Origin of the sequence: Lentilactobacillus buchneri (assembly GCF_018314255.1) — a bacterium.
GTDB classification, from domain to species: domain Bacteria; phylum Bacillota; class Bacilli; order Lactobacillales; family Lactobacillaceae; genus Lentilactobacillus; species Lentilactobacillus buchneri.
In genome coordinates this window covers 1,211,099-1,326,441 of sequence record NZ_CP073066.1, presented here as the reverse complement: position 1 = coordinate 1,326,441, position 115,343 = coordinate 1,211,099, and the positions used below count along the sequence as shown (strand labels likewise).

The 115,343-nt window shown below is 44.3% G+C and carries 97 protein-coding genes, 1 tRNA gene, 4 pseudogenes, 1 riboswitch and 1 other annotated feature (2 of these 104 running past the window's edge); of the genes and pseudogenes, 53 read left to right on the top strand and 49 right to left on the bottom strand.

All coding sequences use genetic code 11. The annotated features are described in order from the left end of the window. The 3 genes from KE627_RS06330 to KE627_RS06320 form a co-directional block, all read right to left on the bottom strand. Positions 1–343: the 5' portion of an ASCH domain-containing protein gene (locus KE627_RS06330; protein WP_013729056.1), read on the bottom strand. 125 nt of this gene lie to the left of the window's left edge; the window shows 343 of its 468 coding nt (coding positions 1–343); the start codon lies at positions 341–343; its stop codon lies off the left edge, out of view. A 255-nt stretch (positions 344–598) separates the two neighbouring features. Further along, positions 599–1,813, bottom strand: coding sequence for an aminotransferase-like domain-containing protein (locus KE627_RS06325; RefSeq protein WP_056938833.1), 1,215 nt, complete (start codon positions 1,811–1,813; stop codon positions 599–601). Then, on the bottom strand, positions 1,810–2,826 hold the full coding sequence (locus tag KE627_RS06320; RefSeq protein WP_013729058.1) for a ketopantoate reductase family protein: 1,017 nt from the start codon (positions 2,824–2,826) through the stop codon (positions 1,810–1,812). Before KE627_RS06320 ends, KE627_RS06325 begins: the two co-directional genes overlap by 4 nt. A 626-nt stretch (positions 2,827–3,452) precedes the next feature. Between KE627_RS06320 and KE627_RS06315 the strand changes: the two genes are divergently transcribed. Continuing rightward, positions 3,453–3,632, top strand: a complete 180-nt coding sequence (locus KE627_RS06315) for a hypothetical protein (protein ID WP_013729059.1) — start codon at positions 3,453–3,455, stop codon at positions 3,630–3,632. Positions 3,633–3,671: 39 nt separating this feature from the next. Further along, a pseudogene (locus KE627_RS06310) lies at positions 3,672–4,198 on the top strand (GNAT family N-acetyltransferase). Positions 4,199–4,250: 52 nt separating this feature from the next. On the opposite strand, the gene KE627_RS06305 reads toward KE627_RS06310, so the two are convergent. Continuing rightward, a complete protein-coding gene (locus tag KE627_RS06305; RefSeq protein WP_013729060.1) occupies positions 4,251–5,234 on the bottom strand; it encodes a TDT family transporter in 984 nt (327 codons plus the stop codon). Between the two features lie 108 nt (positions 5,235–5,342). On the opposite strand from KE627_RS06305, the pseudogene KE627_RS06300 reads away from it, so the two are divergent. Further along, positions 5,343–6,175, top strand: a pseudogene (locus KE627_RS06300) (LysR family transcriptional regulator). On the opposite strand, the gene KE627_RS06295 reads toward KE627_RS06300, so the two are convergent. From KE627_RS06295 to KE627_RS06285, 3 genes are all read right to left on the bottom strand, one after another. Beyond that, positions 6,172–7,644, bottom strand: coding sequence for a coiled-coil domain-containing protein (locus KE627_RS06295; RefSeq protein ID WP_056938834.1), 1,473 nt, complete (start codon positions 7,642–7,644; stop codon positions 6,172–6,174). The pseudogene KE627_RS06300 and the gene KE627_RS06295 overlap by 4 nt on opposite strands. Before the next feature lie 174 nt (positions 7,645–7,818). Then, positions 7,819–9,147, bottom strand: coding sequence for an aspartate kinase (locus tag KE627_RS06290; protein WP_013729063.1), 1,329 nt, complete (start codon positions 9,145–9,147; stop codon positions 7,819–7,821). Next, positions 9,144–10,325 (bottom strand): homoserine dehydrogenase, encoded by a 1,182-nt coding sequence (locus tag KE627_RS06285; protein WP_056938835.1) that lies wholly within the window; start codon positions 10,323–10,325, stop codon positions 9,144–9,146. The genes KE627_RS06290 and KE627_RS06285 overlap by 4 nt, the downstream gene beginning before the upstream one ends. 102 nt (positions 10,326–10,427) lie before the next feature. On the opposite strand from KE627_RS06285, the gene thrC reads away from it, so the two are divergent. From thrC to KE627_RS06265, 4 genes are all read left to right on the top strand, one after another. Next, positions 10,428–11,933, top strand: coding sequence for a threonine synthase (thrC, locus tag KE627_RS06280; RefSeq protein WP_056938836.1), 1,506 nt, complete (start codon positions 10,428–10,430; stop codon positions 11,931–11,933). Beyond that, positions 11,905–12,810 (top strand): homoserine kinase, encoded by a 906-nt coding sequence (thrB, locus tag KE627_RS06275; RefSeq protein ID WP_013729066.1) that lies wholly within the window; start codon positions 11,905–11,907, stop codon positions 12,808–12,810. The genes thrC and thrB overlap by 29 nt, the downstream gene beginning before the upstream one ends. After that, positions 12,788–13,222 (top strand): ACT domain-containing protein, encoded by a 435-nt coding sequence (locus KE627_RS06270; protein WP_013729067.1) that lies wholly within the window; start codon positions 12,788–12,790, stop codon positions 13,220–13,222. Before thrB ends, KE627_RS06270 begins: the two co-directional genes overlap by 23 nt. 194 nt (positions 13,223–13,416) lie before the next feature. Beyond that, positions 13,417–14,772, top strand: coding sequence for a threonine/serine exporter family protein (locus tag KE627_RS06265; protein WP_013729068.1), 1,356 nt, complete (start codon positions 13,417–13,419; stop codon positions 14,770–14,772). A 297-nt stretch (positions 14,773–15,069) separates the two neighbouring features. Here the strand turns inward: KE627_RS06265 and KE627_RS06260 are convergent, their stop codons facing one another. Continuing rightward, the gene (locus KE627_RS06260; protein WP_056938837.1) at positions 15,070–15,984 is read right to left on the bottom strand and encodes an NADP-dependent oxidoreductase; all 915 of its coding nucleotides are present in this window, start codon (positions 15,982–15,984) and stop codon (positions 15,070–15,072) included. A gap of 192 nt (positions 15,985–16,176) precedes the next feature. Here KE627_RS06260 and KE627_RS06255 point away from each other — a divergent pair, with 192 nt between their 5' ends. Continuing rightward, on the top strand, positions 16,177–17,007 hold the full coding sequence (locus KE627_RS06255) for an undecaprenyl-diphosphate phosphatase (RefSeq protein WP_044502701.1): 831 nt from the start codon (positions 16,177–16,179) through the stop codon (positions 17,005–17,007). Here the strand turns inward: KE627_RS06255 and KE627_RS06250 are convergent. The 3 genes from KE627_RS06250 to KE627_RS06240 form a co-directional block, all read right to left on the bottom strand. Then, positions 17,004–17,762, bottom strand: a complete 759-nt coding sequence (locus tag KE627_RS06250; RefSeq protein WP_013729071.1) for an alpha/beta hydrolase — start codon at positions 17,760–17,762, stop codon at positions 17,004–17,006. The two genes, KE627_RS06255 and KE627_RS06250, sit on opposite strands and share 4 nt — an antisense overlap. An 18-nt stretch (positions 17,763–17,780) precedes the next feature. Continuing rightward, positions 17,781–18,554, bottom strand: a complete 774-nt coding sequence (locus tag KE627_RS06245; RefSeq protein ID WP_056938838.1) for a CHAD domain-containing protein — start codon at positions 18,552–18,554, stop codon at positions 17,781–17,783. A 242-nt stretch (positions 18,555–18,796) separates the two neighbouring features. Further along, positions 18,797–19,327, bottom strand: a complete 531-nt coding sequence (locus tag KE627_RS06240; protein ID WP_013729073.1) for an HTH domain-containing protein — start codon at positions 19,325–19,327, stop codon at positions 18,797–18,799. A gap of 366 nt (positions 19,328–19,693) precedes the next feature. On the opposite strand from KE627_RS06240, the gene KE627_RS06235 reads away from it, so the two are divergent. Continuing rightward, on the top strand, positions 19,694–21,151 hold the full coding sequence (locus tag KE627_RS06235; protein WP_013729074.1) for an APC family permease: 1,458 nt from the start codon (positions 19,694–19,696) through the stop codon (positions 21,149–21,151). 14 nt (positions 21,152–21,165) lie between these two features. Further along, the gene (locus tag KE627_RS06230; protein WP_056938839.1) at positions 21,166–22,518 is read left to right on the top strand and encodes an aspartate aminotransferase family protein; all 1,353 of its coding nucleotides are present in this window, start codon (positions 21,166–21,168) and stop codon (positions 22,516–22,518) included. Between the two features lie 289 nt (positions 22,519–22,807). Here the strand turns inward: KE627_RS06230 and KE627_RS06225 are convergent, their stop codons facing one another. Further along, positions 22,808–23,875: an exonuclease/endonuclease/phosphatase family protein gene (locus tag KE627_RS06225; protein WP_013729076.1), complete on the bottom strand. Its 1,068-nt coding sequence runs from the start codon at positions 23,873–23,875 to the stop codon at positions 22,808–22,810. 136 nt (positions 23,876–24,011) lie between these two features. Here KE627_RS06225 and KE627_RS06220 point away from each other — a divergent pair, with 136 nt between their 5' ends. Then, the gene (locus KE627_RS06220) at positions 24,012–25,172 is read left to right on the top strand and encodes a histidine phosphatase family protein (protein WP_013729077.1); all 1,161 of its coding nucleotides are present in this window, start codon (positions 24,012–24,014) and stop codon (positions 25,170–25,172) included. Positions 25,173–25,272: 100 nt separating this feature from the next. Here the strand turns inward: KE627_RS06220 and KE627_RS06215 are convergent, their stop codons facing one another. The 3 genes from KE627_RS06215 to KE627_RS12300 form a co-directional block, all read right to left on the bottom strand. Next, positions 25,273–26,505, bottom strand: coding sequence for an MFS transporter (locus KE627_RS06215; RefSeq protein WP_013729078.1), 1,233 nt, complete (start codon positions 26,503–26,505; stop codon positions 25,273–25,275). Then, complete coding sequence (locus KE627_RS06210) at positions 26,492–26,950, bottom strand: GNAT family N-acetyltransferase (protein WP_056938840.1); 459 nt, start codon at positions 26,948–26,950, stop codon at positions 26,492–26,494. The genes KE627_RS06215 and KE627_RS06210 overlap by 14 nt, the downstream gene beginning before the upstream one ends. An 89-nt stretch (positions 26,951–27,039) precedes the next feature. Continuing rightward, positions 27,040–29,673: a DUF5776 domain-containing protein gene (locus KE627_RS12300; protein WP_225424203.1), complete on the bottom strand. Its 2,634-nt coding sequence runs from the start codon at positions 29,671–29,673 to the stop codon at positions 27,040–27,042. Positions 29,674–29,860: 187 nt separating this feature from the next. Between KE627_RS12300 and KE627_RS06200 the strand changes: the two genes are divergently transcribed. Continuing rightward, on the top strand, positions 29,861–30,343 hold the full coding sequence (locus tag KE627_RS06200) for a nucleoside 2-deoxyribosyltransferase (RefSeq protein WP_013729081.1): 483 nt from the start codon (positions 29,861–29,863) through the stop codon (positions 30,341–30,343). A 113-nt stretch (positions 30,344–30,456) separates the two neighbouring features. Here the strand turns inward: KE627_RS06200 and KE627_RS06195 are convergent, their stop codons facing one another. From KE627_RS06195 to KE627_RS06185, 3 genes are all read right to left on the bottom strand, one after another. Further along, positions 30,457–31,671: a cation:proton antiporter gene (locus KE627_RS06195; RefSeq protein WP_013729082.1), complete on the bottom strand. Its 1,215-nt coding sequence runs from the start codon at positions 31,669–31,671 to the stop codon at positions 30,457–30,459. 84 nt (positions 31,672–31,755) lie between these two features. Continuing rightward, a complete protein-coding gene (gene brnQ, locus KE627_RS06190; RefSeq protein WP_056938842.1) occupies positions 31,756–33,138 on the bottom strand; it encodes a branched-chain amino acid transport system II carrier protein in 1,383 nt (460 codons plus the stop codon). A gap of 164 nt (positions 33,139–33,302) precedes the next feature. Then, positions 33,303–33,552 (bottom strand) — a binding site (T-box leader). Between the two features lie 56 nt (positions 33,553–33,608). Beyond that, entirely contained in the window at positions 33,609–35,375 is a 1,767-nt protein-coding gene (locus KE627_RS06185) for a phosphatase PAP2 family protein (protein ID WP_056938843.1), read from the bottom strand. A gap of 311 nt (positions 35,376–35,686) precedes the next feature. Here KE627_RS06185 and KE627_RS06180 point away from each other — a divergent pair, with 311 nt between their 5' ends. Together KE627_RS06180 and KE627_RS06175 are read left to right on the top strand one after the other, a co-directional pair. Further along, complete coding sequence (locus tag KE627_RS06180) at positions 35,687–37,090, top strand: hypothetical protein (RefSeq protein ID WP_013729086.1); 1,404 nt, start codon at positions 35,687–35,689, stop codon at positions 37,088–37,090. Positions 37,091–37,344: 254 nt separating this feature from the next. Next, a complete protein-coding gene (locus tag KE627_RS06175; protein WP_056938844.1) occupies positions 37,345–39,093 on the top strand; it encodes a thiamine pyrophosphate-dependent enzyme in 1,749 nt (582 codons plus the stop codon). 299 nt (positions 39,094–39,392) lie between these two features. Here KE627_RS06175 and KE627_RS06170 read toward each other — a convergent pair whose 3' ends face one another. After that, positions 39,393–40,598 (bottom strand): PTS transporter subunit EIIC, encoded by a 1,206-nt coding sequence (locus KE627_RS06170; protein ID WP_013729088.1) that lies wholly within the window; start codon positions 40,596–40,598, stop codon positions 39,393–39,395. 243 nt (positions 40,599–40,841) lie between these two features. Between KE627_RS06170 and KE627_RS06165 the strand changes: the two genes are divergently transcribed. The 3 genes from KE627_RS06165 to KE627_RS06155 all read left to right on the top strand — a co-directional run bounded on the left by KE627_RS06165 (position 40,842) and on the right by KE627_RS06155 (position 44,035). Next, positions 40,842–42,029 (top strand): MFS transporter, encoded by a 1,188-nt coding sequence (locus KE627_RS06165; RefSeq protein WP_013729089.1) that lies wholly within the window; start codon positions 40,842–40,844, stop codon positions 42,027–42,029. A 175-nt stretch (positions 42,030–42,204) separates the two neighbouring features. Then, positions 42,205–42,462, top strand: coding sequence for a hypothetical protein (locus tag KE627_RS06160; protein WP_013729090.1), 258 nt, complete (start codon positions 42,205–42,207; stop codon positions 42,460–42,462). A 658-nt stretch (positions 42,463–43,120) separates the two neighbouring features. Continuing rightward, positions 43,121–44,035 (top strand): NADP-dependent oxidoreductase, encoded by a 915-nt coding sequence (locus KE627_RS06155; RefSeq protein WP_013729092.1) that lies wholly within the window; start codon positions 43,121–43,123, stop codon positions 44,033–44,035. 107 nt (positions 44,036–44,142) lie between these two features. Here KE627_RS06155 and phoU read toward each other — a convergent pair whose 3' ends face one another. The 6 genes from phoU to KE627_RS06125 form a co-directional block, all read right to left on the bottom strand. Then, positions 44,143–44,883, bottom strand: coding sequence for a phosphate signaling complex protein PhoU (phoU, locus tag KE627_RS06150; protein WP_013729093.1), 741 nt, complete (start codon positions 44,881–44,883; stop codon positions 44,143–44,145). A 14-nt stretch (positions 44,884–44,897) separates the two neighbouring features. Continuing rightward, positions 44,898–45,653: a phosphate ABC transporter ATP-binding protein PstB gene (gene pstB / locus KE627_RS06145; protein WP_013729094.1), complete on the bottom strand. Its 756-nt coding sequence runs from the start codon at positions 45,651–45,653 to the stop codon at positions 44,898–44,900. Between the two features lie 11 nt (positions 45,654–45,664). After that, complete coding sequence (gene pstB, locus KE627_RS06140) at positions 45,665–46,459, bottom strand: phosphate ABC transporter ATP-binding protein PstB (protein WP_013729095.1); 795 nt, start codon at positions 46,457–46,459, stop codon at positions 45,665–45,667. Between the two features lie 9 nt (positions 46,460–46,468). Then, on the bottom strand, positions 46,469–47,356 hold the full coding sequence (gene pstA, locus KE627_RS06135; protein ID WP_013729096.1) for a phosphate ABC transporter permease PstA: 888 nt from the start codon (positions 47,354–47,356) through the stop codon (positions 46,469–46,471). Next, a complete protein-coding gene (pstC, locus tag KE627_RS06130; protein WP_013729097.1) occupies positions 47,353–48,276 on the bottom strand; it encodes a phosphate ABC transporter permease subunit PstC in 924 nt (307 codons plus the stop codon). The genes pstA and pstC overlap by 4 nt, the downstream gene beginning before the upstream one ends. A gap of 377 nt (positions 48,277–48,653) precedes the next feature. After that, a complete protein-coding gene (locus tag KE627_RS06125) occupies positions 48,654–49,547 on the bottom strand; it encodes a phosphate ABC transporter substrate-binding protein PstS family protein (protein ID WP_013729098.1) in 894 nt (297 codons plus the stop codon). 187 nt (positions 49,548–49,734) lie between these two features. On the opposite strand from KE627_RS06125, the gene KE627_RS06120 reads away from it, so the two are divergent. Continuing rightward, positions 49,735–50,460: a response regulator transcription factor gene (locus KE627_RS06120; protein ID WP_013729099.1), complete on the top strand. Its 726-nt coding sequence runs from the start codon at positions 49,735–49,737 to the stop codon at positions 50,458–50,460. Positions 50,461–50,500: 40 nt separating this feature from the next. On the opposite strand, the gene KE627_RS06115 is transcribed toward KE627_RS06120, so the two are convergent. The 3 genes from KE627_RS06115 to aroF form a co-directional block, all read right to left on the bottom strand. Next, on the bottom strand, positions 50,501–51,283 hold the full coding sequence (locus tag KE627_RS06115) for a hypothetical protein (protein WP_013729100.1): 783 nt from the start codon (positions 51,281–51,283) through the stop codon (positions 50,501–50,503). A 299-nt stretch (positions 51,284–51,582) separates the two neighbouring features. Beyond that, the gene (aroB, locus tag KE627_RS06110; RefSeq protein ID WP_013729101.1) at positions 51,583–52,665 is read right to left on the bottom strand and encodes a 3-dehydroquinate synthase; all 1,083 of its coding nucleotides are present in this window, start codon (positions 52,663–52,665) and stop codon (positions 51,583–51,585) included. Then, a complete protein-coding gene (gene aroF, locus KE627_RS06105) occupies positions 52,662–53,678 on the bottom strand; it encodes a 3-deoxy-7-phosphoheptulonate synthase (protein ID WP_013729102.1) in 1,017 nt (338 codons plus the stop codon). The genes aroB and aroF overlap by 4 nt, the downstream gene beginning before the upstream one ends. A 1,069-nt stretch (positions 53,679–54,747) precedes the next feature. On the opposite strand from aroF, the gene KE627_RS06100 reads away from it, so the two are divergent. Together KE627_RS06100 and KE627_RS06095 are read left to right on the top strand one after the other, a co-directional pair. Further along, positions 54,748–56,226, top strand: coding sequence for an anthranilate synthase component I family protein (locus KE627_RS06100; RefSeq protein ID WP_056938846.1), 1,479 nt, complete (start codon positions 54,748–54,750; stop codon positions 56,224–56,226). Beyond that, positions 56,210–56,818: an anthranilate synthase component II gene (locus KE627_RS06095; protein ID WP_013729104.1), complete on the top strand. Its 609-nt coding sequence runs from the start codon at positions 56,210–56,212 to the stop codon at positions 56,816–56,818. Before KE627_RS06100 ends, KE627_RS06095 begins: the two co-directional genes overlap by 17 nt. 64 nt (positions 56,819–56,882) lie before the next feature. Here the strand turns inward: KE627_RS06095 and KE627_RS06090 are convergent, their stop codons facing one another. The 4 genes from KE627_RS06090 to KE627_RS06075 all read right to left on the bottom strand — a co-directional run bounded on the left by KE627_RS06090 (position 56,883) and on the right by KE627_RS06075 (position 60,664). Further along, positions 56,883–57,431, bottom strand: coding sequence for an ECF transporter S component (locus KE627_RS06090; RefSeq protein WP_013729105.1), 549 nt, complete (start codon positions 57,429–57,431; stop codon positions 56,883–56,885). After that, entirely contained in the window at positions 57,428–58,705 is a 1,278-nt protein-coding gene (locus tag KE627_RS06085; RefSeq protein ID WP_056938847.1) for an acetylornithine deacetylase, read from the bottom strand. Before KE627_RS06085 ends, KE627_RS06090 begins: the two co-directional genes overlap by 4 nt. A gap of 124 nt (positions 58,706–58,829) precedes the next feature. After that, a riboswitch (TPP riboswitch) is annotated at positions 58,830–58,922 on the bottom strand. Positions 58,923–59,192: 270 nt separating this feature from the next. Then, the gene (locus KE627_RS06080; RefSeq protein ID WP_056938848.1) at positions 59,193–59,669 is read right to left on the bottom strand and encodes a hypothetical protein; all 477 of its coding nucleotides are present in this window, start codon (positions 59,667–59,669) and stop codon (positions 59,193–59,195) included. A 446-nt stretch (positions 59,670–60,115) separates the two neighbouring features. Continuing rightward, a complete protein-coding gene (locus KE627_RS06075; RefSeq protein WP_056938849.1) occupies positions 60,116–60,664 on the bottom strand; it encodes an RNA 2'-phosphotransferase in 549 nt (182 codons plus the stop codon). 356 nt (positions 60,665–61,020) lie between these two features. On the opposite strand from KE627_RS06075, the gene KE627_RS06070 reads away from it, so the two are divergent. After that, positions 61,021–61,659: a histidine phosphatase family protein gene (locus tag KE627_RS06070; protein WP_082602309.1), complete on the top strand. Its 639-nt coding sequence runs from the start codon at positions 61,021–61,023 to the stop codon at positions 61,657–61,659. Positions 61,660–61,715: 56 nt separating this feature from the next. On the opposite strand, the gene lepB is transcribed toward KE627_RS06070, so the two are convergent. Continuing rightward, positions 61,716–62,303: a signal peptidase I gene (gene lepB, locus KE627_RS06065; RefSeq protein WP_013729111.1), complete on the bottom strand. Its 588-nt coding sequence runs from the start codon at positions 62,301–62,303 to the stop codon at positions 61,716–61,718. A 343-nt stretch (positions 62,304–62,646) separates the two neighbouring features. Here lepB and KE627_RS06060 point away from each other — a divergent pair, with 343 nt between their 5' ends. Then, positions 62,647–63,918, top strand: a complete 1,272-nt coding sequence (locus tag KE627_RS06060; protein ID WP_013727284.1) for an ISL3 family transposase — start codon at positions 62,647–62,649, stop codon at positions 63,916–63,918. 65 nt (positions 63,919–63,983) lie between these two features. Next, positions 63,984–65,186, top strand: coding sequence for a multidrug effflux MFS transporter (locus tag KE627_RS06055; protein ID WP_013729112.1), 1,203 nt, complete (start codon positions 63,984–63,986; stop codon positions 65,184–65,186). Between the two features lie 115 nt (positions 65,187–65,301). Here KE627_RS06055 and mnmG read toward each other — a convergent pair whose 3' ends face one another. The 3 genes from mnmG to jag form a co-directional block, all read right to left on the bottom strand. Next, positions 65,302–67,233, bottom strand: a complete 1,932-nt coding sequence (gene mnmG / locus KE627_RS06050; protein WP_056938682.1) for a tRNA uridine-5-carboxymethylaminomethyl(34) synthesis enzyme MnmG — start codon at positions 67,231–67,233, stop codon at positions 65,302–65,304. Between the two features lie 33 nt (positions 67,234–67,266). Beyond that, positions 67,267–68,661, bottom strand: a complete 1,395-nt coding sequence (gene mnmE / locus KE627_RS06045; protein ID WP_013729114.1) for a tRNA uridine-5-carboxymethylaminomethyl(34) synthesis GTPase MnmE — start codon at positions 68,659–68,661, stop codon at positions 67,267–67,269. A gap of 198 nt (positions 68,662–68,859) precedes the next feature. Next, a complete protein-coding gene (gene jag, locus KE627_RS06040; RefSeq protein WP_056938681.1) occupies positions 68,860–69,570 on the bottom strand; it encodes an RNA-binding cell elongation regulator Jag/EloR in 711 nt (236 codons plus the stop codon). Between the two features lie 255 nt (positions 69,571–69,825). On the opposite strand from jag, the gene KE627_RS06035 reads away from it, so the two are divergent. Then, complete coding sequence (locus tag KE627_RS06035; RefSeq protein ID WP_013729116.1) at positions 69,826–70,779, top strand: cation diffusion facilitator family transporter; 954 nt, start codon at positions 69,826–69,828, stop codon at positions 70,777–70,779. Between the two features lie 362 nt (positions 70,780–71,141). Next, positions 71,142–71,912, top strand: coding sequence for an acetoin reductase (locus KE627_RS06030; RefSeq protein WP_013729117.1), 771 nt, complete (start codon positions 71,142–71,144; stop codon positions 71,910–71,912). A gap of 80 nt (positions 71,913–71,992) precedes the next feature. Here the strand turns inward: KE627_RS06030 and KE627_RS06025 are convergent, their stop codons facing one another. Beyond that, on the bottom strand, positions 71,993–72,994 hold the full coding sequence (locus tag KE627_RS06025) for an NADP-dependent oxidoreductase (protein WP_173667631.1): 1,002 nt from the start codon (positions 72,992–72,994) through the stop codon (positions 71,993–71,995). Positions 72,995–73,168: 174 nt separating this feature from the next. Here KE627_RS06025 and KE627_RS06020 point away from each other — a divergent pair, with 174 nt between their 5' ends. Then, positions 73,169–73,507 (top strand): ArsR/SmtB family transcription factor, encoded by a 339-nt coding sequence (locus KE627_RS06020; RefSeq protein WP_013729119.1) that lies wholly within the window; start codon positions 73,169–73,171, stop codon positions 73,505–73,507. Beyond that, the gene (locus KE627_RS06015; protein WP_056938680.1) at positions 73,504–74,181 is read left to right on the top strand and encodes a type 1 glutamine amidotransferase domain-containing protein; all 678 of its coding nucleotides are present in this window, start codon (positions 73,504–73,506) and stop codon (positions 74,179–74,181) included. The genes KE627_RS06020 and KE627_RS06015 overlap by 4 nt, the downstream gene beginning before the upstream one ends. 96 nt (positions 74,182–74,277) lie before the next feature. Here the strand turns inward: KE627_RS06015 and KE627_RS06010 are convergent, their stop codons facing one another. The 4 genes from KE627_RS06010 to rpmH form a co-directional block, all read right to left on the bottom strand. Beyond that, a complete protein-coding gene (locus KE627_RS06010) occupies positions 74,278–75,405 on the bottom strand; it encodes a glycerate kinase family protein (protein WP_013729121.1) in 1,128 nt (375 codons plus the stop codon). 97 nt (positions 75,406–75,502) lie between these two features. Continuing rightward, the gene (locus tag KE627_RS06005; RefSeq protein WP_013729122.1) at positions 75,503–76,339 is read right to left on the bottom strand and encodes a YidC/Oxa1 family membrane protein insertase; all 837 of its coding nucleotides are present in this window, start codon (positions 76,337–76,339) and stop codon (positions 75,503–75,505) included. Further along, positions 76,336–76,701, bottom strand: a complete 366-nt coding sequence (gene rnpA, locus KE627_RS06000; protein WP_013729123.1) for a ribonuclease P protein component — start codon at positions 76,699–76,701, stop codon at positions 76,336–76,338. The genes KE627_RS06005 and rnpA overlap by 4 nt, the downstream gene beginning before the upstream one ends. A 59-nt stretch (positions 76,702–76,760) precedes the next feature. Next, on the bottom strand, positions 76,761–76,895 hold the full coding sequence (rpmH, locus tag KE627_RS05995) for a 50S ribosomal protein L34 (RefSeq protein WP_013729124.1): 135 nt from the start codon (positions 76,893–76,895) through the stop codon (positions 76,761–76,763). Positions 76,896–77,400: 505 nt separating this feature from the next. Between rpmH and dnaA the strand changes: the two genes are divergently transcribed. From dnaA to KE627_RS05960, 7 genes are all read left to right on the top strand, one after another. Further along, positions 77,401–78,750, top strand: coding sequence for a chromosomal replication initiator protein DnaA (dnaA, locus tag KE627_RS05990; RefSeq protein ID WP_013726859.1), 1,350 nt, complete (start codon positions 77,401–77,403; stop codon positions 78,748–78,750). 189 nt (positions 78,751–78,939) lie between these two features. Further along, positions 78,940–80,079: a DNA polymerase III subunit beta gene (gene dnaN, locus KE627_RS05985; protein ID WP_013726860.1), complete on the top strand. Its 1,140-nt coding sequence runs from the start codon at positions 78,940–78,942 to the stop codon at positions 80,077–80,079. 291 nt (positions 80,080–80,370) lie between these two features. Beyond that, positions 80,371–80,613, top strand: coding sequence for a S4 domain-containing protein YaaA (yaaA, locus tag KE627_RS05980; protein WP_013726861.1), 243 nt, complete (start codon positions 80,371–80,373; stop codon positions 80,611–80,613). Then, on the top strand, positions 80,610–81,728 hold the full coding sequence (gene recF, locus KE627_RS05975; RefSeq protein ID WP_013726862.1) for a DNA replication/repair protein RecF: 1,119 nt from the start codon (positions 80,610–80,612) through the stop codon (positions 81,726–81,728). The genes yaaA and recF overlap by 4 nt, the downstream gene beginning before the upstream one ends. A gap of 15 nt (positions 81,729–81,743) precedes the next feature. Continuing rightward, complete coding sequence (gyrB, locus tag KE627_RS05970) at positions 81,744–83,687, top strand: DNA topoisomerase (ATP-hydrolyzing) subunit B (protein ID WP_013726863.1); 1,944 nt, start codon at positions 81,744–81,746, stop codon at positions 83,685–83,687. Positions 83,688–83,746: 59 nt separating this feature from the next. After that, complete coding sequence (gene gyrA / locus KE627_RS05965) at positions 83,747–86,314, top strand: DNA gyrase subunit A (RefSeq protein WP_041805519.1); 2,568 nt, start codon at positions 83,747–83,749, stop codon at positions 86,312–86,314. A gap of 185 nt (positions 86,315–86,499) precedes the next feature. Then, positions 86,500–87,609, top strand: a complete 1,110-nt coding sequence (locus tag KE627_RS05960) for a lactate oxidase (protein ID WP_056938679.1) — start codon at positions 86,500–86,502, stop codon at positions 87,607–87,609. Positions 87,610–87,814: 205 nt separating this feature from the next. On the opposite strand, the gene KE627_RS05955 is transcribed toward KE627_RS05960, so the two are convergent. Further along, positions 87,815–88,006 (bottom strand): hypothetical protein, encoded by a 192-nt coding sequence (locus tag KE627_RS05955; RefSeq protein WP_013726866.1) that lies wholly within the window; start codon positions 88,004–88,006, stop codon positions 87,815–87,817. 401 nt (positions 88,007–88,407) lie between these two features. Between KE627_RS05955 and rpsF the strand changes: the two genes are divergently transcribed. From rpsF to rpsR, 3 genes are read left to right on the top strand one after another with little or no spacing between them, the layout of a single operon-like run. Then, on the top strand, positions 88,408–88,704 hold the full coding sequence (gene rpsF / locus KE627_RS05950; RefSeq protein WP_013726867.1) for a 30S ribosomal protein S6: 297 nt from the start codon (positions 88,408–88,410) through the stop codon (positions 88,702–88,704). A 34-nt stretch (positions 88,705–88,738) separates the two neighbouring features. Continuing rightward, positions 88,739–89,305 carry a single-stranded DNA-binding protein gene (gene ssb, locus KE627_RS05945; protein WP_013726868.1) on the top strand — a complete coding sequence of 189 codons (567 nt, stop codon included), beginning with the start codon at positions 88,739–88,741 and terminating at the stop codon, positions 89,303–89,305. A gap of 36 nt (positions 89,306–89,341) precedes the next feature. After that, the gene (rpsR, locus tag KE627_RS05940) at positions 89,342–89,581 is read left to right on the top strand and encodes a 30S ribosomal protein S18 (RefSeq protein WP_013726869.1); all 240 of its coding nucleotides are present in this window, start codon (positions 89,342–89,344) and stop codon (positions 89,579–89,581) included. A 101-nt stretch (positions 89,582–89,682) separates the two neighbouring features. Here rpsR and nhaC read toward each other — a convergent pair whose 3' ends face one another. Next, entirely contained in the window at positions 89,683–91,098 is a 1,416-nt protein-coding gene (gene nhaC / locus KE627_RS05935; RefSeq protein WP_013726870.1) for a Na+/H+ antiporter NhaC, read from the bottom strand. Between the two features lie 630 nt (positions 91,099–91,728). On the opposite strand from nhaC, the gene KE627_RS05930 reads away from it, so the two are divergent. The 5 genes from KE627_RS05930 (at position 91,729) to KE627_RS05910 (ending at position 98,428) form a co-directional block, all read left to right on the top strand. Beyond that, a complete protein-coding gene (locus tag KE627_RS05930; RefSeq protein ID WP_013726871.1) occupies positions 91,729–93,120 on the top strand; it encodes an amino acid permease in 1,392 nt (463 codons plus the stop codon). 195 nt (positions 93,121–93,315) lie between these two features. Beyond that, positions 93,316–95,328, top strand: coding sequence for a DHH family phosphoesterase (locus KE627_RS05925; RefSeq protein ID WP_013726872.1), 2,013 nt, complete (start codon positions 93,316–93,318; stop codon positions 95,326–95,328). A gap of 39 nt (positions 95,329–95,367) precedes the next feature. Continuing rightward, positions 95,368–95,820, top strand: coding sequence for a 50S ribosomal protein L9 (rplI, locus tag KE627_RS05920; protein ID WP_013726873.1), 453 nt, complete (start codon positions 95,368–95,370; stop codon positions 95,818–95,820). A 159-nt stretch (positions 95,821–95,979) separates the two neighbouring features. After that, positions 95,980–97,359, top strand: coding sequence for a replicative DNA helicase (dnaB, locus tag KE627_RS05915; protein WP_013726874.1), 1,380 nt, complete (start codon positions 95,980–95,982; stop codon positions 97,357–97,359). 175 nt (positions 97,360–97,534) lie between these two features. Then, entirely contained in the window at positions 97,535–98,428 is an 894-nt protein-coding gene (locus KE627_RS05910) for a hypothetical protein (protein ID WP_013726875.1), read from the top strand. A gap of 327 nt (positions 98,429–98,755) precedes the next feature. On the opposite strand, the gene KE627_RS05905 is transcribed toward KE627_RS05910, so the two are convergent. Beyond that, positions 98,756–100,060 carry a YhgE/Pip domain-containing protein gene (locus KE627_RS05905; protein ID WP_056938678.1) on the bottom strand — a complete coding sequence of 435 codons (1,305 nt, stop codon included), beginning with the start codon at positions 100,058–100,060 and terminating at the stop codon, positions 98,756–98,758. 145 nt (positions 100,061–100,205) lie between these two features. On the opposite strand from KE627_RS05905, the gene KE627_RS05900 reads away from it, so the two are divergent. After that, the gene (locus KE627_RS05900) at positions 100,206–100,868 is read left to right on the top strand and encodes a TetR/AcrR family transcriptional regulator (RefSeq protein WP_013726877.1); all 663 of its coding nucleotides are present in this window, start codon (positions 100,206–100,208) and stop codon (positions 100,866–100,868) included. A 109-nt stretch (positions 100,869–100,977) separates the two neighbouring features. Here the strand turns inward: KE627_RS05900 and KE627_RS05895 are convergent. Then, positions 100,978–101,050: transfer RNA gene (locus KE627_RS05895), tRNA-Lys, on the bottom strand. Positions 101,051–101,213: 163 nt separating this feature from the next. Here KE627_RS05895 and yycF point away from each other — a divergent pair. The 8 genes from yycF (at position 101,214) to rlmH (ending at position 111,782) form a co-directional block, all read left to right on the top strand. Beyond that, positions 101,214–101,930 (top strand): response regulator YycF, encoded by a 717-nt coding sequence (gene yycF / locus KE627_RS05890; RefSeq protein ID WP_013726899.1) that lies wholly within the window; start codon positions 101,214–101,216, stop codon positions 101,928–101,930. A gap of 38 nt (positions 101,931–101,968) precedes the next feature. Then, positions 101,969–103,822: a cell wall metabolism sensor histidine kinase WalK gene (gene walK, locus KE627_RS05885; protein WP_014939043.1), complete on the top strand. Its 1,854-nt coding sequence runs from the start codon at positions 101,969–101,971 to the stop codon at positions 103,820–103,822. Continuing rightward, positions 103,812–105,110 (top strand): YycH family regulatory protein, encoded by a 1,299-nt coding sequence (locus KE627_RS05880; RefSeq protein ID WP_013726901.1) that lies wholly within the window; start codon positions 103,812–103,814, stop codon positions 105,108–105,110. The genes walK and KE627_RS05880 overlap by 11 nt, the downstream gene beginning before the upstream one ends. Positions 105,111–105,126: 16 nt before the next feature. After that, entirely contained in the window at positions 105,127–105,957 is an 831-nt protein-coding gene (locus KE627_RS05875) for a two-component system regulatory protein YycI (RefSeq protein ID WP_014939045.1), read from the top strand. A 20-nt stretch (positions 105,958–105,977) separates the two neighbouring features. Continuing rightward, positions 105,978–106,781, top strand: a complete 804-nt coding sequence (locus tag KE627_RS05870; RefSeq protein ID WP_013726903.1) for an MBL fold metallo-hydrolase — start codon at positions 105,978–105,980, stop codon at positions 106,779–106,781. Between the two features lie 92 nt (positions 106,782–106,873). Continuing rightward, positions 106,874–108,133 (top strand): S1C family serine protease, encoded by a 1,260-nt coding sequence (locus KE627_RS05865; RefSeq protein WP_013726904.1) that lies wholly within the window; start codon positions 106,874–106,876, stop codon positions 108,131–108,133. A gap of 186 nt (positions 108,134–108,319) precedes the next feature. Continuing rightward, on the top strand, positions 108,320–110,497 hold the full coding sequence (locus tag KE627_RS05860; RefSeq protein WP_056938676.1) for a hypothetical protein: 2,178 nt from the start codon (positions 108,320–108,322) through the stop codon (positions 110,495–110,497). An 805-nt stretch (positions 110,498–111,302) separates the two neighbouring features. Next, positions 111,303–111,782, top strand: coding sequence for a 23S rRNA (pseudouridine(1915)-N(3))-methyltransferase RlmH (rlmH, locus tag KE627_RS05855; RefSeq protein ID WP_013726906.1), 480 nt, complete (start codon positions 111,303–111,305; stop codon positions 111,780–111,782). Positions 111,783–111,869: 87 nt separating this feature from the next. Here the strand turns inward: rlmH and KE627_RS05850 are convergent, their stop codons facing one another. From KE627_RS05850 to KE627_RS05835, 4 genes and pseudogenes are all read right to left on the bottom strand, one after another. Further along, on the bottom strand, positions 111,870–112,877 hold the full coding sequence (locus tag KE627_RS05850) for an amidohydrolase family protein (protein WP_013726907.1): 1,008 nt from the start codon (positions 112,875–112,877) through the stop codon (positions 111,870–111,872). 15 nt (positions 112,878–112,892) lie between these two features. Further along, complete coding sequence (locus KE627_RS05845) at positions 112,893–113,195, bottom strand: DUF2316 family protein (RefSeq protein WP_013726908.1); 303 nt, start codon at positions 113,193–113,195, stop codon at positions 112,893–112,895. A gap of 4 nt (positions 113,196–113,199) precedes the next feature. Next, positions 113,200–113,616: a MarR family winged helix-turn-helix transcriptional regulator gene (locus KE627_RS05840; protein WP_013726909.1), complete on the bottom strand. Its 417-nt coding sequence runs from the start codon at positions 113,614–113,616 to the stop codon at positions 113,200–113,202. A gap of 120 nt (positions 113,617–113,736) precedes the next feature. Continuing rightward, a pseudogene (locus KE627_RS05835) lies at positions 113,737–114,702 on the bottom strand (2-hydroxyacid dehydrogenase family protein). Positions 114,703–114,803: 101 nt separating this feature from the next. Between KE627_RS05835 and KE627_RS05830 the strand changes: the two are divergent. Both KE627_RS05830 and KE627_RS12470 read left to right on the top strand, forming a co-directional pair. Next, entirely contained in the window at positions 114,804–115,205 is a 402-nt protein-coding gene (locus tag KE627_RS05830; RefSeq protein ID WP_013726911.1) for a winged helix-turn-helix transcriptional regulator, read from the top strand. Between the two features lie 84 nt (positions 115,206–115,289). Next, a pseudogene (locus tag KE627_RS12470) lies at positions 115,290–115,343 on the top strand (DUF4352 domain-containing protein) (it continues 567 nt past the right edge of the window).

The window sequence follows — 115,343 nt, the reverse complement described above, 5'->3', positions numbered from 1 at the left end:
TCAGCGAACGATTCCCTTCGCCTTCCAAATAGGCGTGTTCTTGAGATACCCATTTGAATGGGACAACCTCGACAACTTTTAGCTGAACAATGCAGGCCGGATCGCCATTCCGCTTGAGTAACATCCGATAGTCGCCGACCTTTGGCACCACCTGGTCGGCATCATAAAAATCAAACCAGGAGCTGGCAGCGGTCTTCTGTCCACGAACTACCATTTCAACCAACATATCAGTTGAATTGGGCCGGTTGGTAAACGACCAAGTTTCAAAATTAGTTTTCTGGGTGCGGCTGCGACGCATAAAGTCTTCCCAGTAATCGGTTGCATCCATTTTCAAAATATCCATATGCATTCCTCCGTTCATTTATGATTGATGGACATAGTTTACTGTGGCGAGCTTAAATGAAGCTTATGTACAAAAAAGTTCCCGCACGCCTGCAGGAACTTCCATTTCATTTCATCATTATTTTCGATTTCTTCTATACTATGTGTCAGGTTTCCCCTGGAAGCATTTCTACTTCTCACTATGTCATCCAAATCTCTGAGTTGGTCGGATTATTTAATCCAAATGCTGGTATCAACCTCCTTAATTGCTTCTAAGTTAGTGCTGAGCCACACGAGTGGTTTGATTTTGGTCAATTGTTTCTTTAATCGCACTGCCTAAGCGCTCAATCCCGGTTTGAATCTGTTCTTCAGACATGTTGGAATAGTTTAATCTGAAGGTTCCAGGAGTGACCTTGTCAGGATAAAATGGTTCACCTGGTACAAAGGCGACGTTGTGCTTAATGCAGGTGTTGAATAATTTAATGGTATCAACATCTCCCGGCACTTCGACCCAAATGAACAGGCCGCCTTGTGGGTGACTATAGTTGACGCCGGCTGGGAAATACTTCTCGATGGCTGCCATCATCACATTTTCACGTTTGCGATAAACTTTGCGAATCTTATTGACATGCTCGTCAATGTTATATTCAGCCATAAATTTAGCAACAATGTGTTGGGTTAAATTATCCGAATGAACATCTGCGGATTGTTTCATCACACTATATTTAGGCATTAAGTCTTTGTTCATCACGATCCAGCCTAATCTTAATCCAGGAGCTAAGATTTTCGAGAAGGTACTTAAGTAAATTACCCGCTCTTCATTATCATAAAACTTGACCGGTTCAATGTCGTCGCCGGCAAACCGGATGGCCCCATAAGGATCATCTTCCATGATCATGATGTCGTACTTGTTGGCAATCTCAATCATTTGTTCACGACGTTCAGCCGACATGGTTCGACCAGTTGGATTTTGGAAATTCGGGATCGTGTAAATAAATTTGGTGTTGGGATTAGCAGCAACGGCCTTTTCCAGTTGATCCATCCGCATGCCGTCTTCATCCATTTCCACACCGACAATATGGGCACCATAACTGCGGAAAACATCTAAGGCACAAAGGTAGGTCGGCTTCTCGACGATCACTGTATCACCAGGATTGACAAACATTTTAGCGGTGATGTCGATCGACTGTTGCGAACCGGTTGTAATCATTATATTATCCGCAGTGGCTTTGATGCCCTGCCTGTTCATGCGTTGGGCAATTTGCTCACGTAAGGCAGGATAACCAATAGCAGAAGAATACTGTAATGCTTCCCGACCACTCTCATCGAACACCTCATTGGTCACTTTCTTTAAGGCCTCAATGGGAAATAATTCAGGGGCGGGTAACCCGCCAGCAAAGGAAATCACATCTGGGCTGCCGGCGACTTTTAATATATCGCCGACCGGATCGCTATCGTTTTTGGGAACTCGTTCTGAAAATCGGAAACTCATACGCGAACACCTGCCTTTTGTGTGTCATCATTTTGATCTGCCACGTTCGTTTGCGGTTTGTGGTATTTCCGCATCATTTCTGCCATGTGAACTTCTTGAACCACAAACTCGTGGGTTCGGCAAACGTAGTCGTGTTCACGACCAATTTTGGCAATGTAGCCGTTAATGTAATCAACTTCAGTTGGTCGGCCCTTTGAGAAATCTTGATACATTGATGGATAATGATATTTGTATTCCTTGCTGACACTAATGACTGAATCAACCTGTTCCTGACGAGTGGCGATAAGATAAATTCCGGCCCGCTCACAAGCGTCATAGGCTTCATCGAATAATTGCTGCGACATCTTTCGAACACCCGGATACTCGATGAACTGGCCCATTTGCATTTCAAACATTGTACATAATGTGTTCGTCACAGCGTTGAAAACAACTTTGGACATGCACATGCCCATCCATTCGTCGGCGAAGACCGGTCCTAATTTGGCATTGGTGAAGTCGTCGAAGATCGCTTGAGTCTTGGTGTCCGGCTTTTCGTTGTTGTAACGAGCCATGTGCATGACCTCGTCACCTTCAGCCCCCATGAAATCAATATCAGCTGGGCCATCCATTCGAGTGGCAATCATCGCAGTCCCACAGATAATGTTATCTTTAGGGAAATACTTGGCAATCTTTTCAAAGTGGCCCATTCCATTCATTGCAGAAAAGACATATTGATCATCATGAAAGATACCGGCCTTATTATCGCGCTCTAATTCTTCAGCTAACTGCATCTGCTTCTTGAAAACAATCCAAACATCCGGGTGACCTTTATATTCTTCTGGATAGTAGATGTTGATTGGAACAATGCGTCGGTTTTCGTGGTCACGAGCGACAGTGACACCGCCTTGTTCGCGGATCTTCTCAACGTTTGGCTCCCAAGTGTCGATGAAATCAACGTCGACCCCGGCATTCTCTTGTAACATTACGCCATACCTAACTCCCATTGCTCCTGCGCCAATAATACCGTACTTCATAATGACCACTCCTTTTATTTTTTATTTAGGACAGCTGCGTCAGGCAGAAACCTACGCATAAGCACCTTGCCCAAAAATTCCAAAACCAGGAATTCTTGTCCAAGGAGACTTATGCTCCGGTTTCTAACCGCCTGACTCCGCTCACTACAAACAAATCCGACTAAAAAAACGCCCCTTGGTTATCAAAACCAAAGGACGTTAAGTTCAACGTGGTACCACCTTAATTTGAGTTGTCTTCACAAACAACTCCTCGAAGCGTACGGGAAAAATCCGATACGCCGGCACGTTAATGGGTGCTACCATTCCACCTCGAAAAGTGAACTTATTTTGCTCGATCTTTCAATTCATAGTCTTAATGCCCTCACACCAACCAGGCACTCTCTTGGTAAGGCTGTAAATCTAATCCATCGGACCAAATCAATTAGTCGTATTTAGATGTTGCATGAACTATAGCTCATGAACGGAGAAACTGTCAACAACTTTTTTACACTTTTATGAGAGCAGTCTCATGAAAATGCCATTTTATCAAGGGGTTGAGCGGCTTAAAAATTTTTGAGAACTTTTGTAATTGGTGGTCGATTTCGGTATACTCGATGTATCAGTTAGATTGATTGGAGGTGAATTGAATGCGGGCATTAATTGGTTTTGCCGGGTTAATTTCGATGGTGATGTGTATCGCTGCCGTGATTTTCTTAATCATGGGTAATCGAACTGTCGCTGTGCCATTGGTGAGTGTTGGATTGGTTATCTTGATTGTCTGTTATGCTGCAGCAACATACATTTCTCATACGGATAACAAAAAATGAGATTATTTTAATACATAAGTTGAAACGGAGGGCTGCTGCATGCTGATGATTAGAACAATTCGTCAAAGTGACTATTCAAACGTCAGTAACTTAATTCGAACAGCATTTGCCAACACCGCCAATGGCTATCGGAATGAAGCCGAATTGGTTGATAAGATTCGGAAAGAGCCCATTTACCAAAAACGATTGGAAGTCGTGGCCGAAAATGGGATTCACTTGGTTGGCTATGGCTTGCTGAGTGAAGTCAAGGTTGTCGATGGTGCCAAAGCATCCACAGGGTTGGTATTAGCACCTTTGGCTGTTGAACCCGGATCGCAAAAATCCGGTGTTGGCAGTTTGATTATGGCGAACTCGATAATCGGGCAATCAACCTTGGCTATCAATTCACCGTTGTGACCGGCTGGCCGGATTACTATCCTCGCTTTGGTTATCAGAAGGCCAGCGATTATGGTATCAAGTCTCCCACACCGGTTCCAGACGATGTCTTCATGGCTAAGCCATTGGTTGACGGCGGCTTGGATGGTGTTCATGGAATGGTTCAGTACTCGAAAGCTTTTAACATGTAAATAAAAGCGGAAACCAATTGCAAACATGGTTTCCGTTTTTGTATCGATTCAATTATTTAACGGTGGTTTCATTTTCAGACGCAGCTATTTTGTTTTCCGTAACTGCTTGGGTGGCAAGCTTCACCAGGAATTGGCCATACTTGATCACCACAAAGACGACCATAAAGGTTGCCAGGGTGATTTCCAGGTTTGCGATCGTGCCAATGATTGAGTTGAGACCGTTTCCCAAGTGGAAACTGTTATTAAACAGATTCAATGCAGTGGCAGAAATCACCAAGGGGAATGTAAAGGCCCCGAAACTGGGGTAAAAGGCTAACCGAACGTATTTAAAGATCTTCGTCAGGGTTCCCCAATACAACCCTTGAGCCAGGATCACCATTGCTAAGGCGAATCCCCACGATGGGTTGGTATTCATCGACAGATAACCGGTCAGGCACAATGATGCCGGAGCAGCCATAATCGTCAATAGCGGCAAGGTTGCTTCAAACATAAACTCCCGTCGAAGCAAGCGAATGCAGACAATTGGCAATAGAATTGCGTAGAGCCCAAGAGACAGCCACAATACCGGTGTCCCAAGTGCCGGAATGAAATTATTTGCGGTAACCGGAATCACTCCGATTCCCACAAAAGTTACGAACCAACTTGGATAAACATGATCGAGTTCAACTGTCGGACGTAGCAAATGGCGGTAGATAAAATAACCCATAATGACAAATTGCAAAATCACTGCGAACGTCCAAACGGCTGTGGGTAATACTGGAAGCCCCCATGATTTCAGGAATGTACTGATAATCATCAAAGACATCGTGAAGGTTGGGGCAACGGATGCAATAATCGGGTCGTTCAAGTCGTTCAGACTTAATTTAAAATGAACGCCAATCTTTGCGATCACCAGTAAAATCAGAACCAGGGCAAGAATCCCCCAGACATTGCCAATCACTGGTAAGCCAATTGCCTTAAACAGGTTTCCTAACGAGGCAATCCCAAGAATTAATCCACAAATTGGTAAAGGTAACTTCTTCAAAAATAACTTCATACGGTCGTCTCCTCTCTTAGATGAGCTTAATAATATCATTTATGGTAGAATAAATAAAATTGATAGTATTAATATTTGTTATAAACCAAATTTATAAGGAGTGCCAATATGTTTAAATTCCTGGAAACCTTCATGGTTGTCTACAAAACCCGCAGTTTTTCCTGGCTGCCCAACAGCTCTTTATCACGCAACCAACGGTGTCCAACCAGATTAAACAACTGGAATTGCAGCTGCACACCGAATTGTTTGAACGAAAAAGCCGCCGGGAAATTGTGCCCACCGAAGCTGCCAACCTGTTATATAAACGAGCAGGCAAGATCCTTAAAAACTGGCAGGATGTCAACGATCAAATCACCCGCTTAGGTGATAAAGGAAATGAAAAAGTGATCTTTGGCATATCGCAAACCGTTTCGCGAATCTTGTTTGCGAAAATTGCCAGTGCTCTGGTAACGGCCGATCCTACCCTCGATTTTGATGTGACTGTCTCCAACTCCGAGGGCGTCTTAAACCAGCTAGAAACCTACAAGATTGATATCGGGATCATCGAAAAGCCACTGGTTACCGAGAACATCTCCCGAATTTCAATCGGTAAAGATCAGCTGGTCAAAGCCGGCGTGGACAACGGCAATTGGATCACTCGAGAACCAGGATCGGGAATCGGCTATTATACCGAACAGTATTTCCGTGAAGCCGATGTCCAGCCCGCCAAACTGATCCATGTGAATAATAGTGGCCTCATTCGTCGAATGGTGGCAAAAGGTGTCGGTCAAGCCCTGTTGTCTGACAAGGATCTACCTACCGCTGTTCCGATTGAATCACTTGGGGAACATTTTTCCCGTGATTTTTATTTGTTGGTCCGAGAGGAAAGCAGTCACGACAACACGTTGAATGACATTCAACAAATTATCCACAGAGCAATGTCTTCCCCCAATCAAGATTAGTTCTCGTCCAAAGTACGCGTCCGAGTTGCTAATGATTTGAAATGATCATACGTCATCTTTAGTAATTCTTTGGGTGCAGCATCTTCCAGGATTTTAATTTTATCCGGATTTGCGGCCGGTCGGTCCTTATAGATCTGACTGTTAACATGATGGGATCCCTCCAGCAAAATAAAAGCCAGGTCCGTATCAGTATTTTCAATTCTTCGATAAATAAAATCGCCACTACGTTCGTTGGGATCCAAAACATCGATATTAACTCCAAATGGTTCAAATACCCGTTTGTAGCTAATCTGCTTGAACCATGAAACCACTTCAATATTCTTACCGGTCAAAACATCTTTCACATCGGGATAATCGATTGTAAACCGCTCAACAAACCCTTTTGCCGATAATTTGGCGGCTTTTTTCTTAACTTGATGTAATTCAGCGGAACGATCGCGATTTTCCGTTGATGCAGCGTAATGTTTGTTAATCACAAACTGATCGGTGGTTAAATTATAGTTCCCGCGATATACATCACCTTGATTGAGCTCAAATTTATTTCCCTTCACAACCGGATTCGGGAACACCGATCCATCTAAAGCAATAAACTCAGGTTGGTCGTCTTGAAAGTGGACGTAGCCATACATCTGTTGGTTATCTTTTAGCAACTCTGATCGCCGCAGATGAATCTTGGTGTTGGTCATCCCCGTCTTCAAATAATAATCAATCATGTTAAAAAGCGGCAGTAACGACAAGAATTCACCCACTCGTTCCTCGTCAATTCTGGCAAATAATTCGTTGATTAACTCTTGGGTAGTTGCTTGTCGGACGAGTTTTCCTTTGCCCGGCAATTCATAGTGCCGGTATTGATGGAGCTGTTCTTGATACTTGGTATTTCGTTTTTCCGAGCTCTTCAAGTGAGCCCTTGTTTTTTCAAGTTGGTCCTTGTAATATTGCTTATCCGCTTTAACCTGCTGAGCTTTCTGGTACTGTGAGCTTTTAATAAAATGGCGGATGCCGGTTCGCAGACTTCGATTGCGCCTGTTGAGTAATTGGATTTGCTGATTAAGTTGGTCAATCGTTTGTTTCAACTGCATTTGGGTATGATAGTCAGTTGCCTTTAGTTGGTCGGCTTCTTGAAGTTTAATCTGGGCATTATGGACTTTGCCCTCAAGTTGATCATTTGCTTGGTTTAATGCAAAGTTTTTTGCTTTGAGCCGTTGCATTATTTGCTCTTGGGCATTCTTCTCACTTTGAATAGCCCGAACTTTTTTCTGGAGCTTTTTATTCTCCCGTTTTAACCTGCTCTTCTGTCGATCGTTATCGGTGTGCTGCGGAGCTTGATTTGTTTGCTGACCACGATTTGTGGTGGCCTTTTTTAATTGGGTTTGCTTTTTCTTTGCCTCTTCCAAAATTCTGTGGAATCTTTCCTTAGCCTGTTGTTTATCCTTATCTTTGATTGCTTTGATATTCATTGGCTTAACCATTAGATTACCTCTCACCCGTTCCACATTGTAAAGTTGATAAATTAATTGTACCAAATTTCACCCCTGATGACTCGTTAACATAAACGAATTGAACAAAAATAAGCTGAACCACAAACTCACCAGATCCAATGATCAAAGAGTCTATAGTTCAGCTTATTTGAGTAGATACCTTCTTTAAATTACCATCTTAAGCCTGGTCGCACTTACAGCAGCGCTCCGGTAGATTTTTTCGATGGTTTTTTCGTAATCACTATTGGCAACGCCAAAGACGACTTTAATATCGCTGCCTTCCTGGACCACCAAATGAATCTTAATCTGACTGTTATCCAAAAGGTCGAGAATCTTACCAGCGATTGCCGGGCGTTTACTAAGTTGGGAGGAAACCGCCGCAACCATAGCGATGTTTTTCTCCAATTTGACACTGTCTAAATCGCAGGTTGACTTCAGTGAGTTGACAATCGCCATCAATTTGCCGTCAACATCCGTCCGCTTCGCCAAAAATTGAACTGAATCGGTTCCGGCTGGGACGTAATCAAATTTGACGCCAAACTTTTGAATCACGGAGAAGACTTTGGCCATCACATCAAGGCGTTTGTTCAATTGATACTTTTGGATGGAAATCACCACATAATCCTTCTTACCGGCAATTCCAGTTACCAACTGGTGAGCGTTACTGTTCGCAGAATCGACTACCAGGGTCCCATCTTCTTCAGGATGATTAGTGTTTAAAATGGCAATTGGAATCTGCTTTTCTTTGGCAGGTTGAATCGCCTCTTCCTGAAAGACGCTGATGCCCATATAGGACAGTTCTTGGAGTTCTTCATAAGTTAGTTCGGTAATCTTGCGGGAGTTATTGATAATCCGAGGATCAGCCATCTTAATGCCTGACACGTCAGTCCAGTTCTCATAGAGATCGGCATCCACAAAGTTGGCCAACAGCGCACCGGAAATGTCACTTCCACCGCGAGGCATCAAGTGAGTCAAACCGTCTTCATCAACCCCATAGAAACCGGGAACGACGATGTGGTCATCGTAGCTTAAAAAGTCGCGCAGACGGTTAATGGATTCCCCATAGTTGACGCCGTTTTGGTCAAATACCAGAAAGCGGGCAGCGTCAATGAATTGGTAGCCAAGGAAATCGGCCATTAATTTGGCAGTTAAAAATTCGCCTCGTGATACCAAATAATCATGACTGCAGTTAGGAATCTGCTTGGCAATTTTCTGCAAGTCGGTTTCAATGCCCACCTTCAAACCAAGTGCATCCCGAATGCCGACAAATCGGCTTTGGATGTGGTTATACACTGGCATGTAATCTTCACCGGCATCTCGAAGTTTCTCAACTTCAATTAATAAATCGGTGACTTTAATCGCCTCACTATCACTCTTACCTGCGGCACTCACCACGATTACTTTTCGATCTGCATTTGCTTCTACGATTGCCCGGACCTTTTTAAATTGGCCGGCATCCGCAACTGAACTTCCACCAAATTTAGCTACTATCATTTTTCTGCTCCTCCTTTCTTAGTTGGTAAACTTGCCATAAACGCGGTTTCATCGCGTTGTAACACTCGTCTCATCTTTTGATGCATCTCACCGACTGGAATGTCATGAACGACCAGATAGTCACCCCGAAGTTCCGGGGCATAGTCGCCAAACAGCTGTGAGCAATCAATCTCTGATCGGACAATGTAATTATTCCGGGTCAGGTTCGGCTGGAACTTAAAGGTACTCTTAAATTCCCGCTTCAAATGTTCCTTACCTTGGAAAATATCCAAGATATCTTGAATCACGGCGTTGGCAGTTGGCAGTTGGCCAGCTCCCTGACCCATGAACTTCAAAGTCCCAATCGTCTCGCCAATCAATGAAATCAAATTATAGTTGTCACGGGTGTGGGCTTCGAGGGTGTCGCCGTAGTACAAGGTCGGCTCAACCATGTAGTCAAACTCATGGCCCCGCTGGTGACTCTTACCCATCAATTTGATGGTCATCCCCAACTTGTCAAAGTGAGTCATGTCATCTTCGGTAATGTTACGAATCCCAAAGATTGGCAATTCCTCGGTTGGCTTGATAAATAGGTCGTATGCAATATCGACGCTGATACATAATTTGTTGGCTACATCGAGGCCGTCGATATCGGCACTTGGATCGGCCTCGGCGTAACCTAATTGTTGGGCCTCCATCAACACTTCGTTGAATGGTTTGCCGGTTCGGTGCATCTGGTCGAGGATAAAATTACTCGTTCCATTGAAGATTCCTTGGATCTTATTCACATCGTCGACCCGTAAAGCCCGCTCCAAGCCTTGAATCCAGGGAATCCCACCACCGACGCTGGATTCAAAATAAAATTTTGCGTCGTTTTGGGCAGCCACTCTCGTGAATTCATCCATATACTGAGCAATCACTGCTTTATTAGCGGTAATAACGTGCTTATGGTGCTTCAAGGCATCGACTATGTATTGATGCGCCGGTTCAATGCCACCGATGACTTCAACCACAACATCGACATCTTGATCGTTCAAAATTTCATCAATGCTGTCAGTCATTTCCGGTAAATCCGGTTTTTTATTCTTTCTGATCAAAATATGCTTTACATGGAGGTTTTGGGCTTGGCGCTTCGCATTCTTAATAATCTTGTAAACGCCGGAACCGACTGTTCCGAATCCTAATATCGCAATATTCACAGCTGAAACCTCCAATTTTTTCGTGTTCACAAATAATAAACACTTGTATTTAACATGAAAACAGATTATCATATAAATCATAGAAATGCAAGGAGTAAGTTGATGAATAAATATTATACGAGTACCAGAAACGGTTCAGTTCAAATTTCAGCCAAGCAGGCCATCAAGAAGGGCTTCGCTGATGACAAGGGTCTCTTCGTTTATCCTGACTTGGAAAAGCTCCAAGTAAACTTCGAAAAATTGTTAAAATTAAATTATCAAGATATTGCCAGAGCAGTGCTGACGATTTTATTGCCGGACTTTTCTGCCGATGAAATTGACGAAAGTGTCCGAGCAGCTTATCAGTCAAGTTTTGACACCCAAAAGATTACCCCGGTTATTCCCGTTGATGATTTCCATATCTTGGAACTTTTCCATGGACCAACCAGTGCCTTTAAAGATGTTGGCTTGCAGCTATTGCCTCAATTGATGAAGCACGTGTTAGTCGGCAATAATAAGGTAATGATCCTGACGGCTACCAGTGGCGACACTGGCAAAGCCGCCTTGGAAGGCTTTAAGGGCTTGGATAACATGGGCATTATTGTCTTCTATCCAGACGGTGGTGTCAGCAAGATCCAAAAGCTGCAGATGATCACAACCGGTGGGAACAACACCAAGGTCGCAGCAATTGAAGGAAATTTTGATGACGCTCAGACAAACGTTAAACGGATTTTCAATGATCAGGCACTGAAGGAATCCCTTGGTGACGATGTCAGCTTATCAAGTGCCAACTCGATCAATATCGGCCGACTGATTCCCCAAGTCGTTTATTATTTTGATTCCTATAAACAGTTGGTCAACGATGGCTCGATTGAAGTCGGCCAAAAGGTCAACTTCACCGTTCCAACCGGTAACTTTGGTGACGTCCTGGCCGGCTACTACGCCAAAATGCTGGGCCTTCCCGTGAACAAATTTGTCGTCGCATGTAATGAAAATAACGTGTTGGCCAACTTCTTTAATCACGGGGTCTACGATCGCAACCGGCCATTTTTCCAGACCGTTGCTCCAAGTATGGACATCCAAATTTCCAGCAACTTTGAACGACTCCTCTACTATAAGAGTGGTCAGGACACCGAATACGTTAAACAATTGATGGATGACTTGGAAGACAGCGGCAAGTATGAAGTTTCCAAGGAAGTTCTGGCAAATATCCAGCAGGATTTCTACTGCGGCTACAGTACCGATGAAGATATTGAACGCTCAATCGCCGAAGTCTACGAACAAAACGGCTACTTGATGGATCCCCATACCGCGGCCGGCTACAAAGTCATGCGCAATTATCAAAAGCTCGACCCCGAAACACCAATGATCCTGTTAAGTACTGCCAGTCCCTATAAATTCGTGAATGCGGTTGCCAATGCCGTCCTTCCAGAAACTTCAGCGGACGTCCAGCAGGTGATGCGGGACTTACATGACGCAACCAACGCACCAATTCCAGACAACCTGAGAAAAGTCTGGGATCTGCCCGTCCGTCACGAAAGCGTCATCCAAAAAGATCAAATGACCGATTACGTCAAACAAAAAGTCGAGGAGGTATTTTATGATCAAGATCAAAGTGCCCGCAACTAGTGCCAACGTCGGGGTTGGTTTTGACTGCCTGGGTTTGGCAGTGTCCTATTATTCAACCATTACTTTTGACAAGAGCTCGGAGCACTTGGTCATCACCGGCTCCCCGAAAGAATTTCAAAATGAAGACAATTTGGTCTACCAAGCCTTTGTGAAGGGCTGCAGCTTCTTAGACAAGCCCGTTCCAAATGTTCAAATCGACATTGAAACCAACGTCCCCGTTGCCCGTGGACTTGGTAGTTCATCGATTTGTGTTGTGGCTGGCCTAAAAGCCGCCAGCGTCTGGTACGATGACGCAATTTCGGTCGACCAACTGCTGGTCTTGGCCACCGAAATGGAAGGCCATCCGGATAACGTCACCCCGGCCATTCTGGGTGGACTGTGCGTCTCCTTTTTAGATGACCAAAATCAGCCTCAGGTTATCCAATATCACGTCAGTGACAAGCTGCACTTTGTGGCCATGATTCCGGATTACGAAGTCAGCACCCATGCTGCTCGAAAAGTGCTGCCGACATCAATGAGCTACGCAGATGTGATTCATCAAGTCAGCCACTGTGCGGCAATGACTAAAGCACTGGAAATCGGTGATAGCCATATGATCCATGTTGCCTGCGATGACCGGATGCACGAACCGTACCGGGCTCAATTAATCCCCGATTACAGTCAGGCCAAAAACATCACCGAACAATTGGGTGGTACGATGTACATTAGCGGCAGTGGTTCAACTATGATGGCCATCACCGCAGACGAAAAGGATGCCGATCAAATCGCTGCCAACGCAAAAGCGGCCTTCCCAAGATGGAATGTCCGCAAAATGGCAGTCGATTCAACCGGCGTAGTGAGTGAGGTAAGTGAACGTGGAAAAGTATTACATCGTTGATAGCTCGATTCTCCCGGAATCATTTGATAAAGTGATTCAAGCTCGTCAACTATTGGAGAGCGGCAAAGTCAAGCAGGTCAGTGAAGCCGTGAAAGTTGTCGGCATTAGTCGAGGAACTTTCTATAAATACAAGGATTTGGTCTTCTTACCGGAAGAAAACATGATGGACAGAAAAGCCGTTATCTCCCTCATGCTGGAAAACAAGCGAGGGATCTTATCCAAAGTCCTCACGACCATTTCTGAAACCAGTGCCAGCGTGTTGACGATTAACCAAAACATCCCCATCCACAATATTGCCAGTATCGTCATCTCATTGGACCTGAGTCATTTTACCGGAACCATCGATAACCTGTTGGGAAAAATCCGCTTGGTGGATGGGGCCAGTAACGTCCAGTTAGTTTCGATCGAGTAAGTATCGGAACTCTGCGTATGTCAATCAGATCATTGTTTCTTAATCCTTGATAGCTGCTATCAAGGATTTTTTATGTATTCATGATAGAAACTTTCAAACTGTAAGCCCTTACCAGCTTGAAAGTTGTTTCACAGTCCGCATATAATACAATATTGTATGCATTTACTGATTTAAAAAGTATTCTGGAGGAAATCATGGCAAACAGCCAGCAACCAAACGCACCCAAAAAATTCCATTTATCACAAAATCATCATATGACGATTCCCTGGAAATCATTCACGACGGACGAATCTGTCCCCGCCAAAGAAGCCGGCTTGAGGGAACGGGCTTCTATCGTTGGTAGGGTTGGGATTGTCATGCTTTCCTGTGGAACCGGAGCCTGGCGGGTTCGTGACGCAATGAACACGGTGGCCAGAGTGTTGGGGCTGACTTGTTCGGCGGATATCGGCCTGAGCTCACTTCAGTTCACCTGTTTTATCAACGACCACAGTTATTCGCAGGTGCTAGCACTGCCTAATACTGGTGTGAACACAGATAAGCTCAACTCACTGGAACACTTTGTCAGCCATTTTGAACGGGATTTTGGCAATGCGACGGTCAAACAAATTCACGCCAACATCAGCAAAATCGAACAACGACCTGTCCAGTACAGCCCGCTGGTTTCTGGTTTGGCGGCCGCATTGGCCTGCAGCGGTTTTATTTTTTTGCTGGGCGGCGGCATCCCTGAAATGGTTTGTTCTTTCATTGGCGCCGGTGTCGGACAGTATTTCCGGGGGTCAATGGGTAAACAACACATTACCACAATTGCCAGCATTTCCATTGCTGTGGCCATTGCGTGCTTGACTTACATGTTTTCATTCAAAATCTTTGAAGCCAATTTCCAAATTCTGGCTCAACATGAGGCTGGCTATATTGGTGCCATGCTGTTTGTGATTCCCGGCTTTCCGTTTATTACCAGTTTCCTGGATATTTCCAAACTGGACATGCGATCCGGACTGGAACGGATGGCTTACGCGATCATGATCACCGCTGTAGCAGCCTTAGTGGGCTGGCTGGTAGCACTATTATTTGATTTCCGACCAGAAAACTTCTTACCATTGGGACTATCACCACTGGTATTGATGTTATTGCGAATCCCAGCCAGTTTCTGTGGGGTCTATGGATTCTCAATTATGTTTAACAGTTCTCAGAAAATGGCCATGACGGCCGGACTAATCGGCGCGGTGGCTAACACCTTAAGACTGGAAATGGTTGATCTGACGAGCGTCCCACCTGCAGCCGCAGCTTTCATAGCGGCCCTGGTTGCAGGACTGATTGCTTCACTGGTTAACCGGTATAACGGATACCCAAGAATTTCACTGACGGTGCCGTCAATTGTCATCATGGTCCCGGGATTGTACATTTATCGGGCTGTGTATAACATCGGCCTCAACCAAATTAGTGTCGGCGCATTGTGGCTGACCAAGGCTGCTTTGATCATCGTCTTCCTGCCAATGGGCTTGTTTGTGGCAAGAGCGTTAATGGATAGGGAGTGGAGACACTTTGATTAGAGTGCGGAGAGCAACGTTTTGACACGGAGAGCTAAGGTCGCTTTGATTGAAATCCTGGGCTTGGATTTGAATCAAAGTGGCTTAGATCGCAGTGTCAGTTGCTCGCAGCACATTTCAATCCCAGTGCGGAGCAAGCCGGTTAGCTTTTGAGCATTTATGTAATAATAGGTGTTGATGCGCACTTTGCATCAATGCCTATTATTGGATAAAGCGGAGAAAGCTGGCTTGTGCAGCACACCTCAACAAAAAGAACCGGACCCTACCAAAGTGGCGTCCGGTTTTTTTGACTCAAAATGTCTACTTAACAATAATCACGCGTCCATCATGCTTTTCCTCAAGCAACTGATGGCCTTTAACAAATCCATCTCGATTAAATGGCAGCTTGTAGCCGATATTAATATCGAGCTTGCCTTCACGCATCAAATCGATCACTGCCTGCAGAGCCTCGCGATCGCTCATCGCATCAGTCGGATGAATGTGGGCAAATTTCAATGGCTTATCTGTCATTGGTGAGTTATGGGCAACACTGGCAATGACGCCGTTTGGTTTCACCATCGTAACGTCATCATCAGTTCCGGCACCATTCATTGCGGTATTCAAAACGACATCGCCAGTATCCGCCAGCTCAGTGGCCGGGTCAGTCTGATCATAAGCAACGAACTTCGTTGCCCCAATCGATTCAACATAATCTTGATTGTGACTGGAGGCAATGCCAATTACATTAGCGCCAATATCAGTCGCAATCTGAACGGCAAGTGATCCGACACCACCAGAGGCCCCTTTGACGATCACTGTCTGATCAGGTTGAACGTTGGCAAAATATTTCACAGCTTTATAGGCGGTCAGACCAGGGGTAATCAGACCTGCTGCCCGTGTCGGCGTAATCCCGTCTGGAACCACAACCGTGGCGTCTAAATTACCAAGTACAAACTCAGCGTAGCCCCGCTCAGTGTGGGTCATCACCAGTTCACCCTCACTGATATCGGAAACCCGCTTACCGACTTTCACGATTTCGCCAACCACATCTCGTCCAGGAATATACGGTGACGGCATGCTGCCAAAGCCGCCGGCACGTTCTGCACGCTCACGATTGTTTAAGCCAACGGCAATTGTTCGAATGAGCACTTGGTTGGCAGCCGGCGTTGGCTCTGGAACTTCATATTCTTGAAAAACTTCTGGATCCCCATGTTTCTCATATCCATATGCCTTCATAATATCTTCCTCCTCATTTGTCTAACTAGCGCAATTGTAAGCGCAATCACGAGTTCGAGCAAGTAAGTCGAATCGACCCCATAATGTAAAAATTGAGTCGAAAAATTGTAAACAATAGGTAAATACCCACTTTTGTAGGACATTTTATGTCATGCTTAATGCATAAATTTATAGGGATTGGAAGTTGGAATGATGTTAGATATCATTAAAGCAATTATTTTAGGAATCGTTGAGGGAATCACCGAATTTCTGCCAATTAGTTCCACGGGACATTTAATATTAGTCAACGAATTTATCAAAATGAGTCAAACCACTCAGTTCACTGACATGTTCAACGTCGTTATTCAGCTGGGGGCAATCATGGCAGTCGTTGTATTGTATTTCCACAAACTCAACCCCCTTTCACCAAAGAAAACCCACGTCGAACAACATCAGACATGGGTACTTTGGTTTAAAGTCATTGTGGCAGTGCTGCCCTCTGTTGTCATCGGGTTATTATTCAACGACTGGATGGACGCACACTTGATGAATTGGCAAGTTGTCTCGGCAATGCTTCTCATATATGGGGTATTATTTATCCTCATCGAAAACCGAAATGCAAACCGGCAACCGCTATTTTCCGATCTCAATACGCTCTCCTATCGAACTGCCTTTATTATCGGGATGTTCCAGCTGCTTTCCCTGGTTCCCGGAACCTCTCGCTCGGGTGCCACCATCTTGGGCGGCATTCTAATTGGCACTTCGCGATATGTTGCCACCGAGTTCTCGTTTTTCTTGGCAATCCCAACCATGTTTGGTGCATCCCTGCTGAAAGTCTACAAATATTTCAGCCATGGCGGCGCTTTTACCGGTATGCAGACAGCCGTCCTGTTGACTGGCATGCTGGTTTCGTTCGTTGTGGCCTACTTCGCCATTCGCTTCTTACTGAACTACATTCAACATAACAACTTCAAAATCTTTGGCTGGTACCGCATTATTTTAAGTCTGATTGTGATTGGTTACTTCGGCTTTCTTGCGCATTAACTCTCCAACGGCTGACCATCCGCCAGATTAACCTTCAATAGCCAAGTCAACATTTCCGGTAGCATTCGCTGCCAATACAGCCAATCATGGCCGCCTGCGCCAGTGTGATAAGCGATTGGTAGCTTTAAATCGTTGCGCATGTACTGAACGAATCGATCATTGGTTGGCTTTAGTTCATCTTGGTCGCCAATACAGTAGAAGAAGCGAAGTTGCCTCAGCTGTTCAGATGGCGACTTTTCAGCTAATGTTTCCAAATAGTGCTCTGGCGCGATTCTCTCAAGAATCCCCTGGGCATCCGGCATCATCGCTGGCAATTCGCTCAAATCAACTACCGGTGACATCGGCATCACGGCACTGAACCACTCAGGATGGGTGAAAGCCAATTTTAGTGCTCCAAACCCGCCCATTGATGTGCCGCCAACGAAGTTATCCTGTCGGTCACTGGACAACGGGAGTAGTTTCCGCATTTCCGGCGTCACTTGCTTGGTCAAATAATCCCAGTACGGCAGGCCATTGTGCAAATTCATGTAGAAGCTACGATTCATTTCAGGTGTGATGACCGCTAAATTCGTATATTTGGTCAATACTTCCAAATTAGTTTTACGAATAAACCCACTGCCATTATCGCCCAAGCCATGCAGCAGCCAAAGCACTTGGAGTTTTCGGTCACTTTGAATCTCATTTGGCAGAATTACATGAATCGTTGTCTGTTCCTCTAATCGGGTCCAAGCTCGGGTCAAAGTCAATATTGCCATCTGCTTCTCCTTTGTTGGTTATTCAAACTTCTTGAGTTGATCGTCGGCAATTTTTCTCAGTAACTGTTTATCAGCATTTTTACTCAACTGATCCGCCAATTTACGCAGCCTCATATAGTTCACATGGGCATCGGTGATTGTGCCGGTGTCATCTTGAATATCTTTGGCCAACTTGGCACTTTTATTGGCCTTGTTGGGCGCAAAATCGGCAAAGTAGGTTGACGCATACCGTAAAGTTTTCGAGCGTTTCCGAACATGATGAACTTCCGGGTAGTCCTTAAAATCGAGTTTCTCGAATAGGGCAACTAGTTTGTGATTTCTACGATTGAGCTCCTTGACAATATATTGGTGCCATGCAGTGGTTTGGGTGAACTTAAGCTGGGTTAACTGCTGCTGGACACTTTCCAAATCCTTTTTTAAGGTTGCCTGTGTCCCCTCGGTTAAGGTTTGTGCCATTTCATGTTGCCGATTATCGCGTAAAATCTTCAGCAAGCCTTGATAGTCGGCCTTCTTATCTGGATGAGCGTATGCGTAGGTGCCTGTCTCTTCAATCAAGACGTCAAGTTCCCGCAAATCGCCAAACAAATTGGCTGCCTGACTGAGATTGGTATCGATAGTGGTATAAGTTGCAGGGGTCAGCCGTCGCTTCAAGAATTTAATTAATCCCCGTAAGGTACGAATCATGACCCGCAAATCATGCGCCCGCTCGGGATCGAACGGATTATTCAAATAACGAACCCATTCAACCTCAATGTCAGCATATCTGTTTTGTAAAATCGTCTGAATTGACATTGGCCTCTCCCCCTTTTAACCGCCAGTCGGCAGACTTTCTACTACGTGAGTAAATTTTAACTTTAATGTAGCATATTTTAATAATGATGAGTTAATGATTAGCTGATAAAATGGGACGTAAAAAACCGGGACATAACTAACAGGTAGTTATGCCCCGGCTTTCTGTATAATAGCTGGTCCATTCGGTCGATACCGATATCTCCATGAATGATGAATCTTATTCAAAAAATGAATTGAAAATTCTATCTGCCAAACTGCCACCAGTGCTTTTTCTTGCCGGCTTCTTGAAATCGCGCATTACTCGGCTGGTAGCTGTCAGGAATCTTATCACCTTGAGGCTCTTCTTCATTTACTGATTCGGGAATGGTTTGCTTAATTGAAGAAGTGTTTTTGCTTTCAAGCTGCTTAAGCTTATTTTGAACATCCAGCTGCAGCCGCTGTGATTGGTCCAATAATTGATGCAATTCTGCGATTTGTTTGTCTTTGGCATCAATTTGTTTGCGTTGGTCCTCAAGCTGTTCAGCCAGCAATGCGGTTTGCTGATCATCGCTCTTAACTGCTAACTGGTTAGCGGTTTTCGTTGACTGCTTGTCAGCAGTTTCAACTTGGTTCTTGAATTGGCCTTTGAGAACTTCAACACCCTCATCTTTGATCAGAATCTTGTTTCCCTTTTTTATCGTATATGTATCTCTGAACTTATCGTCCATATGTTTTCTAATTGCAGTTTTCGATACCGATAATTCGTCCGCCAACTCTTTGATAGTCAGTTCCATAATGTCGCCCCCAACATAAATAATATAGTTTGCAAACAGGGTGTTTGCAGTCACACATCATCATTATAGTGATTAACAAGCCGTTCGGCAAATGAATTCTGGGTATTCCAGCTAATTTATTATAACAAACATCCTTTTAAAATGAGATTTTAATTAGATTTTATGTTGACAATCTAATAAAAAATGCGGTAAACTACTCGCATGCTGAATGCGAATTCGCCGATTTATCTACATATTTGTTGATCGAGGAAGGAAACCGCGATCGTTTTCGTATTTACAAAGTGTGGTTTCCACAGGACTTGGTTTGTCATTACGCAAAGTTTTCGTTTAGCGCGGATATTTCATAGAGAGATTAGGAGTGATTGTATGAGTAGTATAACCGAAAAAATGTTTCGAAAAGAAGATCCGCTTGTGTATCAAGATAAGGATTCTCATTTAATTCGAAGCTTAACCACTAAAGATTTCCTGGCACTTGGCGTCGGGACGATTGTTTCAACTTCCATCTTTACCTTGCCCGGCGTTGTTGCCGCTCAACATGCTGGTCCAGCCGTTGCCCTTTCGTTCTTGGCAGCTGCGATCGTTGCCGGGATTGTCGCCTTTGCTTACGCGGAAATGGCCGCTGCAATGCCATTTGCCGGATCTGCTTATTCATGGATTAACGTTGTTTTCGGAGAGTTCTGGGGCTGGATTGCCGGCTGGGCACTGCTAGCCGAGTATTTCATCGCCGTGGCCTTCGTGGCTTCCGGGCTTTCCGCCAATTTCCAGGGGTTGATTTCGCCATTAGGATTCAACCTACCAAAGGCACTCTCAACTGCTTCAACCGGAAACAACGGCGGCTTGATGGATTTAGTCGCCATCATCGTCATTATCTTAGTTACCTCATTACTCTCGCGTGGTGCTTCTCAGACCGCCCGAGTAGAAAATACGTTGGTTATTTTAAAAGTGATTGCCATTTTAGTCTTTATTTTCGTTGGTGCGACTGCCATCAAGTCAGCTAATTACACGCCATTTATTCCTAAGTACCATGTCAACGCTGACGGTTCTGCATTCGGTGGCTGGCAAGGAATCTATGCCGGTGTTTCCGAGATCTTCCTGGCTTACATCGGGTTTGATTCCATCGCTGCCAACTCAGCTGAAGCAAAGAATCCTCAAAAGACTATGCCACGAGGCATTCTTGGTTCCCTGGTTATCGCGGTTGTGTTGTTCATCTCTGTTGCTTTGGTCCTTGTCGGCATGTTTAAATACTCAGATTACGCAAATAACGCCGAACCAGTTGGCTGGGCACTTCGTCAAAGTGGTCACGCACTGGTTGCCACAGTCGTCCAAGCGATCGCGGTTGTCGGTATGTTTACCGCCCTCATTGGAATGATGCTTGCCGGATCACGTTTGATCTATTCATTTGGTCGTGACGGCTTGCTGCCGAAGTGGCTTGGCAAACTGGATAACAATTTGCCTAACCGGGCATTGATCGTTTTGACGATCATCGCCATCGCATTGGGCGCCTTCTTCCCATTCACTTTCTTGGCTCAACTGATTTCAGCCGGAACTCTGATTGCCTTCATGTTCGTTTCATTAGGTGTCTACTCACTTCGCCCACGTGAAGGAAAAGATATTCCAATGCCAAGTTTCAAGATGCCGCTATACCCAGTATTACCGGCACTAGGATTCTTAGGCGCTCTGGGTATTTTCTGGGGCTTGGATATTCAGGCAAAAACGTACGCATTGTGCTGGTTCATTTTGGGAATGGTCATTTACTTCGCATATGGAATGAATCACTCTACTGCAACAATTGATAAAAAAGCTGAACACGAAAAAGATTTGTAAAGGTTGGTGATTTCATGGGTAAATTATACAAAGCGTCTAAATTAATTGATGAAGAAAACAAGTATTATGCACGTTCGGCGCGCATCAATTACTACAATCTGGTAATTGACCACGCACACGGGGCAACCTTAGTGGATGTCGACGGCAATAAATACATTGATTTGCTGGCAAGCGCATCTGCAATTAACGTTGGCCACACCCATGAAAAAGTCGTCAAGGCGATCGCCGATCAAGCTCAAAAATTAATTCATTACACTCCCGCTTATTTTCACCATGTTCCTGGAATGGAACTTTCCGAAAAGTTAGCGAAAATTGCGCCGGGAAATTCACCGAAAATGGTTAGTTTCGGTAACTCCGGCTCAGACGCAAACGATGCAATTATCAAGTTTGCGAGAGCCTATACTGGCCGTCAATACATTGTTTCCTATATGGGTTCCTATCATGGGTCAACTTATGGTTCGCAAACCTTATCAGGAAGTAGTCTTAACATGACACGTAAAATTGGGCCAATGCTTCCAAGCGTGGTGCACGTTCCGTATCCAGATTCATATCGAACCTATCCGGGAGAAACCGAGCACGACGTTTCACTAAGGTATTTTAACGAATTCAAGAAGCCATTCGAATCATTCTTACCCGCTGATGAAACTGCGTGTGTCTTGATTGAACCAATTCAAGGCGATGGCGGCATCATCAAAGCCCCTGAAGAATATATGCAGTTAGTTTATAAATTCTGTCATGAACACGGGATCCTGTTTGCGATTGATGAAGTCAATCAAGGACTCGGCCGGACCGGTAAGATGTGGGCAATCCAACAATTCAAAGACATCGAACCTGATTTAATGTCTGTCGGTAAGTCGCTGGCGTCTGGAATGCCCCTTAGTGCAGTGATTGGTAAGAAAGAGGTCATGCAGAGTTTGGATGCACCTGCGCACCTGTTTACCACTGCCGGCAATCCGGTTTGTTCCGCAGCTTCGCTGGCTACCTTGGATGTGATCGAATATGAAGGCTTGGTTGAAAAATCGGCCACCGATGGTGCATACGCCAAACAACGTTTCTTAGAGATGCAGCAACGCCATCCCATGATTGGTGATGTCCGAATGTGGGGCCTCAATGGTGGAATCGAATTGGTCAAGGATCCTAAGACCAAGGAACCCGACAGTGACGCTGCCACCAAAGTGATCTACTATGCCTTTGCACACGGCGTCGTTATCATCACTTTGGCAGGCAATATTCTGCGTTTCCAGCCGCCGTTGGTCATTCCAAGAGAGCAACTCGACCAAGCGCTTCAAGTGCTTGACGACGCGTTTACCGCAGTTGAAAATGGTGAGGTTACCATTCCCAAGGATACAGGTAAAATTGGCTGGTAAAATAGCATTATTCAATAAAGCAAAAGGCACGAATCCCAATTTGAGATTCGTGCCTTTTTTATATCCATTCTTATTGACCATGCCTCATAAAGGCTTTATATGCTTTCACCCCAAAGTATACTAGGACGACTGCGATCGCAATGACGATGATAAAAGTAATCACGACAAAGATAAAATCGCCAACGTGAAAAATCCCTATATTGATTCCCCCAATCATTAGGATTCAAAAGTGCCGTCCGCACTTAAATTCATTATGACATCAAATCTGCAGTATTCCATATCTGATTGGTTATTTTAGTTTAAAATCCATGACTTCCGGATTATGATCAGAATTTTTGAACCCTAACGATTTGACATGAACCCGATTAACCTGCACGTTGTCTGAAACGATGAAGCCATCAATTATCGACGTAAAGGTCTTTCCTGGATGATACGGTGTCCCATTTGCCCGCACTGAAGGCACTTTTGCCTGGGCTAATCCCTGCTTGGCAATTCTAAATCCTTTTGGCAATTGATCAGCCGGGAACGGGTGCGTCCAATTCATCGGTTTACTGGTCGTTTCAAAGACGGCCGGGCTATTACCCAACATATCATGGTTATAGTCTCCGGCAACAATGACGTAGTTGCCTGCCTGCTGCTCAGTAGTCATTTTGGCGAATAACTTATTGATCTGAGCTTTTCTTACCTTGGCATTCTTGGTAAAGGCTGAGAGATGTAGGTTGATAACCGCCAACTGATGCCCATTGGCCACTGGGATATGGGTCACCGAAATTGCCCGGTCCAAGTCCATGAATTTATTAAAATCGGTATCAATTGGCAGCTGGTATCGGGTACTATCTGCAATCTTAGCTTGAGCAAGGGTCAACAATCCCGATTTGGCTTTCCCGATTGGCCGGGTGAGCGGATAAAACAGGTAGGCCGAATTATAGTTTTGGGCATAGACGCTCGAATAACCATTCATCCGATCCCTTAGCCACTGGACTTCATTCACGTGAAATGAACGGTCACCGTCGGTATCGACTTCTTGGAAGAACATCAAGGCCGGATCTTCTTGTTTGACAGCTTGATAAATGCCGTTGAGGTCATTCAAGACAGAGAATTTACTAAATGCCCGCGAATATTTGCCGCCATCCATGAAGAAAGAATAATTATCCGGATAGGCGGCATAGCCAATATTAAAGGTCATCGCCTTGTAGGGGTGATTTGTCTGTAAAATTTGCGAGTTCCGGTTAACCGGTTTGAGTTTAACGTTGTCGGGCACCCGGTGATACGTCAGATAAACGTATGCCACATATGCACCGACAACGAGTAATAGACCGGAACCAATCAGTAAAAGTGTTTTCCAGAATTTTTTCATAAGACCCTCCATACCTAATATCATATCAAATCTACAGCCGAACAATCTAAAAATATTTTCAAATATTGGTATCGTTTACAAGGCTTTAATGATAAAATTTAGGTATATTTGTTCATACTTTTAGGAGGGGTCAATCATGAAGAAATCACATTTTTGGTTTGCACTTTTATTTGCCGGGGCACTTAGTATTGGGGTGGGGACATCTTCGCAAACTGTTTCCGCCAAGACAGTTAACATTTATTTAACCCGTCATGGTCAGACCATGTTCAACGTCAACGGACGGGGACAAGGCTGGGCTGACAGTCCGCTAACGGATACCGGGGTTTCCGTTGCCCATCAACTGGGTTACGGCCTTTATGGCTTGAAGTTCAAGGCTGCCTATTCTGCTGATAACATGCGGACATTCCGGACAGCAACCTATGCCTTGCAGTCATCTGGTAACGGCAACCTGAAAGTTAACTGGACTGCCAATTTACGTGAAGGCGGCTATGGTAGTTTCGAGGGGCAAAAATACGATGACGTCAACAAAATCACCATGCCGCTGTTGAAACCAGCCGGTACTTATTCAGGCCCACAAGACTTTGGCAAAGCTCAACAAGCGCTTGGTAAAGACTTCTGGCCGGCACTTCAAGATGCGTACCACGCTGCCGAAACGGTCGACTTTGGTAAATACAGCGACCCAACTCTTCCTGAATCATTGAAAGCAGAAAGCTCAACTCAAGTAATCGATCGAATGAACACCGAGTTGACTTATATCGCCCAAAAGGCTGAAAAAACCGGCGGTAACGTCTTAGTGGTTAGTTCTGGAATGTCAATTCCGGAGTGGTTGTCCACTCAAAAGAACTATACGGTTCCTGGTTTCGTTAATTGGGGAAATGAAGCAACCATGAAGGTGACTTATAAGAATGGTCAATTCTATTTCCCATCAAATGTCACCGACAAGACCATCCTTTATACCATCAACAAGGGAGCAGCTTTGCAGCAACTTCCAAAGAACACCCTCAAGGTCAACAAGTTTTATTTGAACAAGAACAAGGTTTCCGGTTCTACTTCCACCGGGGCGTCACTGGTCTTGCAAAACACAAAGGGATCAACCTTGAAGAAAACCAACGCAAACTCAAACGGAAACTTTGTGTTTAAGTTAAGTAAAGCCACTTTGAACAAACTCAAAAAGGGCATGAATCTTAAGTTGACCTCAACCCCTAAGAATGCTTCCAAGTCTCTGAATATGAACTCTGATCAAATTAGTCAAACTGTCTTTGGCAACAAGACAGCCACCATTAAAGTATTGAAGTAAAACCACTTAAAACAAGTTCATGAAATATTTAAAATAGGAGTCCAGAACAACACTCTTGTTCCGGGCTCCTATTTTTTGCGAACATTCTGTCTTTGAATTTTTAAGTTACACAGCAAGCGTGAATGAATCTTAAACCACAATCTTCTTTCTCAAAAAGGTCATCGACAGCAACAGCAGCGAAGCGCAAATTACCCCCCATCACGATATTAATCCAGGCAATTGCGGCCACTGGCGTCGATTCGGCCAAAGACACAATCACCATGCCAACACTCCCGAAAATGGTTCCACCGGCACTGTACAGGGCAGAGGCGGATCCATTATCGTTTTCCTCTTGTTTCAATACCAAATAAGTTCCGGGTGGCCGGACCGCACTGCTGGCCAGGGTTGCTGGAAATTGGGTTAAGGCAAAGGCGATCGGTGACATCCGGCCGAAAACCATGACTAGGATGCCGGCAACGATCGTGAACCCAAAAGCTGTATAGACAATCGTAAACCGGTCAATATACTTGGAAAGCGGAATATAGACCAGTGGCCCCAGCAGCATGCCAATTGCGTTAAACGAGAAGAACAGGCTAAACATCCGGCTGCTGAGGTGGAACGTATTTTGGAAAATGTAGGAAGATGAGGAAATATAGGATAATGACACAATCGACATGAGTGAAAAAGTGACCAGAAGTGCCGTAAAACCGGGATTAATCAGCAGTGCACCTAACCGGCCAAATGATTTCATGACGCTGGTAGTCCCACGTTCTGAAGCATGAGTTTCCTTAAAAATAATCGAACCATAAATCACTGAGAGTCCCAGCAATGCCTGGGCGAAAAAGATCCCCCGCCAGGAAATAAACGTCAACAGTAACGACCCAATCACCGGTGCGACCGCAGGTGAAATGACCACCATCGACTGAACGATGGCCAACGTCGTTTCCTGTTTTCGACCAACAAAGACATCTTTGATGACCGCCGTGGCAACCGTCGTCGCAACTCCACCACCAATGGCCTGAAGAATCCGGAAGAAAATGATTTCATAGGCATTGGTCGCAATGCCACAGAGGATACTAGCTAACATGTACAAGGTCAAGCCAACCAATAAAATCGGTCGACGACCATATCGATCACTTAACGGCCCCCAGAATAAAGTGGCGATCGAATAAAACACAAAAAATAGAATTAAAGTCAGGTTCATCACAATTTCGGGAACCGCAAAGAACTTGGTCATCTCCGGAAGTGCGGGTAAATACAAGTCGGTTGAAAGCGGCACGAAGGCACTGAGCAGGGCCAAAAAGATGATAAAACCGGTATTTCCCATTCTTGGTTGAACTTTACTGTCTGCCATCTTTGACACCTCCATCCTTTGTCCATTTCATATTAACCGCAAACTCATCGGTAACCTGATCGAGTTCGTGGTTTTCTTCTTGAAAACCTTCTTTAATGTAAAAGTGATAGGCACGCGAATTTTTCTCATAGACTGCCAGCGTTAATTCGGAGCGGGTTTGTTTGGCAGCACTAAGTAGATGTGACCCAATCCCCTGACCGCGGTACTGCTTGGCGACAAACAATCCGGCGATGTAGTTCCCTTCTATTCCCAAGAAACCCTGAATTTGACCGTCCTCCGTGTAAATAAACAGTTCGGCTTTGGCAAGTTCTCGTTTCACCCCATCGTAATAGTTGGTCCAGTAAGTTGGATTGATAAACGAATGGGCGTCCAGATTGGCATCCAACCAGATTTGGGCAATTTGATTTAGTTTTTCGCCTTTCATTCCTTGAACATGCTCAATCATTGTTGGTCCACTCCCTATCAAGGTTCTTTTAATCTTTATTGTAAAACAAAAATGGCATTCCAAGGTGGAATACCATTTTTGATTTCATGTTATTTGACAATCTTCACATATTTCGTATTTCCGGTAATGTACCCGCCGGCAACGTGATACCTCAAAGCGCCATGATTAGAGACACTGTTTGCATGTGAGTAATCGTAGTTCTTGATCTTAATCTTGGTGCCCTTCTTGAAGGAAGTGTGACGATTGCGCTTACTCAAGTTCACATCTCGATAACGGTAGATTGCTTTTTTAACTTTGATATACCGGGGTTGTGCTTGTTTATCCATGGTGACCAGTTTCCGGTTCGCGGTAATGTATTGGCCGTTTGTCAGTACGAATCGGGTTGTCAAATTGTGCTTAACAATTTTGGTAACATGAAGAACCGTGCCTTGTTTGTAGTTTCTGGTCTTGGCAGTCAAATTCTTGTACATATAGGCATTGACCCCGCGCGGATTAATAACCGTCACGGTTGAGTGCATCGTCTGATAATAAACTGGACGAACGTATGCCCACTGTGCGGTGATATAACCTGTCTTGCCACGATTCTTAGTTAAGTGGTTCACATCGCGAACCTGGTAACGAAGGCGACCATTTGCGGAATGACCGTATCCAGTGACAACAAACATCGGCCGGTAAACGCGCGGCTTGGAAACGTAACCTGCTCGGCGTTCATGAGTACTAAACGTCGTATTTTGGTAGAGATAAATTTTCTTTAACGCGTACACAACGGTCCCTTTTGGTGCGGGTGTCGGGCTTGGTGCGGGTGTCGGGCTTGGCGTGGGCGTCGGTGTTGGAGTTGGCGTCGGGGACGGATTTGGATTTGGATTTGGATTTGGTGTTGGGGTGGGCGTCGGTTTCGGCGTTGGCGTTGGGGTGGGTGTCGTGTCCTTGGCAACATAGACAGTCAATTTTTGCGCCTGATTCGTCCAAGTAACCGTATTACTTGGCTGGGCTTGGCCAGATTTTAATTCGCTGGCATTTGCATAATGATAACCACTAGGAATGTTACTTATGATCTGACTCCCAATATCACTGGTTGAGTTCAGTGTGTGAGAATTCCCCAACAGTATGAAACTATCCAAACTGGTGCTTGGGGCATTGACATCTACATAGGAAACATTAATATTTTTAGATTCGCTTGGGTTGGCATTATTGATAATGTGGAATTTGGCTGGAATTGTTGCTGATTCATTGCCATCTTTGTTTACCGCGGTAATATTCAAAGTATAGTCACCCGCCGCAGGGGACTGTGGATCAAGTACTGGCGATCCATTTGCATATGCCGCCTTGAATGTATAGCCTTTAGCGATATCTTTTGATTGATCGGCCACATTATAATAATTATCATAAGCGGCTTGCACAAATTGGCGAATGAAGGCCTGCGACGTAACATCCCCAGCAATAAAGCCGTCTTGGTCAGTCTTCGCCAGGTCAAATGTTTTTTCAGGCTTAACTTTTAACTGTGGGGTGTAACCAACGCTGTCAGGGTTCAGGTATTTTAAGAATGCCTTGTGATCAGCAATCACTCCTGGATTACCACCAGTAGTAGCAACATGTGACACCAGATGAACCGTGTCTTTGGCACCATTGACCCCGTCACCCGTCAAACTATAGACGGTCTTTGTCGTTCCAATATAGAACAACACGTTGATTGTCCAGCCGGGCTTGAAATATTTCTGATTAAGGCGCGTCAGTTCAATCCCTTTGCCGTCAGAAGCTTGTTTGAGCGTATAATCACCCGAAGGAATTTGATAATATTGTGCAGGCTGATTGGTCTTTGAATAAGAATCAGCCCAAACTTGAACACCAGAAGGATCAATCTTGTGATTATCGCCATCAGCCGGTTTAATTACCCAATCGATTGAATCAGGCATATTATCAGCAACTGGAAACTTGACTTGCCCCGTGACACTCATTGCATCCTGATAGTGATAATAATTCAGAGTCGTTTCATCAGTTCCAACCGACAATCCGGCAGCATTGTTGACCCACCCATTGTTAGTGATATTGTTGGTCAAATTGGCAAAGCCATTGAATAGCGCTTGTGACATTTTAAACTGTGGGTTTGGTCCACCCCCATTGTCTGAACTACTCGAGATATTGATTGTGGTTGGATCAAAATTAATTGGGTGACCCGGATCACTATTCAACTTAAAGGAAGGAGTTACTTTAACGCCATTTAAATCTGTAGACGTGTTAATAACCCCATTGACCACAGCGGTCATCTGCTGAATTATGTTTAACTTGGCAGCATCATCTGTGTTGACCTTTAAGATAATTTGATTGCCCGAATGACTCAATTCAAAGTCATCTTTTGTTAGCCATGACGTTGCACTGGTATCTGTCGGTAACTCGAACGTAACGGCATCAGAATTGGTACTGAAAATAGGAGCTGAAAAGTTCAACACGAACTCATCACCCTTCTGCAGTCGCTGCTTCTGCTGTCCCGGAACATTCAACGATAACTGAAATTGGACACTATTGCCTGAATATAAGGTATCGTTATTTGAAAAGTTTTGCTTGTACTTTAGAACACTGTTGTCAACAGGCGTATAAGTGTCACCCGCAGCAGCTTTAGCAACACCGTTAAAGCCGGCGATTAAACCAAAAGTCAAGCACACTAGTCCGACAATCACCCATTTCAAACGACGAACTGTTAAATTATCATTTCTGTCTTTTACCATATAAACATTCCCCCAAAATAATCCGCATTTCCATATGTTCATTGTAATGTTATGGACGAACCATTTCAATTAACTTCGGAGGATTCAAAATACCAAGGAGAATCAGTTAATCCGCTAAACCACAGGATCTTGCGGACTTTTGTCCCGTTTTCATGTACAATTGACTTAAAAATAAGGAGGATTTCCCATGTCAACCTACAAAAACAAAGTCTACCTTGCATCCCCATTTTTCAGTGATGGTCAAAAAGATCGCATCGCCCAAGTGGTTGCCTTACTCAAGCAGAACCCAACCATCGATGCTGACGGCATATTCATTCCCCAAGACCACCAATTCGAATCCGAACCCTTCGGCAGCTTCAAATGGCAGGACGCCGTCTTCGCATCCGATATGCGCCAAGTACATAAAGCGGATGTCGTCGTTGCTATTTTGGATTATCAACTGGAAGAAGGCTTAACGGAACCTGATTCAGGCACAATCTTTGAAATCGGCTCAGCCCACGAGGCCAACATTCCAGTCATCATGGTCCAATTTGGTGAAAATGGTCAATTAAACCTAATGTTGGCCCGCAGCTACACCGCCTTCTTTAACGGCAAAGACGATATTCAAACTCTCAAGGATTACGATTTCAACAACCTCGAGCAAAAATATACCGAGAAAAAAGTTCTTTAATGATATGTAGAAAGACAACTCAAAAAGGAAGTGAAACATCAGGAACATCCTGATGGCTCACTTCCTTATTTTAGTTAATATTCTTTAAAATGAAAATGAATCAAATCAGCCAACTAATGATCACTCGGCACACCATTTTCTACCGGCAACGACAAATCAGCTTTGTCATCGGCAGGCAACAGATGAATTGCATGTTTCAACAGGAACGGCGCGATCAGCGTTGACAAAATAATGACCAGAATCAAATCTGAATAATACGAATCCGACAGTAGTCCAGAGGAGAAACCGATTTGAGCGGTAATCAACCCCATCTCGCCTCGAGAAATCATCCCCGAACCAATCATGTAACTACTGTTGAGGTTAAAGCCGTTGATAATTGCGCCCAGCCCGCAGCCAAATAGTTTACTGATACAGGCCAGAAAGGTCAAGACACCGACAAATAACAGTGAGTTGCCGATATTTGCGAACGACATGTTTAACCCGATACTGACAAAGAACATTGGCACGAATACCGCGTAGCCAATCGGTTCCATGTGATTCTCAATCGTCTCTCGATAAGGGGTATGGGCAACGGCGATGCCGGCAAAGAAAGCACCAACGGCACCGCTCAGGCCAACGGCTTCAGCGATATACGCCATTCCCAAACAAATGACCATCGAGGTAATCGTGACGCTGGAGGCCATGAGCAGGCGCTCGCCAATCTGCATCAGATAAGGAACAATCCACTTGACCATCAAATAGGTTAGGGCAAAAAAGGCAATTTGCTCGATAAAAATCAAAGCAAGATTGGAGGATGAATCACCGGTTTTAACACCGGCAGTCCCCATCACGCTAATCATAATCGACAGGAGAATGACGCCGATAATGTCATCGGCAACCGCAGCACCAAGAATCGTCGCTCCCTCTTTGGTATCCAAGGACTTATAATCCCGCAATACTTCAACGGAGATTGAGACGCTCGTCGCGCTGAAGACGACGCCGATAAAGATGGCTTCAAGTGGCGAGAACGAGAATGCCCAGCAGGCCCCGCCAATCATGATCACGGGGAAGATGACCCCAATAATCGCAACGATAATTGCCGGTCGCAAATATTTTCGCAGTAATTTCAGATTACTTTCCAGCCCACCGATAAACATCAAGATAATGACACCAATCTGGGAAAACAGATTAATCAAATTATCCAAATGAATCCAGCCCAGCATGGCCGGACCGACAACAATTCCAACCAGGATCTGGCCGATAACCGACGGAATCCCAATTCGATTCGCCAAGTGCCCAGCCAGTGTCGTCAATATCAGTAACAGACACAGGGCACCGATAAACGCCATGTCATGACCTCCTTTCTCATGATACTTATGTGTGTATAATCTATTATATGTGTTTTAGGTTCTATGTGAATATGTGTCGACAAATTAGTCGTTTTCGATCTGAGTTGTTTTAGCGCCCATCATGGCACCAATATAGTGAATGGCTAAGCCAATGATTAGTCCGATGGCGGCTGGCAACAACCAGTCCATCCCAAGTGAAGCGCCAGGAAGAAAGTCATCTAATTTCAAAATTGTGCTAGCAAATGCAGACTTGGAAATAATTGCCGGAGCTGCGGCGATCGCATCCAAAATCGCTGGGATAATGGTAAAGATGGTCGTCCAGATGTATACCCGACGGTCATGATTGAACAATGGTGAGGCAATTGAGAGAATAATCAGGGTAATGGCAAGTGGGTAGAGGAACATCAGCATTGGTGTTGACCAGGCAATAATTGTATCAAGGCCAAAGTTGGCAATTCCAAACGACATTCCGGTGGCGATGATTAACCAAGTTCGATAAGAAATTGATGGGAATTTAGCATGCAATGCTTCTGAGAATGAAGTCGAGAGTCCAACAGCAGTTGTCAAACATGTCAAGGTGGCCATCATTGCCAAGAGAATTTCACCGGTGATACCCATGAAATGATTGGCAATCTGGTTAAAGGCAATCCCACCATCAATGGATAACTTAAAACTACCAAGGCTGGTAGCACCCAACCAGATCAACGCGATATAAATAATGGCTTCAAGCCCGATGCCCAAGGCACCAGATTTCATAGTGGTCATTGAAATTTCTTTGGCACTAGTGGCGCCCAAGCTCTTAATGGCGGTAACGATAGCGATCCCGAAGAGTAACCCGGCGATACAATCCATCGTGTTATAACCTTGCAGGAAACCGTTGAGAATCGAACCATTTTGATAAGCGGCATCCGTAATTGGGGCCTTTGAAGCTGAGCTGATTGGGCTCATGAATGCAAACGCGAAAATGATCGCAAGTAATGCTAAGAATGCCGGGTTCAAAATTTTTCCAATTGAGTTAATAATTCCAGTGGGTTTACGTGATGCCCAGAAGGTGATCCCAAAGAAAATCAGTGAGTAAATCAACAGCCACATTGGTTGTTGCGTTGGATTCAAATGGCTGGCAAAGGCAATTTGAAATGGGGTTGTCGCCGTCCGGGGTGTCGCAAATAAGGGTCCAAGGGTCGCACAAACCAATACCATGAAGAAAGTCGCATAGCGGCTGCCGATTGGTTTGGCGAGATCATAAATTCCGTTACTGTGAGTAACTGCAATCGCAATAATAGCAAGTAAAGGCAATAATGTTCCAGTTAACAGAAACCCGATTCCAGCAGACATCCAGTGAGCACTAGCTAATTGTCCCAAGTGAATTGGGAAAATCAAGTTACCGGCACCGAAGAACATCCCAAACAACATTGAACCAATAATTAGATAATGTTTAAATGATAATTTCTTTGTATTATTTTCCATATTAAGCGCTCCTCATAATTTATATACGCTAAAATTCCCATTATTTTATGCTGATTGTTGGTGACTCGACTGATGCCGCCTGACTTGCTTCGATTTAACATGATTCTCATTTTGAAGACCTCCTTAATTGCAAATAAAAAACGTCCCTTAAGATCGATACGATCTTAAGGGACGTTTGCACGTGTTACCACCCAAATTCTCGACAGCTTCACAACTATCGACTCACCATGTACGGCCGAACGAATTCAGCGATACACTGGCGCTGTAATGGGCGCTCCCAACAAACACTCGCAGACTCGCTCGCATTTGTCGCTCGAAGGCTACTTTCATCGCTTAGGCTTTTGAATCGTTCTCACTTACCCGATTCTCCCTGAAAAAGTTCTAAGAGACTACTCTCCTTGTCTTAGCAAATTCTAATGTTTCTGATTGACACAAATACTAATACGATTTCTGATCGATGTCAACCAGTTTTATTTAACTAATTTTACGTTATGGGTGGTATAGGCTAAATGCCAACCTTTTGGCAATGATTGATGGGCAAATTTACCGGATAATTTGTTGGATTTAAGAATAACCACTCCGGATTTAAGACCTTTCACATCTTTCACTACCAGTTTACCGCCTAGTTTAGCAGTACCGGATACGGAAACCTTGTCGCCAGAGTTGAGGTTCAAGCTGCCTTTGCCACTTTGCGTGTAATTACCTTTGACCACAACATTCTTGGCAGAGAGGGTTAAGTTACCACCCGCTAAAGTCAAACTGCCGTCACCCAAGGCGTTGTCATTTTCAGCTGCCAGGGTTCCTGCTTTGACAGTGGTACCGCCCTTGTACGAGTTATTTCCAAGCAAGCTCAGGGATCCTGAACCTTCCTTAGTCAAGCCGCCCTTACCGGAAATGTTATTCTTCCAAGTGTCGGCTGCGTTAAAGCCGCCTTTGGAAGCATCCATGTTCACGGTGACGTTGTCCAAGAAGGATCCAAAACCGTTAGCAGCTTCAAAGAGGTTCAAACGGCCCCAACCTTCAGTATCATCAGTCATTGGGTAACCTGATGGAATACCAGTGGTGTAGAGGACTTCACGTCTTTGAGTAGCATTTAGATATGGTAATCTGGTTTGTAAGAGGACTTCAGCGCCCTTTGGGACAACCATTGGCTTAGTGGTGTCACCAATTGGTGAGAAGCCATAGGTCAATCGATAGGTGTAATTCTTCAGGTTGGTTTGGTAATCGCTAAAGTCGTCCTTGGCTGATTTATCCTGAGCCTTGGCCAAATCTTTTTGCGTGTCCTGGTAGGCTTGGCTGATCAGCTGCTTGTTGTCCGGATCGTTTAAGGTCGCAGCTGTCATTGCTGTTCCGATCACCCGGCCACCCATAACAGCTAACGGTGAGTGTCGTCCGGCAAGTACTCGGTCATAGCCGACTTCCGAAGAACGGGTAATCAATTGTTGATAGCGCTCTGGGAACAGGTAGGCCAAGGTTTCACCGGTTTCAAATGCGGCGGTTGTATGGCCGCTTGGGAAATCATAATCGTTGGCGGCAGCAGAAGCCATTACGTTCTTCAAGTATGGGTTAACTTTGACTTGATCGCTTTGACGATAAGGACGGGTATATTTGATGTAAGCCTTTGGCGTCCCTGTGCCAGACCATGCTGAATCTTCTGCAATATCAACCAGCTTAACCGCGGAACCGAGAGTTGAGTTTTCATCTGCCCACTGCATCGAGCTGTAGGGTGAACCTGCGGGAAGCGGTGCATCGGGAACGGCATTAAAATCAGTCTGAGCGTTGGTATCCTTGATAAATGCCGGAGCGTAGGGACCAAAACCACTAATCAGGTTATATCGCAGGTCCCGCCGGTCAGTTAAGTATGAACGGTCAATTTCTGCTTGCGAAGCACCGTTGGTAATTTGAATTGATTTGTCCAAATTGTCTTGGAGCACTTTTTGATTCGTCTTTGTACCGTCAGTTGGATTCCAATAACTTAAAAAGGTATTGTTGAACAACGCGATCGCCGGATTGGTGTCCGGAGTCGAGTTGGTCTTCACATTCTCCTTATAGTGATCGACGAAATACCCATATGAAGCTGGAACCGGATTCAACTCGTTTGAGACACTGGTATCCGACTTGGCGTTTACCTTCACATCATTACCTTGAACACCCAAAATTGCAGCTCCGGTCAACGTCAGCACAAAGGCGCTTTTCAGAACCGTTTTCAAGATCGTACTGCTATGTCTACTTCCCATGCTTAATCCTCCCAAGATGAAATAATTTCTATGAAACGATTATCAGAACAACAAGTATCAGCAAAACCACAAACGATATTTCCCAACCCAACTTGGGGGTATGTTTGATTTCGTATAACATTGTTGACATGATCACACCATCCTTTAGATAGTCCCTGATAGCCATTTCTGATTCAACTTTAGTGTACTGGGATGACGTAAATTACCCGCAAAATATTTGTAAAAAGTGGGTAAATGTTGATGTTTCACATGAAACATTCTGTTAGATTGGCGGCCTGCGTGCATCTGCTCTATAATGTCGGCAAGGGGTGATGACTTTGAACAAACATCTAACACTTTTAATCGCAACCGGATCTCTACTGACGGCCGCCATTGTTTCAATGCAAATACCGACCACAGTGGATGCTAAAGTAAAAATCACAACCAATCAGTCTTACAAGAAAACATCATTTTTGATCAATTCCAACCGAAACGCCTATGTTTGGAATGCCAAATACAATCAAAAGTTACATAATTTAAAAAATTACCCGCGGACAAATTTCTATTCAACCAAGCGGGTCACGATTCGGACCAATCATTATTTTGGAAGTTATTACTACATTCATAATGCCAACAATAAGATCAAGGGCTATGTTTGGCACGGCTTTCTCATCAAAGGAACCTACTACAAGGGTGGCTTTTATCGCTACCCCACCTTCAACGTACTGCTTTCCAACCAGCCGTATCGTCGTGGCGGTATGAGTCGGATCGGCGAATGGGATGCTTCTGGTGTGTATGCATCTTCGAATCGTATTCATGGGACTGTTAATCAAAATGAGCTAAAACCGTTTGCGACAACCCCTGCCCTCAATGATCAAAAACAGGCCCTGACATATCTAAAGCAAAACTGGTCTTATCTCCCTGAGATGTTGAACTATGGTCAGCATAATGGCGCGCGAATTGTGATGCGGAAAGTTTACTATGGAACCAATCAATGGCTAAAGGTTCCCATGATCGATATTCTTAACGGCCCAGCCATCAGTGGCAATTGGGAAGAAATCAATCCATTTGCGGCGGTTTTGGATTTGTCAAAATTGCCCAACGGCGCCAAGCCAATCGCCAATTACGATGTTAGCCAAGTAACCGTCTTACCGCTGGGGAGCCGGGCTTTTGATTTTCCTGATCCAAGTGCTCAAGTCACTAATTACAACAGTGGCCCAATCACGCGTATTTACGGCAACAACTTGGGCCCCAATCATAATCTCTCCCTGGTTGATTTGAACCGTTGGCTGCATTACGTTCCGACCAATGATATTTTTAAGCTTTCCAACACTCAGCCAACCTTGAAAGACGGTATCTGGTACTTTGCTCCCAGCTTTGAAAGTGGAGTTGGTTCAGGTACCCATCTTCAGCAAATGCTCAACCAAATCAATCCAACTCAGTCACCTTACTATCGGACAATGACTGGTGAGGGCTTCATCCAGGCACACTATGAAAATGGTCACTGGCACGAACAGTTTGAACTCTCGACAAATTTACCGGCCTTCAATAAAGGGAACGGGATCACCCTCACAATTTCCAAAATGATCACCAAATCATCAGGATCCAGTTCATACACCACTGCTGACAACGCTAATGCTAAAATCGTCAAGCATTTTGACAGTAATGATGCCGATGTTTCGGATTACTTCTTCAAGCCGGCAAACTACTATGAAACATTTTTGAATAATGACTAACAATGAGAGTCCGTTAGAAACGACAAACAGTTCAATATCAAACGAAGCGTTAGGTCATTTGATGAGGTTCCCACAACCGGAAGGAAAGTTTCACAAAGTATCTGAAATCGTTTTCTTTTATTTGCAAGTGTTTCTAAGCAAAAAAATCAAAGTTTGTGAACCAAATGGTTGCACTCAGTTTCAAAAGGCGTTATATTTTTAAACATACTTATAAAAAGTAAGCATTACACTTTAGATTTAGGAGTGATTAATTTATGGCAAAAATGACAGCTGGTCAAGCCTTGGCCAAAGTACTGGTAAGCTGGGATATTGACCATTTGTACGGGATCACCGCTGACTCAATCAATAACACCGTTGACGGTCTCTATCAGGAACGTGACAAAATTAAATACATTCAGGTTCGCCATGAGGAAGTTGGCTCCCTCGCCGCAACCGCCGACGCCAAATTGACTGGTAAAGTCGGTGTCAGCTTTGGCTCTGCTGGTCCTGGGGCAACGCATCTCTTCAACGGATTATATGATGCCAAGATGGATCATGCACCCGTGGTTGCAATCGTGGGTCAATCAGCAACGCCAATTATGAATACCTATTTCTTCCAAGAAATGGACCAGGATCCGTTGTTTGTTGACTTAACTGATTTTCATAAACAAGTCACCAATCCGGAACAAATTCCCTACGTGATGGATGAGGCTATTCGCTATGCCTATCGGACCAAGGGCCCGGCAGTTGTAATCATTCCGGATAATCTATCGGGTGAAGAAATTGATTTTGAACCTTATAAAACTGCCAAAGTCTTAAAACCGGCCACCACCGTGAATGTTGACCAAAACGCTGTCGACCAAGTCTATGATTTACTCAAACAAGCAAAGCATCCCGTCTTATGGGCAGGCCTTGGCTTGAAAGATGCTCGAGATGAAGTCGTTGCCTTCTCAGAACGATTCAGTGTGCCGGTGCTCACCACCGCTCCGGCAACCGGGGTTATGCCGACCGATCATCCCAACTTTATGGGATCGCGGGGACGTCTGGGAACCAAGCCGGGCTTTGAGGTAACTCAGGCAGCCGACTTAATTATCCTGGCAGGAACCAATTACCCATTCAGCCGTTTCCTGCCCAAGGGGATCAAATTTGTTCAAATCAACAATAACGTTGAAGATTTAGGGAAACAGCATGACATTGACCTGACTGTTTTAGCCGATGCCAAACCGTTCCTGGCCAAATTAAATGAAAAAGAACCAATAGCCCCAACCCCATTCCTGAAGGCTGCTCAAAAGGATAAGCAGAACTGGGATGCCTGGTTGAATAAAGTCGCTGACGATGAACATGATGGTTTAGCACCGGAAGCAGTTATCCGGGCCATCAAGGAAAATAGTGATGACAACGCGGTGTTTGGCCTCGACGTTGGTAACAACTTAATGTGGTCTATCCGCCAATTACCATTTAACCAGGACCAAAAGTTCAGTATGTCAGCTTGGTTTGGAACGATGGGCTACGCCTTACCAGCAAGTATCGCCGGTAAATTGAGTTACCCAGATCGCCAGGTTTTCAGCATTTCTGGTGACGGTGGCTTCTCAATGGTGATGCAGGATCTGCTGACTCAAGTGCAATATCAGCTGCCAATCATCAATGTCGTTCTTGAAAACGGCGCATTCGGTTACATTCAGCATGAAAAGATCACTGCAAGCCAGGAACCATATGGTATCCACTTCATTGGTGCCAATTGGGCCGGCTTTGCTGACGACATGGGTGCGATTGGCATCCAAGTCACCGATCGGCAGTCGCTGAAGGCCGCATTCGAAAAAATTAAGGAACTCCAAGCAAATGGCAACACCAAGCCAATCTTAATCGATGCCAAGGTCAAGAACCAGGATCCAGTTGATACCAGCTTCATGCCAATCGATCCCGACCAATTCGATCAAGCAACCATTGACACTTATACCAAGCAATCAAATTTGTTTGATCAACCAGCTCTTTCAACCTTGCTGAAAGAAGAAAGCAACAGTTAAAGATACTTGAATGCAGCAAACCATAAAAAGCCACCAATGGACGATCAATCCACTGGTGGCTTTAATTAGCGATGAATCATTTTCAATAATTAATTAGCCCCTGCTCACCTTTGATCCCAGCCGAGATGAACCACGAACGATTATACAATCGATACCCCGTTAAATTAGCAAGCCAGGGCTTTGAGAAGTGAAGTAAAATCGGATGTTGTAATGAGGCTCGTTTTGAATTTTTGTATATCCGTCTGAATTGAGGGGGCATTATTCTACTTATTATGTGATGCCGACTACTCGCTCACTCATTAGTCAGCCACAATCGCCTCGCCAGCATCCTTGTCATCCTTACCCAGCAGGTCGCTCACTTCTTGACGGCGACCATAAACGTAAGTCAATGAGAAACTAACCACAAAAGCAATGACCATGCTAATCAAGAATGCCGGGATGGCGTTGGTCGCAATACTAATGAATCCCAAAACACTATTAGAGCCTAGTGAGACTGCCAAAACATGGGTAAGTCCCAAATAAACTGAGGCGACAGCCGAACCGATCATTGAGGCGATGAATGGGAACTTTAACTTAAGATTAATCCCAAACATTGCCGGTTCCGTGATTCCCAGCAAAGCGGACATACTAGCTGATGACGCCAGTCCCCGCTGTTGCTTATCCTTAGTTAAAAAGAAAACCGCTAGTGCCGAAGCACCCTGAGCAATATTTGATACTGACGCAATCGGAAAAATGAAACTGCCACCGGTTTGTTTCACGTTAGCAATTAGCTGGGTCTCGATTGCTGGAAAACTCTGATGCAGGCCTGTAATGACCAAAGGTGCATAGAACAAGCCTAAGACGCCTGTTCCAAAGGCCCCCGAAGTCTGGTACAACCACAATAAACCGTTGGTTAAGCCATCGCTGACATCCCGCATAACTGGGCCAACAATCATAAAGGTCAAAATTCCAGTCAATAAAATCGTAATGAGTGGTGCAAATGTATAATCAAGTGCTTCTGGAAGTCTTTTATGGCACTGTTTCTCAATGACTGACAGCAGCCAGGCCACCGCCAACATTGGAATGACGGATCCCTGATAGCCTGCTTGGGCGACTGGCATCCCCAAAATGTGCCAATAACCAAGTGAATGATTGGCAACCGCATTGCTCACATCGTAGCCACTTACAAGGGCGGGCGACACCATCATCATCCCCATGGCAGCTCCTAAGTATGGATTCCCACCAAAGCGCTTGGTGGCTGAGAATCCAATTAAGACCGGTAAAAATGCGAACGGTGCGTTAGCCAAGACATTAATAAACGCCGCAAATCCTTTAAACTGAGGGTATGCAGCAACTAAAGAAGCAGTCATAAATAGGTGGGGCGCCACTAAAACATTGTGAAGTGCCATTAGCAAACCAGCCGCCACGATTGCGGGAATGATTGGAACAAAGATATCAGCCAATAAGTTAATGAATCCGAGAAATCCTTTTTGGGTCTTTTTAATCGTTGTGATAAACAAATGCATATCCTCCTCAAAATAGTCACTTCGAACCATTCTACAAGTTTTCGTCACAGATGCAAGAAGATTGACAGAATTTCTTGCCTGAAAGCACCTCTACAAACGTTTTCATTACCATTTCCATGGACAGACAACATCTATCAAAAAATCTGTCTTAACTTGGGATTATAACCACACACTGTGGTTGCTTGTGCTATGATTTGAGAGGAAGTTTCACATGAAACAATTTGACCATTGGAGGGTCTGCAAGTGACTAAGTATAAAGTTCAATCATTAGTATTCATCCTCGTTGCCTTTATGTTGGGGTGCAACGAATTCATTGTTGTCGGGATTCTGCCGGATTTATCGGCCCAATTTCACACGCCAATCTCAACCATGGGTTACTTGGTCACCATCTTCGCGATGGTTTACGCCGTCAGTACACCATTTGTCACAATCCTAACAAGTCGGTACAGTCGCTATAAAACCCTGTTAACCCTAATGATTGTCTTTTTGATTGGTAACACACTCAGTGCCCTTTCAATTGGCTACCTAACCATGATGGCCTCCAGAATCATCACCGCAACGACAGCCGGGTCAATCATTTCACTGATCATGACTTTCGCCAGCACAATTGCACCACGGGACAAACGGGCTTCACTGGTTTCTTGGATCTTTGCCGGCTTCAGCATTGCGTCAGTCTTTGGGGTGCCAATCGGCGTTGCCGTCAGCACAAGCTTCGGTTGGCGTTACACCTTCTGGGGAATTTCGGTTATTAGCATTCTGACCTTTATATTGTTAACACAAATCCTGCCAAAGAAAGTTAAGCAGACAACCAGCACCATCAAAAATCAGCTGACAATTTTATTGGATCCCCGAATCTATTACGGTGTCTTCCTGGTCTTATTCACGGCCGCAACCATGTACGGCTACTACACATATATTCGCCCGCTGCTCACCACGTCGATGGGCTTCAGTACCCAGAGTTTGAACTGGCTGTTGTTCATCATCGGGATTATGAGTATCATCAGTAATCGGCTATCAGGAATGCTGGCCGAAAAACCAAACAGCCTGCAAAAGGTACCGCTCTTTTACGTTGTCGATATCCTCTTACTGGCAGTTTTTCCATTTGCATTACACAGTAAAATTGTCGGTCTGGCCATCATGCTGATCCTGACATTGATTGTGACAATCATCAATTCACCGGTTCAAATTCATTTCCTAAATCTGGCAGAATCAGAATACCCACAGTCGCTGGTCTTTGCATCATCCCTGAGTTCAATTTTCTTCAATTTTGGTATTTCCCTGGGATCCGCGACGGCTTCGAGTTTAGTGGGCATTGTTGGCCTGGATAGAATCAGTATTGGATCGGTTGTTTTTGCAGTTCTTTCGCTTGGTTCGCTATTTTTGATTAACCGGGCCATTAAGGCGCATTCGTCGACGAAGGCAGGAGACTAGTTTGGCGCCTTGCATTCGCGATATGTTAAATCCATCACACACTTAAACGCCGTTCTGAATGTCCCTTAAAATCTGTCTCAAATATTGACTTCAATCCAAATACCATCAGTTAACGCGTGATATTTTATCACTGTTTCCCAATAGTACCGTTTCCAAGCCATTAAGTCGGTATGCGTTGTTTCGTGAACCTAAGGATAAGATTGTTAATAATGTAGCTACTTTCAAGGCAATGGATGACTTTTTGAATGTCAAAAACCGGTTAACCAACCAGCAGCGGTTAGCAAAAATTAAGGCAATTCTAGTGGCTAACGGCTATACTGCTGCTAAACGTCAAAAGGAATACGTCATCGGCATCTACCTGACTAACTTCCAGTGGTCCGATCAATATGACACTGGCAATATGCATCAAGGGTTTGTGATTGGAACCAAATAAGGAGATACTTAAGGACAACAGTTGCTTCGTATGGATGTTTCATTGACCCAAATACGTAACTTTTTTTAATGCGTGTAATGATTGTTAGGGGGCATTTCCCCCTGATATGATATAGTCAAAGTGCCAAAAAGTCCTGATAGGATGAACACCCAAGCCCCAACAGATACAAATTGTTGAGGACTTTTCTTATTGATGATAGGAGAAATGAAGTATGCACAAGAAGATACTATGGTTGATTCAATTTGCGATTAATTGCAGTTTCATGATTTATTTGGCAAACTTCCCGTCAAATGCAGTTTATTCTGGATCAGGGTGGTCCATTTTAATTGGTCTATTTCTTGTAATCATTGCGGTTGTTGCAGCGATTATTTTGACAAATTTGGTTACAGAAAGATGAATGGCCTTTACTGGATGTAAGCTGATCCCAGAGACAACTTTTAAGAGAGGGGATAATGAATAAATCATCTCTCAAAAGAAAGGAATTTTCCCATGCCAACCCGTCACTTGACCGACAAACAAAAAATGCCCTATTAATTACACTAATGAGGCGCTGATGAAAAGAACTGCCGAACCAGACAACTCTCATTCAAATTAATTGCTTTCACATGCATATGAATTACACTGAGTTTGTATAAATACAAACAAAGGAGCGATTTTGATGAAAGCATTCGGTTACGAAAAAAATGGCGGTCCCGAGGTGTTTCAGGAGTATGAAGTCCCAACCCCCGAAATCAAATCCAATCAGATCTTAATCAAAACGGAAGCCTTCAACTTAAATAACTTTGAAGCATTACAGCGAGCTGGTCAATTCAAACCAGTCGACCACCGAATCATCCCCGGAAGAGACGTGGCCGGCTTTGTTGAAAAAGTTGGCGAAGATGTCACTGGTTTTGATATTGGTGATCGGGTTGTCGCTCACGGCCATCATTCCTACGCTGAATATTCAATTGGCGAGGATTCCAATACCGTCTTAATCCCCAGTGGTGTTCCCTATCTAGCCGCAGCTGGGATTGTGACTCCCGGTCTGGCCGCTTATAAAGGTGTTCACCTGTTTGGCAAAGTTCAAGCCGGCCAAACCGTTGTCGTGAAGGGGGCTTCTGGCGGGGTTGGCTCACTTGCCGCCCAAATTGCCATGGATGTTGGTGCCAAAGTCATCGGCATCGGTTCCAGCGAAAATGAAGAATATGTCAAATCATTGGGCGTTGATCAATACGTTGCTTACGACCAGGAAGATCCAGCAGAAGTTTTGGCAGACACAGCTGATGTCGTGATTGATGCTGCATTAAACGGCAACGGCGCCGAAAGTGACGTCAAAATCGTTAAAGATGACGGAATTGTCGCCAGTGTTGCCGACAACGATGCGCCAACCGATAAAACGGTTCATTTCAATCACATTCACCCAACCCAGGAAATCTCGGATGATGATGCTTTGAATGCCATGTTAAAACTGATGGCGGCAGGCAAACTCAAAATTCGTATCGGTTACAAGCTACCATTTACCCTCGACGGGGTCATTAAGGGCCATCAACTGCTGGACTCCAAGCACGCCGGCCGAATTGTGATTGCCAAGTAAGATTGTGATAAACAGAAATACTGAAACGCAAAAAGGTCAGAACATCATTCACCAGAATGATGCCCTGACCTTTTAATTTGGATTTATTTCATCTCAACTTAAATCCCTTATTTCGAAGAATCCTTGCCCTTATCTTTATCCTTCACAATTGCCTCAGAGTATAGTTTGTCAACCAGCTCAGGATTTGATTTGCCAGGATTCAGTTCGACAATCTGGCCGGCAGCCGAATAAACAATCCACTCCGCCAGGTTGACGATGTGATCACCAATTCGTTCAAGAAGTTTAATCACCATAAAGTAACTGGAGCTGGCCGCGATCGTTGCGGTATCTGATTGCACGGCCTCGGTAATTTCATCCCTAATTAACAGATACTGTTCATCAACTTTGACGTCATTGTCGGATAACTTTTTAGCGGCGTCGGCATCGCTCTTCACATAAGCATCCAATGCACTCTCCAACATATCTCGGACTTCTTCGGTCATCTTGGCAATGGCCTTTTCAACCTTGGGAATCCGGGGATTACCTTTTACACGAATAGTTTCGCGAGCCATACTAACCGCATGATCACCAATTCGTTCCAAATCAGAACTGGCTTTTAAAATACTGATGATTACCCGAAAGTCGGTCGCAACCGGCTGTTGTAAGGCAATCAAGCTCAAAGCCTGTTTTTCCAATTTCATTTCATCTGAATTGGTTTCCTCGTCGGCATCGATGACTTCTTGGGCGGCTTTTTTATCATGCTCAATAAATGCCGTAGTTGATTTATAAATTTGTTCACTGATCGTCAGGCCCATTTCCACAAACCGGCCGTGGAGCTTTTTTAACTCGTCGTCAAATAATTCTCTCATCGTCTCTATTCCTCCTAGCCAAACTTTCCGTTCAAATAATCGCTGGTCTTCTCATCATCGGGGTGAATAAACATCTTCTCGGTCTTGCTGAATTCGACCAGATCGCCGTTCAAGAGAAAGGCGGTCTTATCTGAAATTCGTGAGGCCTGCTGCATGTTATGGGTCACGATGATGATGGTGTATTGGTTGCGGATATTTAACAAAGTATCCTCAATTTTGGCACTTGAAATTGGATCCAGAGCGGACGTTGGCTCATCCAACAGCACCACTTCGGGCTGAACTGCCAGCACTCTGGCAACACAGATTCGCTGCTGCTGACCACCTGAAAATGACAGGGCATTATCGTAAAGGTGGTCTTTGACCTCATCCCAGATCGCTGCCTGCTTCAAGCTGGTTTCAACCCGCTCATCCAAAACGTGCTTATCCTTCTCACCAGCCAGCCGCAGTCCATAAGCGACATTTTCATAGACGCTGAATGGGAACGGATTGGGCTGTTGGAACACCATGCCAACCCGCTTTCGCAGGTCAACAATGTCTGTTCCGGGGGCGTAAATATCTTCGTCTTCAAGCTTCATCGATCCGGTAATCGTGACCCCTTTAATTAAATCGTTCATCCGATTGAGACAACGCAGATAAGTCGACTTCCCACAGCCGGATGGGCCGATTAAAGCTGTGATATCGTGTTCTTCAAAGTCCAAACTAATGCCATGGAGCGCCTCTTTGGGTCCATAACTTAAATGGACATCTTTACTCGTAATGATTTTTGGCATTGTTCAGCCTCCTAACCGAAGTTCCCGGAGATATAATCTTCGGTTGCCTTTATTTGTGGTGTCGTAAATATTTTCTCAGTCACGTCGTATTCCAGAACATGGCCCATGTGGAAGAATGCGGTGTAGTCCGCGATTCGTGACGCCTGTTGCATATTATGGGTCACAATAATAATGGAGTAATTCTTGCGAAGTTCCATTAAGGTGTCCTCAATTTTGGCAGTGGAAATTGGATCCAGCGCACTTGCCGGTTCGTCTAAGAGGAGGATATCCGGCTTCATTGCAACACATCTGGCGATACAAAGCCGCTGAGCCTGACCGCCTGATAAGGCCAAGGCACTTTTATCAAGATCATCTTTAACCTCATCCCAAAGAGCGGCGGCCTTCAGGCTTTCCTCAACGCGTTTATTAAGCTCTTGCTTGTCCTTGATACCATTGCGTTTGAGAGCAAAGGTGATATTTTCACGAATCGATTTGGCAAACGGATTGGGACGCTGAAACACCATACTGATATGCTTGCGAACTTCATAGACGTTAATCTTTTTTGAATTAATATCCATATCCCGATACATAATTTTTCCTTGAACGGTCGCAATCCGGTCGTTCATCCGGTTCAGACAGCGTAAATAGGTCGATTTACCGGATCCGGAAGCCCCAATCAAAGCGGTAATGCGATGTCGGGGAAATTGTAAGGTGGCGTCGTGCATGGCGTGGTTGTCACCATAAAACACCTGCAGGTTTTCGGTGGTCATCGCTTTTTCTAACGGAATATCGATAATGTGCGTTTTATTATAGTCATATTCTTGCATAATAATCTCCTACTTCGTTGCTGTCATGCGTTTGTACAACCAACGTCCCAGCATGCGGGCCAATAGGTTGAACAGTAAAATCACAACGATCAATACGGCTGATGCCCCACTTGAAATGGAAGCCGCATCAGGGGTAACCCCCTCAGTGTTCACCTTCCAAATATGCACCGCTAAGGTTTCGGCTGGGCGCATAAAGTTCAGGAAACTGGCACTGTCCATCGGATTCCAGTCACCGTAATTAACCGTCGGCGCACTTTGTCCAGCGGTATAAATCAAGGCAGCGGCTTCACCGAATACCCGGCCGGCACTTAAAATAATTCCGGTCAAAATACCAGGCAATGCGGCTGGCAAAACAATCCCGGTGATGGTTTTCCAACGTGATAAACCCAGTGATAGCCCCGCCTCACGCTGTAATTCGGAAACATCCTGGAGTGATTCCTCAATACTTCTGGTTAAAAGCGGTAAGTTGAAGAATGTCAGGGCAATCGCCCCAGCTAAAATTGAGAAGCCCATGTGGAAATTAACCACAAACAATAGGAAGCCAAACAACCCAACAACAACTGATGGCAATGAGCTCAATACTTCAACGGCAGTTCGAATTACGCCGGTTACCCAGTTGTCAGGGGCGTATTCTGAAAGATAAATCCCAGAACCCAAGGCAATTGGAAACGAAATGATCAACGTGAGGACCAACAGGTACATCGAGTTGAACAATTGATCCCGAATGCCGCCGCCAGCAGCGAACGATTGTGCTGCCGACGTTAGGAAGTGCCATGATACATGGGGAATCCCAGTAATCAAGATATAGCCGAGCAGGAAGACCAGAATCGCCAAAACACAGGCAACCAGAAAATAAATTACACCAGTGGCAATGTTATTACTCGTTTTAGAATTCATTTTTTCAGGCTCCCTCGCTTTCCGATTACTCTGACTAAGATGTTAAAGACTAATGACATCAATAGCAGAATCAAAGCTAGTGACCATAAAGCGTTATTTGGCAGGGTCCCCATCGTGGTGTTTCCGATTCCGGTCGTTAATTGACTGGTTAAAGTTGACGATGGTGTTAATAAGCCATGAGGCATGAGAACAGCGTTACCAATAACCATTTGAACGGCCAGGGCTTCACCAAATGCCCGTGACATCCCGAAGATGACGGCGGTTAAAATTCCTGGAGTGGCTGATCGCAGCACCACTTTATAAATGGTTTGCCATCTGGTAGCTCCTAACGCCAATGACGCAGACCGATAAAACATCGGCACAGCTTTAATACTGTCAACTGAAAGTGACGTAATGGTTGGTAGCACCATGACGAACAGGACCAAGGTTCCGGCAAGAATCCCAAAACCAGTGCCGCCAAATGAGTGACGGATCAGTGGCACGATAACTGAAAGCCCGATGAACCCGTAGACAACTGAAGGAATTCCCACTAACAGTTCGATGACCGGTTGGAGAATTTTGGTTCCCCGCTCCGGCGCAATTTCGGTCATGAATAAGGCCACCCCCAGTGCAAATGGGGTTGCAACTACTGCGGCGAGTACCGTGACACTAAACGAAGTGACGATCATTGGGAGCGCACCGATCTGGGGATTACCGTGTTTGTCCAGTAGGGCCGGATTCCAGTTGGTGCCAGATAAGAATTTCCATAAACTGACATGGTTCGTTGTGAAGGTCGCTAACCCACGGGTGGTAATGAAGTACAGAATTGAGATAACCAGCAAGCTGACGAAGCCGATGCAGAGATACGTAATCCCGCGGCCGAATAAGTCTTCGTGCGTCGCTTTTGATGGGTTTTGAAGATCATGTTTGATTTCATCCATGATTAACCTCCTATAATTTAGTCGAATGAATTTTAAATGAGTACCTTAACTTGAGGAAGGCTGGAGGCATTTGATTTGCCTTCAGCCTTCGTTGGTTTTGTGTTTAGTTTGTAGAGTTAATGGTGCGTGAAGATTACCTAGTGAAAACTTGGTTCGAGCCATGAGACTGAGTTCTAAGTGCACTTTGATTAAAGTGTCCTTGGAAACCGCCTCTCCAGGAGCACGTTTGTTAGGTGCTTTTGTGCTCCCTTCTGCCTTTAAAATACGCTCTGACGGGCCAGAGGCTAACTTCTAAGTGCACTTTAATTAAAGTTCCAAACCCAGGAACTTCAATTAAAGTACTCTTAGAAACCGCCTCTCCCGGCCCTTGTCGCGCTCTATTTTTCAGAGACGGCATTACTTGCATTCTTCGTTACTTTCATATCATGAATACTGATGTAACCAAGTTTTTGAACTAAGCTGTCTTGAACCTTGCTTGAATCCATGTAGTTCAGGAACTTCTTAGTTGCTTTGTTTGGTTGACCCTTAGTGTACATATGTTCATATGACCAGATCTTCCATTTGTTGGTGGTTACGTTGGCATCAGTTGGCTTTACATTGTTAACTGACAATGCCTTGAGCTTGCTGTTAACGTATGAGAAGGCCAAGTAACTGATCGTTCCTGGTGTGCTTGAAACAATCTTTTGAACAGTTCCGTTTGAATCTTGTTCTTGGGCCTTAACTGCTTTGGCACCCTCAAGGACGGCTGATTCAAATGTGGCACGCGTACCTGAACCTTGCGCACGGTTCACAACGGTAATCTTTTCGTTCTTGCCGCCAACCTGCTTCCAGTTAGTATACTTACCAGTGAAAATGCCCTTTAATTGTGCCATGGTCAAATTGCTGACATTGACATCTTTGTTAACAACTGGTGTCATTCCAACAACGGCAACTTGATGATCAACTAATTTTTTTGCTTTAATCCCATCTTGTTGTTCAGCGAAGATATCTGAGTTACCAATTTGTACCGCGCCGGTTTGAACTTGACTCAAACCAGTTCCAGAACCGCCACCCTGAACAGAAATGTTAACCCCTTTATTTGCTTTTTGATAATTGCTTGCTGCTTGTTCAACTAATGGCTGCAAAGCAGTTGAACCAACCGCCGTGATCTTGACATTCGAATCAGCTGAGCTTTTCTTTGACTTAGAGCTGCTGGACGAACCACACCCCGCAAGTAAAACTCCGACAGCTGCTACTGCTACGATAGTTGAAAAAAAGGATCTTTTTTTCATAATTCGATTTCCTCCTAATGAAAACCCAAGTTTTTTTAGTACTCATTTAAGTACATTGTTAATATAACAACAGCATGTAAATATCGAGTTTCGTTTATGTAAAAGTAACGTAAAACCGGCCATTTTTATCAAAAAGTATGGCATAACTTAAGATGTAAACAATTTAACTAATATGGAGGAAGACCGGATGCCATTGGAAATCTTATTGATCAGCCAGAACTTAAAGCTGGCGGATAAGCTTGAGAAACTACTTGCCGCCTTTCAAATTAATACCAGAATCTCATTTGAACCCCTTGATCATCTGCTTCAACAAGTTTCCGGAGTCGTCTGGGACTTAGACACAACTGAACTGCCGGAAAACGATTCGGAACTGCAGATTCTCCGCAGTCAAATTGCCGGGCCAATCTTGCTGCTGGATAAACAGCCACGGTCCGTGGAAACGATTTGTTCCTATTTTTTGGATTATCATTTGGATGATTACATTTATGACGAATCACCAAGTGAAATTGTCGCCAGAATTGTTCAAAAAATTTGGGTCTATCAAAATAAAGACAATCTCCAGCTGACACAGCAGAGTCAGGAGTCGGAAAGTCTGGTGGTCGGTCACTTGAAGATTGATTTGAGTAAATTTGAAGTTAATAACGGCCACCAAAAGCTCAATTTAAGTCCAATCGAATATAAATTGCTTCTATTCTTTGTCAGCAATTCCAACACCGTTCTCAGCCGAACCCAGATTGCCTCGGCAGTATGGGGTAACACCACCGGGGCGACCTTGCGAATTATTGACACCCATATCAGTAACCTGCGCAAAAAGATCGAAATCGAACCAAAAAATCCCCAGATGCTAACAACCATCAGGGGATTTGGATATTTATTTAAGAATAAAGGCAACCAGCAATCTCACGTCCAGTAACCGTTAATCGGACATCAACAACCACTTGGCCATTCAAAGGCTAGGTGGTTTTCTTATATATTCTTGCTTGATGCTTCAACTCACGCTGACATAATTCGACAAAGTCCTGCCCATACGCGGTTCTAACCTCATCTTCCCATTCACCATCATTTCCCTGCTCATCAAGCATTGGCTGGATCCATTGGTTGGTGGGTAAGAGTTTAAGCAATGAATGTTTGGTAAATTGTGAGAATAAGAGATTTTCGCCAAAATATGTCGCTAATTGATGCTGAAACGCTGGGACATCAACTGGTAGTAACAGATTATTCGCATTGTTCCGGTCGCCCAGCAATAGTTGGCAATCGAGGAAGTCGCTCTTTAAATCGAACAACTTATCTTTGTGTGCCTTGGCGATGTCTGGAACCATTCTAATGAACCAAATCAATTTGTGGTGTTCAAGAGCGATCAGCAAGTTCAACACAGCAATGTCCAGCGAACTCAAAGTAAATTTTGCGTTTTGGACCGCCACTGGGTGAAGACTGTTGGACACCGCATTAAATAAATCACCAAAGGTCCCCGGCTCTTCCCACAATACCTCAATTTGGTGGGCGTTCTGCAGCCAAAGCCGATGAGTGGCAATCCGAAGTGTCAGCCAGAAAACTTGATCATGATCGTCATACCCCTTAATCAGCCAGTATGAACTGGCCGTGGAGCGGGCATAATTGCTGGCGGCCAGTTCCAAGCCATCGGGCAGCGCCGCTCGAACAGTCTCAATCAGCCATTCACGGTAGGAGGGTTTATCAGTAAATTCATAGGTTTGTTCACGTGGACGTGGCTTAGCCATTGAGATCCCTCCTTTTACATTTAAAATTCATCTCAATACTAGTTTACGCTTTTTTGAAAAAGGGAACAAAAAGAGAGTGGAACGCGAGGCGTTTTGATCCCAGAATTTAAGTGAAGAAGCGAGCTATTCCTGTTTTGGAATGGCTCGCTTCTTCACTTAAATGGCCGGGATCAGCCGATCGTTGCACGTTTTATCAATATAACAGTGGCAATCAAAGTGGCAATGAAAGCCGCCGTAGCAATTAATGTCCCAACCTCAATTAGAAATAAATCTGCATTTAAATTGTTTCACATGAAACATTATGCTTTAACAGTCTTAATTGCCAAGAAATCTTTGACTTGGTCACTCGGAATTGATTTGATAACCGGTCCACCAATTGTGTGAATGTAGATCAAACTTAAATGACCGTCACGATTCTTCTTGTCATTCTTAATCTTTTCAAATACTTGGTCAGAATCCAATAAATCTGAAGTAACCGGCAATCCAACCGCTTCTAAACGTTCCCGGAGTTCTTGAGTGATGCCGGTCAAGGCCAAGCCCTTGTCTTCAAAAATCTGCTGCATGGCAATCATGCCAATGCTGACGGCTTCCCCGTGGCGAAGGCCACCGTCAGAGAGCGCTTCAACAGCATGCCCAATTGTATGACCGTAATTAAGCAATTGGCGGAGGCCGCCACCCTCTTTTTCATCACCCATGACAATGTCTGCTTTGTATTGAATCGAATGAATACTCAATTCTTCAGCGTTGGCCAAAATGTCTTCAGGTGAGTTGATTGATTTGACTAAGTTCCACAAATCACCATCGGATAACGCCGCCACTTTGACAATTTCACCGTACCCCTCAACCAAGTCGCGAGTTTTTAAGGTTTTCAAAGTGTCCGGATCGATAATTACCAAATCCGGTTGGTAAAATGAGCCGATGATGTTCTTGGTGGTATCCAAGTCAACAGCCGTTTTACCGCCGACTGAACTGTCAACCTGGGCCAACAACGAGGTTGGCATCTGAATCAGGCTGATGCCACGCATGTATGTCGCTGCCAGAAAACCGGCTAGGTCACCGGTCACACCGCCACCCAAGGCAATGACACCATCATCGCGGTTGAAACTGTCAGCGGCCATTTGCCGGGCAAGGTCAGCTAAAACGTCTACGGATTTTGATTCTTCACCAGCGGGAAATTGGTACTCGTGAACAGTGAAGCCAACAGCTTCTAGAGCCTCAGCGACTTGGGCCTGGTAAAGGGGCGCAACGTTGCTGTCACTCACCAGGGCAATTTTGCGCTTGCTCCAAACACTGGACACCAACTGACCGGTGCACCCAAGGATTCCGCGGGCAATTTCGACATTGTATGAACGATCTGGTAAATCAACTTTAATGATTTTCATAATTTAACCTCACTTTTTTCTTCGACAGGGGTCGTGATCACTTTCCGGATTGCAAATGCCTGCTGAGCCATCGCACGGTATTCATCTGGCTTAAGTGCTTGGGCGCCGTCTGAGAATGCATGAGCAGGATCATCATGAATTTCAACAACTAAACCACTGGCACCAACCGCAACTCCGGCCAATGCCTCGGGAGTCACAAATTCTGTGTGGCCGGCGGCATGGCTTGGGTCTACGATGACTGGGTAGTGAGTCAGTTTTTGAAGCACTGGAACTGCGCCAACGTCTAAGGTGTTGCGGGTGTATTTGTTATCAAATGTCCGAATCCCTCGTTCAGTAATGATGATGTTATGGTTGCCACCAGCGGCGATGTACTCAGCTGCATTTAAGATATCATCAATCGTAGCAGACATTCCCCGTTTTAGCATTACTGGAGTCTGAGTCTTGCCGACTGCCTTCAAAAGTGAGAAGTTCTGCATGTTTCGGGCGCCAATTTGGAAAATATCCGTGTATTGTTCAACCATTGCCACGTGGTCTTGATCCATGACTTCAGTTAACACGTCCATGTCGTAAGCGTCAGCGGCAGCTCTAAGAAATTTCAAACCATCTTCGCCAAGACCTTGGAATGAGTAAGGGGAGGTTCGAGGTTTAAAAGCACCGCCCCGAAGGATTGTGGCCCCACCACTCTTGGCAACTTTAGCCATCTTCATGACATGTTCCGCAGACTCAACTGAGCAAGGACCTGCCATCATCGTGAAGTTATCGCCGCCAATTTGACTGTGCGGTGTCACAACAACGGTGTCTTCCGGGTGAAAGAGGCGGCTCCCCTGAACAGCGGCGGGAACGTTGTCGATGATTAAGTCAATGGCATTCTTTTCTTCAGCATTTAAGCCATCTTCACTTACGCCTTGGATTGCCACGCGGTTGTTATGAACAAATACCTCGTTGGTTTCGGTAAAGCGACTCTTGATCTCGTCAATAATGTCTTCGTGTCCGTTTTTAAGTACAATAATCATAATATTATCTCCATTTCTGTGTTTGACGTGTTTTTGAATAAAATAAAACTCCCACAGTGTGTACAACACTACGGGAGTCAGAATTTTGGGTAAAAAAATTGGTCCCGCAGTATATTTGGTAAATAACTGTGTGACCGAAGTAAGTAATCATGATGAAATACTATTGGCCGCACAAGATGTGAGTGAGTGCCCACATCCTGTCCGGTGTGAACACTAAACGAACCAATAGTAATAAAATCGATTAATTTTTGAATTAATTTTTATCATGATTAGAATCTCCTAAGAAAGTTAAATTTTAATTGCATAGAGCATATAATGAATTCCAAGATGTGTCAACCCCAAAGTTTAAATTATGAATTTTCTTGACATCTTCTCATAAAGAGCGTAATTTTAATGGCAATTAAATACCGTCCTAAATAAACCATTGAAGTGGAGATCAAGATTGTTGTGCACGTCAAGAGAGTCGCTATTGCTGAGAATGCGGCCGAACGCAAGCAGTTAAATGGACCACCGAGGGTTCTTCCGAAAGTGATCGAGTACGAAGAAACGTGTTGGCATACGTCAGTTGTCGGAGGGATGTTGGTCCCTTGCTAAGCGTAGTTGACGGAAAAGAGTGACTCTACTGAATGGTGGACTGTCTTTTTCGATCAATTAAACAAAGGTGGCACCGCGGAATGATCCGTCCTTAATGTGAAAACATTTGGGGCGGATTTTTTATTTAGAGCGCGACGAGGGCCGGGAGAGGCGGTTTCTAAGGGTACTTTGATTGAAGTTCCTGGGTTTGGAACTTTAATTAAAGTGCACTTAGAAGTTAGCCTCTGGCCCGTCGCCAAGTAGGCTAGGCAGGGTTTCACCCGGCCGTCGGAGCGTATTTTCAAAGCAGAAGGGAGCACACAAAGGCTTAACAAACGTGCTCCTCGACATGCGTGAAAAATATGTCAATCAGAGGATGACGCAATCCAGCAAATACCCAAATATGGAGGAACATTTCATGAAAACATCAAGAAAACGATGGCAAATCCAACTTTAGCATTTAGCAAAACACACTAAAGTAATGGAGGACACCATCATGAATCTAGACCAACTTAAACAATATACAAAGGATTTTTCAGCTATACCAATTTCAATTAATTTTGCAATGCAGGACTTTGACCCTATCGCTGTGACGCAACGATTCGATCAACCAGATGCACCATGCTTCTTACTAACTGGAAAACCGAAGAAGCAGGAAGACGGGTATTCATTTATCGGATTGAATCCGACGATGACCATCACTTATCGAAACGGCGTCTTAACCCGCTCGGATGAGCAAGGCAATGTTTCACATGAAACAACGGATTTAAAGCCTGTTCTGGAACGGATTTTGGCGGACAATCGAATGCCAAAACTGAAACACATGCCGCCATTTTCAGGCGGGCTCGTCGGTTACTTCAGTTACGACTACGCTCGCTATGCGACTACCGCAGATTTACCAGCCGTCAGTGACCCAATGAAACTCAATGATGTCGACCTGGTGCTCATTAATCGGGTCATTGCTTATAATCACACGACCAAAATGGTCACGTTAATTCAAGTGATCCCTGCCGATCAGCTCACGACGCAATATGAATCGGTAATAAGTGGCTTAACCAATCTGAAGGAGGAAATTCTGCAAGTCCATGAGCAACAGCCGCTCCCCCCATTTACAATGACACCATTCAAATTGCAGTTCTCTTTAAGCGAATTCGAGGAAAAGGTCGCAGAAGCAAAACATCACATTGTCGATGGCGACATCTTCCAAGTCCAGCTCTCCAATCCGCAACATTCCAAAATGACCGGTTCGCTGTTTGCTGCCACGCCAACTTTATTCAAAGAAAGCCCATCGCCGTATCAATTTTATTTTCGCCACAACGATTTTGAAACAATCGGTGCTTCACCGGAAACCATGATTACCAAACGAGGCCAAACATTATTCACGTATCCGTTGGCCGGCACCAGAAGGAGAGGGAAAAATCAGATTGAAGACGACGCTTTTACCGACGAACTACAACACAATCCAAAAGAATTATCAGAACATAATATGCTGATTGATTTAGGAAGAAATGATCTGGGAAGCATCAGTCAATTTGGATCGGTCAAAGTGACCGCGTATCGGAACCTGCTGAAGTTCTCGAGCGTGATGCACATGGGTTCCGTGGTTGAAAGTAAAGTCGATCCGGACGTTTCGTCAATTGATATCATTCATTCATTACTCCCAGCGGGGACCCTTTCCGGTGCGCCCAAAATTTCTGCAATGCAGATTATTGGCAAACTGGAAAACAACAAACACGGCCTTTATGGTGGTTGCCTAGGCTATCTGGGTTTTGATGGTGACCTCGATATGTGTATTGGGATTCGATTAGCATATCGGAAAGGTGACGATTTAGTCGTCCGCAGTGCGGCCGGGATTGTCGCCGACAGCATCCCCAAACATGAATACCAGGAGTTTAACAACAAAGCCAGAGCAATTGTGACGGCACTGCAGGAAACAGCAGCCAAGGGAGGCGTTTGCGATGCATTATCTAATTGATAACTACGATAGTTTCACATACAACCTATACCAATTGATTGGCACCCAGACCTCTGAAGAGATCAAAGTGGTGAAAAACGATGCCATCACCGTTGAAAATTTAATGAAAGCAAATCCTGAAAGCGTCATTTTCTCCCCCGGACCCGGCCGCCCAGAAGATGCTGGTAACATGCCGGCGATCTTAGACGCATTCCTCGGCAAGGTCCCGATTTTTGGCGTTTGCCTTGGACATCAAGCCATCGCAGAAGCTTTGGGGGCCAAAGTAGTGCACGCCCCCAAGTTAATGCATGGGAAACCCTCAAATATCCAAGTTTCCTTAGACGATCCACTCTTCGCGGACTGCCCACGTCATTTTGAAGCAGCCAGGTATCATTCACTCATCGTTGATCCAACAACGGTTCCCGATAGCTTGGATGTCACCGCGGTAACTGATGACGGAGAAATCATGGCGATCAGCAATCCAGCCAAGATGGTCTATGGCGTTCAATTCCATCCAGAATCAATCATGACTGATCCAGAAGTGGGAAAACAGATTATCAACAATTTTCTAACAATCGTCAAGATCGCTAAAGTATCGACTACAGCTCGTTAAACCGAAAAAAGGGATTGCGGCAAAACTGATCATTTTGCCGCAATCCCTTTAGTTTTCATATATTCTATTGAACTTGTCTGAGCACTTGCGAGCGGCTGAGCATCTTGAATATTGCTCGGACACAGACAGCCCCGAAGAAGAACACGGAGATCAGACGGACTGAGAACAATGCCAAGATCATTGGCAGGTGATAATGGACATAACCCAGACGGAACAGTTCATATCCAAAGGAAACGACGGTGGTCGTAACCGCTGAGGTAGTTAGTACCGGCCAACCCCAGTTCTTGTATCCCCACAGCGTGAACCCAAGCTCACTTCCGATTCCTTGCACAATTCCAGAAATAAGTGCACTAGCACCAAAGGTTCCGCCAAAAATGACCTCTGCAGCGGCACCTAATACTTCACCAATAATTGCCGCTCCCGGCACCCTTACCAAGTAAATCGACAATGGTCCGGCCATAATCCAAAGGCCAAACAGTGCCTCGTTTGAGAATGGTCCAATGGCAACTGCCAGGAAATTATACAGATAATCTGTCCCGACAAAGATGGCACCAAAAACGATTGCAACAATGGCTAACAGAATCACATCCTGTAAGCGAAATTTCTTTTTCATGATTTTTCTCCTTTTGAATGACACCAATCATAAATGAATGCGGCCATAATTTTGGTATACGTTAATAATTGCTGAAAACTAAGACTTTCATTATCACTATGAGCTTGTTCCATGGTTCCCGGTCCAAAATCAACCGCTGGAATATGGCAGTAACCAAACCAACCGCTATCTGATACGGACGGTGACATCCCCAAGGTTGGTTGTTTACCGGCCACTTCGGCAAAACTGCTCTCAAGTGCCTTCATCCCTGGATGGTCGGGGTCTAGCTCCAGTGACGGGAACACCTCGCCTTTATCGACTAATAGCGAATCACCGCCCCAAGGAAAGGTGGGCAGATTATCCCGCAGCCAAGGGTCGGCTTTTGCCGCAGCAAGGACTTGATCCTCGATTTCATGGGTTATATCATCAACATTTTCATTTGGGTAAAAATGCACGGTGATCCATAATTTCGTGACGCTCGGAATGTAAGCCGGATGTAACCCCCCTTCAATATAAGCGGGGTTAATTGTATCGATTCCCGGGGCAAACCCAGGATAACGCTTTGTAATCCCCCAGTACTGTTCCAATTTCTCCAAAGCCTGAATCACGACCATCATTTTCTCGATCATATTGGCCGCTTTCAGGCCACCGCCAGTGGTAATCATTGCTGCTCGGTTCCCATCGTGGTAAATGTGGGGACTCTTGAGTGTAATCCAGCCGGTCACGACGCCTCCCTGACCTTGAAATTTCAAGTTGCTGGTATCGCCAACCACTGCAAAATCAGCCGTTTCACCATTTTTCAGTAAGGTTTTGGTTCCGGCTTCTCCAGCCTCTTCACCAACGACAGATTGGAACCGCAAATCTCCAGGCAGGTCAATCCCAAGCTGTTGGAGCAGTGAAAAGATGTACACAAAGCTTGAGATACCACCTTTCATGTCACTGACACCCCGCCCGTAGAGTAGATCACCCTCGTGGACTAATTTGAACGGATCGGTGTGCCAACTCTGACGATCAACGGTAGCCACATCAACATGACCATTCAACAGCAAACTATGATAGTTAGCTGCATCAGTCCCCGGTTTCTCAGCCGAGAGCAGCTCATCGCCATCATAAAAAGCTTCTTGCTTAGTCTTAAATCCAATTTTGGTTAATTCATCATCAAGAAAACGTTGAATTGCCACTGTGTTGCGGGCAGGTGGTGACATCGTTTCAAATGAAATTAGCCGGTCCAATAACGCTAACAGTTGATTTTGGTGCGCATCAACTGCCTGAAGTAACGCTTGTTTATCTGTCAACTTCGACTCCCTCCAATTATTTGATCATCTATGGTTTGGAAACAAAAAATCCCCCTTTCTTCAAAGCCTCGAAGAAAGAGGGAACAGATTAAAAGTTGAATCGACTTTATATCTATTTGCTCACACAAAAAAATTTCGTTCTTCCTTCGACAGTCCTAACTGCATCAGGTTCAATGGGTATTTATCTCAGCCGTTTAGGGCACCCCAGACTACTTTATTCAATTAGACACAAATTACTTGGCTGGTTTTATGATATAACGAATTGACGAAATGTCAAAGTTAATTTTTTGATGTTGTGAGGTCAAGGCCTGTGAGCCTACTTGCTGATCGGCTGATCCCGGCCATTTAAGCAAAGAAACGGGTCATTCCCAAAACAGGAATAACTCGTTTCTTCACTTAAACTCTGGGATCAAAACGCCTCGCGTCCCACTCCCACAATCGTTTCATTTGACCAAAATGAAAACTTTATTCTCGAAAATCCAGTTGATTATGATGTTGCCAGACCGCCTGTCCAGTGACTGGCAGCGCTGCTGGTATATACCTTAATTGAGTAGGTTCCGGAACCGACCCACAGGCTACCGCTCAATGTGCCAGTGGATGAACTAATCGTTTTGTATAGTTCACCATCTTTGTAGATACTGATTGAAAATGGATCAGCACTGGAGGCGCCACTATCCGTTGACGTTTTAACATTGTAGTGCAAAGTATTAATGAGGTTGGTTGCCTTGACGGTCACATTGTAGCCAGAATTGTCATTGGTATACTGACTGCCTGTCTCACGAGGTTGCTGGGACAGATTTTTACCGCCGACCTGCTTAGCGGCCTTGGCATTGTCTTGTTTGTGGCCTTGTTGTTGTCGTTGAGGTTGAACTGCATCGGCATTGGCAACGACGCTGCTCAGAAATGTTGGGGCAACCATTGCGGCTGCAGCCCCAAATGTGACTAAATATTTTTTAATTTTCATGGATGATAACTTCCTTTCAATTTAACGTTTGTTGGTTTGATCTGGAACCTATTTCAGTTGCCCTCCCTTCATACTTGATGTTGCTAGAATATCGGGGCAAGCTTAATTGGGACTTAAATTAGTTAAAATTGGGAAGGAAGCCGCATAATCTTTAGAAATCCTTGGGACTTTTGTAAAATTTAGGCAGCAAAAAAGGGCAATCAATGAACGCAAACCGCTCACCAATTGACCTTGCGAACTTCTTCAATGAATCTGATCAACCCTATTCAACCTTAAAGTTCGACTTGAATATAAACCCGCAGTTAGGGCACCTGTTCAAGCCGTAACTGATAGACATTGGTCGATGACACTTTGGACAGTTGCCCTGCATCGGCCGGCGAATCTTAGTTGGCTTCGGTTCTTTCTCATCTGCCTGATCACTCATATTGACCTCCACTAAAATATCATTACTGATTGATAATCTTTAGAAACTTAGCCGGCATTGAATCCACCAACCAAATGCCACTTTCGGTTGGATAAAATAACAGTCCTGAAGCCGCGGCTTTTCTTGCTTCAATTTCAAAAATCACAGGATGAGGATCACGCCGTTTCCCCACCTGAATCGCCATTTGGGGATTTGCGGATAAATGAACAAAATCCCGGTCCATCTTTTTTAATCCTTCGTCGACAATGAATCTGGCAGCCGCATGAGTCGTTCCATGGTACAGCTTCTCTGGAGGTTCAACGGGTGGCGTCAGTGGATCTACGGGGATGCTGTGGCCGTATAGCGCCCTAATCGTGTGACCTTCAATCGCATAACGTTGTTTGTCGCTATCTTTCATAATTTCTCGAATGATTTTCTCACTAATTGGTGTCCCAAAGTGCTGGTTAAATTTTTGGATGAGGGTTTGTAAGTCCACTCGTCCATATCGATCCAACTGGATGCCAATTTTGTCCGGATGGTGTCTGAGGACGTACGACAGACGCTTGCTCAACCTGGTTAATTGATGATCCATTTTACTGACTCCAATCGTTTCAATATTATCTTTATTATAATCCCAATTGTGGGCAAACCACAAAAAACGCCCGGTACTAAGGCCCAGGCGTTGCTACAAATCATATTCATATTAGAGGGGATCTTACTTCTTGGGGGAGACGTAAGATAATCAAGTTTTATACTTTGGAGGAGTAAATTCACTTGTAAACCAATTTATCTTTCAAAATTGATTGTCTTTATATTATGGTTGCCAACTTAACTCAGCCTTAAATAAGTGTGACGAAATTGTGAAGTTCCAGAAACGATTAGATAGGGGTGTTGTTTATCAAGATTTCTTATATAATTGGATACAGAAAACATTTGAAAGGATTCAACATGAAAACCATTTATTTTGTGCGCCATGGTCAAACGTTACTCAATCAATTTCGGCGGATGCAAGGCTGGGTGGACTCACCATTGACTCAAAAGGGCGAGTCCCAGGCAAAGGCAACTGGGGAAAAACTTGCTGATGTCCATTTTGATTTGGCAATCAGTTCCGATATGATGCGGGCGATTCATACTTTAGACATTATTCTGGCAAATAATCATGCTTCGGGTGGCGTTTCTCGAGAAGTGTCCCTGGACGTTCGCGAAATTTACTTTGGCTCATTTGAGGGAATCGACAGTATCCAAACATGGAACATGATTGGCGGACCGCTGGGACATCGTAATCAAGAGGACTTGATCGAAGAATATGGCCTCCTCAAAATGCGTGATTTCATGCATGCCGCCGATCCATTTCACAAAGCCGAGACTTCTGCTCACCTCGAGAGTCGAATCAACAGTGCAGTCGAACATATTCAATCTGAACTGACAGACGGTCAGAACGCCTTGGTTGTTTCACATGGAACTTTTCTGAGAAACCTGGCGACTTTATATACTGATGATGCAACAGTTGTTAAGCAGCCCCGTAACGGTAGCATTACCCAGCTGGACGTGACCGACACGCCGCATATTATTTCCTACAATGAATAAAAAATCTCACGAAAAGATTGCGTAATTAATCTTTTAGTGAGATTTTTAAGTTATCGTTAATAGCCTAGACTGTTAACGTTAGTTCGTTTGGTCTTGTTGGTTTCCCAGAAGAAGGTCTTTGCTACGCCGGTAATCTTCTTCTTTGGAACAAAGCCCCAATAACGACCGTCATTTGAGACGCTTCGATGGTCACCAAGGACGAAATACTCACCCTTGGGAACCTTGGTGGCATTGGTATTTTTGTCCCAGCTCTTGGATAATGATTTCAAATTCCAATTGCCGGTTCCAGTCGTCCGTTCGCTCATGCTAATGAACTTCTGGGGAACAGCTTTTCCATTCACGTAGATATTGCCGTTCTTACTGGAGACGGTATCGCCAGGTAGGCCGATCACCCGCTTAACATAGTCGGTTTTAGGCTTGGTAGCCGTTGGATCTTCACCATGGGCATCAAAAACGATGACGCTCAGATGCTTAATCTTGGCATGCCGCCAAACAATCAAGCGCTCTTTATTAACGAGATTGGGTTCCATCGAAGGACCATCCACCCGGGCGAACGTGAAGACAAACTGGCGAATCAATAGGGCAACCAGCAGCCCAACCAAGATGGGGATTACCCAGCTCATAATTTCTTTAAATACTTTCATCTTAAGCTCCTTTGTGAACAACACAATTAGCTATGCATACTATCCATAACGATTAGCTTACACAATCGATATTAATTTTATCACATTTACCCGCCAGAACAACTTTTTCGCGCTTAATTAACAGAACCCTAATTTATTGCTCATATTGCAATCAAACTGTATCATAATTTGTATGACTCCGCTTGTGAAATAGGCTCTACAATATCTGTTGTTGGTAATAGATTTTTATCTATTACTGATGACAGATTTTTTGTTTTTCATTAGAATAAAAAAAGCGGACATTTCCTGTCCGTTCATCAAAACCAACAACCACGAAGATTTTAGAGAAAGAAGGAAATGCCCTATGTCAAATGATACTACGAAAATGTTGTTAGGAATAGATGATGAACACTTAAAAATTGAGAATGGCAAAATAGGTGATGATGGGGTAATCAGATTAAATGGATCACTGAACTATTCTCCCAAGGCCTGCCGCAATTGTGGGGTTATTAATGATCACCAGATCATTGGCTATGGTTGGCGGAAGACCACCATTAGATTCGCTAAAACATTGGGCAGCACGGTTATCCTATGCCTCAATCGGCGAAACTTTCACTGTAAGGCTTGTCATACCAACTTCCTGGCGCAGACGAGTGCAGTGCCGAAGCACTGCACGATTTCAAATACAACCCGGAAACAATGTTTAGAGAAGTTAACGGAACCAGTGAGCCTCAAACACATTGCCAATGAATTGTCCACTTCGGATTCATTCGTTGGTCGGCAGCTCTTGCGCGCTGAACACGACTTTCAAACCAACTGGCACTACTTACCCAAAGTTCTCCTCATGGACGAAGTTAAAAGTACTAAGAGCGCCACCGACGCGATGAGCTTTGAATTTATGGACGCGGAAACCCACGAATTGATTGACCTGTTGCCCTTTAGAACCATCTATCAGCTTCAAAAGTACTTCCAACATTATGACCAAGCCGCGCGAGAAAATGTGAAAATTATCGTTACCGATATGAACTATACCTATCCCAAATTGGTTGGGCAGATCTTCCCGAACGCCATCGTTGTCATCGATCCCTTCCACCTGGTTAACGCTTTAAACCGGGCTTTTAATAAGACGCGAGTGCGTCTCATGAAAACCCTGGCCACTTCCTCACGCCAGTATCACGCCTTGAAACGCTATTGGAAACTATTATTAACGCCGGCCAATCACCTTAACTACGAGGCTTTCCGTAAGTGGACAAACTTCCCTTATCCGGCAACTGCCACGGATGTGGTTGATGCTTTACTGGACATTGATCCCGAGCTCAAGCAAACTTACGACGTGATGAATCGGTTACGTGAAACCATCAAAAACCGCGACTGGCCCAACTATAATCAAGCCTTTCACCACCTGCAGGGGTGCTCGGAAGAGATGTTGGCAGCCCTCCAAACCTTGGCGGCTCATCATGATGAAATTGGCAACACTTTCACCCACCACTACACCAACGGGCCATTAGAAGGTTCAAACAACAAGATTAAAGTCATTAAGCGCACTGGATTTGGTTACCGAAACTTCTTCAGATTCCGGCTAAGAGTGCTGTTCGCTTTTCGAGTTCATACAAAAAGAGCCCTAATCACCAAGTGATTAGAACTCCAATATTTTGTTCACCAACAACAGTTGACGAAGAACCGTGAAATAGAGGTAACAACATGAACACAAACCTAAAACTAGGAAATAAAATTTGGCTGATCTTTATTCTGGGAACGATCAGTGCAACCGGACCGCTGTCAATCGATCTGTATTTACCGGCCCTTCCCGAAATGACCCGTGACCTATCCGCCCAGCCTTCACTCATTCAGCTGAGCCTAAGTGCCTGTCTCATCGGGTTAGCCCTGGGGCAGCTGATTTCTGGACCATTAAGTGACAAATATGGGCGCAAGAAGCCGTTGATGATCGGGTTTTTCATCTTTGGTCTGGTATCCTTGATGATCGCCTACAGCAGTTCAGTTTATCTGCTGATCGGCTTAAGGTTCATTCAGGGTCTGGCTGGGGCAAGTGGGCAGGTGCTCTCCCGGGCAATCGCTTCAGATATGTTCTCAGGGCCTCTGCTAACCAAATTTTACTCGATGCTATCAGCGGTCAATGGGATCTTCCCGGTCATCTCACCAGTCATTGGCGGCTTTATGATCCGCTATGTCGAGTGGCAGGGAATTTTCATCCTGTTAGCAGTCATTGGATTTGTCTTAGTCCTGGCACTCTGGCTGGGAATTAAGGAAACCTTACCTCAAGAGAAACGAATTTCTGGCAGTCCGGGGAAATCAATTGGCCAAATGTTTAAGTTATTGAAAAACTCGCGCTTTGTCCGCCTGGTACTGGCAACTGGATTGGTCTCCGGTGGTCTATTCAGCTATATTTCTGCTTCATCATTTGTATTCCAGAACTTCTTCCACATGTCAGTTCAAAACTTCAGCCTACTCTACGCATTGAATGGCATCGGGATCGCCATTGGCTCAGTCATTCCAGGGGCCTTGGCGGGACACTTTAGTGAAGCTGGTCAAACCAAAGTTATTTTGACATCCACCTTTATAACCTCTGTTTTACTAACATTGAGCGCCTTATTCTTGAACAATCTCCTGCTGGTGATCATCTTAGTGTTCTTAACGGTTACTCAATTTGGAATGTTATTTACATTAACCACTTCAATTATCATGAACCTGACATTACATAACAACGGTGGTCTTTCAGCAATGTTGGGCTTGTCGCAAAATGCAATTGGCGGGATCATGTCACCGTTGGTCGGATTGATGGGGACTGGGACCTATCTGCCAATGTCAGTGGCAATTATGGGATGTATGGGGTTGAGTTTATTTCTTTTCAGTACTATTCATAATAGGCAACGCTCACTCAGTTAATAAAAACGGCTGGGAGCAAAATTTGCTCTCAGCCGTTTTTATTGTGCTGTTGACTAAATGATCATATTTAAGAACCGGCAGCCAAAGTGGTAGAGCGGTTCATTAGACTTTAAAACTACTCAGCCAGCTTACTAATCTTCCCCTGTTGAATATAAACGCTCAAAATCGCGATATCGGCAGGGTTCACACCACTAATTCGGGATGCTTGGGCAATTGTCTCAGGATGAATTTTCTGCAGTTTCTGACGGGCTTCGGTAGCGATGCCATCAATTGCATCGTAATCAATCCGGTCTGGAATCTTTTTAGCTTCCATCCGCTTCATCTTTTCAACACTTTGCTCGGCTTTCTTGATATAGCCGGCATATTTGGTCTGAATTTCAATTTGCTCGATCACGTGACGATCAGGCTTTGTCTCTGCTTGGGGAATGAACCGCATCAATGTCTGGTAATCGACGTATGGTCGGCGCAGAAAGATTGATGCCAGTACCCCGTCTTGCAACGGTTTGTCACCGTGTTCCTGAACAAACTGGTTCACTTCATCTGACGGCTTAATCCGAATGGTGTTCAAACGATCAAATTCAGCTTCAATGGCCTTTTTCTTAGCTAAGAACTTAGCGTAGCGCTCGTCAGAAATTAAGCCAATCTCGTGGCCTTTTTCTGTCAGACGCATGTCGGCATTGTCAGTCCGCAACAATAAACGATATTCTGCTCGGCTGGTTAACAAACGGTATGGTTCTTTGGTCCCTTTGGTAACCAAATCATCAATCATGACGCCGATGTATGCTTCGTTCCGTTTTAAGACAAATGGCCCTTTGCCAAGTGCGCGACGACCAGCGTTGATGCCGGCAATCAGCCCTTGACCGGCAGCTTCTTCATAGCCTGATGTTCCATTGGTTTGACCGGCTGTAAAGAGGTTTTTGACAACTTTGGTTTCCAAAGTCGGCTTCAGTTGATAGGGTGCAACGATATCGTATTCGATTGCGTAGCCGGGCCGCATCATCTGGGCATTTTCCATGCCGACGATTGAATGAATCATTTTTTGCTGGACCTCTTCGGGCATCGAAGTTGACAGGCCATCGACATACCATTCCTCGGTTTTTCTGCCTTCAGGCTCCAAAAATAGTTGGTGGCGGCTCTTGTCAGCGAAACGAACCACTTTATCCTCAATTGATGGGCAATAACGGGGACCGACTCCCTCGATAACACCAGTAAACATTGGTGCCCGATCAAGATTATCGCGGATAATCTTGTGGGTCGTTTCATTCGTGTAGGTCAACCAGCAGGATAGCTGGTCTTTGACTGCCAGGTAGTTCTCATCAGAAGATTCAAAACTAAAGTGGTGCGGTTTCTCATCGCCAGGTTGTTCCTCTGTCTTGGAGTAGTCAATCGTTGTCCCGTCAACTCGCGGTGGGGTTCCAGTCTTGAAACGCTCCAAATCAAAACCGAGCGCTTCCAAGTTGCCTGAAAGTTTTTCAGCCGGTTGTGAGTTGTTAGGTCCAGAAGCGTACATCAACTCGCCAATGATAATCTTTCCACGAGCAGCGGTTCCGGCAGCGATGACAACTGCCTTGGCATAACACTCAGCGCCAGTATTGGTGATAACCCCTTTACAAACACCGTCTTCAACAATCAAGGAATCAACAATTCCCTGACGCAAAGTCAAATTGGGTTCTTTTTCAATCGTATGTTTCATCTCGGCGTGATAGGCATGTTTATCAGCTTGTGCACGCAACGCTTGAACTGCTGGTCCTTTACCGGTGTTCAACATCCGCATTTGGATGTATGTCTTATCAATATTCTTGCCCATTTCGCCGCCTAAAGCATCAACTTCGCGGACAACTGTCCCTTTGGCAGGGCCACCAACGGATGGATTACATGGCATAAATGCCACCATATCCAAATTAATGGTCAGCAAGAGGGTCTTGTTGCCCATTCTGGCGGCAGCCAAAGCCGCTTCACAGCCTGCATGACCGGCGCCGACGACAATGACATCATAATCTTGGCCGCGATATTTTTGTTTAACATCGCTAACTCGTAAACTTTTCACTGTTTTTCCTCCAAATGTTTCACGTGAAACAGGTTATTTTCCTAAACAGAATTGACTGAATAACTGATCAATTAACTCATCTTGGTAACTGTCGCCGGTAATCTCACCTAAGAAATCCCAGCAGCGAGTCATGTCAATTTGAACCAAATCAACCGGCATGCCATCATCCAATCCTTTGACAACGTCTTCCAAAGCCTGTTTGGCTTGATTTAACAGACCGATGTGGCGGGCATTGGTGACCATAATGTCGTTTTGACTGCTTTCAATTCCTTCATCAAAGAACATCTTGGCAATCAATTCTTCCAGCTGCGTCAACCCGTCTGCCTTAATCGCTGAAGTCGAAATAACGTTCTGGCCGTCAGCTAGAGACTTAATTTGGTCTTGATCAATTTTGGTTGGTAAATCAGTCTTATTGAGGATGATGATCCGCTGTTTGTCTTGAGTGGCACTCAATAACTTTTTGTCCTCATCGGTTAATGGCTCACTGGCGTTAAGCACCAGCAGCACCAAATCGGCACTATTAATGGCTTTTCTGGAACGATCAACACCGATTTTTTCAACTTTGTCAGTCGTATCGCGAATTCCGGCCGTATCAACCAATTTTAATGGCACGCCGTGGACATTGACATATTCTTCAAGGACATCTCTGGTAGTACCGGGCACATCGGTCACGATTGCCTTGTCTTCATGAAGTAAATTGTTCAACAAACTGGACTTACCGACGTTGGGCCGACCAATAATCGAAGTGGCCAAACCTTCTCGTAAGATCTTGCCTTGTTTGGCAGTCTTCAGCAGTTGCACAATTCGCGCATGGACATCGGTCGCCTTTTCCCGCAACAATTTACTAGTCATGGTTTCAACATCATCGTACTCAGGATAGTCGATGTTGACTTCTACTTGGGCAAGCACGTCGAGAATATCTTGGCGTAAATGTTTAATCAAATGCGATAGATTACCATCCAATTGATTAATCGCCGCTTTCATTGAACGGTCAGTTTTGGCTTCAATCAGATCCATGACGGCTTCAGACTGTGACAAATCAATTCGGCCGTTGAGAAATGCCCGTTTGGTAAACTCACCAGGCTCGGCCATTCTGGCACCGTGACTCAGTGCCAACTGAAGAATCCGATTGGTGGCAACAATCCCACCATGACAGTTAATTTCAACAATATCCTCTTCAGTATAAGTGTGAGGGGCTCTCATCACGGAGAGCATTACTTCATCGACCTCTTCGTTGGTATCCGGATCAATGATGTGGCCATAATTAATGGTGTTGCTGGCAACTTTATCAAGGTCTTTACCACGATAGAGCTTTTTTGCAACATCAAGTGCTTCTTCACCGCTAATGCGGATAATCGAAATCCCGCCCTCACCAGGTGGTGTTGAAATCGCTGCAATCGTATCAAATTCTGTTGTTGTTAAAACCATGATTAAGCTTCCCTCCACGAATAATTGAATAGTGTTCTAATTTAACCACAAAACTTATCTAAAAGCACAAAAAAAGCGCCACTCCATGCCAAAAAAGATAGCATGGATAAAGCACTTTGACTACTTTACCTAGTTAAGATAAGAATGATTACCTACATAATATTTTAAAGCAATGCATTTGTCAATTGATTTTGAGAACTATTTTGGTGCAACGACAATGACACGATGAGGTTCTTTGCCGGTTGAATACGTCATCACGTGATCATTGTCAGCCAAAGCATTATGAATTTGTTTGCGTTCAAATGCCGGCATTGGGTTCAAGTAGACTGGCTTGCCGTTGGCAATGGCATTCCGAGCAGTCTTATCGGCCAGTTGAACCAGCGACTCGCTTCTTCTGGAACGGTAGTTTGCGGTATCCAACTCAACGGTAACGTTGTTGGCACCCAGTCGATTAATAAAAATCTGTGACAAGTTTTGGAGCGCATTAATCGTGCGGCCATGACGGCCGATTAAGCGGCTCTCCTGGTCAGTATCAATGTCAATATAGATTGAATGCCGATTCTTTAAATCGAGCTTCAATTTGAACGAGAAGCCCATTGCTTCTAAAACATCGTTCAAATAGTTGGCAAGTTTTTGGGAAACTTCTTCAATGTCAACGGCGTTTTCAGTTTCTTCCTCATGCTGTTTTGATTCTGAAACCGGCTGATTAGTTGATTTATTAAGGTTTGTCTGTTGTTTAGTGTTAGTTTTACTGACAAGTTCAACCTGTGCAAGTTTGCGACCGAAACCTAAAAATCCATTCTTAGGTTGTTGAATAACGGTAACTTCAACTTGGTCCGAAGTGAGTGATAGTGCGGTTAAACCCTGTTCTACGGCGTCTTGGATGGTTTTTCCAGAGTAAATTGTCATAATGAACTCCCTTTATTTGAATTAACTGGTTAATAATAGCATAAAAACGCGCATTATTAAACGGTTTGTTGCGAAAAACGGAAACTAAACGCAAACTTTAAATGATTTGTCACATTTCAAAGCATCAAACTACCATCTCACTACAAAGTCGATATAATGGGGTGTAGTAGCTTTTTTAAGAAAGATGGTTTCGTCTGAATCGACATCAATCTATAGTGACGGCTGCTTTAGGTTTTCGATTTGGGAAGTGATAAAATGGCAAACACAAATCAATATGACGCCGGCCGAAACATTCAAATCGACCGTCAGCACCGACTTAGCAAGCTTCAGGAAGCCTCGCAGATCACCTGGGTCAACCTGAGTGCCTACTCGGCCATCATGGTTGCCGAACTGATCATTGGGTATTTGGCACAAATTACCGTTTTGATTGCCGATGGGCTGAATAACCTCACCGGTGTTTGTGGTGCAGCTATTTTAATCATTGGCCTGAAAATGTCCAAGCGCCCACCGGACTCCAATCACGTGATGGGCCACTGGCAGTATGAAAATATTGCCGCACTTTTATCTGCGACAATCATGTTTGCAGTCAGTATCCAAATTTTTGTTGACGGCGTTTTTGCTGTCCAGCGATTCCTGGCTGGTCACACCATTCGACCGAATGACTGGTCGCTGGGCGTCAGCATCATTGCAGCCATGATCATTGGCATCTTGGCCCGGTTCAATAAAACCAAGGGTATTCAGCTGAAAAATCAAGCTCTCACCGCCTCCGGACAAGACCTTAAAAGTGATGCCTGGACCAGCTTTGGAACATTTCTTTCCATTGGCGGTGCCTACCTGGGGGCCCAATGGCTGGATGGAGTGGCAACTTTGATTGTCGGCTGCCTGATTCTCCACTCATCAATTAGTATTTTTAGAACAACCATTATGAGATTGAGTGAAGGTTTTGATCCAAAAGATATTCAACGTTATAGTGAGACCATTAGTGCCATCCCTGGGGTCCTCGGAATTGAAGGGATTGAGCCACGGTGGCTCGGAGATCAAATTGTCATGAAAATCGGCATCTATCTGGATGATGACACCGATTTAAAAACAGCCTATGCAATTGGTGAAAAAGTTGAACACAATTTGATGGAGAAATACGATATTCTCGATGCCGATGTGATGAGCTATCCGGTCAGTCAAAAAGACAATCCGCATTCGGCAGATTAATCAAAATGGTTTGACAAATAAAAAAAACAGCGCTATATTCAATTTTAATTAAATGATAATTTGTTAAACAAAATGAATCGGTGAGTAGTTTGAAGTTGTCTATCAGAGAGTTGGCGCTGATGGAAGCCAATATTCAACTTAAATGAAGATGGCCGATGATTGGTTGTTGTGAGTCAATAACGAGCAGCAGACGGATGAGTCCCCGTTAGCAGACACACCATCGACTTTCGATGGTTATCAAGGTTTGACGAGTAATCGTCAAATAAATCAGAATGGTAAAGTGTTATTCGCTTCTGCAGCATTGGCTGCAGAAGCGTTTTTTCATTTAATGAATAAAAAATTATAAATTTGGGGTGGCAATCATGGCAAAATTAGCAATTGTAACTGGCGCAGGACAAGGAATCGGAGAAGGCATCGCTCATCGACTGGCAAAAGATGGGTTCGCGATTGCAGTCGCAGATATCAATGGGGAAACAGCTGATAAGGTAACCGCAGACTTGACTAACGACGGCTACACTGCCAAATCGTATCATATCGACGTGGCTGACCGCGAACGGGTCTTTGAATTAGTGCAAAAAGCGGTTGCCGATCTTGGTGAGCTTGCCGTGTACGTCAATAATGCCGGGGTGGCTTTCATCAACGAAATTGTTGATTCCGCGGAAAAAGACATCCGGCGATTATTGGATGTCAATTTATTAGGAACTTATTGGGGAACCCAGGCGGCGGCCGAACAATTCAAAAAACAGGGTCACGGTGGTCGAATCGTTAACGCGGCCTCCCTGGCCGGTGTTGAGGCATCTGCTCTGCAAAGCGCTTATTCGATTTCAAAGTTTGGCGTTCGGGGAATTACTCAAGCAGCTTCGAAGGAATTGGCAAAGGACCAAATCACCGTTAACGCTTACGATCCAGGAATTGTCAGAACACCTCTAAGAGACGGCATCGACAAACGGACCGCTGAAATCAAAGGAATCTCTGTCGCTGAACAACAAAAAAACTGCCTCAGTGAAATCTCACTGGGCAGAGAAGCGACACCAGAAGACGTTGCCAAAGTCGTTTCGTGGTTTGCATCCCCTGATGCCGCTTATATCACCGGCCAATCAATTCTAGTGGATGGTGGCATGAGATATCAATAGGATAATCGAAAACGATTGTAATTTAAAAGGACAGCCATGAGCACAATCTCATCGCTGTCTTTTTGTTTGAACTCTACCCGTTAAGCCATTTTAATAACAATCTTTCCAACGGACCGGCCGGCTGCGGAGTAATCCATAGCAGATTGGATATCGGAAAACGGCACCACCCGATCAATGACCGGCTGAAGGGTCCCATGTTCGACCATTTTGGTTATCTTGGACAATTGGGTCCCACTAGGTTTCATGAATAAAAACTCATAGCCAACCTGAAATTGGCGCTGCAGTCGCCTCATTTTTGCTGTAGCCAGGGAAAACGCCAGTTGTTTCCACATTGGCAGGCCAGCCTGCTGGGCGAATGCCCGATTTGGCAGACCCGAAATTGAAACTACTTTGCCGCGGGGTTTCACGACTTGAAACGCGTTAGCTAATTGTGAACCACCCAGTGTATCAAACACGCCATCGTAATCAAACAAGACATCTTCAAATGCCGTTTGATGATAGTCGATGACCTGATCGGCCCCCAACTGCCTGACCAAACCCGTATTCTTTGCGCTGGTGGTCGTTGCCACAAAGGCTCCCAATGACTTGGCCAGTTGAATCGCAACTGTCCCAATCCCACCGGACCCCGCCTGAATCAAGACTTTATCTCCAGGCTTAACGTGCATCAAGTCAATTAACGCTTGGTAACTGGTCAGCGAAACCAGCGGCAGTGCTGCGGATTCCACCAGTGATAAGTTGGCCGGTTTCAGGGCAATATCACCCTGATCCACCGCCAAATAATCGGCAAAAGTTCCGATCCGATTCTTCTGTACCCGACCATATACCTCATCACCAACCTTGAAGTCCTTCACCAATGTTCCCGTCTGAACAACTGTCCCAGAAAAATCACTCCCTAATCTCAATGGCATCGAATACTTCAACAGCATTTTAAGTTTGCCATCGCGGGTCTTTAAATCAATCGGATTAATACTTGCCGCAGCAACTTTCACTAACACGTCATGATCCCTAATTGTTGGAATCGGCACGTCCGCGATCTCTAATTGCTGCTGCCCAAAATGCTGGATCTGGGCAGCTTTCATCATTTTTGTCATTATTACTAGCTCCACTTTATTGGTTTAAATTTTTGAACGAATGGTGTCCAAATCATAAATCACAATTCAGCGGACGTCAAGTAAGACGGTTTAATGCCAATTCGTTGACGGCTGAGAAATAAAATGGTTTAATGGTTTAAAAATATGAACCGAGAGGAACTTACGATGGCTGATTTACACCAAATTCAAACTGAATTTACCAATGTCAGCAGTTTCTTAACTGCTTTAGGGGACCAAAAACGGCAAGCAATTATCATTTCCCTGTTAAAAACCAATTCTTGTGAGGGGCTGCAAGTTCCTGAACTTACCAGTGTCACTGGCTTATCGAGACCGGCAGTTTCCCACCATTTGAAAATTTTGAAAGATGCCCATTTAGTGGCCGTCAGAAGTGAAGGAACCAAGAACTTCTACTACCTGTCCCATGACATCAAGGAAATTGATGAACTAAAAACCCTTCTGGATCACGTCACAGCAATCATTCATCAAACGGAGACCAAATCATGAAAAAAGTATTGATTGTTTTAACGAATGTTACCCGTTATCAAGGCACGAACGATCCCACCGGTTTATGGTTGGGGGAAGCAACTGAATTTGCCGAAACAATTCAGAAGGCTGGGATTGACGTCGACTATGTCAGTCCAAAGGGCGGCTTTGTGCCACTTGATCCACGCAGTATGAAATACACTAACGAATCGATCATAAAATTCTATGAAACTGAGGATTTTCAAAAACGGGCGTTGACCAACTCACTGCGGCCAAATGAAATTAATCCCGACGATTATTTGGCAATCTACTACACTGGCGGCCACGGAGTGATGTGGGATTTTCCAAATGACCGGGCTCTCCAGCAAATCGCCTTGTCAATTTACGACAACGGTGGATACATTACCTCCGTTTGTCACGGAGTTGCAGGGTTACTCAACATTAAGGACGATGCCGGTCGCTATTTAATTGCCGGCAAGTCAATCACTGGTTTCACAACTGCAGAGGAAATCATCGCCGGCAAAAAATCAGTGGTTCCCTTTCTGAATAATCAAGCAGTTGAAAAGCGCGGTGGTAAATTCAAAAAGAAGCGGGCTTACAAGGAGTATGCCATTCAAGATGGTCACTTGATTACTGGCCAAAATCCATTCTCACCACGGGCTGTCGCTCGGCTATTACTTGAAAACGTGCAATAAATAAATATATTAAAGCGGGGCCAAGGCATCAGTGTATTCGACTGATACCTTGGCCCCGCTTTAAGTTTGGACGCTAAATCAAACGTCCGGATCTCATTAGTTGATGAGCTGAATCAGCTTCCCAATTCGAAAACCAGTCTGCTCAATCAATTGAGGAGCTTGGTGAATCGCTTCTTGAACGGTCAGCGGACGGGTCGTGGTGGAAACAATCAAGTCAAATCCTTGATCGTATAATGGTTGGATATCGGCGGCCAAACTCCCGGCAACGGCAATTACCGGAACTTTGGCCGAATCAGCCAGTTTGGCAACCCCCATTGGCAATTTGCCGCTGAGGGTTTGTGAGTCAATCCGCCCCTCACCGGTAATGACCCAATCAGCATCACAAAGCATCGCCTTTAAGTCCACCAACTTCATGATTTCATCAATTCCTGACGTTAACTTGCCTTTTAGAAAGGCCAGGACGCCAAATCCCAAACCGCCAGCTGCTCCAGCTCCTGGTACCTGTGAAAGGTCCTTCCCCACAGTAGCAGCAGTCAGTCGCGCCAGTCGTTGCAGCCGGGCATCAAAATCCGCAATCTGTTCATCTTGAATCCCTTTTTGTGGCCCAAATATCCGTGTAGCACCCAATTGGCCGGTCAGTGGATTCTCGACATCAGAAAGACCGATCATTTGAACTGTGGACATCCGGTGATCAATCTGGGTCAAATCAACTTTGTCCAGGTCTTTGAGTCCGCCAATTCCACGGGAGATCTCATAACCGTTTCGATCATAAAAATGACCACCCAAAGCCTGAGCCATGCCAACGCCACCATCGTTGGTTGAACTACCACCAAGTCCCAGAAGGATTTTGCTGACGCCGTGATCCAGTGCCGCTTCAATGAGTTCCCCTACACCATAAGTGGACCGAACAGCAACATCTGTCGTTTGGCCCTGCGTGTATCCAGCCGCTGCAGCCATTTCGATCACTGCCGTTTGATCGTCAATCTGACCCCATTTAGCGTCGATTTGACTGCCGGTAGGTCCAGACACCCGCGTCGATATTAAGTGGCCCTTAGTCGCGTTGACAATGGCTGTTACGGTGCCTTCACCCCCATCAGCCAGCGGTACTTTTTTGATTTTAAGACTGGGATTGGCCGCCGTAAGTCCCCGTTGCAAATTCTCCGCCACTTCCTGTGAGCTGGCACTGCCTTTAAATGAATCGGTCGCAATTACAATTGTTTTCATCGTCAACTTCCTTTAACTAACTGTTGACCTTAGTGTACCTGAATATGGATCGTTCAACAAAAAAGCAGCGTGATCAAATGATCACGCTGCTTGCTAATTATTTACGTTTACTCTTCTTGGCACGTTTAATGGCTTTTTTAATTGCCCGTTGTTTCTCACGCTCTTCGCGTTGTTTATTTTCACGTTCGCGACGGATCTTCCAAGGATTTTGGATAACCAGGGTTTGACCTACTTGGAACGCGTTGGTGATCACCCAATAAAGTGACAGGGCTGATGGCAGGCTAATAGCCATAATCAAAATGAAGAATGGCATTCCGACCGTCATCATCGTGGTCATTGAATTAGATTCAGGCTGACCTTTCATTGCCAGCCACGAAGAAATGAAGGTGAACAGGGCAGCTAGGATCGGCAAGACAAAGTATGGATCCGGATGACCAAGCTGCAGCCAGAAGAACGTTCCACTTCTCAAAATGTGGGTTCGCCAAATTGCTTGGTACAAGGCGAACAGAATTGGCATCTGAACGATCAATGGCAGGCAGCCGGCAAGCGGGTTAATGCCTGCTTCGGCATACAGCTTCTTTTGCTCTGCTTGAAGCTTCTGAACAGTTTCTGCATCTCTTGATGAATATTTTTTCTGCAATGCCTTCAGCTGCGGTTGGACTTCTTGAGTCTTACGCATACTTCTGGTTTGGTAAATCATCAATGGCAGAATCACGATCCGGACAAGAATGGTGAAGATAATGATTCCCATTCCGTAGTTGTCGCTAAAGAATTTAGACAGCCAGATGATGGCCCGCGAGAAGTTCAAAACAACCCAGCCATCCCAAATGCCCGTACTGTGATTGGTTATTGGTGCGTTACTACATGCGGAAAGTACTACCGTCAAACTTACTAATGATAGTAATACTAGTAATTTCTTTATTCTCTTTTTCAACTTTTTTCCTCACTATCATAGTTGGGATCGATTAGTTTAGCTAACTTGAGCACATGAATTAAACTTGCCTTGACATCACTCATCGACATCTGGTCAGCAGCCGGACGGGCAATGACAATAAAGTCCACGTCCTGACGAAGATAAGGCTTTAATTCCAACAAGGACTGACGAATTCTTCGCTTGACCCAATTTCTATGTACCGCATTACCGATCTTCTTACCAACAGAAATACCGACGCGAAAATGTAATTGATTGGGTTTATCCAAAGAATAGACAACAAATTGACGATTTGCAACAGAGTTATGAGTCTCAAAGACTTCTTGAAATTCACTCTCTTTTTTTACTCGATACGATTTTCGCATGATCCATCTCCACAGACTTTTGAAAAATAAATGAAAAAGACCACTGAATGGTCAGTGGTCTATGCAGACAATGATTTTCTACCTTTTTGACGTCGGCGAGCCAACACTTTACGACCATTGCTGGTACTCATACGTTTACGAAAGCCATGAACGCGAGCGCGATGACGTTTCTTTGGTTGATAAGTTCTCTTCATAATGAATTCCTCCTTTAACTGTAAAAGTCGCGTTTAAGCATTTAATTACAATTATGTTCAAATGCATTTCCCAAATATATTAACATAATTTGTTCATTAATGGAATAGTCTTTTGAATGATCGCACATTTCAAAAAATATTTAAAATTTGTTTCATGAACAATTAGTGTGGATAACCGCAGAAATAATCATAGCTGATTTTAGAGATTTGCACAAGGTTATCCACAAGCTCACACCGTGTTCCAAAAGTTATCCACAGGATGTGGATTCTATCAACTTTTTTGTGAATAAAGCCGTTGTTGTCAGCTTTAGTTATCCACAGTTGCCTGTTCATTACACCAAATTCCAACGACCTTATCCACTTATCCACAGGGGAGTTATCCATTTCATCCACCCCTGTGAAACAATTATGCACAGGCTGTTTTTGCCTGTGGAAAACTTTTCTGGGGAATGCTAAAATTAATTTGCGTTTCGTTACACGACTAAAAACAGAGGGGGAATTCGTAGTGTTAGATAAGGATTCATTATGGCAAAAGTTAAGCGAACAATTTCGCAGCAACACCACTGATCTTACATATGATACCTGGATCAAACCAGTCAAGCCGATCAGCTTTGATGGATCCACACTCACTTTATCTTTACCTTCTGAATTGCATCGGGATTATTGGAAAGAACAATTGGCACCAAACTTGATAGAGTATGCTTTTGTGATCACTAAAGGCAATATCGAGCCAAAGTTTATTCTGGATTCGGACGTTAATAAAGAAGCCCAAGAAAAGCCTGTGGATAACAATGCCAGCCAAGATCAGGACGGCGATGAGTTTTCATTTAGTAAGGAAAATCATCTTAATCCCAATTACACATTTGATAACTTTATTATCGGCAAGGGCAATCAAATGGCCCATGCCGCTGCTTTAATTGTGTCCGAAGAACCCGGCAAGCTTTATAATCCACTGTTCTTTTATGGTGGCGTCGGTTTGGGTAAGACCCATTTGATGCAGGCTATCGGCAATAAGCGCCTTGAAGATCATCCCGAGACCAACGTTAAGTATGTCACCAGTGAAGCCTTCACCAACGATTTCATCAACGCCATTCAGACCAACCGCACCGAAGAATTTCGTCGTGAATACCGAGACGTCGACATTTTAATGGTTGATGATATTCAATTCTTTGCCCAAAAAGAAGGAACCCAAGAAGAGTTCTTCCATACTTTTAACGATCTCTACAATAACGATAAACAAATCGTCCTCACATCCGATCGGGTTCCTCAAGAGATCCCCAAGCTCCAAGAACGCTTGGTATCAAGGTTCGCTTGGGGTCTACCAGTCGATATCACCCCGCCGGATCTGGAAACCAGAATTGCCATTCTCAAAAATAAGGCCAAGTTGGATAACCTGGTCATTCCAAACGACACCTTGTCCTATATTGCCGGCCAAATTGATTCCAACGTGCGTGAACTTGAAGGCGCTTTGTCGCGGGTTCAAGCCTATTCCAAATTAAAAGATGAGCCGATTACGACTGACCTGGTTTATGAAGCGCTTCGTGGCCTCAAATTGAGCCAAGATAACCGCCAGCTTTCAATCGTTGATATCCAAAATAAAGTCGCCAGCTACTTCCACATTTCCATTAATGATTTAAAGGGCAAAAAGCGCATGAAGTCCATTGTGATGCCTAGACAAATCGCCATGTACCTTTCCAGGGAAATGACCAGTAACTCGCTGCCAAAAATCGGCAAGGAATTTGGCGGCAAGGATCACACGACCGTTATTCACGCTTGCGATAAAATTGCCGAAATCATCAAACTTGATGCCGACTTAAGAAAAGAAATCGCGGATATCAAAAGTGCCCTGAACTAAAATGATATAATCGATTGTGGATAAATCATCGAGAAGTCAATAAGTTGTGCACAGTCTTATCCACAGGTTAATCGTTAGGGACAGGCCACTTGTGAAAAGTTATCCACAATATCCACATGCCCTACTGTTACTTCTCTTTTCTTTTATTAATTAATATATAATTACACTTTCCGGGAGGTCGATTAAAGTATGAAATTTTCCATTGGTCGAACAGCATTCACAAAAGGGTTAAACACCGTTTCAAGAGCAATCTCTACCAAAACCACCATTCCTATTCTGACAGGACTCAAAATTGTAGCAGGTCCTGACGGTCTGGTACTAACCGGTAGTGACGCTGATATTTCCATTGAAACCACGTTAAAAGCCGATGATCCAGACAATATGTTAGTTATTGAATCCGAAGGTGCCATTGTGTTGCCTGCCAGATTCTTCACTGAAATTGTCAAGAAATTGCCTAAAGACACCATAACTCTAGAGGTTGGCGAAAACTTCCAGACGATGATTACATCAGGTCAATCATCATTTACTATCAATGGTTTGGATGCCAATAACTATCCACACCTTCCTGAAATTCAAACGAACGACTCAATTCCTTTGGCCGCTGATCTTTTCAAACAGATTATTAGTCAAACGGTCGTCGCAGTTTCCAATCAGGAAAGTCGGCCGATTTTAACAGGTGTTCACTTTGTCATTTCCGATAACCACGTTATGGCCGTCGCAACTGACAGCCACCGCTTGAGTCAACGGAAAGTTACTCTTGAAACCCCGATCAATGGTTCATATGATTTCGTCATTCCTGGAAAGAGTTTGACTGAATTATCCAAGATGATTGATGATGGACAAGACGAAGTGTCTTTATCGGTTACCGAAAATCAAGCCCTGTTTGTCATCGGCAACACCCTGTTTTATTCACGACTGCTTGAAGGAAACTATCCTGACACCACTCGGTTAATTCCAGATTCACATGACACTCGGATCTCATTTGAAGCACCTGAATTACTAGCTGCAATTGAACGGGCTTCTCTGCTTTCACATGAATCCAGAAATAACGTGGTTAAAATCACGATTGATCCTGACAAAAAGACAGTTACTATTTACGGTAATTCTCCTGATGTCGGAAATGTTGAAGAAGACCTTGAGCCCAAGTCATTAGAAGGTAATGAACTGGAGATTTCCTTTAATCCTGATTACATGAAAGACGCATTACGGTCATTCACCCAGGCGACAATTAACATTGATTTCACGTCTGCTCTGCGACCATTTACCCTCACACCAACCGAGGACAGTGACAGTTTTGTTCAGCTGATTACGCCAATCAGAACGTTTTAATTAAATATCGATTCGCCAACAACTTCCACAGGCTGGGAGTTGTTTTTTTCTGACCAAAATGAGTTGCTTGCTATCGATTTCTTTCAAAAATGCTGCAATCACATTTACATAATGTTTGAATCCTAAAAAATGATCGTCATTTCATTAGAAGTCCATATAGGCACCTTTTAGCAGTTTTTGCCATTTTGATGCAAAAATATCAAAAATCTTCAAAACGGCTCATAATGCCCAAGAATCGTCATTGACGTGTACTTTTAGTAAACAAAGAGGTATAATAGAAGGAGTAAAAAGGTGGGTGAAATTGTGAAAAAAGATGTTTTCATTGATAGTCCTTATATCACTCTTGGACAATTACTCAAAGAAGAATCGATTATTGCCAGTGGCGGCCAAGCCAAATGGTTTTTAAGAGAGACAACAGTTAATGTCAATGACGAGCCTGACAATCGCCGTGGTCGGAAGCTGTATGACGGTGATCATGTCGAAGTTCCGGACGTTGGCTTATTTTTTATTCGCTCAAAGCAGGGAAATGAATGAAGCTAACCGAAATTGAACTGCATAATTTTCGTAATTATGTTGATCAAACGCTCGAATTTTCCGATGGGATCAACGTCTTTCTTGGTGAAAACGCCCAGGGTAAAACTAATTTATTGGAAGCCATCTATGTTTTGGCACTCACCCGCAGTCACCGAACCAATAACGAAAAAGAATTGATTAACTGGAACAGTCAGACGGCCCAAATTAAAGGTCGCCTGCAAAAGCGGCTTGGAACGGTTCCGATTGAACTGGATTTAGGTTCAAAAGGGAAGCGGGCAAAGGTTAACCATTTGGAACAAGCTAAGTTGTCCACCTACATCGGTCAGTTGAACGTCATTTTATTTGCTCCCGAAGACTTATCCATCGTTAAAGGAGCACCACAAGTTCGCCGGCGGTTCATGGACATGGAATTTGCCCAGATGAGCAATCGCTACTTGTACAATTCCACTCAATACAAAAAGATACTGAAACAGCGAAATCGGTATTTGAAAGATTTGCATTATAAACGCCAAAAGGATCGGGTATATCTCGATGTGCTATCCGATCAGTTATCTGCTTATGGTGCAGAAATTGTTTATCAAAGACTTCAGCTACTTAAACAGCTGGAAAAATTTGCCCAAAACGTTCATTCTGAAATTTCACAAGGTAAAGAACAGTTGGCCTTTGACTATCACACCACGGTAGAGGCTGACCAGTTAGGATCAGTCGAGTCGATTTATCAGAGTCTACTGAAGCATTTTGCTGCGATTAAAGACAAAGAGATTTTGCGTTCCACCACGTTGATTGGACCTCAGCGTGATGATCTGCATTTTGTGATTAACGGCAAAGAAGTTCAGTCATTTGGGTCCCAAGGTCAGCAGCGGACAACCGCGCTTTCGGTCAAACTAGCTGAAATTGACCTGATGAAGGAACAAACGGATGAATATCCAATTCTATTATTGGACGATGTCCTTTCTGAACTTGATGATTTCAGGCAAACGCACTTATTAACCGCAATTCAAGATAAGGTTCAAACATTTTTAACCACCACCAGTTTAAGTGGCGTTCAGCAGGAGTTACTAACCAATCCACGTATTTTTCGGATTAGTGAAGGTAATGTTACTTTGGCAAAATAGTGAAGGAGAATCAAAATGGCCGACGAAAAAGAAACCAAAAAAGAATTAGCGCATGAATATGATGCCAGCCAAATTCAAGTTCTTGAAGGACTGGAAGCTGTTCGAAAACGTCCCGGGATGTACATTGGAACGACCAGTTCACAAGGACTTCATCATTTGGTATGGGAAATCGTTGATAACGGGATTGATGAAGCGCTTGCTGGATTTGCCACCAAAATTACCGTTACCGTTGAAAAAGACAACAGCATTACCGTTACTGATGACGGTCGTGGAATTCCGGTTGATATTCAAAAGAAGACGGGCAAGCCTGCCCTAGAAACCGTTTTCACAATTCTTCATGCCGGTGGTAAATTTGGCGGCGGCGGATACAAAGTTTCTGGTGGCCTGCATGGTGTGGGTGCTTCAGTTGTTAACGCCCTGTCCTCTGAACTGGACGTTGAAGTTACCCGTGACGGCAAAGTTTACTACATGGACTTCAGTCGTGGTCACGTCAAGACCAAGATGAAAGTCGTCCGTGAAGTTTCGGATGATCTCCATGGTACTAAGGTTCATTTCCTGCCGGATCCTGATATCTTCCGGGAGACCACTACTTATGATATTAAAGTCTTAACAGCCCGACTACGCGAGTTGGCATTTTTGAACAAGGGATTACGGATTGTTGTTCTTGACCTGCGTCCGGAAAAGCCGACTGAACAAGACTTTATGTACGAAGGCGGGATCAAACATTACGTTGAATACCTGGATAACAGTAAAGAAACCTTGTTGGATGAACCAATTTACGTTGAAGGTGTCATGAACGGAATTACCGTTGAAGTGGCGATTCAATATACCAACGATTATCACAATACATTAATGACCTTCACTAATAATATTCATACCTATGAAGGTGGGACTCACGAAGAAGGCTTTAAGCGAGCCTTGACTCGCGTCATTAACGATTATGCCCGTAAGAACAAGCTGTTAAAAGACAACGAACCAAACCTTTCCGGTGAAGATGTCCGTGAAGGCACGACGGCTGTTGTCAGCATCAAGCATCCAGACCCACAGTTTGAGGGCCAGACGAAGACCAAGCTGGGGAATTCAGATGCTCGAACGGTGACTGACCGCATTTTCAGTGATCATTTCACCAAGTTCTTGATGGAAAATCCTAAGATGGCCAGAAAAATTGTTGATCGTGGGATGCTGGCCTCAAAAGCTCGTTCAGCAGCTAAACGTGCCCGTGAAGTTACCCGGAAAAAGAGTGGCTTGGAAATCAGCAACCTGCCTGGTAAGTTAGCCGATAACACCAGTAAGGATCCTAAAATTTCTGAACTGTTTATCGTCGAGGGTGATTCAGCCGGCGGATCCGCTAAGCAGGGCCGATCACGGCTGACCCAGGCAATTCTGCCAATTCGTGGAAAAATATTAAACGTTGAAAAAGCAAGTATGGACCGAATTTTAGCCAACGAAGAAATTCGTTCATTATTTACTGCCATGGGAACCGGGTTTGGTGAGGACTTTGATTTATCAAAGATTAATTACCATAAGCTGATCATCATGACCGATGCCGATGTTGATGGTGCCCATATTCAAACGCTGTTGTTAACGTTGATTTACCGTTACATGCGGCCATTAATTGATGCCGGTTTTGTCTACGTTGCCCAGCCACCGTTGTATCAAGTCCGTCAAGGGAAGATGTCACGTTACATTGATTCCGATGATGATTTGAATGCATTCTTAGGAACCCTGCAGCCATCACCAAAACCCGTGATTCAACGATACAAAGGTTTAGGAGAAATGGATGCTGAACAATTGTGGGACACCACAATGAATCCCGAAAACCGTCATCTGTTGAGAGTTGAATCCTCCGATGCGGCCGAAGCAGATAAGGTCTTCTCGATGTTAATGGGCGACAAGGTGGAACCACGACGCGAGTTTATTGAAGATAACGCAACGTTTGTGGAAAATCTTGATGTTTAAAGCTGCTTAATAACTAAGCAGAAAATGTTTCACATGAAACATGCCACCGAAACCCATGAATGGAGGTAAATAATTTGGCGAATAAAGATAACCATGATGAACCAATTGCTGGTCGAGTGACCAACGTTGATCTATCTAAAAAAATGCGAACGTCATTTCTTGACTACGCCATGAGTGTCATTGTTGCCCGTGCGCTGCCCGATGTTCGTGATGGTTTAAAGCCGGTTCATCGTCGTATTTTGTATGATATGCATGAATTGGGTGTGACACCCGATAAGCCTTATAAGAAATCAGCCAGAATTGTCGGCGATGTTTTAGGTAAGTACCATCCCCATGGCGATACCGCCGTGTATGAGTCAATGGTTCGAATGGCTCAGGACTTTAGCTACCGTTACATGTTAGTTGATGGTCACGGAAACTTTGGTTCAGTTGATGGTGATGGCGCTGCAGCGATGCGTTATACCGAAGCCCGGTTAAGCAAGATTGCGATGGAAATGCTGCGTGATATCAACAAAGATACCATCGATTTCCAGCCCAACTATGATGGGACTGAACGTGAACCAAGCGTTTTGCCGTCACGATTCCCGAACCTGTTAGTCAACGGTGCGTCAGGAATTGCCGTAGGGATGGCAACCAATATTCCACCTCACAATTTGTCCGAAGTCATCAGTGCCATTCATGTTTTGATGAAGAACCCCGATGCCACGACAGCAGATCTGATGGAGGCTTTGCCAGGACCTGATTTTCCAACCGGCGGCGTTGTCATGGGTAAATCCGGTATTCGGAAAGCCTATGAAACCGGTAAGGGAACCATTATTGTCCGCGCCAAAGTTGAAATTGAAGGGGAAGCCGGCGGCAAACAGCGAATCATTGCCACCGAATTACCTTACATGGTCAACAAGGCCAAGTTAATTGAACGGATTGCTGAATTAGCCCGCGATAAGCGGATTGAAGGCATCACGGATATTAATGATGAGTCTGACCGTGAAGGAATGCGGGTTGTGATTGATGTTCGTCGGGATGCAAGTGCCGAAGTCATCTTGAACAATTTGTACAAATTAACCCTGATGCAGACTTCATTTAGTTTCAACATGTTGGCAATTGTCAAAGGCACGCCAAAGATTTTGAGTTTGAAAGAAATTTTGAACTATTATCTGGAGCACCAAGTTGAAGTTATTCAACGACGGACCAAGTATGAGCTGAACAAGGCTCAGGCCAGGGCTCACATCCTCGAAGGGTTAAGGATTGCCCTTGACCACATTGATGAAATTATCAAAATTATCCGTGGTTCACAGACCGGTGACGTTGCCAAGAACCAATTAATCGAAGGCTTTGGTCTGGATGACAAGCAGGCTCAAGCGATCTTGGACATGCGTCTGGTTCGGTTAACCGGTTTGGAACGCGAAAAGATTGATAAAGAATACAATCAATTGATGAAGGACATTGAAGAATACAAAGCGATTCTTGCCAGTCGTGAACGGGTCAATGAAATCATTTATCAAGAATTATTGGAGATCCAAAACAAATTTGGCGATCCACGACGGACTGAACTCTTGGTGGGTGAAGTTCTGAGTCTTGAAGATGAGGACCTGATCGAAGAAGAAGACGTGATCATTTCTCTAACGCATAACGGATACATCAAACGGTTACCAACTTCTGAGTTTAAAGCCCAAAATCGTGGTGGTCGTGGTGTTCAAGGAATGGGTGTTCACAACGATGATTTCGTAGAACACTTAGTTTCAACTTCAACCCACGATGTGCTGTTGTTCTTCACCGATGCCGGTAAAGTTTATCGGATGAAGGGTTATGAAATTCCCGAATACGGCCGTTCTGCTAAGGGTATTCCAGTGATTAACCTGTTGAACATTGGCAATAACGAAAAAATTCAGGCTGTGATTAACGTCTCCGATAAGAATAACGATATTGAAAAGGATCTTTTCTTTGTCACTTTGATGGGAACCGTTAAGCGCACCCCAGTGTCTGACTTTGCCAACATCCGTAGTAATGGTCTGAAAGCCATTAACCTCAAGGATGATGATCAGGTTAGCAACGTTCTGATTGCTAGTGAGGATCAAAATATTATCATTGGAACTCACCGTGGCTACGCAGTTAGTTTCAATGCTGCCGATGTTCGTTCAATGGGACGATCAGCTACTGGTGTCCGGGGTGTTAGACTACGTGAGAACGATTATGTGGTCGGTTCTGATATCTTGAAACCTGACAGTGAGGTCTTTATCATTTCTGAAAATGGCTATGGTAAACGCACCCCAGCTGCTGAATACCCAATTAAGGGTCGGGGCGGTAAAGGAATTAAGACTGCCAACATCACTGAAAAGAATGGGCCGCTTGCCGGTTTGACAACGGTTAACGGTGAGGAAGACATCATGCTGATCACAGATCAGGGTGTCATGATTCGATTCAGTGTTGAGGACGTTTCTCAAACGGGGCGGGCAACTCTCGGTGTTCACTTGATCAGAATGACCGATGGCGCTAAAGTTGCAACCATGGCTAAGGTTGAGAAGCAGGATGATTCAGAGGATGACACAAAAGATCAGTCATCTGATTCAGAACAAGCAAGTGATGATTCCGGTACCAATGCGGATCAAAACTCAGATTCAGATAATTAATATTCAGCTAATTACAAAGTCGATGAGATTTAATTCTCACCGACTTTTTGTTTCACGTGAAACATAAGCATGAATTCTCCTAAGAAAATGGGATAAAAAAGTCGAGCTAATTCTTTGACTTACTTTTCGTAAGTGATATGCTTTTTGTAAGAATTAAAATACGACTACCTGGAGGTAATTTATTCATGACTGTTGTTAATGGTTACAAACAAAACGATAACGAAGAAAAAATTAATATTTTAAACTTGGAAGAGTCGGAAGAACGAGCTAAGCAAATCATTCCAACTGGCGGTTTTGGATACATCGTCGGTGGTTCAGAAAACAACTGGACTTTAAAAGCCAACCGTAAAGCATTTACCCACAAGCAAATCGTTCCGCGTGCGTTGAGTAATATTGAAAATCCATCACTCGACACTAACGTCTTTGGAATTCCGCTAAAAACGCCAATTATGATGGCACCAACTGCCGCTCAGGGATTGGCCCACTCACAAGGTGAAAAGGATACTGCAAAAGGTGTCGCTGCCGTTGGTGGTTTGATGGCCCAAAGTACTTACTCGTCAGTGTCCATCTCAGATACTGCTGCAGCTGGGAACGGTGCACCCCAATTCTTCCAACTTTATATGAGTAAAGATTGGGACTTCAACTACTCGTTGCTTGACGAAGCTAAAAAGGCTGGCGTCAAAGGCATTATCTTGACTGTTGATGCCACCGTTGATGGTTATCGTGAAGACGACATCAAGAATAACTTCCAATTCCCAATTCCAATGGCAAACTTGACTAAATTTAGTGAAGGCGACGGTAAAGGCAAGGGAATTGCTGAAATTTATGCTGCGGCTGCTCAAAAGATTGGGCCCGACGACGTTAAGAAGATCGCTGACTACACTGATTTGCCAGTGATTGTTAAAGGAATTGAATCACCAGAAGATGCCCTTTACGCAATCGGTGCCGGGGCTGCCGGTGTTTACGTATCCAACCATGGTGGCCGTCAATTAAACGGTGGACCAGCATCATTCGATGTTTTGGAAGATGTTGCCAAAGCTGTTAATGGCCGTGTTCCGATCATCTTTGATTCCGGTGTTCGCCGTGGATCTGATGCATTCAAGGCACTTGCTTCAGGTGCAGACTTGGTAGCCATGGGTCGACCGGTTATCTATGGTTTGGCTTTAGGTGGCGCTGAAGGTGTTCAAGCAGTCTTTGAACATCTCGGTGATGAATTGAAGACAACGATGCAATTGGCCGGAACCAAGACCATTGCCGATGTTAAGAAGACCCATCTTCTAAGTATCAACTATTAATTTGTGTGCAACGTCCTATCATCCGTATCCTCTAACAGAAATTTTTAGGCATTTGCTTCTGTTCTCATGATGGGAAATAATATTAGAGGATACCCATGAGTGCTGCACAGTATTAGAACATTCCCCGTGTTCTTTTCCCCAAAAATATGTAATAAAACAGCGTTCCTCATTATTGAGGGACGCTGTTTTTGAATCAGATTTTAGGTTAATTAATATTTTTACGTGGTCGGCCGGTTGTTTGGCCTTTATCCAGAATTTCTGGGTGCTCGCTACGTGCATAAGCGTATGCATGAGGATCCTGGCCGTTTTGATATCGACTCGAGCGGGTATTTGTTTGAGAACTTCTGAAGTAGTAAAATGCTGAAACCCCAACGATGATTAATAGTAAAAGTGTCATTGAATTCCTCGTTTCTTTATTTTTGTTAAATCATGGGACACGTGCGAAAAAGCGTTTCCAAACTCCAAATTGAATTTGGAATTGATACTAGTTTACTTCCAAAATCAAAAGAGTCAAGTATCTGCTTGACTGCCGTAGGTGATTTACTGGGGGAACCCAAGTGTAGCAAGGGGTTCCTAATTATTAAGGAATTATTTAATTCCTGATCGTGAATTATTTTCTCCAAAAGAATAATCCAGGTGGTTTCTATCGTATATAATAAGTGTATCGTGAATCACAATTAGGCAATTGATATTTAGGTCCACACGTGGTATTATTTTATATTGTGAGTATCTGGGTAAAAACAGAAACTCTCCTTGCTCTCGGGAAGAGGGCCATAAGTCCATAAGGAGGTGCAAATCATGGAAGAAAAGAAATACGAAATTACTTACATCATCCGTCCTGATATTGAAGAATCTGCAAAATCTGCATTGATCGAACGATTCGACAAGATCTTGACTGACAATGGTGCTAAGGTACTAAGTTCAAAAGACTGGTCAAAGCGTCGTTTTGCTTACGAAATCGGTGGCTTCAACGAAGGAACCTATCACGTTGTAACTTTAACAACTGATTCAGACGCATCACTTAACGAATTTGATCGTCTTTCAAAAATCAATGGCGATATCTTACGTCATATGATCGTTGTTCGTGACGACTAATAATTGATTCTAATATGAGAGGAGCAAATTCAGCATGCTTAATCGTGCAGTTCTTACGGGTCGCCTAACCCGCGATGTTGATTTACGATACACTCAAAGCGGAACCGCTGTCGGTTCGTTCTCACTTGCCGTTGATCGGCAATTTACCAATCAACAGGGGGAACGAGAGGCTGATTTCATTAACTGCGTAATCTGGCGTAAATCCGCTGAAAACTTTGCCAACTTCGTTCATAAGGGGTCGCTTGTTGGAATTGATGGCCGTATTCAGACCAGAAATTACGAAAACGCACAGGGACAACGTGTTTATGTGACCGAAGTTGTAGTAGAGAATTTTGCGCTGCTTGAGCCCCGTTCTGCAAGGAACAACTCAAATGGTCAGCAAAATGGCAATGCTCCTCAACAAAATAACGGTAATGCCAATCCATTTGATAATCATTCAAATGCCGGTACCGGAAATAGTGGCAATTCCAACAATAACGGCGGGAATAATCCGACTAACAATGGTGGAAATAACGGTAATAACGGGAACAATAATCCCAATGATCCGTTCGCTAACTCTGGGGACTCGATTGACATTTCCGATGATGATTTACCATTCTAATGAATTGGTAAAGTAAATTTTCGAGGAGGAAAAACTATGGCATATCAAAGACGTGGCGGCGGTCGTCGTCGTCGTAAAGTTGATTTTATTGCTGCAAATCACATTGAATACATCGACTACAAAGATATCGATTTATTGAAGCGATTTGTTTCAGAACGTGGAAAGATTCTTCCACGTCGTGTTACTGGAACCAGCGCAAAGAACCAACGTGCTTTAACAATTGCTATTAAACGTGCACGTATCATGGGCTTGATGCCTTTCGTTGCGGCCGACTAATAATGATTTATCGAAGTCATCCTTTCGGGGATGGCTTTTTTATTTGCTCATAAGACAAGCCTTCCCAGAAACTGAACCAGGAAGGCTTGTATCGACATCAATTAGTTTTCGTTAGTAACGGGCTTGGCGTTGTCAACTTGTTGATCAGGTCCTAATTTCTTTAAACCGACCCCGGTGAATCCACTCAATAGTGAGAAGACTGGGCAAAGCAGACTGAAGAATACAAATGGCAGGTATTGGATAGTTGGGACACTCAATGTGTTGGCAATGAAGACGCCGCCAACGCCCCATGGAACCAAGTAGTTTAAAACGGTACCGCCATCTTCAAGAACCCGCCCAAGGGCTCGGCTGGCCAGGCCACCGTTATTGAACGTCTTTTTGAAGGCTCGTCCAGGTAAGATAATCGAAAGAAATTGTTCACCAACGAAGATATTCACCCCAATGCAGGCTCCCAGTGCCGCTGTAACTAGTTTGGCCGGATTATTCAATCTGGTAGCCAGTGGTGACATAATCGCGCTGATAAGGCCAAAATGGACTAATAGACCACCAAGCGATAATGTCAGAACAATTAGGGCAACTGTCGGCATCATGCTGACGATGCCGCCCCGTGAAAGTAATAAGTTGACCTCACTGTTAGAAGTCTTTGCGATAAAGCCATTGGTGATGATCGTGCTGGCTTTGGTGACGTTTAATCCAGGGTTGTTGACAAACATCATCCCCGCTGAAACAAAGATGTTCAGTAGCATGGTTGGAATAGCTGCCATTTTAAAGCCGGCGCAGACAAACACCAAGATGATCGGAATCAAGGCGACAATTGAAATGTGAAAATCGTTGTTCAATGCGGCAACCGTTGTATTGATCTTGTTCATATCGGCATGGTTGTGACCCATTCCAAGAAGAGCAAAGGCAATGGTGGAAATCGTGGCAGCTGGAATCGTCGACCAAAGGATGGTTTTCATGTGATCAAATAAGTCGGTGTCGACCACGGCTGCTGCCAAGTTGTTGGTTTCGGAAAGTGGTGAACATTTATCACCGAAGACCCCGCCGGAAATAATCGCACCAGCGACCAGGGCCGGATTGAAGTTCATGGTGACACCGATGCCGAAGAAAGCAATCCCGACAGTTGAGACAACCGTGAAACAACTACCAACGGCGGCACCAACCAGTGAACAGACCAGAAAGACGGTTGGTAAGAACCATTGGGCACTGATGGCTTTGAAGCCGATGACCATCAACGTTGGAATTGTTCCAGCGGCGATCCAGGTACTGATCATCGCACCGATTAAGATAAAGATGACAATGGGGATGATGCCTTTATCAATCCCATCCTTAATCCCGGCATTGATCTCATCCCAACTAAACCCAGTCACTTTTGCCCAAAAGATTGTGACGGTAATTGCTAATAATACTGGAACTTGTGGAGACAATCCCAAACCGATTACCCCGGTTCCCATAATGGCTAATGCAACAACTAATACTAAAATCGCTTCACGCAAACTCACTCTACTATTTCTCATATTGCCAACCTCTTTTTATTTTCAAATTTTTGGCTACTTTAAATTCAGTTGACTCAAATATCGTGGTAAACCGCCATTCGTTGCTCTTCTCATAGAAAATCCCCCTTAAGTCAATAAAAAATCGTCCCTACTGCAAATAAATGCAATAGGGACGATTTTAACCGTGGTACCACCCAACTTGTGTATCAAAAATACACCGCTCACTAGAAGATAATGGATTCTAGTTATTGACCATTGTCGTGATATTACGGTATTTCGCCACCTTACCCTGATTGGTTCGCAGCAACCACCAACTTCCTGACACCCAGATAAGGCACTACTTCATGTAATTCGACTTTAATTATTAAAGAGAGTATAAAACTTGATGAGAGGAATTGCAAGAAATGTTTCCATGATCGATTGCTGGGAATGACGAAGCTCATAATCCCCCAAATGCACATTGTCGTTAAATAATCTTAGCAATTCTTCCCCATTCGCCTAAGATTATCGAAAAAATTCTTATTTTCACCTTTTTAAATAACAAAATGTAACCAAACCTAACATCAAATGCCCATTTGTGATAATATAAATGCATTCTCATTAGAACTTTTTAATCTAATTCTTATGTTGCTCTTATTTAGGAGGATGCCTATGAAGTCAAAAATTCAAGAGAACCAAGATGGAACCATGCGTGCGTTAAGTAATCGTCACGTTCAGATGATCGCGATTGGTGGAACGATTGGTACCGGGTTGTTCCTGGGCTCTGGGAGCACCATCAGTAAGACGGGTCCCTCAGTCATGCTGATCTATTTGGTACTTGGCCTGTTTTTCTTTTTCATGATGCGTGGAATTGGTGAAATGTTCTATTCCGATCCGTCGCAACATACATTCGTTTCATTTATTTCCCGTTATCTGGGTCCAACAGTTGGTCATTTTACCGGCTGGACATACTGGATTGGGTTGGTATTCGTTTGTATGGGTGAAATTAGTGCCACAGCAACGTATGTTAAATTCTGGTTCCCCCAGGTTCCGGCTTGGATTATTGAAGTTATTTTCTTGGGAGTTTTAGCTGGAATTAATTTAATTGCTGCACGGTTGTTTGGAGAAGCTGAATTCTGGTTTGCAATGATCAAAATCGTTGCCATTCTGGCATTAATCTTTACTGGAATCTTTATGATGTTCAGCCATTCGGTGACGCCACTTGGCCATGCCACAATTGGCAATATTTTCCACAATTTTCAACTGTTCCCCCATGGCGGTGTGAGTTTTATCGCTGCGTTCCCAATGGTCTTCTTCGCATTCATGGGAATTGAATTCGTTAGTATCACAATTGGTGAAGCCAAAAATCCGCAAACGGTTATCAAAAAGGCCGTTAATGAAACTTTGATTCGGATCTTAATCTTCTATATTGGGGCCTTGACTGTGATTATGGGGATCATCCCATGGTCATCCATTACCCCTGACAGCAGTCCCTTTGTTCAAGTATTGAAACTCGCCGGATTACCAGCAGCGGCCGCCGTGATTAACTTTGTTGTTTTAACTTCCGCCGCATCATCCTTAAACAGTTGTATCTTCTCAGCCGGCCGACATTTCTATCAGTTGGCAACAGAAGTTCCGGAAGACAGCTGGATGCGAAAAACGTTTGCTAAAATTTCCAACAATGGTGTTCCTGCCCGGGCAATTATCTTCTCGGCAGCACTGGTCTTGATTACGCCACTGATCAGTTTGACTAACAGTTTGGCATCCGTATTTACCATCGTAACTGGAATTTCCAGTGATATGTACATCATTGTGTACACCTTGGCAATGCTGGCTCACAGAAAGTACCGTCAATCAGCTGACTTCCTGCCAAATGGCTTCTTGATGCCGGCATACAAGATCATGAGTCCGCTGACAATCGCATTTTTTGTGGTTATCTTTGGTTCACTGTTCTTTGTTCCAGAAGACATTATTGGTGCTGTTGGTGCAATTGTCTGGACGGTTGTTTTCGGTGCCGCAACTTATATCCATCAAAGACGATTGGTTCCAGACACCGACCAGTAATTGTCTAACAATTCAATGAAATGAATTTGCATGTCTCTTCCAATAAATATCATATAATGACTCTGAAAAATTCCCGACAGTGATGCTGGGAATTTTTCTTTGCTTCATCATTGAGATGAGAACCCACCAGAAATAATAAAGCAGGCCGATTTATGGTAAAATAAGAGCATTAAGCTATTATGAAGAGGAATTAACATGAAAAATTGGTTCACAAACAACCGTGGTGAACTGCCACCATTTGTTCATAACCGACGCCTCAGAAGGATCATGATGTTCATTTCATTAATCGTGATCTACGGCATCGTTATTTCATTTTTATATAATATCGTGGCTTCCCTCATTCTCATTGTGATCAGTGTTGTCGGCTTGATTTTTACCATCGTCATGATGAACGAAATCAGTTCCGATACCAACCGCTATATTACCGACCTATCATACCGAATTCATCGTGGGGAACAGGAGTCGCTGCTCGAAATGCCGATCGGCGTCATGATCTTAAATGACGACGAACAGGTGGAGTGGGCGAACCCCTATATGGTGAAGTATTTTAAGGATGAGAATTTGTTGGGTCGAAAGATCGACGACATCGATCATGACCTCCAGCAGTTAATCACCAAGTACGCTGAATCAGATGAATTCCACACGATCACTTGGCGGGACCATAAGTTTACCATGCTGATCCAAAAGGAATATAACTCGGTCTATTTGATGGATATTACCCGGTATGCCAACCTGGAGGAACGATACAACGAAGAGCAGATCTCCGTTGGTCAAATTTTCTTGGATAACTACGACGAAATTACCCAGTCAATGACTGACCAGGAAATCTCTAATTTAAGCAACTATGTGACCAACGAATTGGCAACCTGGTCCCAAAAATATGGGATGTATCTCAAGCAAATCGATGATGACCACTTCTTCCTGCTGGCCTACTCAAAGTCGTTGACGGCGATTGAGAATGACAAGTTCAATATCTTGGACACTGTCCGAGAGACGACTTCCAAGCAAAACTTCCCACTGACGTTGAGTATCGGGATTGCTTACGGCGAAGATGACCTGAATAATTTGGCCGACCAAGCTCAAAGCAACCTTGATTTAGCGTTAGGTCGTGGCGGTGACCAGGTCGTTGTTAAGTCATTGGATGGTACCGCGCGGTTCTATGGCGGCAAGACCAACCCAATGGAGAAGCGGACCCGGGTTCGGGCACGGATGATTTCTCAAGCTTTGAACGAATTGATGAGTGCCTCAGATCAGGTCTTTGTCCAAGGCCACACCAGACCGGACATGGACTCCTTGGGTGCTTGTCTGGGGATCAGACGAATTGCCCAAATGAATAATAAGAAATGCTGGATCGTCCTTGATAAGGAGAAGGTCCACTCAGATATTCAACGATTATTGGAAGCAACCAAGAAGTACCCAGAAATTGCCGATTCAATCATTACCCCTTCAGAGGCGATTGCCAAAGCAACTGACAGCAGCATGCTGATTATGGTTGATCATTCCAAGCCTTCAATCAGCATTTCAGAAGACTTATACAAGCGAATGTCAGCAAAAGTGGTCATTATTGACCACCATCGCCGGGGTGAAGAGTTCCCTGAAAACCCAATGCTGGTATACATCGAACCTTACGCATCATCCACTTGTGAGCTGATCACGGAAATGTTTGAATATCAGCCGCACGAAGAAGAACCAATCAACCGGATTGAAGCAACCGCAATGCTAACCGGGATCTTTATTGATACTCAGCGCTTCTCAATGCGAACCGGTACCAGAACCTTTGATGCTGCCAGTTACTTGCGTTCTGCGGGAGCCGATTCTGATGAAATGCAGCAATTTATGAAGGAAAATATTGATAGTTACCTGCAACGCAACCATCTAATTTCCAAAGTTGAATTCTTCCACAAGAATATGGCTTTGATTGTTGGCGAAGAAGACCAGGTTTATGATCCGGTCACGGCGGCACAAGCCTGTGACTCGTTACTGACAATGTCTGGGGTTGACGCATCATTCATCATCACTAAGCGCTCCGACGGCCAAATTGGCGTTTCTGCTCGAAGTACCGGTGCCGTTAACGTTCAAGTCATTATGGAGCAAATGGGCGGCGGTGGCCACTTATCCAGTGGTGCCACCCAGGTTTCCGACAAGTCGGTTGCCGATGTGAAAAAAATGTTGCTTGAAACGATCAAGAATATCGATGATAATGAATAAAGGTATTTAAATTTTTGAGGATAGTAGGAGTGATCTGTTATGAAAGTTATTTTTCTGCAAGACGTCCGTGGTAAAGGTAAGCGCGGGGAAGTTAAAGAAGTTCCTGACGGCTATGCTCAAAACTTTCTGATTAAGAATGGGAAGGCAAAGGCAGCCACTAAAGCGGCAATGAGCCAGTTAAAGGGCCAACAAAAGGCCGAAGAAAAGCGTGAGGAAGAAGAGTTGGAGGAATCCAAGCAGTTAAAGGCCAAGCTTGAAGACGACAAGACAGTCGTTGAATTAAAGGCCAAAGCTGGAACGGACGGCCGCCTCTTTGGTTCAATCCCAAGCAAGCAAATTGCCACAGCACTGGAAAAACAGTATGGTGTCAAGCTTGATAAACGCAAGATTGAATTACCGGAACCAATTAAAGTTGCCGGCTACACCAACGTCCCGGTTAAGTTGCATGTTGATGTGACTGCTAAGATCCGGGTACATGTTTCTGAAAAATAGAGCGCGAACAACCTTTATCCAGGTAAATGTAACAGAGACTCCTCACAAAAGGACCACCTTGTGGGCGAGTCTCTTTTCTTCTCCAATCTGACCAGATTTAAGGGGAGTGTGCTACAATTTAACTATTGTATTTAACGTGAACGAATTTGAGGAATAAACATGAGCAATGAGTTTGTAAACGAATTACCACCACAAAATATCGACGCGGAAAAGGCCGTCCTCGGATCGATTTTCTTGAGTACCGATGCTTTGGTTGAGTCCATGGAGTTCTTAGAGCCTGATGACTTTTATAAGCATGCTCACCAAATTATCTATCAGGATATGGTCACTTTAAACGACCGCGATGAAGCAATTGATGTGGTGACAATCACCAACATTTTAACTGAACAAAATAACTTGGACGACGTTGGCGGCATGGAATACATCGCCGATCTGGCTGGTTCTGTCCCAACGGCTGCCAACGTGGCTTACTACGCAAAAATCGTCAAGGATAAGGCCATTTTGCGCCGGCTGATCCAAACTGCCACCAACATCGTTACTAACAGCTATAATACCGATGACGATGTCACCACGGTCTTGGATGACGCTGAACGAGATATTATGAATGTGGCTGAAAATCGGACTCAGTCTGGTTTTAAACCGATCAAAGAAGTCTTAAATAACGCCTTTAACGAAATTGACCGCTTGTCCCAAGAAGGGGATGCGGTTACCGGTCTTTCAACCGGTTATCCGGAACTCGACAAGATCACAACAGGTTTGCATAGCGATGAGCTGATCATTTTAGCTGCCCGACCGGCCGTTGGTAAAACGGCCTTTGCCTTGAATCTGGCCCAAAATGTCGGGACCAAAACGGATAAAACTGTCGCTATTTTCAGTTTGGAAATGAGTGCCGAATCGCTGGTTAACCGGATGCTGTGTGCCGAAGGTAGTATTGATGCCAACCATTTGCGGACCGGTCAACTAACTGAAGATGAGTGGCAGAATCTGGTAGTTGCCATGGGCAGTTTGTCTCGGGCCAACATTTATATGGACGATACGGCGGGGATCAAGATGTCTGAAATCCGCGCTAAATGTCGACGGCTGGCGAAGGAAACCGGTAACTTGGGCTTAGTGGTTGTCGATTATCTGCAGCTGATTGAAGGCAGTAACGCCGAAAACCGGCAACAGGAAGTTTCCGGCATTTCCCGTCAATTGAAGAAATTGGCCAAGGAACTCCATGTCCCCGTGATTGCGCTATCTCAGCTTTCTCGTGGAGTTGAGCAACGCCAGGATAAGCGGCCCGTCTTATCTGATATCCGTGAATCAGGTTCAATCGAGCAGGATGCCGATATCGTCGCCTTTCTTTACCGTGATGATTATTATCGTGATGAAGACGATGATAGTGATGATTCCGGCTCCGAGGGTGAAGACGACGAAAATAATGTCGGAGAAGTTGAGGTCATTATTGAGAAGAACCGATCTGGCCCTCGTGGAACGGTTAAATTACTGTTCGTGAAGTCGTATAATAAGTTTTCATCGATTTCCTATGCTCAGCAGTAATAGATTTTATCCAAAATATCATTCTAAGCGGCCTTTGGGAAATTTTCCATTGGCCGTATTTTAATATCGTTATTTGTAAGATTCTTCTATGTCAGATATTTGGCAAGAATTTCGATGATCAAGTATAATCAGACTTGAGGACAATTGTGAATTTGTTTAAATTGGAGGGTCTTTAATGACAAAACGGCTTAAGATTGGAATTTTGGTAGTGACTTTTCTACTCATCCTTGGCATTTCAAACACCAGCCAGGCAAAAAGTAAAATTAAAGTTTATTGGGATAATCATGATGATCGATTGGATACAACGCATATGTATACGGCCCCAACAATTCAGAAGGATCAGCAAACTGGTTACATGTGGAACTTTAAGCATACCAAGCGAATTCATAAACTAAACAACTATAAGTACACCGAATGGAATTTGTATAGTGCTGTTTCCGTTACAACTAAGCATGGAAAGGGCATCTATTATAAGATTAGTAACGCTGATCAATCAGTTCGGGGGCTTGTCTATCATAAATATGTAACCAGGGCTTTAGCTAAGAACGTTAATTCATTTACTAGCGATGCAGAATACATTAACTATTTAAAGACGGCACCATCTCAAAAACTTGCTAGACAGATTTTGAAGCTATTCCCGAATAGTCAGGTTAGTTTGGATTTGTCAAAGCAAGTTGCTAACAATAATCCAATTGCTAAAACAGGATTAATCCCACTTAATGGATTTACCAATAAATTGGATTTTAATGCCAATTATCTGACGTATAAGGGTAGTAAATATACAAATTACAAAAACCATTATTTTCTTGGGTCTGATCCTTCATCGTTTTTGAATTCGACATATTTATTACCTGCTACGGGTCGAGTAAATGCAGTTGCCAAAATGCTTGATGCGGCGGGATACACTGCTGAGAAGAGAGCCAATATGGGAAACTATCAACTAGGAATTTGTATTTATGATGAGGTGGGGGATCAAGATAATCACAAAAGTGATACGCTTATCCATCCTGGGGGATCACCATCATTTTATTTGATTTATAATGTTGTTTTAGGGGAAAAAGAAAATTAAAAATGTGGTTTATGTATACTAAAGGGACTCGGAAAAATCTGAGTCCCTTTAGTATTAGTCAGATATTAGTCAAAAACCGACTTATCAAAACTATAGACCGTATGTGGTGTGTCACTCCCGCCATGGAATTCTAAGCCAATCATCCTCACTACAGACACTAATAATCAAATTTTGGGAAAAGCGATTCGGGTCATAAATGAGCTGCAATGACGATTCGTTCCTGCAAATGTTAAATGCGTCAATAGTGTTTGTGGTTTGTAAATCGTTTCTCCAATGCAAAAAGACGGCTCCTTTGAGGGAAGCCGTCTTTGGGATATTCATTATTTTTTAAAACTTGGTCGGAATAACAGCTGCCAAACCGCGTCGTTCTTTGCCGCGATAACCAATCCAGACTGCCAGTGACCCGATTACCAGGCCACCAAGTGCAACCCACCAGAGGGTCTGCTGGAAGGCACCTGTGTTGCCGAGGTTAGCCATGATGTTATAACTGCTGTAGATGTTTTGGTACATTGGCGTCGTTTGGCTTAAGAACTTGTAGAAACTGGTCATGGCCGCCCGTGGGAGCGTTCCGCCACCAGCCATGATTTGAAGGACGAACAGTGGTAATTGAATCAGCAAACTTGGTAGGCCGCCAAATAGAAGTGCCAAGCCGCTGGTAAGTTCGAAGGCTGCAAAATCGTACAAGACATTTTGCCAAAGCAAAGCGTTGAAAACCCCACCGTCAAAGCTGACGAGGCATCGCAGCGCACCAACGGTCAATAATGCTAAAACAACCGCGGTAATAACGCCCGTGACTTGAAGGCCAAGGAAGGTTTTCCACTTGCCGGCGATGAAACGAACCGACATGAAGGTCATCGTGATGATGATTGAAGCGATCATCAGGCCCAGATATTGGCCCATCGAGATAAACATCGGTGCCATCTGGTGCTGCATATTGACCTGCTTGGTACCCATGGTATCGGTCGATGATTTAGCCGTAATGTTAAATGGTGCTGCCATCTTAGTGGCCCGGGCCATGACTTGCTTTTGGATCTTGAGTTGTACTTTTGCTTGAACCTGTTTTTGGATCTGTTTTTGATTAACAGCTTGACCTTTTGAGGCCGTCATAGCTTTTTGCATGGCGGTCTTCATTCCAGCTGCCATTGCAGTTTTCATCATCTTAGGCGCAAGTTGTTTGGCATACATGCCGACAAGCGACTGCTGGGTCAACTGGGCGTTAACTGTACTTTGGATCCGGGAGATCAGTCCCTGATTAACGTTGGTTTGGACCATGCTATTAGCGTTATTGACGACAAAATTAACGGTTGGTCGTTTGCCGGCACGAACGTCCTTATTAAATCCATCGGGAATCACAACCGCCAGCGAAGCTTTACGAAGTTCGATTCGGTGTTTGGTTCGGCTTAGGCTACTCGAAGTCGAAATATGCTTGAAGGGCAGGTTGTCCTTCAAACCGTCGGCAACCTTATCCGAGATCTGTTGGTTATCTTGATTGACAATGACGATTGGTAAGTTTTGAGTATTGGTTGGCATGTGCTTGAAAGCCGGTAGAATGCAGAATACAAACGAAACTGCAATAAAACTGGCGACTAACATTCCCAGCCAACTAAATTTATTTGAAAACCATTTTGACATTTTAGTTGTTCCTCCTTAAAATAACGAATGAATGCTCATTCATTTTTGTAACTTAGCAACAATAATCTTTTTCTAAACAAATGTCAAACACATTTGAAAAGTCATTCCAAGTCCGCTAAACTAAAAACGAAATGAGGTGCGAGCTGTGGCTGATGCAGAGAATGATTTTCAACAATTATATAAAGAGACACTCAAAAAAATGGACGGTCTGACAGATAAACAGAAGCGGATCCTCCAGGCGGCCCTCGAACTGTTTTCTACTCAAGGCTTTAGTGAAACCTCAAGTGCCCAAATTGCTGATCGGGCAGGCGTGGCTGTCGGTTCGGTCTATCAGCGTTTCCACAATAAACAGGCTTTATTGGTGGCGGTGCTGGCCCCACTATTAAACGATGTATTGCCTAAAGCCGTTGACGAGTTTGGCAATACGGCTTTCAGCAAGTCTTACGATGAGGTCGAGCCCTTTGTCAGAGCAATCGTTCCTGATCGGCTGAGATTTATCGACCAGAACTACGCTGCCTTGAAGTTACTTGCCGGACAGGTGATTGTTGAAGATGAGGGGATTATTTCACAGCTTACAGAGGCCTTTAGCAGTCACATATCATCCAACGTGATACCAAATATCAAACATCTGCAAAAGACCGGCAAAATGGCCCGGTTCCCGGAGCGTTATGTTATTCAATTCCTGTTTTCGTCTGTCATTGGCTATTTTGGCAAACGAATTCTCGGCATTCCGGTGAACATTGAAGATGAAATTAAGTATATGACCGTCTTTTTGACGAATGGACTAACATATCATAACGTCAAATAGCTGTCCATCATCCTATGAAGGGATGCAGTGGACAGCTATTTTTAGGCAAAAAAATAACAACCACGGCTATGAGTAGCTGCGTGATCGTTATTTAATGGTATGTAATTGATGGGCAGTCAGGGGCTCGAACCCTGGACCCACGGATTAAGAGTCCGTTGCTCTACCAACTGAGCTAACTGCCCATTACTAACCGACTTAAATATAATAGCATATGCTCAAAATATTTGCAACACGGAAAAGGGGATTTATTTGACCAATATCGGTCTGTGTTATAATAGCAACATGTTGGCGTGTGCAAATTTTAGAAAATAACAATATTAAAATCCATGTTAGGAGAAATTGTTAATGGCAAAAAAGATACTGGTTGTCGATGACGAAAAACCAATCGTCGACATTGAAAAATTTAATTTAACTAAAGAAGGCTACGAAGTCTCAGTAGCTTATGATGGTGAAGAAGCATTGCAGCAAGTCAAAGACGTTGATCCGGATTTAATTATCTTGGATCTGATGTTACCCAAAGTTGATGGCCTGGAAGTTGCCAGGGAAGTCCGTAAGACTAAGGACACCCCAATCATTATGGTGACTGCCAAAGATTCCGAGTTGGATAAGGTTCTTGGCTTGGAGCTTGGGGCTGATGATTATGTGACCAAGCCATTCTCGAACCGAGAATTAGTCGCCCGTGTGAAGGCTAACCTACGCCGTCAGGGGACCAATAGCAGTTCCAATAACGAAGAAGACGAAAATAAAGATATCAAGATCGGTGATTTGGTGATTCATCCGGAAGCTTACTCAGTTTCCAAACGGGGTGAAAATATTGAATTGACCCACCGTGAATTTGAATTGTTGCATTATTTGGCCCAACACATTGGCCAAGTCATGACCCGGGAGCATTTACTGCAGACCGTTTGGGGCTATGATTATTTTGGTGACGTGAGAACCGTTGATGTCACTGTCCGGCGTCTCCGTGAAAAAGTTGAGGACAGCCCCAGTCATCCAACCTGGCTGGTAACCCGTCGTGGGGTAGGTTATTACCTGCGCAACCCAGAAAGTGATCAAGCATAATCTCAATGAAATCAATGCATAAGGGGTATTAACTGGTTGTGAATAATCGAATTAAATTTTACCAATCAATCAAATTTAAGATCGCACTGGTTTTCGCCCTGATCCTCCTGGTAACGCTGGAAATCGTTGGTGCGGTCTTTGTTAGGCAGCTGGAGCATCAAAATTTGGCGACCTTTAAGAACCAAATTCAACTGCAGACTTATGTCACCAATTCATTGACGACCCAATTGTCAAGTGCCGATGAAACAAAAGCCAACGGCCGGATCAAGACCATCTTGAATGATTCCGACAGCGGCAATACCGCGCAAATTCAAGTCATTGATAATAAAGGGACAATTCGCGGTACCAATCAGATTAACAACCAGGCGATCGTTGGCCAAAAGACCACCGATGATAACGTCAAGAACGCAATTTACAACGGGAAAAAATTTGAAAAGACAACCTATGATTCTTCAACTGGTGCGCGTTATTACACCATGATTTCACCGTTGATTAAGAGCTCCAACAATAATAGTACGGTCGTCGGGGTGGTATACACCCGGGCGAACCTCGACAGCGTCTATGACAGTATTAACAGCATTACGCTGATTTATCTGTTCGCCGCGTCGATTGCCATTATTTTGGGGTTATTAATCTCGATTGTTATTTCGCGAGCAATTACACGACCGATTGAAGAAATGAAGAAGCAGACCATCAGAATTGCCCGTGGGGACTATTCCGGCCAAGTTCACGTTTATGGAAATGATGAGCTGGGTCAACTTGCCAGTGCGGTTAACAACCTATCTGTCAGGGTTGAAGAGTCCCATGAGTCAACTGAGTCTGAACGGCGACGCTTGGATTCGGTCCTGGCAAATATGACCGATGGTGTTTTGGCGACCGATCGGCGTGGAAACGTGATTATCATTAATGAAACGGCCGCCAGTTTCTTGGATCTTGATGAAAACCAAGCCATGGGCAAGTCGATTTTGGACGTGTTGGATATTCGCAAAGACTACAGTCTGCGGGACTTGCTTGAAAAACCGGATGAGTTAATCCTTGATTTTTCAAGTGAAGATCACAGTCTGGTTTTGCACGCCCATTTTTCACTGATTCAACGGGAATCCGGCTTCATTAGCGGGCTGGTCTGCGTGCTTCGTGATATCACCGAGCAGCAGCGAATCGATCAAGATCGTAAACAGTTCGTGTCCAACGTTTCTCATGAATTGCGAACCCCATTGACCAGTGTTCGTTCATACATTGAAGCGCTGTCTGATGGTGCCTGGAAGGATCCGAAGCTGGCACCGAAGTTCTTGAAAGTCACTCAAGATGAAACCGATCGAATGATTCGTATGATTAACGACCTGTTAACATTGTCACGGATGGATTCCGGGACGCAGAAGATGGAAGTGGAATTGGTCAATATCAATGAATTGTTCAATTATGTTTTGAACCGATTTGACATGATTCTTAAAAAAGAAGATCATCCAGAAAAGACCTATACGATCAAACGCTACTTTACCAAGCGGGATCTGTGGGTTGACCTGGACACCGACCGCTTTACCCAAGTATTGGATAATTTGATGAATAACGCCATCAAATATTCACCGGATGGCGGCGTGATTACGTGCCGGCTCTATGAAACCAGAAATAAGGTCATCTTAAGTGTCAGCGATCAAGGATTGGGAATTCCGCGAAAGGATATTCCGCATATCTTTGACCGGTTCTATAGAGTTGATAAGGCCCGTTCCCGTCAGCAAGGCGGTAGCGGATTGGGCTTGGCGATTTCCAAGGAAACTGTCGAGGCCTTGCATGGCCAAATTTGGGCCGAGAGTGTGGAAGGCAAGGGATCAACATTCTATATTGCTTTGCCATACGAACCGGTAGAAGAGGAGGACTTGTGGGATGAGGTTTAGTAAATACTTAATACCCCTTGCACTCACCATTGCGGTGGTTGCCAGTCTAACGCTCTCGGTGGTTCTCTGGACCAATCCGGCTAATTATCGGACCAATAAGCAAACGGCGCAAAGCCCGCAGACGCAGCAGATGATTAAGCCCAAACGGTACGTCTACTCACCGGTTCAGGCAATTCATACGAATGCGGACGGGACCCAACAGATTATGGTCAACAAGTTAGTGAACACCGTGACTGAGATTAAGAAAACGATGCATCATTATCAAAATCCGCGGATGAAAACTTTAAGCAAAAATTCGCAAGTTGACTATTTTCGAATCGCTAACCAGACTGATTCGATTATGCTGAACTATTCAGACACGGTTTCGATGCGGACATTTAACGCAATTGTCAGCAATCGATTCCGGAAGCTGCCGAACATCAAAATTAACCGAGTTGTCTTGCCAACCAACAATTCAACTAAACTGTATCTTCTCTATGATAAAAATTTCACTGTGTATGAAGTCGATGTTAAAAAACACAGTTTAAAATCTTTGAACAAGGTTCTGCAGATGGACATGCGGACGCAACCGGCCAGCTTCAAGTTATTAAATAATCGGCCGATCGTATACGTTACCAGCTCCGTGCAGATGCAGCCTTATAAGTATTTGATTGACCGTCAATCTGACGATTACTATGTTAGCCGACTGCTGAATACTCAGGATTCAACCAGCATTAACGTTAAGCGGCGAAAGAATATGACGATCTACGGTGATCAAAGTTCGCTGCAATTAACGTTTAACTCCAGAAACCGGATGGCGGAATTTTCTGACTTTCGGCCAAATCATAACCGCCGCAGTTTGACGTCAACGATTAACGATTCCTACAAGAACATCACTAAGTTAGGGCTGCCAATGGATAACGTCCGTTTCTTCAGCTATGATCCAAAGAGCCGGACGGTGATGTATCGGACCTATGTTGAAGGTTTTCCGATTTTTCGAGCCAGTGGCTTTGGGACCGTCTCGACGCGGACACTGAACTCCAGTGCTCAGCGGATCCAATTTTCATTGGATAATCCTGAGGTGCCGCTGCCAAGTAACAAGGGCTACGTTTCGCTGCCGTCAACTGAAACAATGCTGAAGCGGCTGGTCAATCGTGGGTACAATTTAAAGGATCTTCAGAAAGTCCGTCTGGGTTATACTTGGAAGAAGGATTCTACATCTCCATTATTGATTGACCTGAATCCAGATTGGTACATCTATTATAAAAATCAATGGCGCTCTTACACTGCACTTATGAACCAATATTAGGAAAGGAGGGAGCCTGGTGAACTTTCGAAGAATTGAGATCATCTTTTTAGTGACCTTTATCGCAATCGACATTTTCTTGTTTGGGATGTTCAAAAAGAACATGGACATGCAGGCCGACAACGTGTCCCAAGGCGACTCGGATTCAGTGATCGTCAAGGAAATGCGTAACGACCAGATTAAAGTTGGCAACTTGTCCAAGAAGAACGAAACTGCCTATTACATTTCTGGTGAACAAAGCGACGTTTTGCGTAACCAGATGGGACAATTGGTTAACCAGACTCCCCAATTTGTTGGTCATGAGCTGGAAAGTGAACTTAAGCAGCCAATCACGGTTGATAAGAATAATCCACGCAAATCAATTGATAAATTGTTAACCGATTCCACGTTTGTGTTGTTTGGTGACCAGTACGTTTACAGCAAAAACCTTTCAACCAGTCGGAATATCGTTTACAATCAAAAGGCGATGGGAAGTTCGATTTACTCCTCTGAAGCCCAGATCAGATTTACGCTGAATTCCAATTATCAGATTGTCAGTTACACTCAGTCTTATCTGCAGGGAATCAAGAGCCTGCGCGAAAGTTCGGAAACCATTTCGGAAACCCGGGCGTTAATTTGGTTGTATCAGTATAATGAGATTCCGAATAACACCACGGTTGCATGGGCAAGTCTCGGGTACACCAAGTTATTGTCAATCGATGGCGATCGAGTCTTTATTCCAACTTGGATTATCGCAATTAGACCTCAAAATTCTACCCAAGTTCAGTTGAAACGGATCAACGCGTTTACGGGTGGCATTATCAAACAAACTGATGAGAATTTAAAGAATAGTCAAACATCAATGAATTAAAGTTAGGAAGAAGAACGGTTATGAATAATGATGATATGAAAATCAGCGTCCTCGCCAGCGGTAGTGGCGGTAACGTGACTTACATCGAAACGCCGGACCACAAAGTTTTGTGTGATGCGGGATTGAGCGGCAAGAAGATTGAAGCGCTCATGAATTCGATTGGTCGAGACCTCAGTGACGTCGACTCACTTTTTGTGACCCATGAGCACTCCGATCACCGACTGGGTGCCGGTGTCTTGGCACGCAAATATGGGATTCAGGTGTATGCCAATGAAGGCACCTGGAATGCTATGGCGCCAAGGATTGGTAAGGTCGCAGACGATCAAAAGAACATCATTGCTCCTGACAGTGTGATGGATATGGGCGATCTTGATGTTGAAAGCTTTTCGGTGTCCCACGACGCTGCTGAGCCACAATTCTATGTTTTTCATCATAATAACAAGTCTTTTGTTATCCTAACTGATACCGGTTATGTTTCTGATCGCATGGAAGGCGTCATCAAAGATGCCGATGGTTATCTTTTGGAATGTAACCATGATATTGAAATGCTGGAAAATGGCGATTATCCTTGGATGACCAAAAAGCGGATTTTGGGTGATCAAGGACATTTGTCCAATGAAGATGGCGCCAACACCATGTTGGATGTCATCGGTCATCGGACTAAAAAAGTCTTCTTAGGTCATCGCAGCCTGCATAATAACATGAAGACGCTTGCCCACTTGACGGTGGCTTCCATCTTGGAAGACCACGATATGGGTGTCGGTGAGGACTTTAAGCTGTACGATACCTCACAGGACCACGCTTCGCCTTTAATGATTATTTAAAAATCCTTTAGATATTTCTAAACTTTAAAACACACTTTCGTCATGAAAAAAGTATATTATAGGTAATATAAAATAATAAGGGGGCACACTAATTGGCACAAAATAACGGATTTGGAAAATTCATTGCGACCGCTGTGATCGCTGGCGCACTTGGCGGCGGGATTACTTACGGCGGAGTTTCTTATTTTAACAACAATAATAATGGAACTGGAACAGAGCTGGTTTCTGGTACGAACAAGAATGGCAATACCAAGGTCAGCAACGTAAAAGTTAATCTCAATACTCAGGCAGAAAAAGCGTTTAACGCAACTAAGAGCACTGTTGTTTCCGTTATTAATTTACAGAAACAAAGTTCAAGCGACGACACCTTATCTGGAATTTTGGGTCAAATTCAAGGCGGTTCTTCCAGCAAAAAGAAGAGCAGCGGCGAACTTGAAGCCTCAAGCGAAGGATCCGGTGTGATCTATAAGAAGAGCGGCAATACTGCTTACATCGTTACCAACAACCACGTGGTTGCCGGTGCCAATGCCCTCGAGATTATTCTCAGCGATGGCTCGAAGGTTTCCGCTTCGGTTGTCGGTAAGGATGCCGTTTCTGATTTGGCCGTTATCAAGATTAACTCTGACAAGGTCAAGAAAGTCGCAACTTTTGGCGACTCTGATAACATCAAGGTTGCCGAACCGGTTCTCGCAATCGGTTCACCACTGGGCTCACAGTACGCAACTTCAGTAACTCAGGGAATTATTTCCGCTAAGAAACGGGAAGTACCGCAAACTTCAGAGAGTGGCCAACAAATTGGTAACGCAACGGTTATTCAAACTGATGCTGCGATCAACCCCGGGAACTCCGGTGGGCCATTGATTAACTTTGCCGGCCAAGTGGTCGGGATCAATTCCATGAAATTAGCTTCTGATCAGCAGGGTACCAGTGTTGAAGGAATGGGCTTTGCGATCCCAAGTAATGAAGTGGTTATGATTATCAACCAGTTGATCAAGAACGGCCAAGTTATCCGTCCGGCACTGGGAATCGGCTACACCGATCTATCCAACATTTCCGAGCAGCAGCAACGCTCTATTTTGAAGCTGCCTAAGAGTGTTACTCAAGGGGCGGTTGTTCTTAACGTGAACGCTAATTCACCTGCTAAGCGGGCTGGATTGGCCAAATACGATGTGATTACCGAGCTGGATGGCACTAAGATTACTCAACAAAGTCAATTGCGTGATATTCTGTATAAGCACAAGATTGGCGATAAGATCTCAGTTACCTATTATCATAAAGGTGACAAGAAGACTGGCTCAATTACTTTGAACGAAAAAGCAACCAGTAAAGTTTTAAGCGAAGCAAGTAAATAATCCTTAATTATAAGTATTGATAACCTCCGTTTTCTCATAAGCGGAGGTTATTTTTTGCCTTAAAATGAATTGTCGGTCGTTACTTACTTAACATAAGTGTAATACTTAACATTCATGTAATGTTAATAAATTCACATTTGAGATACAATAATGATGTAGCACAAATTGATCAAAGGGGATATCGACATGAAAATTCATATTAAGGGATCAATCCTGGTTTCCATGGCTGCTCTGGGAGTCTTTGCTGTAGTTGGGATATCGCAGTCTTCAGCTGTTTCAGCAAAATCTCGGGTCCGGGTTACGTCGAACGTGAAATTGAGGGGTACCGGAGCTTCGCGCAACGTGACCTTTACCGGTAAAGCGGCATTGTGGACCAAGGCTTCAGCACTAAAAGGAGCCAAGAAGGTCGCAACCACCATTACGTTACGGGATCTTGCCAAATCAACCCGATCAAGCAAGAACGTTCGCGCTTATCGGGTTGCCAGAACCAACCGGGGAAAAGTGTATTATAAGGTGGTTACTTTTGACGGTAAGGATCGCGGTTGGATTTATGGTGGTAAGAGTCGGTCAAGCTTTGCTGGCGGGGTGAAATCCTATCTGACGTTCCAACAGAACTCGCTCACTGATGATATGAGCAACGGGACGTTCCAATTCGCAAACCCGGGAACCGCAAACAATAATCAGACAGTTACATATGAGCAGCCAGCTTGGACGCAATACAAGGTTGGCCGTCAGGTAACTGATTCAAGACCTTATGCAAATGTCAGTTACCAAATTGACCAAGCTGGGATGAGAACCCGTGAAGGTGACCAATGGGTTCACATTTCTGCCACCAATAATGGTAACTCCGGCGCGGATGGCTGGATTTTGTATTCAGGATTGAAGAAGACAACCAACATCAATTCACCAATTGCTGATAACGCGATTCGAATTAAGTTAGTTGATTCGGCGACAGGTTCGTCATTGACCTCGGGTGATTTCACGAAGACTGGGGTAACTAAAGGCGCAACAGTCGGCTCCAATGTGAATGGCACTTGGAAGCTGGATTCCAATGATTCCAGTTCAATTCAGTCACAGATTGCCTCTGCACTTTCACCACTCGGTTATCCGGGATTCACCTTGACTCAAGGCCAGATCGCGGCCATTGCCCAGGGAACCTTTGGATCCAGCGTGACGATTTCAGTTGTGAAACCAACGATTAACAAGGCAGTTCGGATTGTTTTGACAGATCCGAGCGGAAACGTGATTAATTATGTTGATTACACGACTGCTAACGCTGCCAATGGTCAACCGGTGGGTGTGCAGGATGGCTCAACTTGGAAATTGGCGGCAACCGATACGGCTGCTATTCAAGCTAAGTTAGTTGATGCGTTAAAGGGTACCGGTTTTGCATTAAGCGCCAACAACACATTGACCACTGACCAACAAGCTCAAATTGCTCAAACGACATTCGGTAACCAGGTTTCCATTAAGACCGTTGCCGTTGACCCAATCAAAGACAATGAAGTTCAATTGTCGTTTGTTGATCAGGCCGGTAAGGCTGTTGGTTCAACAACCTTGACGAAAGGCACAAATGACAAAACGGCTTTGGACACGATTAAGACTGTTAGTGTTGCTGACCCAACGTCACCTGATGCTGCTACCTTGAAGAAGGCTTATGCTGCTCTTTTGGCCAAGGCTGGTATTAAGGGCTACACCACTGATGGTTTGAGCAAGGATCAACTTGCTGCGAACTTAGCTGCCATTAAAGCGGCTGCATATGGTCAGGATGTTAAGTTGGTTGTCGCTAAGCTGCCAGCGAAGGCATTGGTTTCCAGTGCACTGTTCTTTGATAAATCTGATACCAAGGACGTAACTCAGGATCTTGCATACTTTGAAAATGCAAACGGTAAACGTGATAGTGACGCAAACTTTAGCAAAGCATTGGCTGGAGACGCGAATATCAATGGTTATGCCGGCGATGTGGTTACGGTTGCAAACCTCAATGCTGCTGTTAAGGATCAGGGATTGAATACAATTTACTACGCAGCAAAGAATGACGGTTTCCTCTGGGGAGCTGGAACTCATTTAGCGGCTAGTGACTACAGTGGAACGAATGGAACGTTATTTGCAGACGGTATGAGTGGTAAGACAATTTATGTATTCAAATTAACCTTTACCGCTAAACCTGATAATCCTGATACGTCGATTGGTAACAGACTAGATTCTAATAAGCCTCTATTCGACAAGCAGGGGAATGCAACTATTGGTGATACAGGCAATCAAGTGGTACTGAAGTATGATGAAGTCAAGGCTGGTAAACAGATTACCCTTGATAGCAACAATATGAAAGCCAAAACACTCGCAGAGTTGTTTGGTGAATAAGCACAAAAGTTGATCAGAGGACTTCAATTCTCAAGTTGGGATTGAAGTTCTTTTGTGTCTGTAGCCACATGGCTTCTTATTTAAGAGCCCTAAGTGGAACACAGAGGATAACACCCTCCTCCGTCTGAAACACGTGATAAGACTCATATTTAGGGCTAATATCCCCAGGGATCGGCAACGCCCATTCCCCATCGTGATTAATCAAGTTGACTGTCAATGGTGATTCTCCAATCTTTAAAGTGGATTTGTTTGGGACAATTCAGGTATAATGATTAAATTGATTCGATTTGTCCGCAAACATTGGACCGCTTCACTGTTTACGAACGGCCTTACCAAATATATGGAACTTGTACCGTACACATGGTATAAATACGAACGACGAACCAAGTTTTATTTAAAAAATTCATCGGATGTAAAGATTTGATAAACTATCCACATTTTGGCTGTGGATAACTCTGTGGACAATCCACAAGATTCTGTTATCCACTGATAGAATAACGTTGAATAGTTATCCCCCAAAAACTAAAAGTTATCCACAGAAATTGTGGATAACTTTTTTTGATATAAAAAGGGGATTTGTTCGTTGAGATAATGACTGATATAATAGGGTTTGCGGTGACAGATTGCGAACACACGTTGTCCACAGTTCTGTGGATAACATTTTTGACCCTTGACAATTTTTAAAATAATGCGGGTCACTGAAAAGTTGATAAGGTGCATAAACCTGTGGATAACTCTGTGGACAACTTGTTAATAAGCCCGCTTTTTTACACAGGATAACTATAAATTTGGAGGCAATTACATAGTGAACATTAAATTGGTCGTTGTTGGAAAATTAAAAGAAAAGTATTTTAAGCAGGGGATTGCGGAATACGCGAAGCGGTTATCGCGCTTTTGCAAGTTTCAGATTGTGGAAGTTCCCGATGAGAAGGCGCCAGAGTCACTCAGCCAAGCAGAAATGGATGAAGTGATGGACAAAGAGGGTGCGCGAATTCTGGACAAAATAAAGGACCGCGAGTACGTGTACGCACTCGCGATCCTAGGCAAGGAGCGGACTTCAGAAGCGTTTGCGAAGGAAATTGCCGACCTGACAACCTATGGTCATTCGGACATCACCTTTGTTATTGGCGGATCACTTGGGTTATCGAAACACGTTCTCGATCGTGCCGACACCCAGATTTCCTTTGGCCGGTTCACATTGCCCCACCAATTGATGAGGTTGGTGTTGACTGAGCAGATTTACCGGGCTTTTATGATTAATGAGGGCAGCCCTTATCATAAGTGACCGCCCATTACTGCGCAAATCAAAACCAGCTGGTAACCCTATTTGGGAATACCAGCTGGTTTTTTTATCGTTATGATGTTATCAGATTCAGAGTTGCAGTAACTTTTCCGCATTCCCATGCGCAAACAATTCCTTCTCCTCATCCGTTAGAGGACTGCTCTCAATGAAACTGCCAGAATTTTCCGGTTTGATATAAGGGTAATCAATCGAGTACAGCAAATGCTCAATCCCCACTTCGTCCTTCACGAATTTCAATTGCGGTTCGGTCAAAATACCGCTTGGGGTGACATACACGTGATCGCGATAAATCTTTGAAATGGGTTCGCTGAGGTTGGTTTCCGGATACATGACCTGATCCATTCGCTCAAGGGCAAACGAGGCAAACTCGCCCCAGTGACCGGAGATCAATTTCAGATTCGGGTACTTTTCGAAAACGCCACTTAATAGTAGTCTGACGGTCTGGATACCGACATCGGTATGCCAACCATAGCCTGCAGTTCCCAAAATACCGGAAACCTTGTCATCCCACGGACCGTTAGAGTAATAGTAGTCGATAATCTGTGAATCTGGGAATGAGGGATGCAGATAGACTGGCACATTGAGGTTGGCTGCCGCCTCAAAAATGGGTAGGTAGAATGGATCATCAAAGAATGGATGAGCCTGAGAAGTTGGTCTCACTAGCATGGCCCCCTTGAAGCCGAGCTCTTCGACACCGCGTTTCAGTTCTGCCGCAGCGTCAGTGGGATGGGAAACCGGGAGCGATGCAAAGGCACGGAAGCGATCGGGGGCTTTCGCAACAGCTTTTGCCAGCTCATCATTCGCCAACTTTGTCAGTTCAACCGCAAACTTCGGATCTGAATTTTGCGGGTTCTGATTGCCGTATGACAGGATTTGCATTGAAATCTGGTGTTGATCCATCCATTGAATCCGACTGCCGGTGACGTCTTCCAATTCTGCCTCGGGTGGTAGTGAGCGCTGCATATAATCCTGCATCTTCGGACTGACGTTTCCGATTGGTCGTTTTGGTAAGACCTCGGCCATTTTCTGACCCAACTTTTGTGATGAAAAATGTTCTTCTAATGTAATGACTTTCATGTGATGTCTGCCTCCTTAGCTTAGCAGCTTACCCTTCTTCAAAAAGCGGTTGTTCAAGAACCAGTAATGCTTCGGGTCCCCCAGCAATGCAGTATAAGGAACCGGTGTGCCGCCTTTTTCAATGATTTTCTCATCCAGGTACGCTTTGAGAATCCAAGGTTCCTCCAACCGGGTGGGGTTCAAGTCCAAAATGTCTTGAACATGTTCCGGCGTGGTATCCAGATCTTGAGCCACTTGTTCGATGGGGACTTCTGCTAGTTTGAAGTTGGCGTTAATTTGCTGCTTGGTGTCGATTTCTTGTTGTGGTGTGAGTGACATGTGATTACTCCTTTAGTTGTTGATAAATTTGAGTGAGCTGGTCATAAATCGCATCCGGTGCAAGTAAAGCTGCATCGACTTTCTCATCGAGGACGTCGAACGCACCCTTGACCGCCGTGACGGTCTCTTTGCCGTTTGGAGTCAGGGTCAGCTGTTTTTCGCGGTCATTATCCGGATTGAATTTTTTCTCGATCAAGTTTCTGGTTTCCAGTCCTTTTAACAAATTGGAAACACTGGCAGCGCTGCGTCCTAAAATAATTGTGATTGCCCGCTGATTTGTCCCCGGGTGATCGCCAATGTACCGCAGCGTGTGGGCTTGATCGACATTTAAATTGAGTTCGCGCAACTGCTGATTAATCAAGCCTTCTTCCAGCTTGGCAATTTGATGAATGAGCGATGATACTGAATTTCGATCTTTCAAAACATGACCTCCTCACTTAGATTTATAGTCTACCACCAATAGTTGTAAATGCAACTGTTTTAACCAAAACTATGTATTAAAAAATCCCCCCTTTGATTGGGAGGAATTCAGATTGTTTGTTTAATTAACCGATTGAATTGATTTCCCAGCTAAAAAGTCCAAAATGTTATTGGCACAAATCTCAGCCATTGAATCACGCGCCTCAACGGTTGCGTTGCCGATATGCGGCGTCAAGATGACGTTATTCATTGACTTCAGTCCAGGGGTAACGGTTGGTTCGTGCTCATAGACATCCAAAGCCGCACCGGCGATCTCATGGTTCTCTAGTGCCGATGCCAGAGCCGCTTCGTCAACAATTGGGCCACGGGCGGCGTTGATTAAGAACGCCGATGACTTCATTTGCTTGAAGGCTTTGGCGTCAAGTTGATGGTGATTTTCTTCGGTCAGTGGTGCATGGACCGTGATAAAATCACTAGTTTGAAGCAGATCGGTGAATTCAGCAAACCGGATGTTTAATCGATTTTCCTCATCTCGTGGTAATCTAAATTGTTCTGGCTGCCAGTATTGAACGTTCATTGAAAAGGCTTGCGCTTTCTTGGCAACATCCCGGCCAATGTGGCCCATTCCAATCACACCCAATGTTTTTCCCGCCAGTTCATGGCCTAGAAAAAATAGTGGAGACCATCCCGAAAATCCTTGGTTGTGCATCAAACGGTCGCCCTCGACAATCCGATGGCTGATGGCTAGAATTAAGCCGAGGGTCACTTCTGCCACCGAATTTGTTGAAACAACCGGTGTGTTGGTCACCAAGATGTGGTGGGTACTAGCGGCTTTAGTGTCGATATTATTGAAACCAGCGCCAAAGTTGGCAATTAATTTTAACTTGGTTGCTGCGCTGATGATTGATTCGTCGACCTTGGTGGATAATGTTGTAATCAGAAAATCACTATCTTTCACGGCATTCTCCAACTCTTCGTGAGTGATTAAGCCCTGCTCACTGTCGTGAATGGTAACGGATAGACCAGCACTTTATAATTTCTTAACAGCTTTACTTGGAATTTGATCAGCGATAAATACTTTTGTCATGATTATCCTCCTCATATATTTAATCTAACTACATCATGTGGCTAGGTTGAACAACCTGCAATACCGCACTTTTTTGTAACTGATGGAAGGAGTTGGTTCAAATGACTGATAGCGTAAGAGAAGCAGTCCAAGAAAAATTAGCGAACGGCATTTTCAACTGTCCCAAGGAATTAACTTTGTCGATGATTAGCGGCAAGTGGAAAATTAACATCCTGTATCATCTTGGGACAGATGGACCCTATTATTTCTATGAGCTTCAAAAATTATTGCCTGCAGCCTCAAGAAAAGAGATTACGGCAAAGCTCAAAGAATTAGTCGAAGATGGCTTGGTCAATCGCAAGCCACTGAAGACTGTTCCGGTCAAGGTTCAATATTCAATTACCCCGCTGGGAAAATCATTGATGCCGATTATTGACGCCATGTTGAAATGGGGCCAACAAAGGCTCGACGACTTGCAGTTGGGGCAGGTTGAATTTGGCTTGGGTAAAGTCAAACATGAATGATTGTTCATTTTTCAAAATGCAAACTCCAAAATAGACCTAATCACGATCACTCGTTATACTAATGATTGCAATTAGTAAAACATAATGGTATACGCGAATATTTTGGAGGTGTCAATTATGAACAATAATAGTCAAAAG

Bases quoted from the DNA above. Each gene is read 5' to 3' on its own strand.
- pstA (WP_013729096.1), bottom strand. From the start codon at position 47,356: ATGAATTCTAAAACGAGTAATAACATTGCCACTGGTGTAATTTATTTT.
- pstB (WP_013729095.1), bottom strand. From the start codon at position 46,459: ATGCAAGAATATGACTATAATAAAACGCACATTATCGATATTCCGTTA.
- KE627_RS12300 (WP_225424203.1), bottom strand. From the start codon at position 29,673: ATGGTAAAAGACAGAAATGATAATTTAACAGTTCGTCGTTTGAAATGG.
- KE627_RS06245 (WP_056938838.1), bottom strand. From the start codon at position 18,554: ATGTCAATTCAGACGATTTTACAAAACAGATATGCTGACATTGAGGTT.
- KE627_RS05830 (WP_013726911.1), top strand. From the start codon at position 114,804: ATGACTGATAGCGTAAGAGAAGCAGTCCAAGAAAAATTAGCGAACGGC.
- KE627_RS06210 (WP_056938840.1), bottom strand. From the start codon at position 26,950: ATGATTGAGCATGTTCAAGGAATGAAAGGCGAAAAACTAAATCAAATT.
- KE627_RS06100 (WP_056938846.1), top strand. From the start codon at position 54,748: ATGAATCTAGACCAACTTAAACAATATACAAAGGATTTTTCAGCTATA.
- recF (WP_013726862.1), top strand. From the start codon at position 80,610: ATGAAGCTAACCGAAATTGAACTGCATAATTTTCGTAATTATGTTGAT.
- dnaB (WP_013726874.1), top strand. From the start codon at position 95,980: ATGAGCAATGAGTTTGTAAACGAATTACCACCACAAAATATCGACGCG.
- KE627_RS06075 (WP_056938849.1), bottom strand. From the start codon at position 60,664: ATGGATCATCAATTAACCAGGTTGAGCAAGCGTCTGTCGTACGTCCTC.
- KE627_RS06200 (WP_013729081.1), top strand. From the start codon at position 29,861: ATGTCAACCTACAAAAACAAAGTCTACCTTGCATCCCCATTTTTCAGT.
- KE627_RS06250 (WP_013729071.1), bottom strand. From the start codon at position 17,762: ATGGCAATATTGACTTTGACCCGAGCTTGGACCCGATTAGAGGAACAG.
- thrB (WP_013729066.1), top strand. From the start codon at position 11,905: ATGATCAAGATCAAAGTGCCCGCAACTAGTGCCAACGTCGGGGTTGGT.
- KE627_RS05905 (WP_056938678.1), bottom strand. From the start codon at position 100,060: ATGTCAAAATGGTTTTCAAATAAATTTAGTTGGCTGGGAATGTTAGTC.
- KE627_RS05930 (WP_013726871.1), top strand. From the start codon at position 91,729: ATGAAGTCAAAAATTCAAGAGAACCAAGATGGAACCATGCGTGCGTTA.
- KE627_RS05845 (WP_013726908.1), bottom strand. From the start codon at position 113,195: ATGTCACTCACACCACAACAAGAAATCGACACCAAGCAGCAAATTAAC.
- pstC (WP_013729097.1), bottom strand. From the start codon at position 48,276: ATGGATGAAATCAAACATGATCTTCAAAACCCATCAAAAGCGACGCAC.
- mnmE (WP_013729114.1), bottom strand. From the start codon at position 68,661: ATGGTTTTAACAACAACAGAATTTGATACGATTGCAGCGATTTCAACA.
- KE627_RS05910 (WP_013726875.1), top strand. From the start codon at position 97,535: ATGACAAAACGGCTTAAGATTGGAATTTTGGTAGTGACTTTTCTACTC.
- KE627_RS05960 (WP_056938679.1), top strand. From the start codon at position 86,500: ATGACTGTTGTTAATGGTTACAAACAAAACGATAACGAAGAAAAAATT.
- KE627_RS06175 (WP_056938844.1), top strand. From the start codon at position 37,345: ATGGCAAAAATGACAGCTGGTCAAGCCTTGGCCAAAGTACTGGTAAGC.
- thrC (WP_056938836.1), top strand. From the start codon at position 10,428: ATGAATAAATATTATACGAGTACCAGAAACGGTTCAGTTCAAATTTCA.
- KE627_RS06025 (WP_173667631.1), bottom strand. From the start codon at position 72,994: ATGATGAAAGCTGCCCAGATCCAGCATTTTGGGCAGCAGCAATTAGAG.
- KE627_RS05955 (WP_013726866.1), bottom strand. From the start codon at position 88,006: ATGACACTTTTACTATTAATCATCGTTGGGGTTTCAGCATTTTACTAC.
- KE627_RS06155 (WP_013729092.1), top strand. From the start codon at position 43,121: ATGAAAGCATTCGGTTACGAAAAAAATGGCGGTCCCGAGGTGTTTCAG.
- KE627_RS06215 (WP_013729078.1), bottom strand. From the start codon at position 26,505: ATGGCAGACAGTAAAGTTCAACCAAGAATGGGAAATACCGGTTTTATC.
- rpmH (WP_013729124.1), bottom strand. From the start codon at position 76,895: ATGAAGAGAACTTATCAACCAAAGAAACGTCATCGCGCTCGCGTTCAT.
- aroF (WP_013729102.1), bottom strand. From the start codon at position 53,678: ATGATTATTGTACTTAAAAACGGACACGAAGACATTATTGACGAGATC.
- KE627_RS06235 (WP_013729074.1), top strand. From the start codon at position 19,694: ATGAGTAGTATAACCGAAAAAATGTTTCGAAAAGAAGATCCGCTTGTG.
- KE627_RS06055 (WP_013729112.1), top strand. From the start codon at position 63,984: ATGAACACAAACCTAAAACTAGGAAATAAAATTTGGCTGATCTTTATT.
- gyrB (WP_013726863.1), top strand. From the start codon at position 81,744: ATGGCCGACGAAAAAGAAACCAAAAAAGAATTAGCGCATGAATATGAT.
- KE627_RS06170 (WP_013729088.1), bottom strand. From the start codon at position 40,598: ATGCATTTGTTTATCACAACGATTAAAAAGACCCAAAAAGGATTTCTC.
- KE627_RS06015 (WP_056938680.1), top strand. From the start codon at position 73,504: ATGAAAAAAGTATTGATTGTTTTAACGAATGTTACCCGTTATCAAGGC.
- lepB (WP_013729111.1), bottom strand. From the start codon at position 62,303: ATGAAAGTATTTAAAGAAATTATGAGCTGGGTAATCCCCATCTTGGTT.
- yycF (WP_013726899.1), top strand. From the start codon at position 101,214: ATGGCAAAAAAGATACTGGTTGTCGATGACGAAAAACCAATCGTCGAC.
- KE627_RS06220 (WP_013729077.1), top strand. From the start codon at position 24,012: ATGAAGAAATCACATTTTTGGTTTGCACTTTTATTTGCCGGGGCACTT.
- KE627_RS06080 (WP_056938848.1), bottom strand. From the start codon at position 59,669: ATGAAAATTAAAAAATATTTAGTCACATTTGGGGCTGCAGCCGCAATG.
- KE627_RS06010 (WP_013729121.1), bottom strand. From the start codon at position 75,405: ATGAAAACAATTGTAATTGCGACCGATTCATTTAAAGGCAGTGCCAGC.
- KE627_RS06125 (WP_013729098.1), bottom strand. From the start codon at position 49,547: ATGAAAAAAAGATCCTTTTTTTCAACTATCGTAGCAGTAGCAGCTGTC.
- KE627_RS06240 (WP_013729073.1), bottom strand. From the start codon at position 19,327: ATGGAACTGACTATCAAAGAGTTGGCGGACGAATTATCGGTATCGAAA.
- KE627_RS06115 (WP_013729100.1), bottom strand. From the start codon at position 51,283: ATGGCTAAGCCACGTCCACGTGAACAAACCTATGAATTTACTGATAAA.
- KE627_RS06255 (WP_044502701.1), top strand. From the start codon at position 16,177: ATGTTAGATATCATTAAAGCAATTATTTTAGGAATCGTTGAGGGAATC.
- KE627_RS06060 (WP_013727284.1), top strand. From the start codon at position 62,647: ATGTCAAATGATACTACGAAAATGTTGTTAGGAATAGATGATGAACAC.
- aroB (WP_013729101.1), bottom strand. From the start codon at position 52,665: ATGAAAATCATTAAAGTTGATTTACCAGATCGTTCATACAATGTCGAA.
- KE627_RS06305 (WP_013729060.1), bottom strand. From the start codon at position 5,234: ATGAAGTTATTTTTGAAGAAGTTACCTTTACCAATTTGTGGATTAATT.
- KE627_RS06320 (WP_013729058.1), bottom strand. From the start codon at position 2,826: ATGAAGTACGGTATTATTGGCGCAGGAGCAATGGGAGTTAGGTATGGC.
- KE627_RS05925 (WP_013726872.1), top strand. From the start codon at position 93,316: ATGAAAAATTGGTTCACAAACAACCGTGGTGAACTGCCACCATTTGTT.
- KE627_RS06120 (WP_013729099.1), top strand. From the start codon at position 49,735: ATGCCATTGGAAATCTTATTGATCAGCCAGAACTTAAAGCTGGCGGAT.
- KE627_RS06020 (WP_013729119.1), top strand. From the start codon at position 73,169: ATGGCTGATTTACACCAAATTCAAACTGAATTTACCAATGTCAGCAGT.
- KE627_RS06265 (WP_013729068.1), top strand. From the start codon at position 13,417: ATGGCAAACAGCCAGCAACCAAACGCACCCAAAAAATTCCATTTATCA.
- KE627_RS06325 (WP_056938833.1), bottom strand. From the start codon at position 1,813: ATGAGTTTCCGATTTTCAGAACGAGTTCCCAAAAACGATAGCGATCCG.
- nhaC (WP_013726870.1), bottom strand. From the start codon at position 91,098: ATGAGAAATAGTAGAGTGAGTTTGCGTGAAGCGATTTTAGTATTAGTT.
- brnQ (WP_056938842.1), bottom strand. From the start codon at position 33,138: ATGGAAAATAATACAAAGAAATTATCATTTAAACATTATCTAATTATT.
- rplI (WP_013726873.1), top strand. From the start codon at position 95,368: ATGAAAGTTATTTTTCTGCAAGACGTCCGTGGTAAAGGTAAGCGCGGG.
- rnpA (WP_013729123.1), bottom strand. From the start codon at position 76,701: ATGCGAAAATCGTATCGAGTAAAAAAAGAGAGTGAATTTCAAGAAGTC.
- pstB (WP_013729094.1), bottom strand. From the start codon at position 45,653: ATGCCAAAAATCATTACGAGTAAAGATGTCCATTTAAGTTATGGACCC.
- KE627_RS06260 (WP_056938837.1), bottom strand. From the start codon at position 15,984: ATGAAGGCATATGGATATGAGAAACATGGGGATCCAGAAGTTTTTCAA.
- KE627_RS05870 (WP_013726903.1), top strand. From the start codon at position 105,978: ATGAATAATGATGATATGAAAATCAGCGTCCTCGCCAGCGGTAGTGGC.
- KE627_RS05850 (WP_013726907.1), bottom strand. From the start codon at position 112,877: ATGAAAGTCATTACATTAGAAGAACATTTTTCATCACAAAAGTTGGGT.
- gyrA (WP_041805519.1), top strand. From the start codon at position 83,747: ATGGAGGTAAATAATTTGGCGAATAAAGATAACCATGATGAACCAATT.
- KE627_RS06230 (WP_056938839.1), top strand. From the start codon at position 21,166: ATGGGTAAATTATACAAAGCGTCTAAATTAATTGATGAAGAAAACAAG.
- KE627_RS06070 (WP_082602309.1), top strand. From the start codon at position 61,021: ATGAAAACCATTTATTTTGTGCGCCATGGTCAAACGTTACTCAATCAA.
- KE627_RS06035 (WP_013729116.1), top strand. From the start codon at position 69,826: ATGGCAAACACAAATCAATATGACGCCGGCCGAAACATTCAAATCGAC.
- ssb (WP_013726868.1), top strand. From the start codon at position 88,739: ATGCTTAATCGTGCAGTTCTTACGGGTCGCCTAACCCGCGATGTTGAT.
- KE627_RS06180 (WP_013729086.1), top strand. From the start codon at position 35,687: ATGACTTTGAACAAACATCTAACACTTTTAATCGCAACCGGATCTCTA.
- KE627_RS06030 (WP_013729117.1), top strand. From the start codon at position 71,142: ATGGCAAAATTAGCAATTGTAACTGGCGCAGGACAAGGAATCGGAGAA.
- KE627_RS06225 (WP_013729076.1), bottom strand. From the start codon at position 23,875: ATGAAAAAATTCTGGAAAACACTTTTACTGATTGGTTCCGGTCTATTA.
- KE627_RS05860 (WP_056938676.1), top strand. From the start codon at position 108,320: ATGAAAATTCATATTAAGGGATCAATCCTGGTTTCCATGGCTGCTCTG.
- jag (WP_056938681.1), bottom strand. From the start codon at position 69,570: ATGACAATTTACTCTGGAAAAACCATCCAAGACGCCGTAGAACAGGGT.
- KE627_RS06295 (WP_056938834.1), bottom strand. From the start codon at position 7,644: ATGGTTAAGCCAATGAATATCAAAGCAATCAAAGATAAGGATAAACAA.
- dnaN (WP_013726860.1), top strand. From the start codon at position 78,940: ATGAAATTTTCCATTGGTCGAACAGCATTCACAAAAGGGTTAAACACC.
- KE627_RS05880 (WP_013726901.1), top strand. From the start codon at position 103,812: ATGAGGTTTAGTAAATACTTAATACCCCTTGCACTCACCATTGCGGTG.
- rpsF (WP_013726867.1), top strand. From the start codon at position 88,408: ATGGAAGAAAAGAAATACGAAATTACTTACATCATCCGTCCTGATATT.
- KE627_RS06090 (WP_013729105.1), bottom strand. From the start codon at position 57,431: ATGAAAAAGAAATTTCGCTTACAGGATGTGATTCTGTTAGCCATTGTT.
- KE627_RS06290 (WP_013729063.1), bottom strand. From the start codon at position 9,147: ATGATAGTAGCTAAATTTGGTGGAAGTTCAGTTGCGGATGCCGGCCAA.
- phoU (WP_013729093.1), bottom strand. From the start codon at position 44,883: ATGAGAGAATTATTTGACGACGAGTTAAAAAAGCTCCACGGCCGGTTT.
- KE627_RS06095 (WP_013729104.1), top strand. From the start codon at position 56,210: ATGCATTATCTAATTGATAACTACGATAGTTTCACATACAACCTATAC.
- KE627_RS06315 (WP_013729059.1), top strand. From the start codon at position 3,453: ATGCGGGCATTAATTGGTTTTGCCGGGTTAATTTCGATGGTGATGTGT.
- KE627_RS06195 (WP_013729082.1), bottom strand. From the start codon at position 31,671: ATGGCGTTTATCGGTGCCCTGTGTCTGTTACTGATATTGACGACACTG.
- KE627_RS06185 (WP_056938843.1), bottom strand. From the start codon at position 35,375: ATGGGAAGTAGACATAGCAGTACGATCTTGAAAACGGTTCTGAAAAGC.
- rpsR (WP_013726869.1), top strand. From the start codon at position 89,342: ATGGCATATCAAAGACGTGGCGGCGGTCGTCGTCGTCGTAAAGTTGAT.